The organism is Providencia sp. PROV003 (genome assembly GCF_045040775.1).
In the GTDB taxonomy this organism is placed as follows: Bacteria; Pseudomonadota; Gammaproteobacteria; order Enterobacterales; family Enterobacteriaceae; genus Providencia; species Providencia huashanensis.
The window spans coordinates 461,371-576,713 of the sequence record NZ_CP096369.1 but is presented as its reverse complement, the minus strand read 5'-3'; the positions used below and the strand labels follow the sequence as shown (position 1 = coordinate 576,713).

General features: G+C 40.4%; 102 protein-coding genes and 1 pseudogene (2 of these 103 only partly in view). 50 read left to right on the top strand and 53 right to left on the bottom strand.

Features of this window, described 5'->3' with window-relative positions; genetic code table 11:
- Nucleotides 1-266: the end of a DUF2058 domain-containing protein gene (locus M1F14_RS02440; protein ID WP_042848556.1), read on the top strand. 274 nt of this gene lie to the left of the window's left edge; only the last 266 of its 540 coding nucleotides appear in the window; its start codon lies beyond the left edge, outside the window; its stop codon occupies nucleotides 264-266.
- A gap of 48 nt (nucleotides 267-314) precedes the next feature.
- Here the strand turns inward: M1F14_RS02440 and M1F14_RS02435 are convergent, their stop codons facing one another.
- Nucleotides 315-1,013, bottom strand: a complete 699-nt coding sequence (locus M1F14_RS02435; protein WP_042848555.1) for an RluA family pseudouridine synthase — start codon at nucleotides 1,011-1,013, stop codon at nucleotides 315-317.
- A gap of 183 nt (nucleotides 1,014-1,196) precedes the next feature.
- Here M1F14_RS02435 and M1F14_RS02430 point away from each other — a divergent pair, with 183 nt between their 5' ends.
- The 12 genes from M1F14_RS02430 to M1F14_RS02375 all read left to right on the top strand — a co-directional run bounded on the left by M1F14_RS02430 (nucleotide 1,197) and on the right by M1F14_RS02375 (nucleotide 13,870).
- Nucleotides 1,197-1,679: a cold-shock protein gene (locus tag M1F14_RS02430; RefSeq protein ID WP_042848554.1), complete on the top strand. Its 483-nt coding sequence runs from the start codon at nucleotides 1,197-1,199 to the stop codon at nucleotides 1,677-1,679.
- Nucleotides 1,680-2,715: 1,036 nt separating this feature from the next.
- A complete protein-coding gene (locus tag M1F14_RS02425; protein ID WP_071548542.1) occupies nucleotides 2,716-3,261 on the top strand; it encodes a fimbrial protein in 546 nt (181 codons plus the stop codon).
- Nucleotides 3,262-3,338: 77 nt separating this feature from the next.
- The gene (locus tag M1F14_RS02420) at nucleotides 3,339-4,013 is read left to right on the top strand and encodes a molecular chaperone (protein ID WP_048609192.1); all 675 of its coding nucleotides are present in this window, start codon (nucleotides 3,339-3,341) and stop codon (nucleotides 4,011-4,013) included.
- A complete protein-coding gene (locus tag M1F14_RS02415; protein ID WP_042848884.1) occupies nucleotides 3,988-4,551 on the top strand; it encodes a hypothetical protein in 564 nt (187 codons plus the stop codon). Before M1F14_RS02420 ends, M1F14_RS02415 begins: the two co-directional genes overlap by 26 nt.
- A 5-nt stretch (nucleotides 4,552-4,556) precedes the next feature.
- The gene (locus tag M1F14_RS02410) at nucleotides 4,557-5,102 is read left to right on the top strand and encodes a fimbrial protein (RefSeq protein ID WP_042848885.1); all 546 of its coding nucleotides are present in this window, start codon (nucleotides 4,557-4,559) and stop codon (nucleotides 5,100-5,102) included.
- A gap of 19 nt (nucleotides 5,103-5,121) precedes the next feature.
- Nucleotides 5,122-5,841, top strand: a complete 720-nt coding sequence (locus M1F14_RS02405; RefSeq protein ID WP_042848886.1) for a molecular chaperone — start codon at nucleotides 5,122-5,124, stop codon at nucleotides 5,839-5,841.
- Entirely contained in the window at nucleotides 5,834-6,583 is a 750-nt protein-coding gene (locus tag M1F14_RS02400; RefSeq protein ID WP_166696997.1) for a molecular chaperone, read from the top strand. Before M1F14_RS02405 ends, M1F14_RS02400 begins: the two co-directional genes overlap by 8 nt.
- Before the next feature lie 58 nt (nucleotides 6,584-6,641).
- Nucleotides 6,642-9,197, top strand: coding sequence for a fimbria/pilus outer membrane usher protein (locus tag M1F14_RS02395; protein WP_166696567.1), 2,556 nt, complete (start codon nucleotides 6,642-6,644; stop codon nucleotides 9,195-9,197).
- A 272-nt stretch (nucleotides 9,198-9,469) separates the two neighbouring features.
- On the top strand, nucleotides 9,470-10,210 hold the full coding sequence (locus M1F14_RS02390) for a MurR/RpiR family transcriptional regulator (RefSeq protein WP_042843313.1): 741 nt from the start codon (nucleotides 9,470-9,472) through the stop codon (nucleotides 10,208-10,210).
- A 180-nt stretch (nucleotides 10,211-10,390) separates the two neighbouring features.
- Nucleotides 10,391-11,947 (top strand): PTS transporter subunit EIIC, encoded by a 1,557-nt coding sequence (locus M1F14_RS02385; RefSeq protein WP_042843314.1) that lies wholly within the window; start codon nucleotides 10,391-10,393, stop codon nucleotides 11,945-11,947.
- 14 nt (nucleotides 11,948-11,961) lie between these two features.
- The gene (locus tag M1F14_RS02380; RefSeq protein ID WP_042843315.1) at nucleotides 11,962-13,332 is read left to right on the top strand and encodes an adenylosuccinate lyase family protein; all 1,371 of its coding nucleotides are present in this window, start codon (nucleotides 11,962-11,964) and stop codon (nucleotides 13,330-13,332) included.
- Nucleotides 13,333-13,525: 193 nt separating this feature from the next.
- A complete protein-coding gene (locus tag M1F14_RS02375) occupies nucleotides 13,526-13,870 on the top strand; it encodes a hypothetical protein (RefSeq protein WP_042843316.1) in 345 nt (114 codons plus the stop codon).
- 47 nt (nucleotides 13,871-13,917) lie between these two features.
- Here the strand turns inward: M1F14_RS02375 and ytfE are convergent, their stop codons facing one another.
- Both ytfE and norV read right to left on the bottom strand, forming a co-directional pair.
- Nucleotides 13,918-14,580 (bottom strand): iron-sulfur cluster repair protein YtfE, encoded by a 663-nt coding sequence (gene ytfE / locus M1F14_RS02370; protein WP_042843317.1) that lies wholly within the window; start codon nucleotides 14,578-14,580, stop codon nucleotides 13,918-13,920.
- Nucleotides 14,581-14,639: 59 nt separating this feature from the next.
- Nucleotides 14,640-15,836: pseudogene (gene norV / locus M1F14_RS02365) on the bottom strand (anaerobic nitric oxide reductase flavorubredoxin); the annotation flags it as partial.
- A gap of 179 nt (nucleotides 15,837-16,015) precedes the next feature.
- On the opposite strand from norV, the gene norR reads away from it, so the two are divergent.
- Nucleotides 16,016-17,530 (top strand): nitric oxide reductase transcriptional regulator NorR, encoded by a 1,515-nt coding sequence (gene norR, locus M1F14_RS02360; RefSeq protein ID WP_181468937.1) that lies wholly within the window; start codon nucleotides 16,016-16,018, stop codon nucleotides 17,528-17,530.
- Between the two features lie 22 nt (nucleotides 17,531-17,552).
- On the opposite strand, the gene M1F14_RS02355 is transcribed toward norR, so the two are convergent.
- On the bottom strand, nucleotides 17,553-18,191 hold the full coding sequence (locus M1F14_RS02355) for a TetR/AcrR family transcriptional regulator C-terminal domain-containing protein (RefSeq protein WP_181468938.1): 639 nt from the start codon (nucleotides 18,189-18,191) through the stop codon (nucleotides 17,553-17,555).
- A gap of 140 nt (nucleotides 18,192-18,331) precedes the next feature.
- Here M1F14_RS02355 and M1F14_RS02350 point away from each other — a divergent pair, with 140 nt between their 5' ends.
- Together M1F14_RS02350 and M1F14_RS02345 are read left to right on the top strand one after the other, a co-directional pair.
- Entirely contained in the window at nucleotides 18,332-19,414 is a 1,083-nt protein-coding gene (locus M1F14_RS02350; RefSeq protein ID WP_181468939.1) for an HlyD family secretion protein, read from the top strand.
- Between the two features lies 1 nt (nucleotide 19,415).
- Nucleotides 19,416-20,930 (top strand): MFS transporter, encoded by a 1,515-nt coding sequence (locus M1F14_RS02345; protein ID WP_042843325.1) that lies wholly within the window; start codon nucleotides 19,416-19,418, stop codon nucleotides 20,928-20,930.
- Nucleotides 20,931-20,933: 3 nt separating this feature from the next.
- Here M1F14_RS02345 and M1F14_RS02340 read toward each other — a convergent pair whose 3' ends face one another.
- Entirely contained in the window at nucleotides 20,934-22,775 is a 1,842-nt protein-coding gene (locus M1F14_RS02340) for an FUSC family protein (RefSeq protein WP_181468941.1), read from the bottom strand.
- A 109-nt stretch (nucleotides 22,776-22,884) separates the two neighbouring features.
- Here M1F14_RS02340 and M1F14_RS02335 point away from each other — a divergent pair, with 109 nt between their 5' ends.
- Nucleotides 22,885-23,346, top strand: a complete 462-nt coding sequence (locus tag M1F14_RS02335) for a MarR family winged helix-turn-helix transcriptional regulator (protein WP_042843327.1) — start codon at nucleotides 22,885-22,887, stop codon at nucleotides 23,344-23,346.
- Nucleotides 23,347-23,406: 60 nt separating this feature from the next.
- On the opposite strand, the gene M1F14_RS02330 is transcribed toward M1F14_RS02335, so the two are convergent.
- From M1F14_RS02330 to M1F14_RS02285, 10 genes are all read right to left on the bottom strand, one after another.
- Complete coding sequence (locus tag M1F14_RS02330) at nucleotides 23,407-32,088, bottom strand: Ig-like domain-containing protein (protein ID WP_181468943.1); 8,682 nt, start codon at nucleotides 32,086-32,088, stop codon at nucleotides 23,407-23,409.
- A gap of 205 nt (nucleotides 32,089-32,293) precedes the next feature.
- Nucleotides 32,294-32,725, bottom strand: a complete 432-nt coding sequence (locus M1F14_RS02325) for a hypothetical protein (protein ID WP_042843331.1) — start codon at nucleotides 32,723-32,725, stop codon at nucleotides 32,294-32,296.
- A gap of 14 nt (nucleotides 32,726-32,739) precedes the next feature.
- Nucleotides 32,740-33,168 carry a hypothetical protein gene (locus M1F14_RS02320; protein ID WP_181468945.1) on the bottom strand — a complete coding sequence of 143 codons (429 nt, stop codon included), beginning with the start codon at nucleotides 33,166-33,168 and terminating at the stop codon, nucleotides 32,740-32,742.
- Nucleotides 33,169-33,471: 303 nt separating this feature from the next.
- Nucleotides 33,472-33,957, bottom strand: coding sequence for a hypothetical protein (locus M1F14_RS02315; protein ID WP_181468947.1), 486 nt, complete (start codon nucleotides 33,955-33,957; stop codon nucleotides 33,472-33,474).
- Nucleotides 33,938-34,588 (bottom strand): hypothetical protein, encoded by a 651-nt coding sequence (locus tag M1F14_RS02310; RefSeq protein ID WP_181468949.1) that lies wholly within the window; start codon nucleotides 34,586-34,588, stop codon nucleotides 33,938-33,940. The genes M1F14_RS02315 and M1F14_RS02310 overlap by 20 nt, the downstream gene beginning before the upstream one ends.
- Nucleotides 34,566-35,138, bottom strand: a complete 573-nt coding sequence (locus tag M1F14_RS02305) for a hypothetical protein (RefSeq protein WP_181468950.1) — start codon at nucleotides 35,136-35,138, stop codon at nucleotides 34,566-34,568. Before M1F14_RS02305 ends, M1F14_RS02310 begins: the two co-directional genes overlap by 23 nt.
- Entirely contained in the window at nucleotides 35,122-35,871 is a 750-nt protein-coding gene (gene sctJ / locus M1F14_RS02300) for a type III secretion system inner membrane ring lipoprotein SctJ (protein WP_181468952.1), read from the bottom strand. The genes M1F14_RS02305 and sctJ overlap by 17 nt, the downstream gene beginning before the upstream one ends.
- Nucleotides 35,872-35,874: 3 nt before the next feature.
- Complete coding sequence (sctI, locus tag M1F14_RS02295; protein ID WP_181468954.1) at nucleotides 35,875-36,171, bottom strand: type III secretion system inner rod subunit SctI; 297 nt, start codon at nucleotides 36,169-36,171, stop codon at nucleotides 35,875-35,877.
- 56 nt (nucleotides 36,172-36,227) lie between these two features.
- On the bottom strand, nucleotides 36,228-36,551 hold the full coding sequence (locus M1F14_RS02290; RefSeq protein WP_042843337.1) for a type III secretion apparatus needle protein: 324 nt from the start codon (nucleotides 36,549-36,551) through the stop codon (nucleotides 36,228-36,230).
- Between the two features lie 24 nt (nucleotides 36,552-36,575).
- Nucleotides 36,576-37,754, bottom strand: coding sequence for a PrgH/EprH family type III secretion apparatus protein (locus M1F14_RS02285; protein ID WP_181468955.1), 1,179 nt, complete (start codon nucleotides 37,752-37,754; stop codon nucleotides 36,576-36,578).
- Nucleotides 37,755-37,948: 194 nt separating this feature from the next.
- Here M1F14_RS02285 and M1F14_RS02280 point away from each other — a divergent pair, with 194 nt between their 5' ends.
- The 22 genes from M1F14_RS02280 (at nucleotide 37,949) to M1F14_RS02175 (ending at nucleotide 61,908) form a co-directional block, all read left to right on the top strand.
- Entirely contained in the window at nucleotides 37,949-38,728 is a 780-nt protein-coding gene (locus M1F14_RS02280; protein WP_042843339.1) for an AraC family transcriptional regulator, read from the top strand.
- Nucleotides 38,718-40,415, top strand: a complete 1,698-nt coding sequence (sctC, locus tag M1F14_RS02275) for a type III secretion system outer membrane ring subunit SctC (protein ID WP_181468957.1) — start codon at nucleotides 38,718-38,720, stop codon at nucleotides 40,413-40,415. Before M1F14_RS02280 ends, sctC begins: the two co-directional genes overlap by 11 nt.
- Nucleotides 40,406-41,497: a type III secretion system gatekeeper subunit SctW gene (sctW, locus tag M1F14_RS02270; protein WP_048605520.1), complete on the top strand. Its 1,092-nt coding sequence runs from the start codon at nucleotides 40,406-40,408 to the stop codon at nucleotides 41,495-41,497. Before sctC ends, sctW begins: the two co-directional genes overlap by 10 nt.
- A 21-nt stretch (nucleotides 41,498-41,518) precedes the next feature.
- Nucleotides 41,519-43,585, top strand: coding sequence for an EscV/YscV/HrcV family type III secretion system export apparatus protein (locus tag M1F14_RS02265; RefSeq protein WP_181468959.1), 2,067 nt, complete (start codon nucleotides 41,519-41,521; stop codon nucleotides 43,583-43,585).
- Between the two features lie 55 nt (nucleotides 43,586-43,640).
- Nucleotides 43,641-44,048, top strand: a complete 408-nt coding sequence (locus M1F14_RS02260; RefSeq protein WP_048605518.1) for a type III secretion system protein — start codon at nucleotides 43,641-43,643, stop codon at nucleotides 44,046-44,048.
- Nucleotides 44,049-44,064: 16 nt separating this feature from the next.
- Complete coding sequence (gene sctN / locus M1F14_RS02255) at nucleotides 44,065-45,357, top strand: type III secretion system ATPase SctN (protein ID WP_181468960.1); 1,293 nt, start codon at nucleotides 44,065-44,067, stop codon at nucleotides 45,355-45,357.
- Nucleotides 45,354-45,797, top strand: a complete 444-nt coding sequence (locus M1F14_RS02250; protein ID WP_181468962.1) for a hypothetical protein — start codon at nucleotides 45,354-45,356, stop codon at nucleotides 45,795-45,797. The genes sctN and M1F14_RS02250 overlap by 4 nt, the downstream gene beginning before the upstream one ends.
- Nucleotides 45,784-47,172, top strand: coding sequence for a hypothetical protein (locus M1F14_RS02245; protein WP_181468964.1), 1,389 nt, complete (start codon nucleotides 45,784-45,786; stop codon nucleotides 47,170-47,172). Before M1F14_RS02250 ends, M1F14_RS02245 begins: the two co-directional genes overlap by 14 nt.
- 2 nt (nucleotides 47,173-47,174) lie before the next feature.
- Complete coding sequence (locus M1F14_RS02240) at nucleotides 47,175-48,101, top strand: FliM/FliN family flagellar motor switch protein (RefSeq protein WP_042843349.1); 927 nt, start codon at nucleotides 47,175-47,177, stop codon at nucleotides 48,099-48,101.
- Between the two features lies 1 nt (nucleotide 48,102).
- A complete protein-coding gene (locus M1F14_RS02235) occupies nucleotides 48,103-48,768 on the top strand; it encodes an EscR/YscR/HrcR family type III secretion system export apparatus protein (RefSeq protein WP_042843350.1) in 666 nt (221 codons plus the stop codon).
- A gap of 14 nt (nucleotides 48,769-48,782) precedes the next feature.
- On the top strand, nucleotides 48,783-49,052 hold the full coding sequence (gene sctS / locus M1F14_RS02230) for a type III secretion system export apparatus subunit SctS (RefSeq protein ID WP_042843351.1): 270 nt from the start codon (nucleotides 48,783-48,785) through the stop codon (nucleotides 49,050-49,052).
- Nucleotides 49,052-49,846 carry a type III secretion system export apparatus subunit SctT gene (gene sctT / locus M1F14_RS02225; RefSeq protein ID WP_181468966.1) on the top strand — a complete coding sequence of 265 codons (795 nt, stop codon included), beginning with the start codon at nucleotides 49,052-49,054 and terminating at the stop codon, nucleotides 49,844-49,846. The genes sctS and sctT overlap by 1 nt, the downstream gene beginning before the upstream one ends.
- A gap of 33 nt (nucleotides 49,847-49,879) precedes the next feature.
- Nucleotides 49,880-50,962 carry an EscU/YscU/HrcU family type III secretion system export apparatus switch protein gene (locus M1F14_RS02220; RefSeq protein WP_042843354.1) on the top strand — a complete coding sequence of 361 codons (1,083 nt, stop codon included), beginning with the start codon at nucleotides 49,880-49,882 and terminating at the stop codon, nucleotides 50,960-50,962.
- Nucleotides 50,963-51,095: 133 nt separating this feature from the next.
- Nucleotides 51,096-51,614: a type III secretion system translocator chaperone SicA gene (gene sicA, locus M1F14_RS02215; protein ID WP_181468968.1), complete on the top strand. Its 519-nt coding sequence runs from the start codon at nucleotides 51,096-51,098 to the stop codon at nucleotides 51,612-51,614.
- Nucleotides 51,615-51,624: 10 nt separating this feature from the next.
- A complete protein-coding gene (sctE, locus tag M1F14_RS02210; protein ID WP_181468970.1) occupies nucleotides 51,625-53,838 on the top strand; it encodes a type III secretion system translocon subunit SctE in 2,214 nt (737 codons plus the stop codon).
- Nucleotides 53,839-53,855: 17 nt separating this feature from the next.
- The gene (locus M1F14_RS02205) at nucleotides 53,856-55,025 is read left to right on the top strand and encodes a hypothetical protein (protein WP_181468972.1); all 1,170 of its coding nucleotides are present in this window, start codon (nucleotides 53,856-53,858) and stop codon (nucleotides 55,023-55,025) included.
- Nucleotides 55,026-55,037: 12 nt separating this feature from the next.
- Entirely contained in the window at nucleotides 55,038-56,132 is a 1,095-nt protein-coding gene (locus M1F14_RS02200) for an IpaD/SipD/SspD family type III secretion system needle tip protein (protein ID WP_181468974.1), read from the top strand.
- Nucleotides 56,133-56,179: 47 nt separating this feature from the next.
- Entirely contained in the window at nucleotides 56,180-57,901 is a 1,722-nt protein-coding gene (locus M1F14_RS02195) for a hypothetical protein (protein ID WP_181468976.1), read from the top strand.
- The gene (locus M1F14_RS02190; RefSeq protein WP_071547593.1) at nucleotides 57,898-58,140 is read left to right on the top strand and encodes a phosphopantetheine-binding protein; all 243 of its coding nucleotides are present in this window, start codon (nucleotides 57,898-57,900) and stop codon (nucleotides 58,138-58,140) included. The genes M1F14_RS02195 and M1F14_RS02190 overlap by 4 nt, the downstream gene beginning before the upstream one ends.
- Before the next feature lie 289 nt (nucleotides 58,141-58,429).
- Entirely contained in the window at nucleotides 58,430-59,815 is a 1,386-nt protein-coding gene (locus M1F14_RS02185; protein WP_042843359.1) for an MFS transporter, read from the top strand.
- Nucleotides 59,816-59,895: 80 nt separating this feature from the next.
- Nucleotides 59,896-60,897 carry a LacI family DNA-binding transcriptional regulator gene (locus M1F14_RS02180; protein WP_094301194.1) on the top strand — a complete coding sequence of 334 codons (1,002 nt, stop codon included), beginning with the start codon at nucleotides 59,896-59,898 and terminating at the stop codon, nucleotides 60,895-60,897.
- A 24-nt stretch (nucleotides 60,898-60,921) separates the two neighbouring features.
- The gene (locus tag M1F14_RS02175) at nucleotides 60,922-61,908 is read left to right on the top strand and encodes a nucleoside hydrolase (protein WP_042843362.1); all 987 of its coding nucleotides are present in this window, start codon (nucleotides 60,922-60,924) and stop codon (nucleotides 61,906-61,908) included.
- A 37-nt stretch (nucleotides 61,909-61,945) separates the two neighbouring features.
- Here the strand turns inward: M1F14_RS02175 and M1F14_RS02170 are convergent, their stop codons facing one another.
- From M1F14_RS02170 to M1F14_RS02140, 7 genes are all read right to left on the bottom strand, one after another.
- Nucleotides 61,946-63,334 (bottom strand): amidohydrolase family protein, encoded by a 1,389-nt coding sequence (locus tag M1F14_RS02170; protein ID WP_071547594.1) that lies wholly within the window; start codon nucleotides 63,332-63,334, stop codon nucleotides 61,946-61,948.
- A gap of 152 nt (nucleotides 63,335-63,486) precedes the next feature.
- Nucleotides 63,487-64,437: a carbamate kinase family protein gene (locus M1F14_RS02165; protein WP_042843364.1), complete on the bottom strand. Its 951-nt coding sequence runs from the start codon at nucleotides 64,435-64,437 to the stop codon at nucleotides 63,487-63,489.
- 76 nt (nucleotides 64,438-64,513) lie between these two features.
- Complete coding sequence (locus M1F14_RS02160; protein WP_042843365.1) at nucleotides 64,514-66,076, bottom strand: xanthine permease; 1,563 nt, start codon at nucleotides 66,074-66,076, stop codon at nucleotides 64,514-64,516.
- A gap of 266 nt (nucleotides 66,077-66,342) precedes the next feature.
- Nucleotides 66,343-67,758: a DUF1116 domain-containing protein gene (locus tag M1F14_RS02155; protein WP_042843366.1), complete on the bottom strand. Its 1,416-nt coding sequence runs from the start codon at nucleotides 67,756-67,758 to the stop codon at nucleotides 66,343-66,345.
- Nucleotides 67,758-69,308, bottom strand: coding sequence for an acyl-CoA synthetase FdrA (gene fdrA / locus M1F14_RS02150; RefSeq protein WP_129466920.1), 1,551 nt, complete (start codon nucleotides 69,306-69,308; stop codon nucleotides 67,758-67,760). Before fdrA ends, M1F14_RS02155 begins: the two co-directional genes overlap by 1 nt.
- Nucleotides 69,298-70,221: a DUF2877 domain-containing protein gene (locus M1F14_RS02145; RefSeq protein WP_166687016.1), complete on the bottom strand. Its 924-nt coding sequence runs from the start codon at nucleotides 70,219-70,221 to the stop codon at nucleotides 69,298-69,300. Before M1F14_RS02145 ends, fdrA begins: the two co-directional genes overlap by 11 nt.
- 25 nt (nucleotides 70,222-70,246) lie before the next feature.
- Nucleotides 70,247-70,852: an ankyrin repeat domain-containing protein gene (locus M1F14_RS02140; protein WP_048605491.1), complete on the bottom strand. Its 606-nt coding sequence runs from the start codon at nucleotides 70,850-70,852 to the stop codon at nucleotides 70,247-70,249.
- A gap of 631 nt (nucleotides 70,853-71,483) precedes the next feature.
- Here M1F14_RS02140 and M1F14_RS02135 point away from each other — a divergent pair.
- Nucleotides 71,484-72,416: a LysR substrate-binding domain-containing protein gene (locus M1F14_RS02135; RefSeq protein ID WP_042843373.1), complete on the top strand. Its 933-nt coding sequence runs from the start codon at nucleotides 71,484-71,486 to the stop codon at nucleotides 72,414-72,416.
- Between the two features lie 3 nt (nucleotides 72,417-72,419).
- Here the strand turns inward: M1F14_RS02135 and M1F14_RS02130 are convergent, their stop codons facing one another.
- Nucleotides 72,420-73,277, bottom strand: coding sequence for an alpha/beta hydrolase (locus tag M1F14_RS02130; protein WP_181468978.1), 858 nt, complete (start codon nucleotides 73,275-73,277; stop codon nucleotides 72,420-72,422).
- 61 nt (nucleotides 73,278-73,338) lie between these two features.
- Entirely contained in the window at nucleotides 73,339-75,387 is a 2,049-nt protein-coding gene (locus M1F14_RS02125) for a TonB-dependent receptor domain-containing protein (protein WP_048605489.1), read from the bottom strand.
- A 754-nt stretch (nucleotides 75,388-76,141) separates the two neighbouring features.
- On the opposite strand from M1F14_RS02125, the gene emrA reads away from it, so the two are divergent.
- Both emrA and M1F14_RS02115 read left to right on the top strand, forming a co-directional pair.
- Nucleotides 76,142-77,314 (top strand): multidrug efflux MFS transporter periplasmic adaptor subunit EmrA, encoded by a 1,173-nt coding sequence (gene emrA, locus M1F14_RS02120; RefSeq protein WP_042843376.1) that lies wholly within the window; start codon nucleotides 76,142-76,144, stop codon nucleotides 77,312-77,314.
- 16 nt (nucleotides 77,315-77,330) lie between these two features.
- Nucleotides 77,331-78,854 carry a DHA2 family efflux MFS transporter permease subunit gene (locus M1F14_RS02115; RefSeq protein WP_166687018.1) on the top strand — a complete coding sequence of 508 codons (1,524 nt, stop codon included), beginning with the start codon at nucleotides 77,331-77,333 and terminating at the stop codon, nucleotides 78,852-78,854.
- A gap of 55 nt (nucleotides 78,855-78,909) precedes the next feature.
- On the opposite strand, the gene paaY is transcribed toward M1F14_RS02115, so the two are convergent.
- From paaY to paaA, 13 genes are all read right to left on the bottom strand, one after another.
- On the bottom strand, nucleotides 78,910-79,503 hold the full coding sequence (paaY, locus tag M1F14_RS02110) for a phenylacetic acid degradation protein PaaY (protein ID WP_042843378.1): 594 nt from the start codon (nucleotides 79,501-79,503) through the stop codon (nucleotides 78,910-78,912).
- A gap of 21 nt (nucleotides 79,504-79,524) precedes the next feature.
- The gene (gene paaX / locus M1F14_RS02105; protein WP_042843379.1) at nucleotides 79,525-80,463 is read right to left on the bottom strand and encodes a phenylacetic acid degradation operon negative regulatory protein PaaX; all 939 of its coding nucleotides are present in this window, start codon (nucleotides 80,461-80,463) and stop codon (nucleotides 79,525-79,527) included.
- Nucleotides 80,464-80,616: 153 nt separating this feature from the next.
- Nucleotides 80,617-81,927, bottom strand: coding sequence for a phenylacetate--CoA ligase PaaK (paaK, locus tag M1F14_RS02100; protein WP_042843380.1), 1,311 nt, complete (start codon nucleotides 81,925-81,927; stop codon nucleotides 80,617-80,619).
- Between the two features lie 112 nt (nucleotides 81,928-82,039).
- Nucleotides 82,040-83,242, bottom strand: a complete 1,203-nt coding sequence (pcaF, locus tag M1F14_RS02095; protein WP_042843382.1) for a 3-oxoadipyl-CoA thiolase — start codon at nucleotides 83,240-83,242, stop codon at nucleotides 82,040-82,042.
- Nucleotides 83,239-83,679, bottom strand: coding sequence for a hydroxyphenylacetyl-CoA thioesterase PaaI (paaI, locus tag M1F14_RS02090; protein WP_042843383.1), 441 nt, complete (start codon nucleotides 83,677-83,679; stop codon nucleotides 83,239-83,241). The genes pcaF and paaI overlap by 4 nt, the downstream gene beginning before the upstream one ends.
- Nucleotides 83,676-85,226, bottom strand: coding sequence for a 3-hydroxyacyl-CoA dehydrogenase (locus M1F14_RS02085; protein WP_181468981.1), 1,551 nt, complete (start codon nucleotides 85,224-85,226; stop codon nucleotides 83,676-83,678). Before M1F14_RS02085 ends, paaI begins: the two co-directional genes overlap by 4 nt.
- 2 nt (nucleotides 85,227-85,228) lie before the next feature.
- The gene (paaG, locus tag M1F14_RS02080; RefSeq protein WP_042843386.1) at nucleotides 85,229-86,023 is read right to left on the bottom strand and encodes a 2-(1,2-epoxy-1,2-dihydrophenyl)acetyl-CoA isomerase PaaG; all 795 of its coding nucleotides are present in this window, start codon (nucleotides 86,021-86,023) and stop codon (nucleotides 85,229-85,231) included.
- Between the two features lie 2 nt (nucleotides 86,024-86,025).
- The gene (gene paaF / locus M1F14_RS02075) at nucleotides 86,026-86,799 is read right to left on the bottom strand and encodes a 2,3-dehydroadipyl-CoA hydratase PaaF (protein ID WP_048605483.1); all 774 of its coding nucleotides are present in this window, start codon (nucleotides 86,797-86,799) and stop codon (nucleotides 86,026-86,028) included.
- Between the two features lie 8 nt (nucleotides 86,800-86,807).
- A complete protein-coding gene (paaE, locus tag M1F14_RS02070; RefSeq protein ID WP_042843388.1) occupies nucleotides 86,808-87,866 on the bottom strand; it encodes a 1,2-phenylacetyl-CoA epoxidase subunit PaaE in 1,059 nt (352 codons plus the stop codon).
- Nucleotides 87,867-87,876: 10 nt separating this feature from the next.
- On the bottom strand, nucleotides 87,877-88,386 hold the full coding sequence (paaD, locus tag M1F14_RS02065) for a 1,2-phenylacetyl-CoA epoxidase subunit PaaD (protein WP_042843389.1): 510 nt from the start codon (nucleotides 88,384-88,386) through the stop codon (nucleotides 87,877-87,879).
- Between the two features lie 4 nt (nucleotides 88,387-88,390).
- Nucleotides 88,391-89,149, bottom strand: a complete 759-nt coding sequence (paaC, locus tag M1F14_RS02060) for a 1,2-phenylacetyl-CoA epoxidase subunit PaaC (protein WP_048605482.1) — start codon at nucleotides 89,147-89,149, stop codon at nucleotides 88,391-88,393.
- 10 nt (nucleotides 89,150-89,159) lie between these two features.
- Nucleotides 89,160-89,447, bottom strand: a complete 288-nt coding sequence (paaB, locus tag M1F14_RS02055; protein WP_004262911.1) for a 1,2-phenylacetyl-CoA epoxidase subunit PaaB — start codon at nucleotides 89,445-89,447, stop codon at nucleotides 89,160-89,162.
- A gap of 33 nt (nucleotides 89,448-89,480) precedes the next feature.
- Nucleotides 89,481-90,419: a 1,2-phenylacetyl-CoA epoxidase subunit PaaA gene (paaA, locus tag M1F14_RS02050; RefSeq protein WP_042843391.1), complete on the bottom strand. Its 939-nt coding sequence runs from the start codon at nucleotides 90,417-90,419 to the stop codon at nucleotides 89,481-89,483.
- A gap of 323 nt (nucleotides 90,420-90,742) precedes the next feature.
- Between paaA and paaZ the strand changes: the two genes are divergently transcribed.
- Both paaZ and M1F14_RS02040 read left to right on the top strand, forming a co-directional pair.
- Complete coding sequence (paaZ, locus tag M1F14_RS02045; protein WP_181468983.1) at nucleotides 90,743-92,809, top strand: phenylacetic acid degradation bifunctional protein PaaZ; 2,067 nt, start codon at nucleotides 90,743-90,745, stop codon at nucleotides 92,807-92,809.
- A 100-nt stretch (nucleotides 92,810-92,909) separates the two neighbouring features.
- Entirely contained in the window at nucleotides 92,910-93,671 is a 762-nt protein-coding gene (locus tag M1F14_RS02040) for a class I SAM-dependent methyltransferase (RefSeq protein WP_048605480.1), read from the top strand.
- A 4-nt stretch (nucleotides 93,672-93,675) separates the two neighbouring features.
- On the opposite strand, the gene M1F14_RS02035 is transcribed toward M1F14_RS02040, so the two are convergent.
- The 3 genes from M1F14_RS02035 to proP all read right to left on the bottom strand — a co-directional run bounded on the left by M1F14_RS02035 (nucleotide 93,676) and on the right by proP (nucleotide 97,090).
- Nucleotides 93,676-93,987 (bottom strand): monooxygenase, encoded by a 312-nt coding sequence (locus M1F14_RS02035; RefSeq protein ID WP_042847792.1) that lies wholly within the window; start codon nucleotides 93,985-93,987, stop codon nucleotides 93,676-93,678.
- A 79-nt stretch (nucleotides 93,988-94,066) separates the two neighbouring features.
- Entirely contained in the window at nucleotides 94,067-95,509 is a 1,443-nt protein-coding gene (gene phrB / locus M1F14_RS02030) for a deoxyribodipyrimidine photo-lyase (protein WP_166685487.1), read from the bottom strand.
- A gap of 78 nt (nucleotides 95,510-95,587) precedes the next feature.
- On the bottom strand, nucleotides 95,588-97,090 hold the full coding sequence (gene proP, locus M1F14_RS02025; protein ID WP_042847790.1) for a glycine betaine/L-proline transporter ProP: 1,503 nt from the start codon (nucleotides 97,088-97,090) through the stop codon (nucleotides 95,588-95,590).
- Between the two features lie 485 nt (nucleotides 97,091-97,575).
- Between proP and M1F14_RS02020 the strand changes: the two genes are divergently transcribed.
- Together M1F14_RS02020 and poxB are read left to right on the top strand one after the other, a co-directional pair.
- Nucleotides 97,576-98,160: a hypothetical protein gene (locus tag M1F14_RS02020; protein WP_166687024.1), complete on the top strand. Its 585-nt coding sequence runs from the start codon at nucleotides 97,576-97,578 to the stop codon at nucleotides 98,158-98,160.
- A 388-nt stretch (nucleotides 98,161-98,548) separates the two neighbouring features.
- Entirely contained in the window at nucleotides 98,549-100,273 is a 1,725-nt protein-coding gene (gene poxB, locus M1F14_RS02015) for a ubiquinone-dependent pyruvate dehydrogenase (RefSeq protein ID WP_042847788.1), read from the top strand.
- Nucleotides 100,274-100,439: 166 nt separating this feature from the next.
- Here the strand turns inward: poxB and M1F14_RS02010 are convergent, their stop codons facing one another.
- From M1F14_RS02010 to M1F14_RS02000, 3 genes are all read right to left on the bottom strand, one after another.
- Nucleotides 100,440-101,396, bottom strand: coding sequence for a leucine-rich repeat domain-containing protein (locus tag M1F14_RS02010; protein ID WP_129466931.1), 957 nt, complete (start codon nucleotides 101,394-101,396; stop codon nucleotides 100,440-100,442).
- A 133-nt stretch (nucleotides 101,397-101,529) separates the two neighbouring features.
- A complete protein-coding gene (locus M1F14_RS02005; protein ID WP_042847787.1) occupies nucleotides 101,530-101,925 on the bottom strand; it encodes a hypothetical protein in 396 nt (131 codons plus the stop codon).
- 94 nt (nucleotides 101,926-102,019) lie between these two features.
- Nucleotides 102,020-102,919: a DNA-3-methyladenine glycosylase gene (locus tag M1F14_RS02000; RefSeq protein ID WP_042847786.1), complete on the bottom strand. Its 900-nt coding sequence runs from the start codon at nucleotides 102,917-102,919 to the stop codon at nucleotides 102,020-102,022.
- A 150-nt stretch (nucleotides 102,920-103,069) separates the two neighbouring features.
- On the opposite strand from M1F14_RS02000, the gene M1F14_RS01995 reads away from it, so the two are divergent.
- From M1F14_RS01995 to M1F14_RS01985, 3 genes are read left to right on the top strand one after another with little or no spacing between them, the layout of a single operon-like run.
- Nucleotides 103,070-103,582, top strand: a complete 513-nt coding sequence (locus tag M1F14_RS01995) for a DUF2569 domain-containing protein (RefSeq protein WP_048605477.1) — start codon at nucleotides 103,070-103,072, stop codon at nucleotides 103,580-103,582.
- 41 nt (nucleotides 103,583-103,623) lie between these two features.
- Complete coding sequence (locus M1F14_RS01990) at nucleotides 103,624-103,977, top strand: DUF488 domain-containing protein (RefSeq protein ID WP_042847782.1); 354 nt, start codon at nucleotides 103,624-103,626, stop codon at nucleotides 103,975-103,977.
- 11 nt (nucleotides 103,978-103,988) lie between these two features.
- Nucleotides 103,989-104,513: a DUF2569 family protein gene (locus M1F14_RS01985; RefSeq protein ID WP_080750921.1), complete on the top strand. Its 525-nt coding sequence runs from the start codon at nucleotides 103,989-103,991 to the stop codon at nucleotides 104,511-104,513.
- Between the two features lie 35 nt (nucleotides 104,514-104,548).
- Here the strand turns inward: M1F14_RS01985 and M1F14_RS01980 are convergent, their stop codons facing one another.
- The 8 genes from M1F14_RS01980 to M1F14_RS01945 form a co-directional block, all read right to left on the bottom strand.
- Nucleotides 104,549-106,120, bottom strand: a complete 1,572-nt coding sequence (locus M1F14_RS01980) for an ATP-binding cassette domain-containing protein (protein ID WP_181468985.1) — start codon at nucleotides 106,118-106,120, stop codon at nucleotides 104,549-104,551.
- Nucleotides 106,121-106,426: 306 nt separating this feature from the next.
- Nucleotides 106,427-106,768, bottom strand: a complete 342-nt coding sequence (locus M1F14_RS01975; protein WP_173424831.1) for a hypothetical protein — start codon at nucleotides 106,766-106,768, stop codon at nucleotides 106,427-106,429.
- Between the two features lie 397 nt (nucleotides 106,769-107,165).
- Nucleotides 107,166-108,671, bottom strand: a complete 1,506-nt coding sequence (gene glpD / locus M1F14_RS01970; protein WP_071547607.1) for a glycerol-3-phosphate dehydrogenase — start codon at nucleotides 108,669-108,671, stop codon at nucleotides 107,166-107,168.
- Between the two features lie 295 nt (nucleotides 108,672-108,966).
- Nucleotides 108,967-109,725, bottom strand: a complete 759-nt coding sequence (locus tag M1F14_RS01965; RefSeq protein WP_004262881.1) for a DeoR/GlpR family transcriptional regulator — start codon at nucleotides 109,723-109,725, stop codon at nucleotides 108,967-108,969.
- 28 nt (nucleotides 109,726-109,753) lie between these two features.
- Complete coding sequence (glpG, locus tag M1F14_RS01960; RefSeq protein WP_042847773.1) at nucleotides 109,754-110,599, bottom strand: rhomboid family intramembrane serine protease GlpG; 846 nt, start codon at nucleotides 110,597-110,599, stop codon at nucleotides 109,754-109,756.
- 16 nt (nucleotides 110,600-110,615) lie between these two features.
- Nucleotides 110,616-110,939: a thiosulfate sulfurtransferase GlpE gene (gene glpE, locus M1F14_RS01955; protein WP_042847772.1), complete on the bottom strand. Its 324-nt coding sequence runs from the start codon at nucleotides 110,937-110,939 to the stop codon at nucleotides 110,616-110,618.
- Nucleotides 110,940-111,027: 88 nt separating this feature from the next.
- Nucleotides 111,028-111,606: a Fe-S biogenesis protein NfuA gene (nfuA, locus tag M1F14_RS01950; RefSeq protein ID WP_042847770.1), complete on the bottom strand. Its 579-nt coding sequence runs from the start codon at nucleotides 111,604-111,606 to the stop codon at nucleotides 111,028-111,030.
- Between the two features lie 63 nt (nucleotides 111,607-111,669).
- Nucleotides 111,670-112,353: a phosphoribosyltransferase family protein gene (locus M1F14_RS01945; RefSeq protein WP_042847768.1), complete on the bottom strand. Its 684-nt coding sequence runs from the start codon at nucleotides 112,351-112,353 to the stop codon at nucleotides 111,670-111,672.
- A 54-nt stretch (nucleotides 112,354-112,407) separates the two neighbouring features.
- Between M1F14_RS01945 and bioH the strand changes: the two genes are divergently transcribed.
- Nucleotides 112,408-113,187, top strand: coding sequence for a pimeloyl-ACP methyl ester esterase BioH (bioH, locus tag M1F14_RS01940; protein ID WP_042847766.1), 780 nt, complete (start codon nucleotides 112,408-112,410; stop codon nucleotides 113,185-113,187).
- Nucleotides 113,188-113,425: 238 nt separating this feature from the next.
- Here bioH and M1F14_RS01935 read toward each other — a convergent pair whose 3' ends face one another.
- Both M1F14_RS01935 and feoB read right to left on the bottom strand, forming a co-directional pair.
- The gene (locus tag M1F14_RS01935) at nucleotides 113,426-113,659 is read right to left on the bottom strand and encodes a FeoC-like transcriptional regulator (protein WP_042847763.1); all 234 of its coding nucleotides are present in this window, start codon (nucleotides 113,657-113,659) and stop codon (nucleotides 113,426-113,428) included.
- A gap of 11 nt (nucleotides 113,660-113,670) precedes the next feature.
- A protein-coding gene (gene feoB, locus M1F14_RS01930; RefSeq protein ID WP_042847761.1) for a Fe(2+) transporter permease subunit FeoB crosses the window boundary here: on the bottom strand, nucleotides 113,671-115,343 show its 3' portion. Its footprint extends 646 nt past the window's final position; only the last 1,673 of its 2,319 coding nucleotides appear in the window; the start codon falls outside the window, past its right edge; the stop codon is at nucleotides 113,671-113,673.

Sequence of the window (115,343 nt, the reverse complement as noted above, 5' to 3'; positions counted from 1 at the left end):
ATTTCACAGATAATAATGTAATAAAACAAATCGTTGTAGATAAAACCACTCAGACTCAGCTGATTAATGGTCGTCTCGCAATTGCACGCTTACTAATTGATAACACGGATGTATGTGAATATGCCATTATTCCTGCGAGTGTAGCCGATAAAATCATACAAAGAGAGGCAGATTGCATTGTATTAAACAATGCATTAAGCCAAGAGCAGCAAGATGAAGACGACCCATATGCTGACTTTAAGGTGCCCGATGATTTGATGTGGTAATACTTTTCCATGTTTTAAGTTGCCACATTAGTATGATTTAACTGCTTTTTAAAAGGGGCTCGTGCTGTATGCTTTGACCCGTTCCTTGCTAATTGGGTGGATAAAATGCAGTTCACTCGCATGCAACATTAAGCGCAGAGCATGTTCTGTATTGGCAAGTAGGCAGCCACCATATAAGTCACACCCTAAAATAGGGTGGCCTAATAGTTGGCAGTGAATACGGAGTTGATGGGTTCGGCCCGTTTCGGGGGTTAATAGTACTCGAGTTAATGGCAATGTTGCTCCATTGTCGAGTGTGTGAGTCAAGCGTTCGATAACTTGATAAGCCGACCGCGCGGGCTTGCCTTGGTGTTCACAAATGGACATTCGAGGGAAAAGCTCAGGCTTTTTGGCGATTGCGGCGTCTATTACTCCATGGTTATTATTTAAGTGCCCACAAAGGAGTGCATGGTATTTTTTCGTCACGGATCTTTGGCTAAATTGCTGGTTAAGTGCCGCGTTTATCTGTTTATTTCGCGCTACAACCATTAACCCCGAGGTGCCAAAATCGAGGCGGTGCACTAAGGTGCAATTTGGAAATATTTGCGCTAAGCGGTAGTGCACAGAATCTAAGTTTTGTGGGTTTTTTCCTGAAAGGCTTAGCAAACCACTTGGTTTATTAATAAGAACAAGGTACTCATCCTGATAGACAATTTCTATCTTATCGTGACAGGGCGGCGCAATAAAGGTGTCGATGATTTCAGTCATTAGCCTTTCCAACAAAAAATAGCGGTTGATAATAACCAATTTTTAGTCGGCAGGCGAATGCTTGCCACTTGCATCACGTAAATTTATCACTCAGACTAAAAGCAAAGCCGTAGTTTACACATGTATTGTGCTCTATACTGCGCATTGTAAAAACTGAGTCAATAAATGATTAACTAGGTGGTAATGGCAATGAATGGAACAATCACAACATGGTTTGAAGATAAAGGTTTTGGATTTATCAAAGATGAAAATGGCGATAACCGTTATTTTCATGTGGTTAAAGTTGCCAATCCTGACTTAATTAAGAAAGATGCTTTAGTGACTTTTGAACCTACCACGAATACAAAAGGGTTATCTGCTTATTCGGTAAAAGTTATACCTGAGAGCAAATATGTATATATTGCGGGTGAGCGCATTAAAATAACCTCCATCAAGTCTTATCGAGTTTATAGCGAGGAAGTCCCTGCGGATACCCGTATTGATAAAGAAAATACTGTGTTATCTGTCGGTGCATTGATGAATAGTATCAAGCCAAAATCTGCTACTCAGCCGGGTGAAATGCGTTCACTAAAAAAATTGGATATTCATACGTTACATGGTACGACGTTAACTTTCTCTGAAGATGAAATTGACATTGATGACGCAGTAAAACTACTCAAGTTTTAATTGTTCGGTTAACTCTATATTTAAAAATTGATTTTATCATCAAAGAGCCGTGAATGACGGCTCTTTTGTTTAAGCATTATCAACTGACCTTCCACCTTCTATATAGTATGTCATATCTCACCTCTCCCTTCTTTTAGTTAAATAGCTAAAATTGTCTTTATTTAGTACGTCGGAGGGTATTGGCCGAAAGTTCGAAGAGCGCTAAAAAATTTATCAACCTGAGAAGCCAGTTAAGCAGGTGGGTTCTTAAGGAGTAGGCTTGTTTGGATCACCGATAAAATAGGTGGCAAAGCTATCAGAGTGCTTATCTAGTATGAATATCTTTAGATTGAATGACAGAATAAAGAATTTATACGTTGAATCTTAAATGCATCAGAGTATTCTTAAGTTATTAAATGATGCTTGATTTAATAACAAGCGGATGGATGAGTATTAAAAATGATCAAGATTAATTTAAGTGTTAATAGAAAATCAATAAAAGGTATTTTTATCACACCTCGTAGTTATTCGTAACATTTAGCCTGCACACACATCTCATGTGTTATTTTTAGCGACAAATTATGTACAAATATTAATTTTAGCATTTGCGTCTGAATAAACTCAACAATGAACGCACTCTTGGCATATAACACTGAAATGCCACTCGAAATATTAGTTAAGCTACATATAAAAAACATAACCTATTGATATTAATTGAAAATAACAATTTGAAAACTATTTAAAAACCCTAAAAATGGATTTTTCACCAGTTTGACAACCTATATGAGTAGAATTAATATTATCCACGAACTCTGGTAGACAAGAGTTAATTAAATAGACATGAAGATATTTTAAAGTTAAGTTTTTACTTATAAGCTAGTTTAATTTTTATTAAATGGCCGAATAAATATATTTATTTGTTTGAGTTTAATAATGAGATAAATCATATTAAATCTACATTAATAAAATAAAAACTTAATCTGTAATTCTAAAATTTATATACCCATTAATTTAATCTTTAAATTAAGACGTTCTCACATACTTAGGAATGATTATTATGAAATTGAATAAACTTGCTTTAGTTGGTGCATTCGCGGTTGCTACTCTTTCTTCTCAAGCTTTTGCTGCACAAGATGCAACTGTTAACTTTAATGCACGTTTAGTTGCTGCAACTTGTGATATCAGCGCTTCTAAAGATTTAGTTAGCTTAGGTACACACTCAACTGAAAACCTAGACACTACTAAAGCATTATCTGAAGCAAACTTTAACTTAGTTTTAAATAACTGTACTAAAGTTTATGACGATTCTACAAACCAAACTGCTGATGCAACGACTGTTTCTATCTTAGCAACTGGTGAAGCATTAACTGGTCACTCAGATATGTTTGCTGACGCTCAAGCATCACAAATCGGTGTTAAATTAGCTGCTGGTAAAGCAAAAACTGAAGTTAAACCTAACATCGCAACTGAAATTACTGACCTGAAAGTAACGGGTAAAAATGACTACGTCATCCCAGTTGTTGCTGGTCTGTACGCAACGGCTTCTGATGCTGTCGCACAAAACTTAAATGTGCCAGTAACATTCAGCGTAGCATACGACTAATCACCGTCGTGCGTTAATTTAGCTAGTAAAGCAGGCAGTGATTTATTGCTGCCTGCAAATTATAAGAGAAAAAAAGAATGCTAAAATTAAAATCCTTACTTTTTATCTTATTTGCTTTTTCGTTTTCTTCTCAAGCGGGTGTCGGTTTAAGTCAAACGCGTATTGTTATTGATGAAGCAACAAACTCTGCTGCAATTACTGCACGAAATGAAGACAGTAAATCGTATTTAGTCGCCAGTTTTATTACACAAAAATTAGACAGCAAAACACCTTCTGAAGGTTACTTTGTCATTACACCTTCTATTTTTAAATTAGCGCCAAAACAACGTAATATTATTAAAATAAAAGCGCTCACACACAAGTTTCCAAAAGATCGTGAAAGTATGTATTACTTTCACTCAAGAAATGTCCCTGAATCCGATAAAGCGGATGGGGTAAAAGTCGGGTTAGAAAGTGTTATTAAAATTTTCTATCGACCGGCTAATCTGCCGATGCAGCAAGAAGAAGCATTTAAAGGCATCAAAACTAAAAGTACCTCCAATGGCGTTAAGGTAGTCAATAACTCGCCTTACTATATCAATTTGGCTGGTTTATCTGTTAATAACAAAGCGATTAAGCTTAATAAACAAAATAATGTTATTGCCCCATTTGCTGAAATGAACTTTGTTTCTCAATCAAAAGTGGGCGCTGTTAAGTGGGCTGTTATCAACGACCTTGGAGGATACAATGAATATCATGGGACTGTTGAGTAAAGGGATATTAGCGCTAAGTGTCATTGTATTCTCAGGCTCAATTATTGCTCAGAATGGGCAAATACAGTTCAAAACCAAAATCATAAAAGGAACTTGTGAGTTTGATGATAACAGTGAGTTAGATAAATATATTGATTTTAATAAAAGTGGAATGCTAACAGCATCTGATGTTGACGAAAGCCCAATTAATCAACCGATAAAAACTGAAAGTTTTTCTTATACCATTACTTGTCAGAATTTCCCGGCAGGTACTGAAAAGAAAATTAAAATAAAATCTAAATCGGCCGCATCAACAACATTTAATAATGGTATTTTTTTTGGATTAGCAGATACAACTAAAACGGGTTTTTTACTTGAATCCTGCGACAATAACAACCAAAATTGTCAGGCGGTGAAAGATGAAGGGATTTCCACATTTCCTTCCACAACCAGCGATTCAATTGTTGTGAATTACCAAGTTAGCCTTGTCAAACGAGAGAATAACGTTAAGCCAGGCGATGCTAATGCTGCGGTTACTTTTGAATATTATCAGGATTAAGAGCCATGAAAAAAATAAAACAGGGGTTACTGACTTTTTTAATGCTCCTCATGCATTACCCCGTGATGGCGGCAGATGATTACAAGGTAGAATACCAATTTTCTGTTTTATTTTTAGCTAAAACCTGTGAAATTGATGTCCCAAATGAAATTATATTTGGTAATGCATCTGGTGTCACAACCGTCAGTGAAATTAAAAAGGATACAGTGGCAAAGAATTTCTCGATTGGTTTAAGAAATTGTACTACGACGGATCAAAAAACGGCGGCGGTTTATTTAGCATCAGGTAATACATTAAATGGCAGCAAAAACTTCTTCAATGATGACCCAAATGGTGTCATTGGTGTTCAGTTATTAGAAGGAAATCGGGTTATTGATGTTAATCAGAGCTCATTATTAAAGCCAGATGCAGCCTCAATAATTTGGGATAATATTCAAAGTGTCAGTGAAACAAAAATGGTGACAGCCAAATTACGTTGCGCTGAAAGCAATTGTAACCCTAGCGATGGTGATTTCTCTGCAACATTAACTATTGGCTATTATGCCGATTAATAATATAGCGGAAGTTTAAATGAAAAAGATAATACAAGCCTTATTAGGCATAGTTTTTGTATCACAAGCTTCATTTGCTGCGGTTTCACTCGACCATTCAAGGGTTATCTTTACTCAGAATGATAAAAGTCAAAGTATTACAGCACATAATAGTGGTGGAAAAAAATATCTGGTACAAAGCTTAATTTTTTCAACCTTAGAAAAGGAGGGTGAGGCTAGTGAAAATTTCACAGTCATACCTCCAATTGTAACACTAAAAGAAAATTCAAATAACGCATTGAAAATCATACCAAAATCATTAGGCGATTTACCTAATGATAGAGAGTCCTTATTTTATCTCATGTCTAATTTTATTCCTGAGACACAACAAAGGAATAATGATGATAGTGATAAGGTGAACACAAGATTCAACTTATCAACAAAAATTGTAATAAAGATGTTCTACCGTCCAAATGGAATTAATGGTCATGTTAATGATTACATTAATAAACTAACAGCAACTCAGGTAGGAAAGAAAATTGTAATTAAAAACCCATCTCCTTATTACTATACCTTAGTAAATATAAAGATGGATAACATCGATTATGATAGTGATAGAGCACCAATGGTAGCCCCATTCTCAACAGTTGAATTAAATACAAATAGAAAAATATCAAAGTTAGAGTGGAGCATAATCAATGATTATGGTGGAGAAACAAAAGCAAAACCACTCATCTTAAAGGGTACTCAACATGATTAAAAATAGCGTATGGTCCTTTTGGTTTATTATTCTACTTTATCCACTAATTGCATCGGCGGATAACTCAACAGGATTTGACTTTGTACTAAAGCGTTATGTTTATAATGAAAGCAACTCAGGCGGTATTAGTGTTGATATGACTAATGCAAACCCCAATAGCTATTTAATGGAAGCTTGGGTTGCTAATATTGATGAAGCGACCTTACTTCCTAAAAGTGAAAATAAAAATGAGCAAGTTCCATTTATTATCTTACCTCCGCTAAAGAAAATGGACCCTAATACTCAAACCTCATGGAATATCCGTCGAATTAGTAATCAAATTAATAATACTGATATACCAAAAGATAGAGAAAGTTTGTATTGGATTGGGATTAGAGCTATTCCTGATGAAGGGAAAAATAAAAAAGAAAATAGCGTCCAATTGAATATTATCCCGAATTTCTATTTTAAATTAATCTATCGCCCTAAAGCGATTGAAGAACTTAAGACAGCTGAATTAGCGAAAAAAGTTAAGATAACTCGCAAAGGTAATTTATTACAGATTGAAAATCCAACCCCGTTCTATCTATCATTTGATTATTTAAAAGTGGCTGGAAATAGTATTAAAAATGAAGATAGGGAAATAACATTAACGCCTTTTTCAACCAAAGACATTACATTACCTAATTCGAAGGCTGGAAAAATCGAATGGCGATTTACCGATGAAAATTTAATGGAGTTACCTCCTCAATCCATAGAATAAACATCGATTGAAACATAAATAACAAGAATAAATAACGAAAGGTGATGCAGTGAAAGGGATGAAAATAAAATTAATTGCATTAGAGGTCTTTATTTGTTGCTATGCAATGGCCCCCTCTTTTATGCATGCCGAATCGTATTTTGACCCCGGCCTATTAATGCACGGCAGTGGGATAGACGTTTCTCAACTCGATTTAAATGACTTTGCGGATAACAATACATTAACGCCCGGCGTCTATGACGTGGTCGTTAATGTTAACATGATCCCGTCAGGGGAATTTAATCTCGCATTTGAAAAACAGCAAGATGGTCATGTTGCCCCCGTCTTTACAGTCGGCGAACTGAAAAAACTGGGTGTTAATACGGCATCTCTGCCCAAGTTAAGAGATTTGAGTGAAGACACGAAGATTGAAAACTTATCCAGTTACATTGCCGATGCTGCCATCACCTTTGATGTACAAACGCTGACGGTGAATTTATCCGTACCTCAAATTGCCATGGTGCCAAACTTTGCTGGCTATGTACCGCCTGAATTACGCGATGATGGTGTTACCGCGTTAGTGATGGACTATGTCTTTAACTACAGTAATAACCGCCAACTGGGCAAATATCACCAAAAAGCAGGTACCAGTGATTCTCTGTTTAGTAATATCAATGCAGGGATTAACATGGGGCCATGGCGCCTAAGAACGAGCTATTTATATAACTACAGTAAAAGCAGTGGGTCTTCCAGCACAAGTGACTCCAACTTTTCCAATACTTATATCTATCGCACCATTAATGCGATTAAATCAACGCTAAAAGCCGGGGAAATCTCGACCGGTGGGAATATTTTTGACGCCATTCCTATGAAAGGCGCCACGCTAAAATCAAACCCTCAGCTTGACCCTAGCAGCATGCAAGGGTTTGCACCTATAGTGGAAGGGGTGGCGAACACCAATGCGACTGTCACTGTGCGCCAGAACGGCAGTGTGGTCTACCAAACTTTTGTGGCACCAGGGCGTTTTATTATTCGTGACATCCCTGCCAGCGGCTTAGCCGGGGATATGGAAGTCACGGTTGAAGAAGAAAATGGCAAACAAACCGTTTTCACTCAGGCTTATTCCTCGCTGCCAATGATGGAGCGCCAAGGCGCTTATAATTATGAAATTTCCGCGGGTCGCTACAATGGCGGAATTGCCGTGGACTCTGAGCGGAAAAACTTTACGCTTGGTTCCTTCAGCATCGGGCTACCACATAACATTACCACTTATGGTGGGGTGTTAGTTTCTAATGGGTATAACTCCTTTGTGGGTGGGGTCGGCTTATCGTTGGGTGTATTAGGGGCGTTATCTACCGATATTACCCACTCGGATGCTCGGTTTTCAGGGAAAAGCCTCAAAGGGCAATCCTATCGTATCCGTTACTCAAAAAGTTTGTTGTCAACGGGGACCTCATTTGACTTAACGGCATTACGTTATACCTCTGAGAACTTCTATTCGTTCTCAGATTACAATAATGCCGGTTATGCGATTAAAGATGACTTAGCGCCTTGGACGGGAGCGCGTCAACGTTATAGTTTCCAAACCTCAATTAACCAATCTTTTGACTCTTATGGTTCCCTTTCTTTAAGAGCGTCAAAAAATACTTATTGGGGCGGCCAAAACTCAAATACCTCGGTTGGGGTGTCTTATAACAATAACTATAAAGGGGTTTCTTATAGTCTCAGTTATATGGTTGACCGCGTGAAGAGCTATAACAATACTTGGCCTGAGAACCGCGTGGTTTCCTTTGATGTGTCTGTGCCGCTCAGCTTATTGACGAACAGTGAAATGGCACAAACCATGAGCGCGCGTTATGGGGTCAGTGTAGATCAGCACGGTGAAACTCGTCATCAAGCAGGGTTAACTGGTAGCGCGATGAAGAGTCGCTTTAGTTATGGTATCTACCAGAACTATGACAGTTACAATAACAACTACGGGGGAAGCCTGAATGGGACTTACTCCGCGAACAACGCAACATTATCAGCCGGTTACAGCTATTCAGATATGAGCCGCTCAATGAACGGTACCCTAAGTGGCGGTATAGTTGCGCATTCAGATGGGATCACATTATCGCCAAACGTGGGGGATACGATTGCGATTATCACCGCAGAGGGGGCAAAAGGGGCGTCATTATCCTCTGGCGCGCAATTTGACCGCTTTGGGAATGCCATTATTCCTCAGTTATCCAGTAACACGGCTAACCAAATTGCGGTTAATGTGAACACATTACCGGATGATACGACCTTTAAAGACACCTCGATGATGGTATATCCAACGGAAGGGGCGGTTATTAAGCGTAAGTTTAAAACCAAAATTGGTTATCAAGCGATTATTAATCTGAAAGCTACGGGGAAAATCCCACCTTTTGGGGCGATCGCGACGTTAGTATCAGAAGACGATGAAAACGATATCAATACCGGAATTGTGGGTTCAAATGGCCAACTTTACATGAGTGGGTTACCAAACACTGGTCGTATTAACGTTAAATGGGGTGGTCAATCGGGTCAGTGTACCATTAACTATTCTGCATTAGACACGATTGCAGTTACTGCAGATTCGCCAGTAAGAACTTTAACGGCGGAATGCCAGTAGTCAGACGGGCTAAAAAGACACATTATTATTTATTTTTTACCTATTTTTTGCTTATGTTCATTCATCGATACTAAGCAAAAGATAGGTAATTTTTTTGCTTTCATTAAATTGTCGGGCTAACTCACAAAAAACTCTCTTTAACTCCCCCATCGCACTATGATCTATCGTATAATCGGCGGATTGAGCACCTACATTGATTTAATGTGACTGACTAAAGTTATTTTTAGGTCAATAATATGATGGGTTAACTCATCACATTGATAGGAGGGGGTATGCTAGATTTTTTGAAAAATTACGATAATTTAACCATTAGCGAAAAGAAAGTATTAAAATATCTTACAGATAATATAGCGGATATCCCTTATTTAAATATCAATGAATTAGTTGCTAAAACCTTTGTATCAAAAACGGTAATTATTAATTTATCCCAAAAATTAGGGTTTAGTGGGTTCAAAGAGCTTAAGTTTCAAATTAACAACTCTATTTTAGAGCAAAATAAAATAGAAAAAGTAAATATATCATCGTATAAAAAACAGTTAGAAAAGAATATTAATAAGAGCTTTACCTTAATAAATGAAGAACAAATTAAGGATTGCGCTAAGATTCTGCATGGCTCTAGAAATATTTTTATTGTTGCAAGAGGGACAAGCAAAGCGGTTGGCTACTACCTTGAGCATTTACTTTTTGCACTCGGTTTACACTGCTTTTTTATCAATGACTACAATCTTTCTGATTCCTTCACTCGGTTAGTCAGCAAAGATGATACCGTGATATTTATTTCTTTATCTGGTGGGACTAAAAAAATTATTGAAACGGCTAAAATTGTTCAGTTAAAAGGGGCGAATATCATTAGTATGACTGCATTTAATACGAATGAGTTAACCACCTATACTGATAACTCGCTTTTCTGCTTTGCTGATAGTTATGACACTAAGCGCGATGACACAAAATCGAGAATTGGTTTTTTTATTCTCGTCGATTTACTGATTAATGAACTAGAAAGCTTACTTTAGTTACTGCTCCACTTAGTTTTAATTTTCACTTAACACGCTTTTAAAAAGTGTCGTTTCAAAATGACCTAGGTCATAAATTATGACCTAAGATAATCTTTAAAACCGAGACATCATTTCTTTTATAAAACCCCCGAGCTAGTATGCCTTTAATTCTAATAATAGAAGTCATAAGGAAAAAGTATGGCCAGAAGAAAGTTTGGTGAATCTGTTCAACGCTTTGGGAGAACATTACTCCTTCCGATCGGTGTTTTAGCACCTATTGGTATGATATTGGGCATCAGTGGCGCGTTAGTTCAAACCTATATGATCGCGCGTTTTCCATTCCTTGGAAATGAAACTGTTAACGCATTACTCATCAGTATTCGTTCTATTGCAGGGGTAATTTTCGATAATATTCCTCTTTTGTTCGCCATGGGGGTTGCTTATGGTATGAACCAAAGAGATAAGGGGATTGCGGTTTTTGCCTCCGTAGTCGGTTACTTGACCTTGTTGATTACCATGAATATCTGGTTAGTTCTAACAGGTAAACTTGCTGATGCAGCAATCATGAGTCAAGTGGGGCAGATAAAAGTACTTGGCATACAAACCTTAAATATCAGTGCTGCGGGGGGGATCATTACAGGGTTAATTGCATCATGGGCAACCGAAAAATACTATAACCTTGAACTACCAACCGCATTTGCATTTTTCTCAGGTAAGAAATCTGTTTCCATCATTATGATTGGCTTGATGATCATAGTTGGTGCGACACTTCCTTTCATCTGGGAAGTGTTAGTTATGGGATTAATGAAACTATCAGCCGTCTTTTTAAGCCCAGTAGGTCCGTTCTTTACTGCGGGTGGTGAGCGTTTATTTATTCCTTTTGGTTTACACCACGTTTGGAACGTATTATTTAGATTTACAGAAGCGGGTGGTACGTATGTTATTGATGGACAAACCTTTGTCGGTGTTGTTCCTGCATTAACAGAAGTCTTATTTAAACAAGGCCCTGACAGTGAATATTGGGCTATGATGCCAAGCTTGACTCGCTTTATGGCACAGCAGCAAATGTTAGTGACCTTGTTCTTGTTCCCAGCGATCGCATTAGCGATTTATAAAACATCGAAAAAAGAAAACCGTGCAGAAGTGAAATCCATGTTAGTTACGATGGTATTAACTGCGATGCTCGGAAACGTGACTGAACCACTCGAATTTACTTTCGTATTTATTGCACCTTTACTGTATTTAATTTACGCCATCATTGTAGGTATCGGCGCGGTATTACTGTCTTTGGCTGGAGTCGCTATTGGTTATATTCGAGGAACAGTATTCGATTTTACTATCTTTGGATTGCTGTACGAGCACACTAACTGGATATTCTTAGTCATCATCGGGAGCTGTTTAGCGGTTGTCACTTATTTCATCTTCTACTGGGCGATTATCAAATTTGATATTAAAACGCCAGGACGTGAAGAATCGAGTAACTTGAAAAATACATTAATTAAAGAAAAGCGTTATGGGGAAATTGCGGAAATTCTGGTTGAAGCTTTAGGCGGTAAACAAAATATTCGTAACGTAGATAACTGTATTACCCGTATGCGTATCGATGTCGCAGAAGTCAATAAAATCAATAAAGATTTAATGTTGGAATCAGGATGTACCGCATTCTTCTTTCCATCGGCAAACCATGTCCACGTTGTTTATGGACCGAAGGTTGAGTTTGTTCGCAATGCTGTTGATGAAGCAATGAAGAAATAGAGAAGGGACACAAAATGAGAGCATTATACGATTCTAAAAGTAAAACAATTGATGACCGTGGTATAAAAGATCTGCTATCTAATGAAGCGAAATATAAAACTTGGTTAATGTTTGAATCAATGTTAGCTCAAGCGCAAGCAGAGTTGGGTTTTATTCCCCAGTCTGCGGCAGATGAAATAAAAGAAAAAGCGGTTATAGAGAATATTGATTTTGAAGAAATGAACCGTATTTACCAAAAAATTGGCCATGGCTTTGTACCTTTTTTGAAGGTACTCGTGAACGCCTGCTCAGAAGAAAGTGGTAAATACATTCACTACGGTATTACTACGCAGAATATTCAGCAAAGTTCACAGCTGTATATGATGAAAACAGTACACAACAAATTTATGTTGTTGCTGAGCGAAATTATTGAGAACTTATCGAATTTAGCCGAAAGAACCAAACATATGGTCATGCCAGGAAGAACTCATGGGCGTCATGCTATTCCGATTACCTATGGCTATAAGGTTTCAGTTTGGATCAGTGATTTCATTGATTGTTATCAGCGCATGCAAGAATGTGAAAAACGCGTATTCACCATTATGATGGGAGGGGCGGTTGGTGCATTTAACTCGATGCCAGAAGTTGGTATGGCAGTGCAAAAAAGAGTCGCTGAATTAACTGGAATGGAAGCGATGGAAGTGCCATCAAGAAACCTCAGTACCCATAAATTAGAATATATGGCGAATTTGGCACTGATGGCTAACATTTGTCATAAAATCGGCGAAGAAGTTTATAGCACAACCTTAGAAGAAATAGCGGAAGTTTCTGAAGGGTTTACTAAGGGTACCGTTGGCAGTAGTACGATGCCCCATAAAATTAACCCAAAATTAGCCAAGGGAATTATTGCTAATTCGCAGAAACTTTATTCCTTACCAAGTGTAGGAATGTATTCTGCAGTAAGACCATATGAAGGGGACAGTAGTTCCTATATGTTATTCGATGGGCTAATAGAAGAAGCTTTAGAATTGACGACAGAAATTCTCTTAAGGACGGAAGAGCTGTCTAGAACCATCGTTCCTCATGAGGACAGAATGCTACATAACGTACTTAGAAATAAAGGATTAGATAATACTGAGTACGTCATGATGAAGATGGCAGAAAAATTAGGTAAAGATAAAGCTCACGCACTGTTATACGAAGAAGCGATTAAGACGGCAGCTGATGGTGAAGATTTTTATACCAACCTGACTAAAAATAGTGTGATCACCGCAGCGTTCAGTGATGACGAAATCAAAGCCATGTTGGACCCAAGATCCTATATTGGTTTATCGGTGGAAATCGCGGAAAAAGAAGCAAGGCGTGGATTGGCTATTTCGCAACAAATCAAGCAACACTATAAATAAAATCATTAGTCATTTCTAAATAAAGAGTTACCTATTTTATTAGGTAACTCTTTTTAATTATATAACAGTGCTGTTATATAATTTTATAGTTTGTGTTAATTGATATGTTTGAATATAAGAAACTTATTCATTATATATAGATATACTTTTTAAATTGGTGGTAATTATTATCTCATCAAGATGGATATTATCTATGTTAAAACAATATCGATTTACTGCGAAAAAAATTGATTTCTTATTACCGAGTATTAACCACGCCTCAGAAAAACAAAGTACTATTTATATTTATGCTACGGGCTATTTTGATAATGACGAGGAAATAAAAAAAATCAAATTAGATCTCACTGATTTGGCCGTAAACTCAGCACCATTTACGGCTTTGCTCGCCTTTGTTTTTGGTTCAAAAGGGGTTGATGCCAAAACGGGCTTTGTTCCTCCAACTGAACTCGTTTTCACTTGTACAGAAAATAAATGGAATAAAAATACCTATGATATCGTTTCGTTAGCGATTGAATCTGAGGGGCTTTGGCCGTCGTAAAACCATCGCTACTCACTGCTGAGTAGCGATATGCTATGACGATAATTTTAATTTCCAGCTAATGCTCTAGGGAATAATAAATTATTTTCTAAATTAATATGGTTCATTAAATCATCGATTAGTTCATTAATACCATTATATAAAACGCGCCAAGTCGTACAGGCTTCTGGTGGTGGCGTTACATTATGAGTAATGCTTTTTATCGCTTCTAATAAATCGCCAGCGTCATCATGTTCTTGCTCCATAACACTAATGGGGCCAGCTGCATTTTGCCCTAATCCATTTTTGATCATTGGAAATAAAATACGTTCTTCTTTCATCATATGACTTGCAAGCTCTTCAAGTAGAGCTTCTAAGTATTTGGATAACCCATTGGGTACCGTGGGTTTGTTGGCATGAACTCGTTCTACTTTTTGCGCTTGTAATATGAGCTCGGGTAACTGTTCTCTATGCCTGTTATGATAACGAACAACAATGAAATCAATAATTTCACTAAGTGGTGCTTCTCGCCAATCTTTTTCTAATGTCTCTGTAGATAATTCAGCTAATTGGTTTTCTAACAGCTCAATATCTAAATTTAACTTTTCCGCGGAACGGCTTAGTGTTTGCTTTCCACCACAACAAAAATCCATATTATATTGGCGAAAAAATGATGAGGCTCTTGGAATAGATAACGCCAATTGTCCGAGTGTTTTATCTCTTAATTGCATGTTGGGGTCCTTTAAAAATAATACAGCCTTGAGGTTGTTATTGTGAGTCGGTTTTAAGCTGACAGCGCCCATTGACGAGCAATATCTCGTCCATATGCACGGCAGTCATCTAACGTTTTTGTATCTGGTTTCCATTTGGCTTTTAAAGACAAGGCGGTATTAAAGCCAGCATCCATTAAACGAGTTTGCACGCGGTCAACAGCGCCGCCATTCCACCCAAAACTACCAAAAGCCGCGGCCTTTTTATTTAAGAAACGTAAACCCGTAAGTTCCTCTAGCATTCCTGCAATTTTAGGCATCATGACATTATTCATCGTTGAGGTACCGACTAGTGTACCTTTAGACCTAAATACATGAGTAATAATGTCATTTTTATCACTGCGAGCGACATTGAATATTTTAACTGCAACGTTCGGATCTGCTTCATTGATGCCTTGGGCAATTGCATCTGCCATTAAACGCGTATTATTAGACATCGTATCGTAGAAAATAGTAATGCGATCTTCTTGGTAGTCCGCAGCCCATTTTAAATATAATTCAATAATTTGTGTTGGGTTATCGCGCCATACAACACCATGAGAGGTTGCAATCATATCGACGGGTAGGTTAAAGCCTAAAATTTCGTTCACTTTTGGTGTGACAAGACGGCTAAATGGCGTCAGGATATTGGCGTAATAACGCTGACATTGTTCAAAAAGTTCATTTTGGTCAACTTCATCATTAAACAAGCGTTCATCACAATAATGCTGTCCGAAAGCATCGTTACTAAAAAGTACTGCATCTTCAGTAAGATAAGTCATCATGCTATCTGGCCAATGCAGCATTGGCGTTTCAATAAAAATTAATTGCTTATTATTGCCAATATCGAGGGTGTCACCGGTTTTAACAATTTGGAAATTCCACTCTGGGTGATGATGGTGACCATTGATTGAGTCTATGGCATTGGCGGTACAGTAGATAGGAGTGCGAGGGATATAGCTCATCAGTTCAGTCAATGCACCCGCATGGTCTTCCTCTGCATGGTTAATCACAATATAATCAATCGTGTTTAAATCTATTTGTGCACGGAGATTACGAACAAATTCACGGCTAAATTTATGGTCGACGGTATCAATGAGTACATTTTTTCCTTCACAAATCAAATAGCTATTATAGCTGCTTCCCTTCAGTGTTTTGTATTCAGTTCCATGAAAGTCTCGTACTTCCCAATCACGTTGCCCAACCCATTGAATATTATTTTTTACATGAATAGCCATCTTAATTTTCCCTATATTTTCGGTATATAGAGATACATAATCAATATTCATGCCAATAATATAATTTATTGATTTTATGCGTTTTTTGTATTTTGAGAATTAAATATAGGTCATAATGACTATACTTAGAGTTGTCATTATGACTATAATCTTAGTCAAATTGACTATAAGGATGCATGATGGGGTTTTCCGTAGAGGCCTTGGCAAAAATCGCAATAGAGTTACAAAGTGGCATCGAGCATTCAGACCGCTTTCAGCGCCTGATCACCACGTTAAGGCAATCACTAAAATGTGACGCCTGTGCTTTGTTGCGTTATGAATCGGGTCAATTTATTCCGTTGGCTATTGATGGGTTAATGCCTGATGTTTTAGGGCGGCGGTTTTTATTAGACGCTCACCCACGCCTTGAAGCCATTGCAAGGGCCGGAGATGTCGTACGTTTTCCTGCCGACAGCCAACTTCCAGACCCCTACGATGGACTAATACCGCATCATCAACACCTTAAAGTTCATGCTTGTGTCGGCTTACCTTTGTATGCAGGGCAAAATTTAATTGGTGCGTTGACGTTAGATGGTATGGAGCCAGACCAATTCGATGCATTTAGTGATGAAGCGTTAAGATTGGTTAGCGCACTAACCGCAGGAGCATTAAATAATGCATTGCTGATTGAACAGCTTGAAAAGCAAAATATACTCTCCAGCCAGCCCGCTTTATTTAAACCGACAGGTCAGACTGAAATTATTGGTTTATCAATCCGTATGCAACAGTTGAAGAAAGAAATTGAGATTGTTGCGACCTCTGAATTAAATGTTTTGGTGGGGGGAGAAACCGGAACAGGCAAAGAACTCGTTGTAAAATCCATCCATGAAAAATCCTTTCGTGCTGACCATCCATTAATTTATTTAAATTGTGCGGCATTACCAGAAAGTGTTGCAGAAAGTGAATTATTTGGGCATGTAAAGGGGGCTTTTACGGGGGCAATTACCCACCGCAGGGGCAAATTTGAAATGGCCGATAATGGCACTTTATTCTTAGATGAAATTGGTGAATTGTCACCATCATTGCAAGCTAAATTACTGCGAGTTTTACAATATGGTGATATACAAAGAGTGGGGGATGACAGTAGTTTACGGGTAAATGTGCGTGTATTAGCTGCAACGAACAGAGATTTACGTGAAGAAGTTTTGGCAGGAAGGTTCCGTGCAGATTTATTTCATCGTTTAAGTGTATTCCCATTATTTGTGCCGCCTCTAAAAGAGCGCGGCGAAGATATTATGTTATTAGCAGGCTATTTTTGTGAACAGTATCGGCTGCGATTTGGGTTGTCTAGTGTGGTATTGAGTGCGCCATTGCAGCAGTATTTACTTAACTATTCATGGCCGGGCAATGTCCGTGAACTAGAGCATGCGATACATCGTGCGATAGTTTTGACTCGTGCATCAAGTGAGACTGGCGATATTATTTTACAGCCACAACATTTCACATTTGATTACCATGACAATGAATTAACAACTACGGCTCCATTAGCAATTCCAACGATAAAAAATTTACGCGATGCGACAGATGATTTTCAGCGCAAACTGATCACACAGGTATTAGAGCAAAACCATCAAAACTGGTCTGCTTGTGCAAGGGAGCTCTCTTTAGATATTGCCAACTTACACCGATTAGCAAAACGACTAGGCCTTAAATAAGCTCTAGAATACTGAGAGTTTGTTAGCCTTTGGTGCTTATTTTCTCTAACCCATTGATAATAAGATTTAGCCCATCAATAAATCGCTGGTCGTAGTTGTTAGAAAATAGCATGTCTTTTGCTTCCCATGTGTAGGGGAATTTGTCTTGCGACAACTGATTAAACTCAGACTCTTTATTAATTAAATCGCTATCAGCAGAAAAAATAGCGGCTTGCTGTTCAATACAGCAACCTAAAATAAAATAGAAAACAGTCATGGTGCTGCTAGCGGCTTGATTGGCAGAAACCCCTGATTGCACAAATGTTTTAATCAACGCGTTATTAATGCGTAATACGTTATCGGAAATAACATAGGTTCCAGCAAAAACACGGGCGCCGTCTCGATGTTGTAATAATGCATCTCTTAGTTGAGATGTGAGCGTAATCAGATTCGCTTTCCAATCTTGTTTATATTGAAAATTAATCGCCACTGTCGCGACAATGTGATCAGCCATTCCTTCAAGCAAGGCTTGTTTATTACTGAAATGCCAATATAACGAAGCTGCCTTAATACCTATGGCATCGGCAAGTTTTCGCATGGTTAACCCTTCAATCCCCTCAGTTTCAAGCAGTGTTAAGGCTGTTTCAAGTACCTGTAAACGTGTGATTTTTGGCGTTCTCATAAATAATTCTCATTTTGTTCTTTATTATCTAACAATGTTAGTTTAACATATTTTATAAACCTAACAATGTTAGATTATCAATATTATTCATCCAGTCGGCAATGCTTAACATACTGTTAGGCCGCATTGAGGTTAATAAAATGACGACAAATGAATCTAAAACATTATCAAAAAGAATCATTTCCTTAACACCGTGGCTTAGTGTGCTATGCATTGGTTTTTTGATCTTTTTTGCAACCTTGAATTGGGACCAATGGCAGGGAACTAAACGTTACCAAGAATCAAATAATGCTTATATTAAAGCAGATTCAGCTATCTTAAAGTCGCGTATGACAGGGTATGTTTCTCGTATTTTAGTTGATGATTATCAATTGGTTAAGCGTGGTGACGTTATCGCAGAAATTAATAATCAAGAAGAGCATTTCAAGCAGCAAATAGCGCAAGCTAATTACCAAAAGGCTCAACGAAATCTCAGCAATCTAGCGGATGAAATTAAAGAGCAAGACCTGACTGTTCAAATGTTATTTAGCCGTTACCAAGCTGCGAGTATTGAAGTTCAGCAAATGAAGCGGAGCCCATTGCTACGTAAAGCATTAATTAAAAGTGGCGCAATTACCCAACAAAATTATTTGGATGCCAATTCAGATCTACAACGCTTAATGAAATTAGAACAAGCAGCGAAAGCGGAATGGGAACAAGCCAAACAATCGTTACATATATTAAGCCAGCAAGAATCAATACGGGTCGCAGAACGGGATATTACCTTTGCGAATTTAAAACAAGCGGAGACTCAAACTTCTTATGCCACTATTACCGCTCCATTTGATGGGCAATTAAATAAAGTTAAATTGAATATTGGTAGCCTTGTTACACCCGGCACAGAGATTGTTACTGTCACACCTAATAAGCAGCCTTATATCATTGCAAACTTAAAAGAGACACAACTGAAAAATGTCTATGCGGGGCAAGCGGTATCTATCATGGTTGATGCTTTTCCAGATTCCACTTTTAAAGGTGTTGTGCGCGATATTGGAGCGCAAAGCAGTGGGGAATCCGCATTAATTCCCGCGGATAACAGTAGTGGGAATTTTACTAAGGTTGTTCAACGTATACCGGTTTATATTAGTTTTTTATCTGAACAAAATCATTTAGATAGGTTGCGTCCAGGTATGTCAGTAGTTGTGGATATTGATACACAAAGTATGGCTAGAAAAGGTAAATAAGATGTTCTTAAGCTTATTTCACGGTGCAAAGGAAACAAAACCTTTATTAGCTGTAGTTTCTGTTTTTCTTGGCGCTATTTTATCGACATTATTTACTCGTATGTTTTCCCTTTCATTAGGTGATTTACGGGGTGTTTTTGCGCTTGGTGTTCAGGAGGGAAGTTGGTTAAACATTGCTTTAAATGCAGCTCAATTAACCAGTATGACATTAACCCCTTGGTTTATGGTTATTTTAGGCGCTGAAAGGATATTGATGGCAACAAGTGCTATTTTACTGGGTGTTTTTGTTGTTTTTCCTATTATTGGAGGAAATTATGGGTTTACAGAATTACTAGTTATTCATTTTATTATTGGTTTGAGCTTAGGTGTTTATTTGCCAATGACAATTTCTTTAGCACTAAGAAATTTACAACCTAATGTCTGGTTGATTGTCATGGCCGCTTACAGCTTAAGGGTTTCTTTAGGAATGGATGCGGGGGTTGGTGTTTCTGGGTCATTTATTGAGGTTATTGGCTGGCAGTGGCTGTATTGGGGATGCGCATTGTTTGCTGCAATGATATGCATATTCGCATGGAAAGGATTACCGCTAAGTGAAATAAATTATGGGCTTTTTGAGAAAACAGATTGGGGAGGAATGCTCCTTAAAATTCTAAGTTTGGTTTTATTATATATAGGTGTTGTACAAGGTGAGATGTTGGGTTGGGGGGATTCCGGTTTTATTATTTCTTGTCTTATCGGGAGTGCTTCACTGTTTACTATTTTTATCGTGCGAGCATTATATTTTGAGCAGACCTTTGCTCATCCCAATTGGTTAGCTAATCGAAATTTGTGTATTTGTTTTATTATTTCTTGTTTGTACGGTTTCTTAATGTTGACTAATTCCCTATTTATTCCTTCATTTTTATCGTCTGTGGGGGGGTTAAAACCATTCCAAATTGGTGAAGTCACGAATATTGCGTTTATCGCTTATTTAATTTTTAGCCCAATTGCCGTTTGGTTTGCTAAGCGGGTTGATGGCCGATTACTAATGACGCTTGGTGTTGTATTAATGGGTTATAGTTGCCTGCTCGGTATGCAAATTGATTACCAATGGCGTATACATGAATTTATTCCGTTAATGATCATACAATCCGTTGGTGAATGTTTAGTATTAATCGGGTTAATCTCGTTATTTGTCGTGAATATGCAACCGCAATTTGCGCTGCATTTAGGTGCTTATGTTTCAATTGCAAGAGTACTAATGCCCGGGCTTGCTGGGGCATTAATGAATACGTATTTACGTATTTCTTTTGATGAGCATTTTGGTCATAAAACTGCGTTTATTCAAACAGGTGAACAAATGCTAAGTACTGAAAATAATACTATGTCTATAGTATCGTTAATTAATCGAGAATCATATGTTGGCTCGTTTATTGATGGATTTAGTCTTATTTTCGTCATTGCTATCATCGTACTTGTACTGATTTGTTTTTTAAAACCTAGCCCAGAGAATCATATTGTCCCTTTTAGTCGCTAATCTCTAACCTCCTTCAGGGGGAGAGAGAAAACAATGCATTGAGTTTTTCTTGATTAAGTATTCTTTCAATTGTTCAAGTTCTTTAATCGGCTTATTTTGGTTTTGTAACCGATTAATAAGTTGGTTTAGCTTATTAGGTTCTAAGCGATTTTGCTGTATTCGTTTTTCAAGGACAAGTAATGCACGTTTCTTGGATGGAGAATGGGCAAATTTTTTGTTAAGGATAAATAAATTTAGCCAAATACCATGGTTGATTTCAAAAAAATGTATTGTAGAGGTAAAAGGTTGTTTATTTTTCCTTGCTAGTAATAACCCGCTAAGTAAGCGATGCATTATCTGGGTTGTTGAGGGTTTGTTGCCTTTTAATAGCAAATTTATCCCTTGTTTAAATTGCTGTTCTGAGAGATGAATTAATTGCTGGTAACGTTTTTTAGGGTTGGTTGGGAAAATCCAAGCAAAAGCCGCCATCGCGACGAGCGGGCCGGATACCACTGCGATGGCATTACCCACATTTTGCGCAAATGTGAGGGGAAATGGGTAGCTAGGTTGTAGTAAAATCAGCGAAACCATGATGTAGTCAAATGCGATCAGAATTAATTTATTGTGTGAATAAATCACAACGCCACTGATGATTACTGGGATGATTAACAATGTCATCTGCCATGATGATGAGGCGAAAGGCCATAAACACCAAGTGCAAATTAATGCGACAATCGCGCCAAAAAATTGCCCGGTAAAGATGTATTTCATAAACTTTGCTGGGTAATCGATAGAAGCAAAAAGTGCTAACATTACGGAAAGACCGAGTGTGAGATAGGCTAAAGCTTGCCATTGTGTCCATAGCCACAAAACCCCCACGGCACCTATGGTAACAAAGGAACGCGTAAAAGCATGCCAAGCAGAAATCTTATTTTGATGAAGTTTTAGCGGGTCATTTTGATTCGTGCGTTTGATTGATTTACCTAACATTGCGTAGTAAAGGGGGATTAGCAGTGTTTTGAGCGCACCATTCGGGCACAAAGATAAAATATGTTTCCATTGGGTATCCGTGGGCTCCTGTGATGGGAAATAGAAAGATGGCATGGATTGAAATTGTTCTAAGTGTAGCAATATCTGGCTTTGGGAAATAAGTTTTTGCCGTGCTTTGGCGACCTGTTTACGGTGATAACGCCAGCCAATACGGTTAGCTTCTAAAATATCTTCATAGCTCACCATTGCCTGCCACAGTTGTTCAATATCCTGTTGTTTGATAGGCTTTTTTTTCTCGATCACTTGGTGCATAACTTGATAAAACTGCGTATCAATTTGGTTTTTAAGGGTAATCACAGGTTCTTGTTCACGTTTTGGGGTAAACAAAAAATTGAATACCACCGCTGAAAGCACTCCGACAAGGATTGTCCACAATCTATCCCAAGCTACCATAAACAAGTCATCGGTGCTGTGAACACTGAGCATACTGACCATCACCGCAGAGTAACCTGCCAAAAAGGTGCCATAGGCCACGAAGCCTTTTTGTAGTTGGCCTATGCCACTACATGCGCCTAACCACATAGCTAATCCTACGATAAACAATAAGGGGTTGATGAGATGTAGTTGAATTAATACCACCCCAGCTAATACGCCTATCACGGTTCCCGCGAAACGCCACCAACTTTTTTCCAGTAGGTTTTCACGCCAAGGTTGTGCTGAGGCCCAGACGGTCATAGCGGCCCATTGTGGGTGAACAAGTTGTAAATATTGTGCAATAAAAAGGGCGGCAATCGATGCGCAAGCGGTAATGATAGCAAAACGAAAGCGCATAGGGTTAAACCCTAAGCGAAGCAGTAAATTTGTATTATGTGGCATAGATTATCGATAAATTTGGCGTGTTAAATGGGTTAGTAGTTGATAAAATCAACCAATTGCGGTGTGATTATCGACTAATTAGTTGATAAAATCAACTAAAGAGGGTTTTATGCGTACAGAACAGGCTCGGGTATTTGGGGTGATCAGTCGAGCGGCTCACCATTATATGAAATGGATGGGGGAGCCTTATGGGCTCAATGCGATTGAATGTTTGATGATTTTACATGTTCATCAATATGATGCCTCTACACTAGAACAAATTTCGAAAGCGATGGTGGTGGATAAATCGGTAACAACGCGAGGGATCGGTAAGTTTTTAGACAAAGGCTGGATAGTGAAAACCAATAGCCAAACTGATAAACGGGCTTACCATATATCTTTGACGCCACTTGGTCACACTATCGTGGGTGAATTGAATGATAAGTTAGATAAGTGGAATGACTACTTAGCCGCTGATCTATCTGAACTGGAAGCGCAGCAATTATTTGCTTCCTTGGAGAGCCTAGCTAAGCGTGCGGTTGAAAGTTCAGCAGATGATTTTCCTTTGATATGCGAAGGGAAAACGCAGTGAGACTCAATAAAAAGCCAGTTGAGTTTAGCAACTGGCTTAGTGGTTAAATCAAGTTGTTATTTAAATACTAGGTTTATGAGGATATCGGTTTTGTCCTTCCCAATAAAATTCTATTTCGTTAACAGTTGCTGATTTATCACCAAATTTCAAATGAGTTTTTAGATTCCCCGTTCCATACTCACTGCGTAAACAATTACTTAGTACAGAGTACTTTCTCTCGATACTATTGAATTTATATCGTTCTGACGTGGTAAATTCAAAATAGTTATGAAAATCAACATTATCTGCATTATTTTTGACGTGTTCAACGGTATGGTTAATACGCAGTGGCGTCAGTAATTTTTTACTGCCTATATCCAGTTTAGTGATTGGCTGGATCATAAAATGTCGCGCTGATCTAAAGATATCCGCATCCGCTTTACATTTATTATCGCTATCATCTTTATTATCTCCAGTAATAATATAACGTGGCTGGTAATCAGTCCGTAGGGCGCCAATTTGGCTCGGATTAATATACTCGACTTGCATATCATGCTGTTTATTGGCGACAATATTTAGGCTTGCTTTGCCTTCCGCTCGGATTTCAATTGTCAGATCCTTTTTATAAAAATCGACGTCGGGCTGATAAGTAATAGTGTTCGGTTTGCTCCAATCTTGTAGTTCTTTGCTTTCTATTTCACGATTCCCCGACCTCAAAATAACTTTAACATTAGATGGTTTATCGTATTCCGTATATTTAATAGGCGGGATAACCACTGTCATTGAATCGTCAGTATAAACGGGCAACCACTGAGTTCCTCCTCGTTCCTCTTTGCCATTATTGCGATAAACAACGTTAATCGGTGGCAGGTCAGGCTTAGCATAGACTTTGGAAGTGTATGAGCCTTCTGAATCCTCATAGTAATCGTTATTTTTAATGGCGAGGGTGAGCTGAGCTTTCCCTTTGCCTAAGCGGTTGATCGTACCATCCGAGCTAATATTGACGATGCTGCTATCACTTGAACGCCATTTTACCTGTGCCTTAGCGGGAAGCGAAGTGCGAGCTTGCTGTAAGTTAAAGTAAGCTTTTTCATCGGTGGCTTCTTGCTCTGAGTGAGCAAAATCAATGTTCAAGCGTGCTTTGGCGAGCTCATAAGTTATTTCTTGGCTATCGGCTAAGAATTGCTCCGTTTCTTTGGTATTGACGATTAGCTTGGCCTTCCCCGGTTTTATTTGGGAAATTTCACCTGTTTGGAAGTCAACGTGGGCAGTATTGGCATTTTTGCTGATAAACTCCATTGGAAGCGTTTGTGCATCGTTATTGTTGAATGCAGCCTCAATCTTGGGTTTTGACCCATCATCCCAAATGGCCGTGAGGGTTTTACTGCTGATTAACTTAAGTTCAGGTTTTGCTTTTGCAACTTCTAGCTCATAGCTGACTTCTGCGGACTTATAGATGCCATTACCATCAATTCGTGCCCAAATCTTAGTATGACCGGCTTTTTTCAGTTTAACTTCACCTTGGTCGTTAACCGTCGCAATACTGGTATTATCACTGGACCACCTTGGCGTAAAGCCGTTAGGTAGGCCTTTAATGGCTTGCCCTGTGTTAGTTCTAGATGAGTAAGTTAGGCTTTTGACATTGTCATCAAAACTTAATACGGGAGTGATTGCATCAATTTTTATCTCAATAGGTTGGGCGATGGCTTGATTACCCACTTTTACTGTTAATTTCACTGGGCCTTTTCCGGCTGCGTTGAGTGCCGCGGTTGCCTTGGCGGTATATTGGCCATTTTGCTGCTCGGTGACTTTACCAATAATGAAATCTCTTGCAGCGGCATTGCTTTTAATGTCGAGAACCTGTTTCAGAACTGGGTTACCAAAGCTATCTTGCAGTTTTACTGTCAATAACACCTCTTCTCGGCCATCGGGACCAATATCGGTTTTATTGGTGGTGAAGCTTGAAAGCTGTGAGTCGATATTATTGGCGACCACCTGAACGGCATCCGCTGTTTTCTCAACTTTGTCAGATAACACCGCATTCATTATCAGTTCTCCCGCATGTTGGCTAGTGAGTTTTATCTCTGCTATCCCTTGCGCATTGGTCGTTGATGAATGAGGGAACGGCTCTGATTTACCTCGTAAATGCCAGGAAACATTCACATCAGGCAGTAGGTTGTTATATTGATCCATAACAGTAGCTTTATAGGTAACACCTGCGCTATCACCTGCTTTAATGGTTTTGTTATCTGACTCTAAACGAGCAATATGCCAACTAGTTTTATCGCCTGTCGTTCGGAGCGTTTTGGTTTGGGTAACGGCAGCACCATTGAGTTTTATAGATAACTCACCAGTACCGGCTTTATTGCTGGTAACGGTTGCTTGGTAATTGCCGGGTAATAAGACAGACTCAGTGGCTTGGCCAATGGTTATGTCACGATTGGTGCTTTTGATTTCAATAGTTGTGCCTTGATTGGTTAACACGTTACCAAATTGGTCTTTAAGGATAATATTTAAACGTGATGAGCGACCTGCAACAATCGTTGATGGAGTGAGCTCTAAAGTCGTTTTGCTGACATCAATCTTTCCTTGCTCAAAGTAAACCGGAGGAGCGGTTTTGTTATTTTGTGAGGTCAAATTGATGGTAACTTCCGCGTTACCAACCGTATTACGCTTGACTGTCACATGGCTCTGCCCATTGGCATCTGTCGTGGTTTGCGAGGTGGATAATTTCGTCCCATCATTCGCTGTCCAAAAGACCGGAACCCCTGCGCCGAGTAAATTCGCGTTAGCGTCTTCAAAAGTGGCCGTATACGTCACGTTGTTACCGACTATTTCACGCTGTTTTACAGGAACAATATCACCACGCACTTTGGCGGTTTGGCTATTTGGGGTAACGGTGAATGCGATATCGTTGTCGAGTTTTATACCATCAACATAGATGCTAATATCTGTTTTGCCGGCTTTAACTCCGCTAAGCTCTGCACGGTAGGTGCCTACCGCAGTTTGGCTTTCAGTAAACAGTGGTGTTTTGTCTAAACCAAGGTCGGTCGAATAACTTAGGGCAATTTTGTTACTGAGTCCCCATAAGCGATTACCGGTATCATCTTTTAAGTTAACAATAATTTCTGTTTTGCCTACTGCTGCGCTGATAGATGGGGCTGTCAGAGTGGCAGTTGATGTACTGGTAGAAACACTCCCTGCTAAGAAGGTAATTTCATTTGCAGTTTCTTTCGTTGAGGTGCCTAAAATCGCACTAACTTTACCTCTTCCTGCGACTGAACTGGTTAAGGTCACTTGTGCAATGCCGTGATAATCAGTCTGGCTAATTAGTTGGTTTAACTCACCAATTTCTGTTTTCCAACCCACAGGGACATTTGCCGCAGGGTTGCCAGAAGCATCTGTAATACTAGCTTGCACGATAATTTGTTCAACGCCATTCGCGAAAACAGAGACTTGGCTTGTGACATCAATGCTATTAATGGTTGAAGTGGTATTATCCGAAACTAGCCCAATGTTAGTTTTCTTGGTGACTGTGTCTGACATCGCGGTGAGTTCGAACATACCTGCACGGGTACCACTGATTTTTGCTTGATAGACCCCTTTATTCGTCGGCAGTTCTCGGATATCCGAAATGGTAATGGCACTATTATTGCTATCCCATTGTACTGTTTTACCCGTTACAGGGTTATCCCATTGGTCTTTTAGCGCTAAGGTCGCTGTCGCTTGTGCCTGCCCATTGGCGACAATGGTTTGAGGCGTTATCGCCAAAATACTATTTTGAGTTTTCGCAGCGGCGGCAATAAATTGAATGGTGGCCTCTTCGGTCGCGTTATTCAGTAATTGGGCGGTTACCTTGGTGTCACCCGCGGTATAACCAGACAGTTCAACTTGGGCCTGACCTTGATTATTGGTCTGCGTCGTGTTGGTACTCAATTGGTTATGGTTACTTAACCACGTCACGGGGGTATTCGCTAACGGGTTGTTTTGTGCATCTTTAACCGTTGCTGTTAAGCGTATTTTCTTTGCATTTGCGCCAATTTGAACCGTTTTTTGTGGTGCGGCGATGGAAATAGACGCAGTGGTATTATCTGCAATCGCTTTGAGCATTGTGGATTTCGCCCGCGTTTGATTCGCAATTTCAGCAGACAAAATGATGTCACCTGCTTTGGCGGTATTCACTTCGACTTTCACATAACCTTTTGAATCTGTTTTGAACAGAGGTGTGAGTGCCGTGAGATTGTCATCTCGGCCTCTATTACTGGTCAGCGTGACGGCAATATTTTCCAACGGATTTAGATGGTTATCCGTAATCAGGATATCAACAACGGCGGAATCTGTTTGGTTAGCAATCAGTGTCGCTTTGTTGATATTTAAGGCTGTGATTTGCGCTTGAGTGACGTCTGCGACAAAAGTAATGGAAGTTGCAGGCAGATGATGGCTATTCGTGGTTGCAGTCACTACCGTCGGTTTCGCTTTTGTACTGGTGATCATAACGGTAGCGATACCTTTATCATCTGTTTTGCTCGTTCCCTGAGTGAACACGACTTCAGCAATATCAGATGACCAGTCAACATCGGCATTTATTACTGGGTTTTGATTTGCATCGACCACTTTGGCGGTATAAGTCACCGTCGTCTTCCCATCCGCTAAGTATTGATTTTTGGCTTTTGCTGTCACGCTAGCCACCTTCGCAGTTTGGTGGTTGGCAACAAAACTGATGGTTTTGTCAAAACGGTTGCCTCCAACGGTAACGGTGACCGTGGCATTGCCTGTTTTCGTACTGGTTAGTTGTGTTTTCGCAACGCCGTTGACATCCGTTGTCACTTTAGGCGTCACTAAATCACCGTGGTTGGTGGCAAATGTAACCTCAATATGAGGAACTTTGTTTCCTTGTGCATCGGTGACAGTCACTTCAATGGTATTTGGTGTGGAACCATCGGCAATGGATGAGGAATGACTAATAACGAGGTCGGTTGGTTTAATGGTTGCCGTACTATTATCTGGCACAAATTGTACCGTGATATCCTGTGGCGTTGCATTATTGGTGGTCGCAGAAATAGTAACATTTTCTGCGATAGTGCTGGTTACCTGAGTGGTTGCATAGCCATCTTTGTTGGTTAATGTCGTCAGCTCTGAGAATGAGACCTCGTTGAGGTTTTTATTTGAGCTCCATTTAACTTCGGCATTGGCAATTGGGTTGCCATTAGCATCGGTGACTTGTGTTTTAATTTCAAATGGTTGCTTTCCATTAGCCACTTGTGGTTGAGTCGTATTGAGGGTTGGAGGAGTCACCTGTGGCGTGGTTTTATCGCTGATAAACTCAATGGTTTGCGTGGTGTCTTTGCCATCGACGGTGATAGTGACGGTAGCCGTTCCCGCAGTGGTACTGGCGATCTCCGTTTTGGCGACTCCATGATTGTCTGTTTTAACAACGGCTTGCGTTAACTGGCCTTTATCGGTAGTAAACTGCACTTCGACGTTAGGCACAGGGTTGCCGTGGGCATCGGTGACGGTAATTGCAATGGGGTTAGGGGTATTGCCATTGGCCACGGTTTGCGGGTTTGCTACATGAATATTATTCGGCGTTACGGTGCTGGTGGTTTTGTCACTGATGAACTCAATGGTTTGCGTGGTGTCTTTGCCATCGACGGTGATAGTCACATTGGCATTCCCAGCTTCAGTGCTACTAATTTCAGTTTTTGCGACTCCATTATTGTCTGTTTTAACAATGGCTTGCGTTAACTGGCCTTTATCGGTACTAAATTGCACTTCGACGTTAGGCACAGGGTTGCCGTGGGCATCGGTGACGGTAATTGCAATCGGGTTAGGCGTATTGCCATTGGCCACGGTTTGCGGGTTTGTCACATGAATATTATTCGGTGTTACGGTGCTGGTGGTTTTGTCACTGATGAACTCAATGGTTTGCGTGGTGTCTTTGCCATCGACGGTGATAGTCACATTGGCATTCCCAGCTTCAGTACTACTAATTTCAGTTTTTGCGACCCCATGATTGTCTGTTTTAACAACGGTCTGGGTTAACTGGCCTTTATCGGTACTAAATTGCACTTCGACGTTAGGCACAGGGTTGCCGTGGGCATCGGTGACGGTAATTGCAATCGGGTTAGGCGTATTGCCATTGGCCACGGTTTGCGGGTTTGTCACATGAATATTATTCGGTGTTACGGTGCTGGTGGTTTTGTCACTGATGAACTCAATGGTTTGCGTGGTGTCTTTGCCATCGACGGTGATAGTCACATTGGCATTCCCAGCTTCAGTACTACTAATTTCAGTTTTTGCGACCCCATGATTGTCTGTTTTAACAACGGTTTGCGTTAACTGGCCTTTATCGGTATTAAATTGCACTTCGATGTTAGGCACAGGGTTACCGTGGGCATCGGTGACGGTAATTGCAATGGGGTTAGGGGTATTGCCATTGGCCACGGTCGTGGTTTGGGCAATTTGAATACTGTTTGGTGCAACGGAACTGGTTGTTTTATCTGGAATAAAGTTCAACGTGACATCTTGTGAAGCCGCGCCATTCGCGCTTGCGGTGACGTGTACATCTCCCGCGACGGTACTTTCAACAATGGCAGTGGCAAACCCATTTTGATCGGTCAAAGTGGTATTGTTTTTAAATGTGACCTCATGGGGGTCTTTATCTGACTGCCATGTTACTTCGGTATTGGCGAGTGGATTATTGTTGGCATCTACCAGCTGAATTGTTATTTCAACAGGTTGTTTACCATTGGCGACTTGGGGTTGAGTCGTGTTAAGCGTCGGTGGCGTGAGTTGTAGGGTGGATTGATCGGCAACAATGGCGATTTGTATTGGCGACAACCGTATATCACGTATGATTGGTGTTAGGCTAAATGACTCAGATTGATGGCTAGCACTTAAAGTTGCGGTGTATTTTCCTGATGCTACGCGAGTAAATGCGCTCACTTCTGCTGTTTTGTTTTTACTCTTTCTTTTGCTAGGGGATGCTTTAAGTGCCCTCGCTTCGGCTATTGGAGCAGAACGTTTTACTCGTTTAATGAGTGGATTTTTCTCCAGACGTATTTCATTGGAGGAAACATCAATTGGGTTACCCTGCTTATCTTTGACGAATAGTGTCAGTGTTTGCTTGGCTTTGCCATTAGCCACTAATGTTATATTGGCTGGCGTAAATAGGGTTGAAGATAAATCAACTTTTGGCTGACTAACAATAAGTTGTAATGTGGCATTTGGTGATACATTATTTTTTTTATCAACGGCGACAGCATTAACAACATATTGATTGCTAGCTTTAACTCCAAATTTATAGTCGGGCATTATGATGCTGTATTTGCCATTTTTTTCATCAATAATTTGACCGCCGGCTGCAACGACTTGAGGAGCTGACCATTTGACGTGGTCGAAGCCATACTTGCTATTCACATTGAAAGGTAAAGGTTTTTTCTCTCCCGCAAAACCAGTGATAACATCAGTGAATGACAGGTGGATCACATCACTTTTTTGATATTGCAGAATGATATTATTATTTCGGTTAACAAAATCGTAGCGACTGCCAACTAATGAACGAAGCTTACTAACAGCTTCTGAGTCAATATGTTGTTTCCACGTTTTCCCTAAATAATAGTTAATGTTGAGGCCAATGCGTGAATCTTGCTGATTGGAATTTCCTTGCCGATGTTCTGCCGATAACGTTAATAACGGGAACGGAGTATAGTTGACACCGGCTGTCATCGCCTGAGGATTGCGTTGCAAATTATTGTTATTAAACAATGCAACGTGGTCACCATAATATTGTTCATAGGTGAGTTTACCACCTAAATGAGGGTAGCTTGGTAGCCAGCCTTCCGCGCGGATGTCCCAACCATGGGCTGGGCGTTCAGTATGATCCGCTAAATCTTTAGCGTTTTTCCAGTGAGTTAACGGGTGATAGCTATTTGCCGAAACTTTTAAATAGTCACGACGATACTCGGCCCCTAAACCTAGGCGAGTATGGCCACGAGAGATGTCATAATCAAAAAAGGTATTTCCGCCAATCATTTGCTGATCGCCAAACCAGCGAACGCCAATACCCAGGTTTGTCTGTAGTCGCCCATCCGAACGGTGTAGGCTCCCCTGTGTGAAAATTAACTTTTCTTTCGTTTCATAAATGGGATGCAATAAATCGACTTGAGAGTGACTGAGTGAAAAATCCTTGTCTGCCTCGAGCCGAACTTGAGCGTTGCCAGTTCGATTTAGCCATTGTTGAATAGAATCACTTGCTGTTGACATCGCCATATTGCGAGCTAGCTTTTCGGCTGAATCTACACTGGGTTTATTTGAGAGAAATTTACCCGCTTGAGTGGTGAATTGAGCGAACTTCATTTCTTCGGGGGTTGGCGTTGCTGCCGGTTGGGGCTGTTTTATATCATCCCACTGGATTGTTGGGAGGGGAGCCATGGGGATATCTAATTCATCACCCGGCTTTAATTGTTCAAATGAATGGGCGAAGGTACGGAATTGATTCAATTTCCTTAGTGAATTCACGGACATATTATAGTGTTTAGCGATGGTCGCCGTGCTTTCTCCCTCTTTTAAAACATAGGGTTGGGTTTGACGGTAGTTTAGAGAGGCGGTGTTTGGCAACCATTTAACGTTATTGTTATTTGAACTACTCGCCATGATCGGGGTGAAGGTACAGGCCAAAGGAAAACTAATTTGGCTAATAATATTTAGCCAAGTTATTATTTTGTAATGTTTAGGAATAGGGTCCCATGCTCCGGTTTTCATCAAATAGCTCCGAATAGAATAAATTAAGAATATGTTTATGGTGTATTTCAATGGAAATACCTAGCTCCATCCTTGGGGCTAAAATAAACGTCATAGAGTGATAATTAATTTATTTTATGGTTTTATTTGAGCGGTTATTTCATTAATGATATTGATTTTTGTATAAACTCGTCACGGAATTTTAATTGAATTATTATTTATATACTTATTTTGTTGATGATACTGAAAGTGTGATTTTTTCTGACAAATTCCTAGGTAATTCTGTTACTTTATTGCTCATCAAGATTAACTCTCCATTTTTTTCAACTCGGATGCTAATGCCTAAATTTGGAGCATTATTAACAAGCTCCTCAAGTAAATCGAGTTTGAAACTAATGACCTTGCTCGCTTCATTGGTGTGTAGTTGATAGTTTAATAAACTCTCTTTTGGTGATGCTAATGTATCTATTGGGCTGATAGATAGAGTAATTTCTGAATTTTCAGGAATGATTGACTGTGAATAAATCTCCCCTTGTAATTGGTGGTCTGTGTTGCTTAGAAAGTTTTTAGGAAAATAGCTACAGCCTAACAATGTGCTAATAAATAATATAGGTAACAAAGACTTATATGCTTTTCTTAATGCTTTAATAATTAGCATGATAATAACTCAACTTATTGGAATGAACGGACAAAGACTTTCTGGAAGAAACATTTAATATAAGAATATAATGTGTTTCCTAAATTGTATTTTGATAAAATAGGCATCTCTGATTTTTCCCCAGTATATAAAATGCCAATTCTAGGTAAGGTCATAATCAAATTTTCGTCTAACTCAACCTTTTTAAAAGATTGGCGTAACTGCCTAACTAGCTTGTAATAGCTACTTTCAGTCACAATAGTTCCTCTTTTCTCCCAAATTTCATACATAACTTCTCTCTTGTTGCTTGTCTTAGTTAATAATATTTTTAATAAACAAGACTCGTTTTCGGTAAGATTAGCGGATATTTTCCCTCGTGAAAGGGTTCTTTTTAATGGGTCATAAACGACTTGTTCATCTAATAAGACCGTTGGCTCGATTTCATTGTAATCAACACTACTCATACATTTTTCCATAATTAATAAATTGATAATAAGTCATATCTACCCTAACTGGCGATAATATATGCTTCAATATAAAAAAATGATGTTACATAAAAATAAGGTCGTTTTTTTATATTAAGACATATTATGACAACAGGGTAAATTTAAAGCATTTATGGTGGGGATATATATCAAAAAAATAGTGATATTTTTTATTTTTTTGTTGGGCGAGTTCAGGTCGTATGTTTTTTATTAAAAATTAAGACGAAATTTATTAATGATTGATAATACCCCCAACAATTGAAATTGATGGGGGCGGTAAAATTAAATGATCTCAACATCATCCTCATCATCAGTTTCTAATTTTATCTGACCAATATTACGGTTGAGTTGTTCTGATATAGGTGCACTCATCAGGCTGATTGAGATATAACGCTTTAAAGCTTTATTAAATCGGTCACTAAGTGACGGGACTTTTTCATCTGGGCGTGATGAAAGGGCTTGAGAAGCTCCAGCAATAAACTCTTCTTTTTCATTTTTACTTAAGTGGATCATGGTCTTAAAAAAGTAGGCAAAGAACTCTTTCTCGCTATCTTTTTGTTCTAATTGATTAATGAAAAGATCAATTTTCATTTTTGCCTCCGATGACATGGGGATAGCCGTAGTTTTTTTATCATTTAAAGTAGATGAAGAGGTTGGGTTGGACGCCGCTGTCATTTTTTGTTGAATGTCTTGCTTCGATGACAAAGTAAGTTCTGGCGTTAACGTCAACAGTGGTGATGAGTTTAGATTATTTACTAATAGAGTCATGTTCGCCTCGATGAATGTTCAATAATGTAATTAGCGCTTGATACGCTTTTTTCCGTTTTTCTATAATTAGGCAGCGGTTAGCGACAGAAAAAATTTGCGGTAACGTATTTTTGGCAGCAATTGATGGCGAAAAATAACAAATTTTATTATCTACCTCTAATGCAATGGTTGCGCTACTTGTATTTGTTTGAACTTGTATTCCAGAATGCTGCTCTTTCAAAAAGGGTTGCATATCAGCGGGAAGGTGTAGGTTTATATTACAAGGGTTTTCCTGTTGATGAAGAAAATAATCTGCCACAATATCCTTTATGCGTGGGTCACTAAACAATTTAACGAGTAACGTTTCAAGTTGTTCTGCACTTTGGCTAAGTCGTTTTTGTAATGCGATTTCGCTGTTATTAAGGCTTTCAATGAAATCGGCAAGTAATTGTTGAGCACCATCATTATAACCTTGCTGATAAGCGGTTTGGTATATGCTTTCTTTTTCACTTACTGCCTGCTGGTAGTAATCATTTGCCTTAGATTGAGCATATTGAATTACATTTTTTTGGTATTGAGAGGCACTTAAAGCTCGTTTTTTAATTAACACTCTTTCTTGTGAAGTCTCTTTAACTAATGGCGGTATTTTCATTGTTTTTGTTTCTATTAATATAATGGCATATTTCTTCAATGATATTCCAAGGCAACATTGTTTCTCTATGTGCAGGGATCATTTGTTGAATTTCACGATTAAACATATACTTAGCACGTAGGATATAAGCGCTGCCAAAAGGGGCTAAACTCGATAAAACCTTTGCAGCACCTAATGCAATTAATGCGGTAGGTGCATTATTGTTTAATATCTTTTGGGCATTTAATGGCCTGCGGAAATATCGGCGTAATGTTTCACTATTTGGTAATTTCCTTGATTGTTGCTGAGACTCAGTTTGCATTACCCCTCCAATGTGCACTGCCACAATGGGTAATTGCTTCCAGTGTATGGATAGTACGTTAGGCAATAAGGGAGTACGAGGGTTTGCGCTGGGTAATGCGTATTGTTCTATCAGTTTGTGGTTATGTTGCTCCTGTAATAAAACGGGTAATTGATGATAAAAATCACCATTAAATTCCGAGTGGAAATAGCTACCAGGTGCAAGAAAAATATCTTGCTGTTGAATAAGGAGTTTATTTAGTCTCTGCATTGGGCGCATTCTCAACCATTTTTATGGGGGCTTTTTTATTTGCTTGGCGCTTCCAGATAAAAACTAATAAGCCAAACAATAAAACGATAATGCTAATAATGGCACCCAGAATGATTGGGTTAATTAAACCTGTCGGTTCTGATTTAATTTGGTATTGCAATGGTGGTCGGTTAACAATCACCACAGAAACATTATCGTAAGTGGTTTCTGCAAAGCTACTGTTTAAAAACAGTTTGATCTTATTCATCATCATCTTGGGGTCTTCATTCCCTGAATATGTCACCAGACTTGATATTTTTTGTACTTGTTTAGCCGAACCATTGCCATTTAATGGGTAGCTGACATGTACTCTGGCATTGACGACTTGTGGAATAGACAGTAATGATTGTTCAAGGCGTTGTTCAATCAAAGAAAGTAAACGTGTTCGCTCTGCTTGCGGAGAAGCGACCAGTGAATCACCAGGAAAGGCTTGGATAATTTCGACTGGGTCTTTTGATGGCAAGTTATACTGTCGCAATAAGTCGACAGCAATCACGAAGTTGTCGGGGGAAACTCGAATGGAGTCTCCCGTTTTATTATCGTGTTTACGGTGAGCTTTAACGCCATGCTCCTGCAAAATCGCTAGCACCTCGTTGCTTTGCCGTTGGCTTAAGTTACTGAGTAGTAATTGGTTATCACACCCCAGTAATAAACCTACAAAGCTAATTAACAGTAGTTTCTTTAAAATATTCATGGCTTATTGTGCTTTTAATACCGTATCAATCGCGGAAACACTTTTATGTGTTAGTGTACTCACCATACTCATGGCTAAATTGTAATTACCGACTTGATTTTGAATTTCAAGTAATTTAGCTGGGTTACTGACATCTGTATTATTGGCTTGATTAATTAAATTGGCTTTTTCATTACTAACTGCTGCAGTATATTCTGCAAATAATTGTTTTACTTTGTCTTCAAATGAACCTATCGGTACTGCTGTTTTAATATCATCGGTAATATTAGGTAATGTAGAAAGTGATATTGGGGTAATCATAAATTTATCCTATAGAAAATAAGGGTACTGTACATAACAGCTCCCTTATAGGCTTATTAAACGTTACGAATGATTGCTTGAGCGGCGTCTTTAATTGATTTCATGACGTTGCTTTGTAATTGACGTGCCATATTATAGTTACCACTTAATGCGGTAATTTTACCGAGCACTAGTGGGTTATCTACTTCAAGATTGCCATCATTAAGCATAGTATGTAATTCGTCTGCAATCACTTTTGTTCTTGCACTGACGCCAGCGGAAGCACGGTACATCATCCCATATTTACTATTTATAGGGTCGGTGGTTTCGAAAGTCGATGAGACCCATTCTCCCGTAGTTGAATTACCCTTTGCATCTACAGCCATACCATTAGTTGACATAATATTTCCTCTTTTTTGTTAATATTAAAATCTATTTGAATTGAATAACCAATGGTTGTTACCTAATAAAATATAACCATTGGATTTTGTGATAAAAGACTTGCCTGTTAATTCATTATTGGCTAATGAAATAGAAAATTGAATTTGTCTTTCTCCCCATTGCTGATAAAACGAACTTGCAAAAGTTATTAATGAAATAGTTTGTTTATCATTCAAGCTATCTTTAATAATAAAAATTGTTTTATTGTTTTCAGTTATTTTATGCCATTGAACATTACTTTCTGTTAATCCTAGTTCGGATTTTTTTATTAATTCATCAATGTTTGAAGTTTTAAATTCACTTTTACTATAACATTGAAAATAACTTGAGAATGTTTGGTTGATAAACTCTATTTCTTTACTTGATATTTTTTCTTTTAATAGTTTTATAGTAGGGTTGCATGGGTTATCAATATTTATTTTTAACAAGTTAGGAATGAATTCTGCTAGTTTATTCTCTATTTCATATTCAACATAACTGATTTTATTTATTTTAAATTGATTGCGATACTTAGATTTTAATAGACGTTGCATGCTCCAATCTAAATCCCTTTGAGTTTTAACTAAAACCAGGATTTTATCTTTTTTGCCTTCAGTGACCACGACTGGGTAATGGTTTCCATTAATCAATTCTTCAATAGCGTGTCTTTTTTTCTCTACTATTGTTTTTGTTGTTTCGGAATTATAGGGAATAGACATGAAACCGATAAATGCCAGTGTGATTATTGATATACCGATTATTATTTTGCTGGCGTATGGCGATTTTTTAAATTTATGCCTCATTTTTTCTGTTTTAATAGTACTGTCTGGAATAGTTTCCTCCATAAGAGGGAGCTCCCAAGGTGTATCGATACGTTTAATCGCAAAAGGAAATAGCTCTTTTAAAACAGTCTCATGCAGATTGATTGGGATGATTTTACTTTGATTTTTAGTATGAAGGTCAATCGCGATCTGGTCTTCATAGGAAATGATTGAGAAGGTAAAAGCTTCCTGATGGCTGGGTATCGAATAACTCGTGAACCCTTCATCAGAAATATTATTTTTGTAATCATTATCCTCACCAATAATAATCAAGTTAGCATCTAAATTTATTATTATTTCCTGATCGCACATTTCACCACTGGCGATCCTCATAATGTAAGTGCGGTTATTTATGTCTGTCATACATGTAATCTCAATAAAATTATTTAAACGTATTAAACAGTGAAAATATTATTCAGTCAGCTGAATAGATCTTATTCATTTACACTAAGGGGTGAGGAGGCAAAGTATGAAGTATTCTGCTTTATTCCTTTGTGTTTTGTGCGAGCATCCCGCACCCTGATTCTAAATATTAATCAATAGAAAGGGCTTATATAATGCTAAAGAAAGACATTGCTGCATTATTGAAACATGGGGATCTCTGTTTTTCTTTGCAGGATAAACTGATTTTGGCAGTTCCCTCTGAGGGAGCAGCGACTTTTTGTTATAAATCTCCATATTCAAACTTAAATATTCAATTTGAAAAAAACGCTATATTTATCGCCAATGATGCAGTGTTGAGTACTAATAACAACCCAAACTGGGATATTTACTCAATAGAGTTATCAGAGTTAGTTGAAATTCTTGCTGTTATTGATACTGCAACAAAGCAATCTTTCCTTTCTAAGAAAGCGAAATGTGGTTCTAGTAATGAAATAGTACAAGAATATATTCCATTGGATGAAGAGTTTTTTACAACCATATCAGTTAAAAATGTTGTCATCGATTTAGTCATTAGAGAGCAACCTGAATTTGAGTTTTGGTGCAATATATTGCGTAAATATGAAGCCTACGGAATGATGCGATTTATTCTTTCTGCAGCGCAGAGTGATAAAAATGCCAATATTAATCAGCTTTGTGCTCGTTATGGAGTTTCAGCCTCTTATTTTAGACAGCTTTATCGAGAAAACTTTAATAAAACAGCGAAGCGAAAGATTATGAGTGTTCGCATGGCAAACGCTATTTTGCAATTAATTGAAAGTGAAAGCTCAATTTTGGATGTGGGATTAGAAGCGGGTTACTGCTCTGCCTCACACTTCACCAATGATCTTAAAAAAGAGTTGGGACTTACCCCTTCAGAAATAAGACATCTTGGAGACAATTTATATGAGCAGTAACAAAAGAGGAGTGGTATTACTGGCACTCCTTTTATTATCGATGAGTGGTTATTCAGCTCAGTCTGAAATTTTTGTTGCACAACCTGTAGCTCAAGAAAAAAACCATGACACATTTGTTGCAAATAATATTGCTGTTGGCAAAGTTTTTGAGGCGGTCGCTGAGCAATTAAACAAGCCTATTATTTTAAGTAAATTAGCGGCACAGAAAAAAGTAACGGGCAATTTTAATCTAGCCAATGCGGATGAGATGTTTAAAGCATTAACTCGCCGTATTGCATTAGTGTGGTATGACGATGGTGCCAGTATTTATGTTTACGATAATAGTGAAATGCGCAGTACGATTATACCGACTCATGGTGTTAGTAGTGGGCAGGTTCTCAATTATATTCAACGTAATGGCATTTATGATGAACGCTTTCCTGTTCGTTCTCAAGGAGGTGATAGCTTATTGTTTGTTTCGGGGCCGCCTTTATATGTTGAGCTAATTAAGGCTGCGGCACTGTATTTAGATAAGCAGATTCAACAAGAAGAACAAGTGGGCAGTCAGGTTGTGGTTATCTCTTTAAAACATGCCTCAGTTACTGACCGAAGCTATACATCGCGCGGCCAAAGTACAACGGTACCTGGCATGTTAACGGTCATTTCGGCTTTATTTAAAGATAACGGAAACACCGTTGAAGAAACGATTAATGTTCAGCCAGCCAAATTGAACTCAGTAGAAGATTCAATTGATGAATTATTAGATGCTCCTATTGGTGAAAGTGTTCCATCACAGAAACAAGTGATAGTGAAAAGCTCGTCAGGGAGAAATGTACTCTCGCTGGTGGCGCACTCTGATAGCAATAGTTTGATTGTCAAAGGTAGCCAAGAACAAATTAACTATGTTAGGCAACTGGTTAGGACCTTAGATACTCGTCGTCGACAAGTCGAATTATCTTTGTGGATTATTGACATAACACGATCAGAGTTAGACAACTTGGGGGTGAATTGGGAAGTTGGCACCTTTAAAGCGGGTCGAGGGGCTGTCGCATTTAACCGTAGCACACTATCAAATAGCCAAGATTTTTTATTACAGATTGATGCATTAAGTAAAAAGGGAAATGGGCATATTGTGTCACGTCCTGTTTTACTGACTCAAGAAAACATTCCTGCTTTATTCGATAACAACACCAGTTTTTACGCTAAGTTACAAGGTGAGCGCATTGCGACATTAGAGCAAGTGACTTACGGAACCATGATCAGTGTGATGCCTCGTATTTCTGCGGGTCATCAGGTCGAAATGGAAGTTAACATTGAAGACGGTGCACAAAGTCATGGAAGTGATGGTAAAGCTTCAAGCGTTGAGGGGTTGCCATCGATTAACCGCACGACCATTAATACTGTTGCTCGTATCGCGAAAGACAGCAGTTTACTTATCGGTGGTTATACGCGTGAACAATATATTGAAAATGAAAGCAAAATTCCTGGGCTAGGCGATATTCCTTTTGTTGGCGGCTTATTTAGTAGCTCGTCAGTTAATCAGCAAAAAATGGTAAGGTTGTTTTTGATCCAACCGCGTTTATTAGATGAAAACGAAGCTTGGGATGGGCGTCAGTTTTCAGAAAAAACGCGTATTACACAGCACAATAGTCAGTTGCATGGCACGGTACAATTTCTCCAACAGTATATGAGCGAGTCATGGCAATAACGCCACTGAACTATAGCAACCGTTTTTCGGTTGGTACGCAAGATAAAAGCAGGGCGTCAGCGAAGAGTAATACTGACGACAGTGACGAGGTAACCCGAGGGTTAGGGGTCATTGACAGCAGCAGCGAATATGCCTCAATGGCCATGTTAGCGGCAAGCCATATTCGCAGAGGAAGTTCTCGTAAAGACCCTGAAGAAGAATGGATGCGCTTTGCTGAGCGTATTTTAGATAGCAATGCAGATGGAAAAATTACCCAAATTGAGGCTCTGCTAAATAAGCAGTTAATGAATCCTCGGCAATTACGCACTTTATTATTGCAATTTTTTCCAGATCCTAGTGATTTATTAATGGCGCTTGCTTCATTAATTCATCGCAAAAAGTTTAAAAATGAGCAAATAGCATATCTCGAAACACTTTATGAGCAATTATTGAATGAAGAAAATGCGCGTAGTGCACAAGCTGGCGCTAACGTGGCATTACTTGCCAAGGCATTTGCTCAAAAATTGAAACAAAGCGCAGGGAACTTGCGTAGTGTTTACCGTGAATTCATTGGTTATGACGGCCCTGTCGTATATTTATATGAACAATGGGTTGAAGTCATGGAACTCCAAGAGCGGGAAAATATGATGCGTTATTTGGCTCGAGCCTTAGCGTGTGATCTACAAGCATTGCCGCTTGGTGATGTGAATATCAGTGAATTTGGTAATTTTTTTATTCGAGTTGGTCGTTTACGTGAACTGCAATCTCTTGATTGCATCTTTAGCCAGAAAATTTTTCAAGCGGATTTTTTTCGTTATCAAATAGATAACCAAAAATTGGTGTTAGAGAAATCCCTCAGCCAAATATTTATTAGCGGTATTCGTGGGCTAGCTGATTTTGAAGAGCAAATTGTCATATTTGTGAATAAAGAATTACGGTTCATGCACACAGAGACGCGAGCAAGGTTTTTGCAATTAGTATTTTTGGCCTTTTCTACTATTCCGATTTCGGTATTTCCTATATTGGAATCAAGGGATGAAATATTGGAACATTTAAAAAAACAAATGAATGACATTGTGGCACAAGAAATTATCAAAAAATAAAAATAGGAAATAAATAACTCTATGAAGAGCATAACTGGATTTTTATTACAAATCCGCCAACGGCCAGAGTTAATGGTATTGGTTATTATGGTGATGGTAATTGCGATGTTAATTATTCCATTACCTACAATATTGGTCGATTTATTAATTGGCTTAAATATTATGATTTCAGTCCTCATTTTTATGAGCTCTTTCTATATTACACGGGTACTGAATTTTCAATCATTTCCATCCATATTATTAATAAGTACATTATTTAGATTGGCGCTATCAATTAGTACTAGTCGTTTGATTCTATTAGAGGCGGATGCTGGGGATATTATTGCCACGTTTGGTGAGTTTGTTATTCAAGATAACTTAGTCGTTGGGATGGTGGTTTTTGCCATTGTGACTATCGTACAATTTATCGTTATTACCAAAGGTTCTGAACGTATTGCTGAAGTTGCCGCTCGCTTTTCTTTGGATGCGATGCCTGGTAAACAAATGAGTATTGATGCAGATTTACGTGCAGGTGTTATCGATGAGGCAACCGTTAAAGAGAAACGAGGCGATTTAGAAAAAGAAAGCCAGTTATTTGGTTCATTCGATGGTGCAATGAAGTTTATTAAAGGGGATGCTATCGCCGGTATTGTTATCATTTTTGTAAACTTAATTGGTGGTATCTCTGTTGGTACAGCCCAGCAAGGTATGGATGTATCAACGGCCTTAAATACTTTTTCATTATTAACGATAGGTGATGGTTTAGTTGCACAAATTCCAGCGCTGCTGATCTCTATTAGTGCGGGCTTTATTGTCACTCGTGTAGGGGGCAATGATAAAAACTTAGGTGAAAACATTGTCTCTGAGCTATTTGCCAACAATTTTACTATTTTAATTACTGGTTTAATTGTATTTTTCATGGGCTTTTTGCCGGGCTTCCCGACGAGTATATTTTTACTTCTTTCTGCTCTTCTTTTTGGGTTGTTTGGTGTTCGTCATTACAAAAACCGTAAGAAGAAAACTCATGAGACCCAACAAGAAAGTCAGTGTGTTAATCCTGAAGTGACCGAAGGGGAAACTCAGCGTGCAAATCAAGAATTTGAGGAAGAATATATTCCTGAAACACTACCCATTATTATTTCTGTTAATCAGGATTATAAAACGCATTTAGAAGAACATCGTTTTCTAACGCGAATGAAAAAAGATGTGTTTATTCGTTATGGGTATCGTATTCCTGATATTGCGATTAATTACTCTCCTATTGTACCCGAAAATAAAATTGTGGTTTTAATTAATGAAGTTAAAGCGGGTGAATACGATATTTATTTTCATGGTCATCGCCTATTAACACAAACGGATGAGTTGGAGCATCTTGGAATCGAATTAACCAAGTACACTGATGAATATGGTGTTACGAGCCATTGGGTTGCGGACCAAGAGAAACAAAGCATTGAACAACTAGGGTTATATAGCCGTGATGATATTACGGAAATGATTGATTGTGTTAGTACCTTGATGCTGCGTCATATTAATGAATTTTTTGGTATCCAAGAAACTAAAAACCTACTTGACGACCTTGAGAAAAAATACCCTGAACTACTGAAAGAGTGTTATCGCCATGTAACAGTACAGAAGGTTACAGAGGTTTTCCAGCGTTTATTGATGGAAAAAATATCAGTACGGAACATGAAGCTCATTATTGAAAATTTGGTGCAATGGGTACCTAAAGAAAAAGATAGTTTGATGTTAGTTGAGCATATTCGCAGTGGTATGGCGCGTTATATCTCTTCGCGTTTTGCCGTCGAGGGGCGTTTAAATGTATTAATGGTCAATTCAGTGACTGAAGACACGATCCGCCAAGGAATTCGCCAATCATCTGGAGGGGTGTATTTACACCTTGAACCAGAAACCAGTAATGCGTTGATTCAAGCAGCTGAGCTAGCGTTAGAAAATAGCTACTTGTCTGTTAGAGATATCAGCATGTTAGTGCCAGTTGATATTCGCCGTTTTGTTAAAAAAATCCTAGAGGCTCGATTCCCTGAATTGGAAGTGCTCTCTTTCAATGAAGTTTCTGAGACCGTAAAAGTTAACGTTATTAATACAATATAACCAATAGCAATTACCGATAGTAAAACATTATCAAATAAACATAAGGAATAAAAATATGAAATACCGTTTTGTAGAAGTACTAAATGAATATTTAGGTGAAATGGGACGTGATGATTTAATTAATACCCAATTAGATTGCCACTCGAATATTCAATTAGAAATGAATGATTCACCGGCAATTAATATTGACCTAACATCGGACGATATTATTATTTGGTGTGCTTTATCAGAGTGTAATTATAGCCGTTTAGATTCGGTGAGCGGTTTATTATTGAAATCTATGATGGAGTATCCGCCTAATAATTTCCAAGTTGGTCAGCCTGCTTTAAATTTGGTTGATGACACGCTTATTTTATCTGCAGTTTTAAAAAATTCAGCTTTGAATGAAATGTCATTATTTTCAAATAGTTTTGAAGAGTTTTTTGAGCGCGCAAATGTATTGCGTGATCAACTTTCAGCCTAAATTATCAAGATAAAAAATGAAACTCTTTGATATCTGCGCGCATCCTGCGCGCATTCATGGATGCCTAATTGAAGCACCCCTACAAGGGGTGTTTATTGGTGAAATTTGTTTTATCGAACGGTCTATTTCGCATCCAGAGATTATTGCGAAAGCCCAAGTTGTGGGCTTTAAAGAAGGTTTAACGGTATTAAGTTTAATTGGGCGTATTCAAGGTTTAACGCGTGAGGTGGTTATTCGCCCAAGTGGCTACCCATTTGTTTTTTCTGTGAATGAATCGTTGGCAGGGAAAATTTTTAATGCGGCGGGTGAGCAAGTTGGACAATTAACTGAGAATGCTGATGAAGTTTCTTATCTTGATAACCGTTTGCAACGGATTGATAGTCCACCGGCTAACGTTACACAACGGCGTCCAATTGATGAGCCTTTAATGACAGGTGTCCGTGCAATAGATGGGCTATTGACCTGTGGTTTAGGGCAGAGAATTGGTATTTTCGCTGCGGCGGGAAGTGGAAAAACGTCATTGATGAATATGATCATTAACCATGCTAGTGCGGATATTCATGTGGTGGCTTTAATTGGGGAACGAGGTCGAGAAGTTATTGAGTTTATAGAGGAATTGAAGCATTCCCCTCATACTGCACAAACTATTTTAGTGTATGCCACATCGGATAGCCCGCCAATAGAGCGTTGCAATGCCGCATTATTAGCGACGACTATTGCGGAGTATTACCGTGATTTAGGGCGTAACGTGTTGCTATATGTTGATTCCATGACGCGCTACGCAAGGGCGTTACGAGATGTTGCATTGGCAACGGGGGAATTACCGGCAAGGCGTGGATACCCTGCCTCTGTATTTGAGCAATTACCCATGTTACTCGAACGTCCCGGGCGTTTGAAACAAGGTGCCATCACGGCTTTTTATACGGTTTTGCTTGAGAGTGAAGATGAGGCTGATCCTATTGGTGACGAAATTCGCTCAATCCTCGATGGACATATTTATCTTAGTCATAAACTTGCTGGCCGGGGTCATTATCCCGCCATTGATATTTTGCAAAGTATCAGCCGTGTTTTCCCCAAAGTCACTTCACCAGAGCATAGAAAAGCCGCGGGCGAAGTACGTGAAATGCTTGGGAAACTTGAGCAACTTCAGTTGTATTTAGATTTAGGTGAATACCGTGAAGGGGAAAATGTGGATAACGATAGGGCACTAGCAAAGCAAACGGATATTGAAATGTTTTTAAAACAAGGGATGGAACAGCCTGAAAGTTCTGAAGATATATTGACGCAACTCAATCGATTAGTGTCATGAGTGTTAAAAACTTATTACTTCTCACTGAGCGCCGCTTAGATAAAACACGGCAAGAACAAGGAAAAATAAACTTAGCTATCTATGAATTACAGCAAAATATTTCCGAAGTTCAGGAGCGGGTCAGAATTTTAGCGGCACAAGTTATTTTATATGAAAAGTCTCAAGAACTAAAACCGATTGCATTTTGGGAACGCCAACGCCTCAAAGCTGCAGTTTTGGCAAATATTGCGCAATTTGAATATCAAATCGACAGCATGTCGGTACAAATAGAAAAATACCAACAATTAGCAGAAAAAATAAAAGCACAGGCACTTTTGTTACACAACAAGTGTGAAAAATTCCAAAAATATCTCAAACAGCAACGTACTAAACAATGTTTAAAATCAGAGCGTCAGCAGCAACATGAAATAGAGGAGCTATTTGTTCATGTCAGCAATTAAATCACTTTCGAGTGAAAAAGTAATCAATAATACCACTGAGCTAGTTGGAGCAATCGTAAAACTAACACATGGCTATAACCAACAAGGTAAAGAAAACGCAAATGCTCTTTCTTTTCAGCGACTCGCTAAGAAAGTCGCAAATGTTTTTGCACAAAAGACATTACTTAAACCAAAAACACAATCCGATTTTGCGAGTAATACCCTATGTTTAGGGGGGCAATATACTGCTTCTATGGGGATTGCGGAGCCGGTCGTTTCTATGCCTTTACGCTATTTACCCCAAAATACAGACCACATGATGTTGGAAACTGAACCGCAGAATGTATTACAAGTGGAAGCCCTGATTGTAGAACATTTTACTCCCCAATTAGAGATAGATGGCACATGGTTACTTAACGGTGAGTCTAACCCGTTGTTATTAGAGGAGAACGAGGAAGATAGCACATTGATTCTAGGCGATGTTCAAGACGATTTAGAAGATTATACGCTGTTAGATGATGATATTCCGTTAATCAATATGAGTGGTATGCCAATTCTTCATACACACAATTCTGATGCAGTGTTAAAGCCGAATAGCTTATTGCGTTCATCCGGCGCAATGGAAGGTGAGGCTACTGAACAACCGGTGTTAAATTTATTCAACAATGAAAATGATGTGAAAGCTTCAGTTGCGAATAAAGGTCAACAGCATGTTTTTTCTACCCTGTTGTCCCCCGAAAAGCCATTTATCTCAGAGGTGATTACCGCTGAAAAAATGATGGGGTCACCAGAGTCAATACAGACAAGTAGTGAGGGGCAAAGCAGTAATGAGCATGGGGTAGCGGCCTTAGAAACAATGCTAGAAGGTCACCAACCGAGTGTTGATGAGCATGCAGGAATATCCACAGAGCGTTTTATGCAAATTCTGACGAAAAGTGAGAAAAACCAGTCCGTTTTGCAAGAGAACACAAATAATGATGGCGCTAATATAGCTCGAAATAGCCCGATGCCTGTTGAAGTTGCGATGGCGCCACAGGCTCAGGTTGCCGTGGGGACCCCAGCTAGCGAGCTGTCTTCGACCGCGCAAAAGGTGGAACAATGGATTGAGCATAGTAATGCAATTAAGAATGCTCAAGTGAATGAGAGTTCACCGCGAACCTTAACTTATACCTTTCAGCAATGGAAGAATGCACCGTCGGTAACGTTTGAATTAGCGACAAAAACAGATGTTATTGCCTCTACCTATAGCCGCGAGGTACAGCATGTGTTGCAGGACAATAAACATTTATTAAGTAGTGAAAAAAATATTTATTTCCGCCAAGAACAAGAACGCGGTCAGCATGACCAACAGCAAAAACAGCGTCAGCAGGAACAGCATCAGCAAGAAGAAGATTAAATATGTTGAAAATTCGGCGAGTCAGTCAGCGAGAAAGGCAGTTAAAAACTTGGCAGCAACAATACCAAGTCGAGGTGGTTACCCACGGTACACATTCACAGCAGCGTTATTTCAATGTGTGTTTACAGAAGGAAATGCAACAGGTGAATGTGTTGACGCATGTTGAGGATTGGTGCCGGTATCGCTGGCCTGACTTGGCGCATTATGCATGGAGTTCATTAAGTAGCCAAATGCTCTGTGACATTTTTGCTTTCGAAAATAAGGACAAATGCTTTTTTGATAGCCAGTTTAATTACCAATCGGTTGAAGTTATTGATGGTAACGCGATTAACCAGTTTAGTTTGTCTGTGAAAGAAAAGCATCTTGGAAAGGCTTTTCTTTGTGCTCCAATTGACGGTTTGGCAGTACGTGAGCAAGCAAATGGTGGTTTGGAAAACCTCTCACTCCTCGCTGATTGGGTGTTAGGGGGCAGTTATATTAGCCTCTCATTACTGCGTTCATTAGCACTGGGAGACGCACTTTATATTCAGCAACTACAGTTGCACATGTTGGTCGCTGGGCGTGTATTTGCTCGGTTCCAAAAACAAGAAGAAGGCTTATTTATGATTGAAGAAATATTATTACAAGAAGACGGTACAGATACCCAACCGACAGAAGAATATCAAGATGAAATTGAACGCCCATTTAATTTAGCAGATATGAATGTCAAACTTACATTTGTATTAGGTCATAGTGATATTGCGGTTACTGAGCTTAATAATATCCAACCAGGTTCTATTTTTTCTATTGGGGAAAATAAAGAACGCGAAGTTAAAGTCTATGCAAATAAGCAACTCGTTGCTGAAGGTGAGCTTATTTACTTAGGTGATGATAGTGAATTAGGTTTGGAAATCACTCGCATAATTAGCCTAGGTGACTCAAGGGTTTAATATGCCAACGGTACCACAAGAAATCCCTTTATTAGCATTAGTTGCATTTTCAACATTATTACCCTTTATTATTGCCGCAGGAACATGCTATTTAAAAATATCGATTGTATTAATTATGGTTCGTAATGCAATGGGTGTACAGCAAGTTCCTTCGACCATGGTATTGAATGCAATTGCTCTATTATTATCTCTATTTGTGATGATGCCAGTATTGCAGGACGTGAATAACTATATGCGCCAAGAAAGCGTCGATTTTAGTAATGTTGAATCGATTGATAACTTTGTTGATGACGGGCTAGGACGCTATAAAACGTATTTGCAAAAGTATTCTGACCCACAATTAGTGACTTTTTTCGAATCCCTTCAACAGGGGCGTACTGAAGACGAAATTAGTAAAGAAGAAGCCGAACCAACATTATTTTCATTATTACCTGCTTATGCGTTAAGTGAAATTAAATCTGCATTTGAAATTGGCTTCTATGTGTACTTACCATTTGTTGTTATCGACTTAGTTATTTCCAGCATTCTATTAGCATTGGGAATGATGATGATGAGCCCTGTAACTATTTCAGTTCCTGTGAAATTAATTTTGTTTGTTGCTATTGACGGATGGACGTTAATTTCCAAAGGGTTGGTAATGCAATATTTTGAACTTGCACAGCATTGACGTGGGATATTGATATGGATGAAATTGTATATATCAGTAATAAAGCAATGTTATTAATTGTTGTTTTATCAGCAATCCCTGTCATTGTTGCGACGGTTGTCGGGTTATTAGTAGGGTTAATACAAACCGTGACCCAACTGCAAGAACAAACGCTACCTTTTGGCGTTAAGCTATTAGCTGTATTTGGTTCGTTATTTATGATCTCCGGGTGGTTAGCCGATAAGGTAATAAATTATACAATAGAGGCAATTACCATTGCGATTCCTGCGGTAGGGTTACTCTAATGAGCCAAGAGTTAGTTTCGCTGGCATCATATTTGTTTTTTTTGTTTCAGCAAGAACTCATAAAACTAGCATTAGCATGGTTACGAATAGCGCCCGTGATGTTCTTTTTGCCTTTTTTTAGCAATAAGCTATTAAATGGAGGGGGCATCAAAAACTGTGTAGTTATGTATATTGCATTGGGGTTATGGCCATTTTTTGCAGGGGCAAATATTCAATGGGATCAAACAAATTTAGCTGAAATTTTTTTATATGAAATCGTAGTCGGTTTAATATTGGCTTTCATCTTAGGTTTACCTTTTATGATCGCAAGTGTGATTGGTGAGCTAATTGACACTCAGCGTGGTGAAACCATTAGCAGTATTGTTGACCCTGCAAGTGGGACGGAAGCGTCTGAACTTGCTGTTTTCTTGAGTTACATTGTTTGTATGGTATTTTTAGCGCAAGGAGGGATGTATCAACTTTCTGTAATTTTTGCACAAAGTTATCATTTGCTGCCATTGGGGCAAGGGTTTTCCTCTTTTAATAGTCTGCCTCTGGGGGAATGGTTGAATAACATGGTATTAAAAGGTGTTATTTTAGCTGCACCGATTATTGTAACTTTATTTATTACAGAGGTTGCACTAGGTTTATACTCCCGCTTTTGTCCTCAATTAAATGCGTTTTCATTATCATTGGCAATAAAATCAATAATTGCATTTATTGTATTCTTACTTTATTTTCAAAATGAAGTGCCAGATATATTAGTAAATATGATTTCATTGTCACCATTACAAAGTGTTTTTCTTGCTGATTAATTTTAATTAGGCTAAGAACTATGGTGAAAAATTATGGCAGAGAAAACAGAGAAGCCTACTGACAAAAAAATTAAAGACTCCGCTAAAAAAGGGCAAAGTTATAAAAGTAAAGATTCAGTAGCAGCAATTGTATTAGTCGTAAGTGCTTTTGTATTCGATGGAATGACAAGTTTAGAAGACTTGGCATTTTTAATGAGGAAAATACTACAATCACCGTCGAATATTAATATCGATACTTTACTCTGGGAGTTTTTTGTTATTTTTATTGGTGTTTTATTACCTATTTTACTAGCATGTTTTTTAGCGGGAACAATAATTTCATTATTACAAAGCCGTTTTAGGCTCGCAACAGAAGCAATAAAGCTTGATTTTACTAAATTAAATCCTATCGCGGGCTTAAAAAAAATATTTTCTTTGAACTCACTAAAAGAACTGATCAAAGCATTTTTATATTTAATTGTATTTATTGTATCTGCAGTGGTCTTTTTTTATCTTTGGCGGCACGATATTTTTATGCTTTATCGTACTGTCATCGATGGGATGATCCATCAATGGGCAAGCTTATCGACTACATTTATTGTGGTATTTTTGTCTGTTGCACTGTTGATTATTTTAGTGGATATGATTACTGAGTTTTTCTTATTTATTAAAAACTTAAAGATGGAAAAACAAGAGGTTAAAAAAGAGTATAAAGATAACGAAGGGGACCCTCATATTAAAAGTGCACGTAGAGGGTTGCATCAAGAGTTGTTATCAGAAGAAGTTAAATCTAATGTCCGTAATTCGACATTTGTTATGGCCAACCCCACTCATATTGCAATGTTAATTTATTATGATTCAGATATTGCTCCATTACCCTTTTTACTGTCAAAAAGTCGAGGTATGCAAGCTAAAGCTATTATTAAATATGCTGAGCAACAAGGTGTCCCAGTTGTTAGGGATATTCCTTTAGCAAGGAATATTTGGCGGTTATATAAGAAAGACAGTTTTATAGATGAAAATGGGTTAGAGGAAATCATGCAAATTATATCTTGGTTAATTAGGGTCGAATTAGTGCAAATGGGAATAGATGTGGATGAAGCTTTGAATGAATTAATGGGGAAGGAAAGACATTGATTTATAATTTTCTCGAATGAAATTAAATAATTCATAGAATAAATCGTTTTTTTAAAGCCAAAACAAATCTGATTAATTATGATGCAAAAGTAAAAATGCATCATATATTCAATATTAATGCAAAGGTAAATAAATGAATAATACTCAACATGAAGAATCACAAAATATTGATATGGACGAATTGCTCGGAAATATCACAACAGCACTAATGGATGGTGCGACTTATAAAGATATCCATGGTATCCCACAAAGTACAATGGACGGTATCTATTCCTATGCTTACGAATTTTATCAGCAAGGAAAATTAAAAGAGGCTGAAACTTTTTTCCGCTTTTTAAGTATTTATGATTTTTATAATACAGATTATGTCATGGGGCTTGCTGCAGTTTATCAATTAACAAAACGTTATGACAAAGCCACTGAATTGTATGCTTTAGCGTTTGTTCTTGCCAAAGACGACTACAGGCCGTTATTCCATGCGGGGCAGTGTAATTTAATGATGAAGAAAAGTAGTGCGGCACTGCATTGCTTTGAAAGTGTATTGGAAAGCAGTACTGATGTTGATTTACAAAACAAATCACAGGCTTATTTAACGGCATTAAAGAAAAATCTTGCAACAGTAGAGCCCAAGGACCCAAGCTCTAATACTTAAGGATATAAAAATGGTTGATATTTCAAATAGTGGAAATAGCGAACGAATAAAAAATATTCACACTTTTCTGAAGGGTGAGAACCCATTAGCTTTGACGGAAGATATCACGAAATCAGTTCTAGTCTTAGAAGAAGCCTGCGGGGCATTAGCTTCAACAGAACAAATGAAACGTTCTCGTGCTGAAAATTCGCCACAATTAAATGCACCAAAAATGCGGGCGATGGCTAAAACAGCAAACCCGCAAGGGGCAAATTCGCCTCAGCAAGAAAAAAGCTTTAATGCAAAGTCGTTACTGATAGAAACTTTTTCAACAATACGCCAATTGTTGCACGAAGGGAATATTAGTGAGTTGAGTAACAAAATAAAGCTACTGAATGTAGAGTCTGAATCAATCAGAGAACAAGGTAATATCCTTTTAGATACTTTTAAGAAAAACACCGATGCATTGAGTAGCTTGCATGACCAATTTGAGGAGCAGCAAAAAGAAGATAAAACACTGCGAGCGGAGTTAAATAGCTTAAACAGACAATCTGATTCTTTACAAGAACAGTTCGAACAGGCTGGCCTTAAGCTACAAACTGCACAGGAACAATTAGCTGAAATCAATGAGTTAATTACCATACCTCCAGTCAACTCCACCGATGCAGAAGATATTGAAGTATTGAATAAATTGTCACAGGCAAAGCAATCTTTAACTCAGACAATTGAAGGGTTAACCAGCCAAAGCAATAAATTATTAGCAGATAAGCAGCAGTTAAGCCAATCAATAGCCACGCTAAATCACCAAATCAACCTATTAAATATTCAAGTACTGGCAACAGCTGAGTCGGTAACAAAACAGGCGGAAATTGCACAGAAAGATAGCGATAAGCTAAACCAGTTCTTTGAAAATGCACCACGCAGACCTGACATTGATGGTGATAAATGGGAGAACACGTTAGCACTTTTAACCATGCTAACGGCCCAGCTTAAAAAAGCGATGAACGAAGACTCTATTCGTAGCATGAAAGAGCAAGAAGAGGTCATGATGAAAATCAATGAAGCCTCTCGGAAAGACTCAGAGAAAAAAGCCAAAGAGGCCGCGGAAGCTGAACGTAAAGCGGCAGAATCAAATAAAGCTGCTTCTTGTGCGAGTAAAATTTTCAGTTATGTCTTATTGGCTGTTTCAGTGATTGCTACGGTGGCAACTTTTGGTGCTGCTGCACCGTTGACGCTTGCTATTGCCGCCATTGGGATTGCCATGTCAGTTGCAGATATTGTTCTGGAGGAAACGGGACATGGCAGCTTAATGCAAATGCTGGCAACTGAAATTTCTTCTGTAGTAACCGATATGCTGATTGAGTTTGGTGTTGATAAAGATAAAGCGCAGCAGATCGGTAGCATTGTTGGAATGATTGTTGCCGCGGTAGCGTTCTTAGCTGTCTCATTAATTTCAATGGGGTCGATGATAAAAAACATTGTTAACACAGTGAAAAGTGCCGCTAAATTATTAATGAAAAACGTGGGGACATTGCTAAAAAATACCATTAAAGCAATGCCTAAAAACCTAACGAATGCATTAGGGAATATTGCAAATAATACTGCCAAAGTAAGTGATTCAGTTGCTGATAGCGCAGACAGTATGGTGAAACTATCTAAGTTGGCTAAGTTATCGGATAAGTTTGATGAGGCAAAACATGTCACCAAAGCGATTAGCCAAGTGGTGGCTAAAGCTGAGAAATCCTCAGACTTAGTCTCCATTGGTGGGCAAATGGTAAAAGTGAGTGATTCTGTTGCGGATGGTGCAGGTAGCGTTGCGAAATTAAGCAAACTCACTAAGTTAGCTGACAAAGTTGATGATGTGAAAGATACGGTAAAAACTGTTGAAAAAACAATAGATAAAGCCCAAAAAATCGAGAAAGTGAAGAATCAAAGTGTGGCGATGGCAAAAGTGGAAGTCGTAGCAAAAGGCTCGGGTGCTGCGCTAATCGTAGCCAGTGCAGCAACAACAGGAGGACTCAATTTACATGCAGCATCTATGGGGGAAAAAATGAAGGAGATGCTTGCAGGGATGATGCTAAACAATGCGGCGATAGAAGCCATTACTGAGTTGCTAAATCAGTTAATTAAAGCCATGTCAAAGAATTATGAACAGTTTGATGAAATGTTCACAACCATGCTTAACGGTCTTCAGCAATCTAGCCAAAACAAAGTCGATATGATGAAAACAGCGCGTTATGCGTAAATTAAGGAGTAATTAAAATGACAGCCATTACTATGCAACCAGCGATTTCAAATAAAACTATCTTCAATACTGGAGGAATAACTAACTCTAAAGAGATACCTACATCAACGTTGGTAGGAGGAAGTCAGGAAATCAGCTTGTCTAATTTACCATCACTTATTGAGAATGAACTATCTGAAAAGCCAATATTAAATCTACCTGTAATTGAGCAGATGAAGCCAGAGCAATTAATATATGCGCTTTCAAGCCTTGATGTGCAAGAAATGGAAAATATTGAGCAGATCTCAAGCCTATTACAACCGAAAATTGCGAATGAATTGCAACGTATTTTTGAACAAGCAGAGCAAAAGGCAATTGGGCAAGTTGATTTAGCCAAGCCTCGTCAATTTCTTGGAATTATAAGTAGTGACATTATTGTAGAAATATCAAAACTTATTCGTAAAGTTGCCTCTGAGATAAAAATTTCTGACCGTCAAATAAGCACCGCTTTTAATGTGTTGAGTGGCAAAATGGTAGAAGCAGCAGCCGCATCCACAATTAAAGAAGGCAAAAAAATGATGGAAGGCGCTATTATCAATTTTAGTGTTTCTTTAGGCGTGAGTGGCGCAGGGGCAGCATTCCAAGCAAAATCGCTACATACCCAGAGTAAATCAATTAATACGAATTTAAAATCAGGTATTAACAATATCAATGCAGGTGACAGGTTATCGCAGCTAAATGGTCAAGCATATGCATTAACGGGTAAAATCAATGGTGGAGCTGTGTTAAAAGGCAAGGATGGATTGTCTATTGAACTAACTGATCAAGCCACAATGGGGCAAAAAGCATTAGTCGCTAAAAATGGTCAAGATGCCGCCAACAGTACGAAAGCTTATGGTCAAAATCAGCTTAACGAACACAATAATATTGCTACTAAAGAGAGTATAAAGCGTGGTGTTGCAGAGCAAGGCGCTCGTTTATCCGATAGTGCGGGGAATATGGCGGCATCAACATCACAGGCAGAAGCAAAAGCCCAAAGTGCTAACGCGATGATAGAGCAAGACATTTCATCCGCTGCGCGTAAAGTGTCTGAAAATGCGGATAAAGCGATTAGTGAAAGTGGTGAATTGCTGAAGAAAATGAATGAGACGCTAAAAGATGTTCGCGATGGCAATATACGCACATTCCAAGCTGTGGTAAAAGGCTAATAGGAGCTAATAATGGAGGTAATATTCTCAACTGTATTAGCCAATTCTCAAGTTTCTTATGTTAAGCCTTTTGTAGAAATGGATTTCCCGCCTATTGGGCCGGGTATTCTTATTGACCCGAATGCCGATATTTACCAGCAAGTGGACAGTTATTTTCAACAGTTGGGTTATGAAGTACCAAGCCCTGCAGTGCGCACCCAAGTAGAATCAAACCAACTTGCTCAAATCACTGAGCAAGTAAAAACGTTATTGCGTGAGTTAAAAATATCGGGAGATAAGGCGTCGAGAGTACTATTAGGCTTAAACGAAGAGTTTGAACTTGAACCTAGTGGCGCAACGATGATGCGAAAGAAATCATCGAATACATTACCCCCGATTGAAGATGGTAGAAAGCACATTGGTGCCATTAGTGGCATGATTGATAATATTCATAAAGGTTACCAAAAAGAATTTGGTGAAATAATAAAAGCAACCACAAAATATATGCAAGGTGTGAATACGGCATTAGGTAAAATACCCGAATATATTAAAGCAGGAGACAGTGGAAAGATAAAACTGCAAAGAACAGCTTTATTAAATAGGCTAGATGAGCTTTTTGAGCCTTATACCGACCATAAAAAAGTAAGAGGAAATAAACCGTCAATTAAAGATTCTGATGCGGCAAACATTAAATACTATGAAGATTGGTCTAAGCCAGAAACTAGCGCCGAAAAAATCTATGAAATCAAATATAGTGAGCCTGTTTTTGAATTTTGGAAAAAGAAACTGGACGGCCAGGGATTTAAAGTCGAAACAAGAGGTTCTGATGATAGTAAAGTTATTCGAATTTATCCAGACCTGAAGCCACTACGCGAAATTATGAAATCAATCTATGATATTGATTCTTCTGGTGATGGGTGGGCAAGTAAAGGCGTAAATTTGCTTGCACAGAGCGTACAAAGTATGCAAACAGCGATTGACGCACAAAAAAATGTGATTAATAACTCTGTTTCACGTTTATTAGAAACATTCCGTCAAGATAATAGCCACTTTGATACATTAACTCAGTTGCTAGTTCAATTAATAAAAGATTTAAACCAATATAATAGTGGTTTTATCAGTATGTGATCTTTCTTGGTATAAATTAAAAATATTAATTATCATAAGGACTAACTATGACTAGTACTCAGAATAACTCTGGGATTCATAATATCTCTAATTCTCTCCATCATAATTTAGTTAATAAAGATGGTAATGTATTTGCTTCTAATTTAAATAATATTCATTCATTGGAATCCGAAAGTATTTTACCTAAAAATAATATTAAGAACGAAATTAATATTTCTGGTAATGTTAGTGATTTACACCGTAATAACCACCAGAAGCAAATAGACAATATAACACAGCTAGTTATTAAGTCAGATAGTAGCATTACTCGTAATATGGTGGCGAAAGTTTTAGGAGCGGGTGCTCATGGCAGTACAATTCAGCAAGAGTTAAACCTTCGTCCAGAAACAGCTTTAGTGACATTAACGTTATTTGCTCCTGAAGAACTACCCTCAGTATTAGTTTCCGCAGCCGCAAAATTAATTAAAGAAATAGATGGAATACAAGATTTAAATACGGATGATAATATTAAGGTTACGCTAAAAAAAACACAGAAAAATTTAGATAAACAGTTAGATAAATTCTTATCGGATAATACTACACTGGAGAAATTAGCTATTTGTTATCAAGAAAAATATGTTGATTCTGCAATTAAACGCCAACTTAGTACGTATTTTTCTGACGAGGTGATTAATAGCCGCTCAACGGATAGCTTTTTGGTGAGTGATTTAAATATACAAAAAGGAAGGGATATCGGAAATGCCATAAAGGAGTACAGTAACTTTGAACAGCAAAAATATGGTGATAAATATCAGCATTTAAATAATTTATTTCGTAATATTGAACAAAAGATAGAAATTATTAGCCCATTAAAAATAAAAATGGCATTGAGTGAGCCTGTAAAATCGGAAGCACCATCAGTGAAAACAGAGGATGACGTTATTGATGGAATGTATAATCCAACAGAAAAAATGGGTGCTCCATCATCAAAGATAATAAATAGTTATAATACAGAGTATCACTTTCACTTAGGCTCCCCATTTAGTGAAAATATTAGTCAGATAAGTCATCAAGAACCTGGAGTGGGTAACACATCGTTTCAGGAGTCTACACAGGCTAAAAATGGTCTAGATCCGGTATTACAGCCATCGAAAAACCCACAAACACGTGTTGTATTAAGCCAGCCAGTACAAGAGCCCGATGTGGATTATGATATGCACAATGCTAAAAACCAGGAAAATACTGAAGTAAAACAGCCTATTATTGAAAAGCCAGTTACGGCATTTAATAAGGTATCACCGTTGAATAATACCTCTTTGGAGCCACAGGATAGCTCTCACTTGATTAGGACTGAAGCTTTGGAAGAGTCTCGTTTGCCATCAGGGGAAAAATCCATTGAGGCGAAGCCAAAAACAACGGAGTTTTTCATTAACACTCAGCCAAAAAATGATTTTACGGTTAACCGTTACCAGAAAGATGAAAATAATCATTGGGTGCTGAAAAAACCTGATGCACAAAAACCAGTGACTTTAACGGCGAATGGAGCACTGACTCGTAATCAGTCAGATAAAGAGGTTTATCGTGGTGAACGTGAAGCAACAAAAGTCGTTGTGGATACTAGCTCACATCTCCCTAATGCGGGGTCGCTAGTGACATTAACTGAGCGTGGTGCACTGACGCGAGGCCAAGCGGAAAAAGAGCGTTATGCTGTTGCAACGGAAGAACAGATGAAACCTCTAAATGGTATTATTGGCTATCAGAACGCGGCGACTAAAGGTGGATCACAATGAGTCAAGTTCACCAACAATGGTTAGAAAATACTATTTATGCGCTGCGGGCTTATTCAGGTATTAAATTACGGGTTACGATGGATTCAAGTATTATCGAAGATCTGCATATTGACTCATTAGAAATGCTGGAATTGATAACGGAAATTGAGCGATACACTGGTTTGCCCCTTCTAGACGAAATCTGGATGAAATGGCGCTATTTACGCGATATTGTTAATTACCTATTGAGCGTGAAATGAAGATGAAAAGCCACTTACATATAAATAGTGGCTTTTCTATTTCCGTAATCAATATAACTAACATCGAGGTATTTTACATTTTCTGATTCTTTATGTTTTCCCCCAAATTTTCTTCTTTTATTTTCAGTCATATAAATTTCATATTTCTATCATCAAGTGATAATGCTCACAAAATAACATTCCCTCGTTTGCTTAATTCTACGCGCGTAGACTATCCTTTAAGTAAATAAAAATACCAGTTAGATTATTTTACAAATAGGCTTTGCGCCAATACCAAGGGTTTATGACTATGGCAACACATTTAAATACCGAGGCTAACCAACAAGCCGCACAAGAGCGGTTAAATACGCCTGAAGGGAAAAAAGATTTTCGCCGAGCGATTTTTTCCTGTTGGTTAGGGACAACCATGGAATATGCCGATTTTGCTCTCTATGGTTTAGCAGCAGGTATTATTTTCGGTGATGTTTTCTTCCCTGATGCGACGCCGGTTATGGCACTGTTATCCAGTTTTGCCGCGTATTCTGTTGGGTTTATCGCTCGCCCAATCGGTGCATTATTTTTCGGCTGGCTAGGTGATAAACATGGTAGAAAAATGGTGATGGTGATTACCATTGCACTGATGGGGATATCTACAACCCTAATTGGCGCAATTCCAAGTCACGCGCAGATTGGTGTTTGGGCGCCGGTTTGTTTGGTTATTTTACGGTTTGCTCAAGGACTTGGCGCTGGGGCTGAGCTATCTGGTGGAACTGTGATGCTCGGGGAGTACGCTCCGGTCAAGCGGCGTGGGTTAGTATCTTCGATTATTGCCCTAGGTTCAAACAGCGGAACATTACTGGCTTCAATGATTTGGTTGATAGTCTTACAGTTAGATAAAGAAAGCCTCATGTCATGGGGATGGCGTATTCCGTTCCTTGGTAGTATTTTGATCGCGCTGGCAGCGTTATTTATTCGCCAACATATGCGTGAAACCCCTGTATTTGAACGGCAAAAAGCCCAACTGGCAGAGGAGCGTCGCCAAGCGTTGGCGTCTGATGCTGTAAGTCACCCTGTTGATAACCGCACCTTTTGGCAGAGAACGCGTGCATTTTGGACCATGGTTGGCTTACGGATTGGCGAAAATGGGCCGTCTTACCTAGCCCAAGGTTTTATTATTGGTTATGTCACCAAAATATTGTTGGTGGATAAATCGGTACCGACAACTGCGGTTTTAATTGCCTCGATCCTCGGTTTTGCCATTATCCCTTTTGCCGGCTGGTTATCTGACCGATTTGGTCGCCGTATTATTTACCGCTGGTTCTGCTTATTGTTAATGTTGTATGCAGTCCCCGCCTTTATGCTACTGGATTCACGGGAACCGCTGGTTGTGATCCCAACGATTATTGTTGGAATGGGGTTAGCATCTCTGGGGATTTTTGGCGTGCAAGCGGCATGGGGTGTAGAGCTATTTGGGGTACGTAATCGCTATACAAAAATGGCCTTTGCTAAGGAGCTTGGTTCTATTTTGTCGGGGGGAACAGCACCGCTTGTCGCCTCAGCGTTATTATCTTGGACTGGGCATTGGTGGCCAATTGCTATTTATTTTATGGGGATGGCATGTATTGGTCTAGTTACCACATTTTTTGCACCAGAAACGCGAGGCCGTGACCTTAACTTGCCAGAAGATGCAATATAAGTGAACGCAGGTGGTATATAAAAACCAGAGTGGCTGCTATTCTTTCGTAAGATAATAGTAAGTGAAAAAGGAATTGCTGCGTGCCTGATGTGAACTATCGTAAAGTGACGCGGGTAGATGTTGCCCGCGAAGCCGGAACTTCTGTTGCAGTGGTCAGCTATGTGATTAATAACGGCCCCCGCCCTGTTGCTGAGGCGACGAAACAGAAGGTGTTAGCGGCGATAAAAAAAACGGGGTATCGCCCGAATGGTATCGCTAAAGCACTGGCGTCTGGCAGTACACAAACCTATGGGTTGGTGATCCCTGATATCTCTAACCCTTTTTTGGCTTCTATTGCACATGCATTGCAACGTGAAGCTTTCAAGCATGGTCATGTCTTGTTATTAGGGGATGCAGGGGATTCCCGTGTGCGTGAAAAAGAACTGATTAACAACCTACTTTTACGCCAAGTTGAAGGGTTGATTTATACCAGTGTTGACCGTCATCCGTACATTGACCTGATCCAATCTTCGGGTACCCCTTGTGTGATGTTAGATAGGGTCGACCCTACCGAAGGCGTCAGTGCTCTTCAAGTCAATGAAAAGTTGGCAGCCTATAAAATCACTCGCCATCTCATTGAGCATGGTTTTAAAGATATTGGCATTATTTGTGGGCCGATTGAAATGCTTAATACCCAAGACCGGTTAAGTGGTTGGGAAAACGCTTTGGTAGAAGCCAACCTTGAAATACAGCAAAAATGGGTTATTGCAGGGCAATATACGCGTGATTGGGGTTACCAAGCTATCTATCAAATGCAGAAAATAGGGTTCCCTGAGGCCATTTTTGCAACCAATGAGTTACAAGCTTTTGGTTGTTTGAAAGCCTTAGCTGAACTAAAACTGCGGGTACCAGAGGACATTGCTCTGGTGTGTTTTAATGGTACTGTGCAATCGGAGTATACTGTTCCTACACTCACGACTGTTCGACAACCTGTTGATAAAATAGCAGAAAAAGCGATACAGATTCTACAAAACTGGCCAAATAAAGAAGCCATTTGTGAGGTGGACTTTGAGCTACAAATTGGGCACTCCTGCGGGTGCTGATAATGTATTATTTCAGGGAAATTTATGCGTGTAATTATTGATTGTGACCCGGGAAACGGCGTTGCAGGCGCGAATGTTGATGATGGGCTTGCTCTTGCACTTGCGATAGCAGCGCCAGAAATTCAACTAGAGATGATCACAACCGTTTCAGGGAATACGCCTAGTGAGGTTGGTTTTAATGTGGCCAGCCATTTAGTTAACTCGCTGAATGAGGACATTCCTGTTTACCGCGGGGCGTCATCGGCATTAATTGAAGCTAGCGGACCATGGCGCGAATTATTAGATAATGGCGCACAGCGGGCGCAACTTAACTATTTGTGGGATAACCTTCCCCCTGTACCTGCTTTACCTAAATCAGCACCAGAAGCAGCGTGGCGTATTGGTGAGCGGGTGTGTCAGAACCCGCATCAGGTCACTATTATTGCGATTGGTCCTTTAACCAATATCGCCATGGCCATGCAATTGTTCCCTGAAATGGCAGAGAAAGTGGCTGAAATTGTTATTATGGGAGCGGTATTTAATGTCCCTGGTTATATTAAAGATACCAATTTTGGGCTAGACCCAGAGGCGGCCCATGCGGTTTTGAATAGTGGTGCCAATATTACTTTAGTGCCAATGGATGTTACGGTACAAACACAGATGGTACAGAGTGACCTCGATAAGTTTTCTGTACTTCAATCCACATTGAGCCAATTTCTTGTTAATACTATGCGCCCGTGGATTGATTATTCGCGGGCTACGCGTCAGCTGGCGGGGTGTTGGGTTCACGATGTGTTAACCGTTGCATGGCTATTAGATAAAAGCCTAGTAACCTACGAGAAAAAACAAGTGGGTATTGAGCTGCAAGGGGCATTACGTGGAAAAAGCTATTATTATGATGCGTTACGTTTACGAGTCGGTATTCCTGAGCCAATGGCAAAACCGATTACAGTATTACAAACTGTAGATAATCAAGGTTTACTGGGTTTAATTTTTGCCTCGGTTAGCCGATATACTGCAAAGCCAGCCTGAAGCTAGCGCCATTCGGCGCTAGTTCAATGAACTGACATTAAGCTATCGATTTTTGCATTGTGCCGTAGGCGAGTTTGCCTTTATGGAAAGAGGCATGCCTTGGTGAAATTCGCGCAACGGCCTCAGCTGAGCAAGATGCGTCGACGAGAACAAAGCTAGCATCATCGCCTTTGGTGGGCCAAATTTGCTGGCCTTTGGTATTTAATGGCAAAATATTCCCTGTCGCAATTGCTAAAGCGCGAGACAGTGCCAGTTCATCTGGGCGAGTATACAACTGAGCATACAAGTTGGCTTTTTCGAGCATATCACCCAGCCCAAACGGTGACCAATGGTCGATAACGCTGTCTGTTCCGGTCATCACAAATACGCCATTATTATTTAATATTTTCAATGGCATATGTAATGTACCTATCGGTACTGTTGAGGCGATAGTAATTTGTTGTTCCGCCAGTTGCCTTGCGGTTTTTTCGGCTTGTTCTGGGCTCAGTGTTGCAAGAGCAAAGGCATGGCTAATCGTTACTTTACCGCGCAAACTTGGGTTTTCATTCACTGTTTTGATCATATACTCGATGGCAGCAAAACCCGCAGGGCTGGTTTCATGTAAATGAATGTCTACGCCTTTATTATAATCGAGAGCGATTTGGAACATCGTATCGAGAGATTTTTCCATTGCCCCATCAACGTTAGTGGGGTCTAAGCCTCCCACATAATGGGCGCCAGCTTGCATGGCTTCGCGCATTAAGGGTTCTGATTTTGACAACAATAACCCATGCTGTGGGAAAGCGACAATTTCACAAGTTAAATCTTGTTGGTGTTCATTAAGTACTTTTTGTAGGGTTTCTAAATTTTTTAACCCAGAAACGGGTTCGATATTACAATGGCTTCTGGCAATGGTTGATCCATGGGATTGGATCAACGTGATCAGCGCATTGGCTCTTTCTTCGGTGAAGGGTTGCAGTTCAGGTAACAGTTTCTGCTCTAGGGTGATCATATCCATAATTGTTTTACCTTCCCGTGACTGTGGCGCTTGCCATGGCCCGCCATAGAAGGTTTTATCAAGGTGGATATGCATATCGCGAAACGCCGGTAGCATCAATTTGCCTTGAGCGTTATAAGCATTTAACTGGTGATTAGCATGTTGTTTATTCGGTAAAATGGCGACAATTTTACCTTGATCGATTTCAACCGTTTGCAATGCGGTTTTAGTGCCAATCACCGTAGTATCGCGGAAATTAAAGCCTGTTTCGAGTAATACATCGTCAAGGTAATAATGGCTGTCGGTAATGCGAGTAATATCGGATGACATTGTGGGTTGATTTTGCGCGGATGCAATACCTGATACGGTACCAAAAAGGGTACAAGCAGCGGCGACTTTGGCGCTAGTGGAAAGGAACTCTCTTCTGCCGGATGATTGGTCTGCTTTCATAGAAACTCCTTGTGATCATGAAATAGAGTCGAATTTCCAGTTTTTGATCAGCAGTTCACCATCCAGATCGCTATTTTGCGATCTGGGGGTGATATTGAGACATTAACGAGAAACTCTAGCGTTCCAAAATAATGGTACGTTGTAAATAACCCTTACCCTTGGATGATATGGGTTCCCGTCTCACCTCGTAAGGCTTCCGGTAGTTTTTCTGGTGTGGTGATAATCACACGTTTACCGCCATTGGCAATAAATGACAGGCTCGCTTCGATTTTCGGTAACATACTGCCTGCGGGGAAATGGCCTTCTTCCATATAGCGTTGCATGTCGCTAGTGGTCGTTTCACCAAGAGCTTTTTGCTCTGGTTTACCGAAGTGAATGCAGACTTTTTCGACACCGGTAGTAATAATCAAAATATCGGCATTTAATTCTTTCGCCAGTAATGTCGTGGAGAGGTCTTTATCTATCACTGCATCAACGCTTTGGTAGCCACCATCGCCATTTTGAATAACAGGAATGCCACCGCCTCCAGCTGCAACCACTACGTAGTCATGTTCCGTTAAGGTACGGATCGCTTTTGATTCAACCACACGTTTTGGTTCTGGAGATGCGACCACTCGGCGATAGCCTCGACCGGAATCTTCGACAAAATGCCAGCTCGGGTTCGCTTGTTGTAATTCTTTAGCCTGTTGTTCTGTAAAAAATGCACCAATTGGCTTGGTTGGGGCGCTAAAGTTAGGGTCGTTCTTATCGACTTCAACTTGTGTAACAACTGTAATAGCTTGGCGATTGTGACGTTTCGCTAGCACGTTAGTGAGTGCCTGCTGAACTAAATAGCCAATGCCACCTTGAGTATCAGCGACGCAGTTAGCAAGGGGGGTTAACGGCAAACCTTCTGTTTCATGGGCTATTTCAGCGCGGCGTAGGTCTAATCCAACTTGGGGTCCATTTCCATGGGTCAAAACAATGTTGTAGTTGCCCTCAAGCATGTCACTAATATGCAGTGCCACTTCTTGAACGGCTTTTTCTTGAGCTTCGATAGACTGGCTGTTGTTATCTTTGATAATACTGTTGCCCCCGATGGCAACAACCACGAGTTCTTTCATTGTTAATGTTTCCTGATACAGAGATTTAGCTCACAGCCGGTGTACTGTAGACACCGGCTATAAAAGGTTGGTTTGATTACACTGACTTACTGAGTTTCTCAGATTGTTCAGCTTGTTGTTCTTCCACCGATTTACGGCTATCTAAAAAATATTTGAGTACAAATAAAGCTGCCATCATGAGGTAAGCGTAAACAAACATCAAGGTTGAACCGGTTGCAATTCCTACTGCTGGGGAGTGAATAATTCCAAAGAATACTAATATTGCGCCAGCTGCCGCAGCAATTGCCCCACGTAGTGGTTGGTTTAGGATAGCGAAGATAGCGATACAACCCCATAGCATACTTGCCAATGGCGCACCGTTACCTAAGTGTACAAGACCTTGATAATAAACACCTTTGTGTAGTAATGTTTCAACGCCTATTGCACTTGCTGACGTCCCTGCGGCCCCCATCACACTGTTGACCATAGTGAGCGCCCAGTTAGCAATCCATGGGAATAGACAGATAAAGATAACAGGCACTTCAATCTTCGGTGTTTCTCGTACCACTTGGTTGGCAGTGACAACACCGATAAACACCAATATTGGTACGATAGCTGTCATTGGAATGATAGCGAGCATGAATGCACCGATACCAAACAATGGGACAATAAACATGGTGATACCTGATGCTAGCGTATAACCAACACTGGCCCCCATTGCTTTCCAGCCAGCATGCCCAACATAAACAGTGACTGGGAATGGGTTACCCATGAAGCAGCCAACAGTTGAAGATAAGCCGTTAGCTAACATAACCTTACGGGTATTGTATTCATCACCTGCAGCGTGAGCACTTTCAATGTTTTCAAGGTCAAAGATATAGTTTGCTAAGCCCAATGGTACCGCAGAAGCTAAATATGGAAGTGCATGCGGTAAGCCTTGGAAGAAGCTGTCAATATGAATCCCTGGAGGGTTAAAGCCGAATGACGCCATAGAGTCTTTTATTGCCTCTGCACTTTGCAGCCCAGAAGCCCACGCAAGTACTGTTCCCGCGATAAGCAATAATAAACCGGTAGGAATACGTGCAAAGATAGGCTTTTTACCAAACCAGTTAATGAAAATTAATAATAAAACAATAAATGAAACGGTTGGTGCTTCAAAGGCTTGCAGCATTGGGTTCATTGCTAGCAATAATAGCCCAAGCCCAGAAAGACAAGATAACAGCACCGTACGAGGGATCATTTTACGGATAGTTTCGCCTAAGAATGAGCCACCAACGAGGATCATTGATTCAACGAAACACCAAACCAATGCGATTTGGATAGCAAACTCAGCATTCTGCGTGGTTTGGTACACCGGCATAATGACTAAGAAGGTCACGGTGAAGATAGAAGGTGCACTTGGCCCTGATGGCAGAGCGGTTACATCGCTGCGCCCTGTTTGTTTGATCATTTGCTGGCCAAAGTAAGCATAGCTAATACTGGCAAGTAAAACGGCGAGACCAAAAGCGGGTGCAATGCGACCATAAACAAGTTCAGATGGGATACCAACAACGAAAATTAATAAGCCCATCATGGTGAGTAGATTAGTTAAGTTATTGGTCATTAAGCCAAAATAGGCAGCCAAGTCCCCACGTTTCCACTTTATATTAAATATACTCATATAGTATTCCCCTGTATACCCGTCATACTTTGAGCCACAGCTGTGTGTTGGCTGCTCTTAGCTATCTAAGTCACATACATAAGTATGCTCCTTGGGATATCTTCGTTTGCCGCCTTGCTGCAACTCAAATTATTTAGGGTATACACGCTAGAGGGTGTATATCATGATATTCAAAGTTGCAGTTTATCTGTGTTGCTGAATATTCAGGGTATTTGTTTTATTTTTATTGCCCAACCGAAGTTGGGCGTCTTTTTTATGATTGAAAACTAAGCATATTTCTGTGCGTAGGCCAACATGGCTTTTTCAAAGCAATCAAATGGCGGGTGAACAATACCTGCTCCAATCATACCGATACCTGCATCTTTGTGGGCAATTGCTGTGTTGATAACAGGTAAAATACCGCTGGCTGAAACTTTGGTAATATCGATGGCTGTCGGGATACCCATAAAGCCGAGTAATGGGATAGTCACATTCGGGTTTTCACCGAGTGTGATTTCGCGCATTTGACGTGAGAAATCTACCGCCTCTTCTACCGTACCACCAACCAGCGCAACGATGGCAGGTGCGGTTGCCATTGCAAAGCCCCCAATACCGTAGGTTTCTGTGATTGCCGAGTCACCAATATCTAAGCCAGAATCCTCAGGCTTATAACCTGCAAACATTGGGCCGATAACTTGCTGTGAAGGCCCTGTAAACCACTGACCCGGTAATCCGCTGATACGTAAACCAAATTCATAACCATTACGAGCCATGGTGGTGACAACGGTACTGTATTCAATACCATGTGCTGCATCCATTGACGCTTTACACATTGCCATCCAAGTTGGGCCGGAGAAGTAATCACTACTTGCCACAAAATCAAACACTTCTTTTTGTTGTGCGACAGAGAAATCAGTTTGAATAATTCCTGTCGTTAATGCTTGGATCAGTAAGGTGGTACCAGCGTTATTACGGTTATGGCACTCATCCCCCATGTGTAAGGCTTGGGCTAGCATTAAACGCAGGTCAATTTCACCTACAATTTTCATTGCGTCGCGTAGCATTGGCCCTAATACATCACGCATCCAATTTAAACGGTCAATAACGCTTTGGTCATTGGCACCCATGCGTAGGATTTTCGCCATTTGTTCACTGAGGTTGGTGAATGCGCGGTTGCCATAGGTTTTGTTTTCAACGATATGCATAAACATAGATGCAGACGTTACCCCAGCCATTGACCCAACACAGTCGTGTTCATGGCAAGGGGAGAAAATAACCTCACCAGATGCCGCTACGCGCTCTGCATCGGCTAAATCTTTCGCGAGCCCTTCAAAGACCAGCGCACCAGTAACTGCCCCTTTCATAGCTCCACACATGTCTTTCCAAGCAACGGGTGGACCGGCGTGTAGGATGGTGTTTTTAGTCATGCCCGGTACCACATTAATCGCTTGGTCATAGCCAACTAATACTGGTTGGGATTGAATAATGCGCTCAAGGGCTTGTGCGTTAGCCGCTGCAATTTTTTCTTGTAATGCCGCATTACCTTCAATTTGGTCGAGGGCGCGGATCACTGCCACGTTCCCTTGTCCTGGAGGCGTCCAGTTTAGGTGAGTGACTGGAACATGTTGTTTTTTCAGGTCATCACTGAACATCTCGATGCCAACGTTGATAACATTTAGCGGTTGTTTAAATAATGAAGTCATTATGCGTTCTCCCCTTTCCACACAAACTCACGTCCTAATAAACCCGTATTGGTGCTGCTACTTGCCCAGATGACCCCTGCATCTGTCAGCATTTTGACTTGTGCATCCATGGATGGAGTATCTTGGTCCGTACCGAGTACATAGCCTAAAATTTCAAGTTCACGACCATCTTGTTTAGCGATGTTTTTAGCTTCTTTGATAGCATCAATCATGACGCCAACGGGGTCTTCGTGAGAACCGAAGCCTAAAACAAAGTCCATCATAATCACGCCGACCTCAGGGTCGCGAGCTTCTTGTAATAAGCGTTCGATACGGTTGGTCGGGTCGATCATTGGGTGAGGTTTACCATTAGTGAAATCATCATCACCAAAGTCGAGGAAAGTGTGAGCGATACTTTGATTTAAGTCTTTCAGGCGGTAGTCAGGGTTTGGTTGAATATTGCTGTAAACATCATCGTATTTTTCCAAAGCGGCAAACATCGCTTCATCGCATAGCGTTCCGCCACAGAATAAGCCACGTATATATTTTTGCTCAGGTTTGAGCTTCGCTCTGACTTCTTCAATTAAAGGCCAGTTTAGAGAATGTAAATCTAAATCTTCTTTACGAATACCCGTTAATAGCACTGCTTTTAGTGCCGCCTCTTTGGTGCTTTGTGCAAACGTTAGTCCAGGTTTATCTTCTGGTAGAGGCTGGCTACCTAAGAAACAAACAACGACTGGTTTGTGGCATTTTTCAGCTTGTTCTAGTACTTTCTTTGCAACAGCGGCGGCTGGTGGCTTAGAAATGAGGGCAATAACTTGGGTTTCATCATCGGCATCTAACATCTTTAGGGCATCAATCATCATGATCCCGCCAATTTTCTCACTTAAATCGCGGCCACCGGTACCAATTAGTTGAGAAACACCTGCACCAAATTCATGAATACGAACGCTAAGCTCTTGGCTGCCAGTACCGGATGCACCGATGATCCCAATGCTGCCACGGCGCACGCTATTACCAAAACACAATGCAGTGCCATTGATAATTGCGGTTCCGCAGTCTGGGCCCATCATGAGTAGACCTTTCTTGCTAGCGAGTTGTTTGAGTGCTAATTCATCTTCAATTGAAACGTTGTCAGAAAATAACATCACGTTGAGGTCGTTTTCTAATGCAATGCGGGCTTCACGGGCGGCAAATTGGCCATTCACAGAGATTACCGCAAGGTTAGCATCGGGGATGTGGGTTTTCGCAGAATTAACCGTGGCATATTTGGCTTCGTGTTGGCCACCACCTTGGTTTTTTTTATTAAATAAGTCTTCAATGGCAATTAATGTGGCATCGTTAGCATCATCGCTTGGCCCTTTAATGACAATCATTAAATCGCCATTTTTAGCCTCTTCCAATTCAGGGGTTAATAGCCCTAAATTTCTGAGTACGCCTTTATTCATTTCTGTTGCCATCGCAACAAAGGCTTGTTCAACATTATCAAGTTGATTGGCCTTTGTTGAAATAGACATCAGTGACACGGAATCAAAATAAGTATTTTTTTTTATGACAACTTTAGTCGACATAGTTTTCTCCGAAATAATGGGTGAGATACAGGGCATCACGTAAGCCAAATAGCATGTCGCTGCCAGAACTTGACCCGATATTTAAAATCTCTAAAAATTGTGGATAAATATTTGTCTCTTTCGCATCAACTAACATTTGAATTAATTGCTGCATATTTTCGCGATATTCTTGGTTTAAGGCTTTCTCTAGGGTTATGGCACTTATAGGCGTTGTTTGGCTTTTGCTTTGAATAATTCCTTGATAAAACTCAGGATAAAAAGCAAAAGCAGGGTGCTCCTTTAACAATAAAAATGCCATTAACCCAACTAAATAGTCATCACCGGATGGTGTTAACCCGATACCTAAGCCAACAAATTGGCGAATGATATGGGGTAATTTTTGTTGGTCTTTATTAATCAATAATTCAATCAGTTTTAACCGTAACTGAACCAGTTGTTTAGCTATTGATAGATAAAAGACGTTATCTCCCTGATAATTAAATAGGGAATCCACATTATGATTTAAAATTATGTCCAAACTTTTTATTTGGTTTGCTATATATAATAAATAATCTGGGTTAGTTAATTTTTTATAATCAAAAATAATAATGGGTGATTGCCATTTTTTACATAACGAAAATGAAATTAAATAATTTTCACCAATAACCATTTCATTATCTGAAAAATAAATTGGGTCTCCTACTTTTAAGGTTAAAAGAGAAAAGTCTTTATTTATTAATCGGCAACTATTTGGTGCATTGTCTAACTGAGAGCTTAATAAAGTATAAAGAATATTGCCTATTGAGATATTTATCGCTTTATTGAAAACCTGCTCTACTTTTCCTGTAAGCTGCGGCTGATGTAAAACCTGAAGAAAATGTGTATCAGCCGTAAGCCCGTATAACCTTTGCCGATGAGATATGGATGCGTTCACATGCCTCCTGATCGGGACGGTTCGATTATGCCCCCGCGGCAATCAATAATTCAGCTATTTCGTTATAGCCTTTTTCACGAGCCAGCTCTAACGGCTTTTTACCATATTTATCGGTCATATGCGGGTTTGCGCCGTGGTCTAATAGTAATTTGACAATTTGTTGTTGCTTTTCGCCACCATCATTTAAAACGATTGCTTCAAGTAATGGTGTCCAACCGACGAAGTTGGTATGGTTTACATTGATATCAGTTTTTTCGAGTAACTCACGAACAATATCTACATGCCCTTTTTCGCTTGCTGGGGTAATTCCAACGCCACCAAAGCGGGTCAATAAATCTAAATTTGGTTTTGCAGGTAATACAAGGCGCAATAATGTTAAATCATCATTTAAACAGCTTAATAAAAAAGGGTTAAAACAAGTTTGGTCCTGTTTATTAATGTCAGCACCTGCACTAATCAGGAAAGAAACACATTCATAATGTTTATTCAGGCTAGCATTGACGATAGCAGTGCGGCCTTGACGGTTGGTGGTGTTAATATCCACACCTTTTTCAAGGCAATTTTTTAATAATTCTAATTGTCCTTGTTCAGCTGCAGTTAAAAATTCGTGAGCGAGAGTATTGGAGGTCATCATTTTCCCCTTAGGTTGGTTTATTGTTATCACCAGCATAGATAAAGACAATTTAAAGATTATTTATGATGTCCAAAGCATAGCAATTGTCATTAATAAAAAGAATCCGTTTAAATTTAATTCATCAATTAAGCACTCGATTATTGAATTCAATTCAACAATAAGCCTTTTTTGTGCGTGTAAGCATTATTTTTCATCGTTTTTTGATGTGTTTTGGGTGTTTTATAGCCAAAATAGTGTGATTTTTTTTGTTAATTAAACAGGCTAATAATGATTTGATCAGTTCTGTGATGGACATCAACTTGAAAGTGTTAAATTTGTTAAGATTGTGAATTGTTTGATCATTTTAACATTGAATGTTAATACTTGGTTTGAGTATTTAATTCAATAATATTAAGTATTTTGAATATTAATAGCCACATTTAAAAATGTGCTTTTGTATTTAAAAAAGCTAAATAGAATTAAACCTCTTCTCGTTATGAATAATTCTGTTAAGCTATAAATATATGGTCGAAAAATAGTCTATTATTCAGCCTGTTGAATTTTATTCACAGATAGTCGTCATATTTTGAGTGCTAAGAGTTTAAAAAAAACAGTTTGGTTTATTTTTGTTCAATTTGGGAATACAACGATGAACTCAATTTTCACTGAAGAAAATTTACTGACTTACACGACAGCAGCAAAATTTGCCAGTTTTAGTAAGGCGGCAGAGGAGTTAGGGGTGACAACCTCTGCGGTGAGTTACACGATTAAACGTATTGAAACCTATTTGGATGTCGCGTTATTTATTCGTAATACGCGGAATATTGAGCTGACAGAAGCTGGCTATTATTTTTATCGTAAAGCAACTGACCTACTGAATAACTTTCATTTAATTCAAAAAAGTATTTATTCCATTGAGCAGGGGATTGAAGCGCGAGTTCGTATTTGTATTAACCAGTTATTATATACGCCTTACCATACCGCTAAGTTACTGCAAATATTAAAAAAACAGTTTGCTACTTGCCATATTACGGTGACAACCGAAGTGTATAATGGTGTGTGGGATGCGATTATTAATAACCATGCCGATATTGCGATTGGGGCTCCGGGAACACTGATGGATGGCGGGGGGATTGATTACACTGAAATTGGCGCCATCCATTGGCAATTCGCTATCGCTGCCACGCACCCTTTGGCATTAATGCCTGAACCGATTGCTGAAAGCCAGTTGCGTTTGTATCCTAATATTATGGTCGAAGACACCGCGCATACCATTAATAAACGTGTAGGGTGGCTGCTTCATGGGCAAGAAGCCATACAAGTTCCTGATTTTAATACTAAATGCCAGTGTCAGATATTAGGGGAAGGGATTGGCTTTTTGCCTGATTATATGGTGAAAGAACATGTAAAGACTGGCCGGTTAGTCACTAAAAACATACAAAACCCGCGGCAGGATTCACATATGTTATTAGCGACACAGCACTCAGCGACTGGGCTTGTGACTCAATGGATCCGTAAGGAATTCGCAGAAAAAGGGGTTTTAACAGAATTATACAGTGACTTACTAAAACCCATTAATTAACGGCTATTGGCTAGCAACTTCGAGTGCTTTATCAATAGCATCGGGGATCACCGAACCGTGGGTTTTTCCATCAAATAAGGTAAATTCACAGGTTCTTTGCTGGTTTTGTATTTCCTCACACACTTGGCGAGCGTTGATCCAGCTTTTACGTTCTTGATAATTCTGTATTTGCTCTTGACTGAGCTTAGATAAATCAGGGCTTTCTTCCAATCCTCCTAATGTGACGAAAAGCGGCGCAGCGGCTTGTGGGTGCGTCAGTTTTGCTAAATCGACCATTTCCCCTTTGCCCCACCAAAGAGACGGGCTAGCCGTGATGTAGAATTGAAAATCATTGGGCTGCTGCTGATAAGCCATTAAGGTAAATAACCCACCAAATGAATGGCCAAATAGAGTTTGCTTGCTTTTATCAATAGGAAACTGTTGCTCAACCCATGGACGGATTGTGTTAGTTAAAAATTGGTATAGCGCAGGGGAACCGCCACCTTGTTTAAAATCGTCACCTGAAACGGGTGGGGTGTAGTCGAGAGTTCGCCACGCTTTGGGAAATGCTTCGTCGACAGGGTAGCCAAGGCCTATAATAATCGGTAGTTTATCCGCTGGCAGCTTTTCAACTGCGCGATTAACTGCTTTGGGGTATAAACCATTACCATCAAGCATATACAGGATAGGGCGTTGTGCAGTGACATTATAGGGCACTGCACTGTAAATACGCAGCGCACGGTCACCGTAGGTCATATCCGTTTGTTGAATATCGTAAAACTGGCTGACTCGCTCATCCATACTAGGGATAGTTTGGCTAGGACGTGCTAATGCGGAACTTGTCATACACAGTAATAGGCCACTTAATATGATTTTATTCATTAATTGAGTCTATTTAAGGGTTTTGAGGGGATACCTGAAACAGGCATACCCCCGGAGTTATTTAGAAACTGACATTCACGTTCGCCCAATAACGGCGTCCGTCTTCAACATCCCAGTTACCGCCTTTCTCATCAATTTTAGGCCCTTTTTCATTACCAATATTTAACACGGCAAAGTTTAGTTTGGTATTTTTAAATAATTGATAGGTTGCGCCCACATCCATAGTGGTATAACCGCTACGGTAGCGAGCACCAGAATGACTATTCCTTTGTGCAGCCCAGATTTGTTTACCCTCATAGTGAGCGCGGGTATACAACGTCAGGTCTTCATTGAAGTTCCAATCTAGTTTTGCATTGGCTAAGTGTTTTGGTGTTTTATCTAATGGGTATCCTTTCAAGGAGGTTCCATTTCTTAGTTTTTCATCATCACTTTTACGTTCGGAATCAGTATAAGTGTAGTTTAAGTTAAGGCTCCAATCTTGTGCAATAGGTATACCCGTTGCAACCTCGACTCCTTTAATGTTGGCTTTACCAACATTGTCATATTGGTAGATAATCAGGCCTGTACTAGCTTCTTCTTTATTCGTCGTATAGCTTGTTAATTTATTTTTAAAATCGGTATTAAAGAAGGTTAAGCTCGCATTAAAGCCTGACTCATGGTTATAGGCAATACTAATTTCTTCACTAACACTTTTTTCCGGTTTTAGGTCTGGGTTACCATAAATAACACCTTTACCACCTTGTGTTGCGGTACCATAGCCTTTACTGACCTCACGTAATGTTGGTGCACGGAAGGCAGAAGAAACTCCCCCTTTAATGGTGATTTCATCAGTGAGGTAGTAAACCGCATAACCTCTTGGATTCCAGTGGTTACCGTAAGTTTCGTGATGATCTAAACGCAGGCCACCGGTTAGGATCAGATCGTCTGTTGCAGTAAATTCATTTTCAACGAATAATGCGGATTGATCGACACTCATCTGTGTTTTTTTGATCGTATCTAAAGCGACGAGAGAGGTATCTTTCAGTTTTGAATATTGGTATTGACCACCAACGGTTAAAATATTATCCGGTAAAAACGCCACCACTTTACCATCTACAACCGTATTGGTAATTTCTGGGACACGAACTTCATAGCCTCCTTCCCATTTTCCTGTTTTTTCATTCAATTCTTGTGATTTAGTATGTCGCTTGGTTTGTTCTTGATAAACACTAAATTCTGTATTGAAATTGTCCCATTCACCTTTATAAGTCAATGCGGCGTGGTTACGGTTATTATGTATCTCTGATTTGGGGTTTTTCTGCGCACCAGCACGGTTGGCATACTCATCAATAGATTTACCTGGAGTTTCACTCCTTTCTTGCGTGGTTCTACCCGCTTCTAATAAGAAAGTTTGGTTCTCCATTGGGGTAAAGGTCAGTTTTGCCGTTAAGCTTTTATTGTCTTTTTTATGATGCCCTCCAATTATCTTATCTTCTTGGCGATAATCACCACCACCATATAACTGCAAGCCTAATTTATCTTGAATTAATGGCCCCGACAGGTAGAAGTTACCGTCAGTCGAATTACCACTATCACTATTTTCTTGGATAATGGTACCTGCGGTGACGCTACCGTGCCACTCATTGGTCACTTTTTTGGTGATGATATTAATCACACCACCCATTGCATCGGAGCCATACAGAGAGGACATTGGTCCGCGGATGACTTCGATACGCTCAATCGCTTCCACTGGTGGCATAAAGCCAGCTTCAAAACCACCGCTACCATTTGGACGCGATTCACGGCTATTTTGGCGACGACCATCCACAAGGATCAACGTATACTCGCCGGGTAAGCCTCGAATATTAATATCTTGTTTATTAGCGGCACCAACTACACTGACACCTTCAACATCTTTTACGGCGTCAGCTAAATCACGTACCGGTTTATTTTGCAATTGTTTTGCGCTGATTACGGTCACACTGGCAGGGGCATCACGTAATTGTTGTGAGTAGCCTGAAGCACTGACGACCATGGTATCTGAATTGTTATCTGCTGCTGTAGCATTAAACGTGGCTAATGCCGCACAAACCCCTGCGGCAATAAAAGAGTAGTGATAGTTCGAAGTCATGATTATCCCTGTAAATATAAATGAGAATGATAATTATATTGTTTGCGAATACTATCACTAAAACATATCAAAAATAAATAATTGCCTAGCTAATTTATAGTCAATATTTGATCTCGAATAAGGTTTTTTACTTACTCTTAACTTGTACAGCTCATTGATGTTTCAGCCTTAACATAAAATTAATATTTAACATTGGGTTAGGGAAATTTGTGATAAGTAAATGTACAGTAGACGGAGTGTTTGTGACGAAAAAAGAGAACAATGATTTCACGAGTACCGCAGCAAAGGGTGAGCGCTTTATGGTTCTTGACGGAAGGGAAAAACAGAATATACGAATCTGTAAGGGCAAGAGGATATTACAGAGGCTAAGTCGTGATTAAACGATTATTATTCAATGTAACCACAATATATTTTTACTATTGAGTATTTATCTAATCTAAAAAAGAAGATTAATTATAGGTTAAGTTATTTTATTTGTCGGTGCAATTAACTTTATTTTTATATAAAATAGTTAGTTCAGGTATGTTTATAAAATTAATCAATCTAATTAAGATTAGTTTAATTAGATTGATTTATAGTTTTTAATTAATCTCATATACTATGGGGTTGTGTTTTTTATGTTTAAATATCATGATGTTAACTTTTATTTTTGAATGGTTTTAATTTTAATGCACGTGTTGTCTATTGCTTTATTATATATACTCCGTAAATATAGAGTAAAACATAATATTGAATTTGGAATTTGAGACTTATTATGAGCCAATCGCCACAGACAGAAATAAATAATCAAAAAACGACAAATGAAAAGCGCAGAAAAATATGGATGGTTATTGCTACAATTATTATCATTCTATTATTTGTTGCTTATGGTATTTATTGGTTTCTCATTTTACGTTTTCAAGAATATACCGATGATGCTTATGTTTCAGGCCTACAAATCCCCATTGTTGCGCAAACAACAGGGAATGTTACCCAAGTTAATTTCGAAAATACCGACTTAGTTAAAGCTGGGGATGTATTGGTGGTGTTAGACAAAACCAATGCACAACTATCCTACGAACAAGCGAAACATGACCTTGCCACTACTGTGCGCAAAACCAAAGAGTTATATATCAATGGCGATGAATATCAGGCACAAATCCAAAAAAATCGGGTGACACTTGCGCAAGCCCAACAAGACTATCAGCGCAGAGCAGCGTTAGGGCGTAGTGGGACGATCTCAAAAGAAGATTTACAACACTCCCAAGAAGCCGTACAGCTTGCGCAAGCCGCGCTCGATATTTCCATTCAACAATATAATGCAAATCGCGCTTTGTTACGCAACACCGAGTTGAAAAAGCAACCTGCAATTTTACAAGCGGCTGATAGCGTGCGCAGTGCATGGATTAATTTGCAGCGGACAGAAATTAAAAGCCCAATGACAGGGTACGTTTCGCGGCGTAATGTCCAAGTGGGTTCCCAAGTTAGCCCACAAAGCTCATTAATGGCAATTGTCCCTGTTCAGCCAGTGTGGGTAGATGCCAACTTTAAAGAAACCCAGTTAGAGAAAGTGCGTATTGGTCAATCTGCGACTATTAATAGTGACTTTTATGGCGAAGATATTGTGTACAGTGGCACCGTTGTGGGGCTAGACATGGGGACAGGGAGTGCATTTTCTTTATTACCTGCACAAAATGCGACGGGTAACTGGATCAAAGTTGTTCAACGTTTGCCCGTACGTATCGAATTAGACCCTGAACAAGTGGCAAAATACCCACTTCGTATTGGCTTATCAATGAATGTAACTATTGATATTAAAGACCAAAGTGGCCCAGTTTTAGCGGAAGTTCAGCGCACAACACCTGCATTTGAAAGTGATGCGCTGGTCTTAAAACTTAATGATGTTGACCAGATAATCGACACCATTATTACGAATAACGCAGATTAGCCTGAAAGGAGCTATTGTGGCAGATATTCAACCGCTGAAAGGGGCGAAGCTGGTATGGGCAACCATTGCGTTATCCCTTGCGACTTTTATGCAGGTTCTCGACTCAACAATTGCTAACGTCGCTATCCCAACGATTGCCGGTAATCTTGGTGTTTCCGTGTCTCAAGGGACATGGGTCATCACTTCTTTTGGGGTATCGAATGCAATCTCTATCGCTATCTCCGGTTACCTTGCCAAGCGTTTTGGAGAAATACGGGTTTTCTTATGGGCAACCGCACTTTTTACTTTATTTTCATTGCTTTGTGGTTTCTCTGATAGTTTAGGAATGCTGATTCTGTATCGTGTTTTACAAGGTGCAGTTGCTGGGCCGGTTATCCCACTGTCACAAAGCCTGATCATGCGTTGTTATCCACCTAAAATGCAAAATATGGCATTGGCATTTTGGTCAATGACGATTATTTTAGCGCCGGTATTCGGCCCTATTTTTGGTGGCTATATCAGTGATAATTTCCACTGGAGTTGGATCTTTTTCATGAATATACCACTCGGTATTTTTGTGATTATTGTCGGTTCTATCATCTTAAGAGGAATGGAATCAACCATAGTGAAAGTGCCGTTTAATGTGATTGGCTTAGCATTGTTATCGGTAGGTGTAGGCTGTTTACAGGTGTTGTTAGATAAAGGCAAGGAGCTAGGTTGGTTAGCTTCAAATGAAATTGTCATATTAGGCGTGATTTCAGCCATTGCACTGGTGTTCTTAGTGATTTGGGAGCTAACAGATAAAAACCCAATTGTTGAACTATCTCTCTTTAAGTCGCGTAATTTTACGATAGGGACGGTGTCAGTTAGCTTGGCCTATATGGCATATTTTGGGGCGATTGTATTGTTGCCGCAACTTTTACAGGAAGTTTATGGTTATACCGCCACATGGGCTGGGCTTGCTTTAGCACCGATAGGCTTGCTTCCTGTACTTTTTTCGGCACCAGTCGCAAAACTCTCCGATTTCCTCGATATTCGCTGGATAGTCACCTTTAGTTTTGTGTTTTATGCGATTTGCTTTTTTTGGCGGGCGTATACTTTTGAACCGAGCATGGGGTTTTCTGCGGTAGTATGGCCGCAGTTAGTGCAAGGCATGGCCGTAGCTTGTTTCTTTATGCCGTTGACGACATTGACGTTATCAGGGTTACCTCCGGAAAAACTTGCCTCTGCCTCTAGTTTAGCCAACTTTTTCCGTACCTTAGCAGGGTCGATTGGGACTTCAATTACGACGACTATGTGGAGCGATAGAGAAGCCCTTCATCATAGTCAACTGACAGAGCATATTACGGATTACAACCCTGAATCTTTAGATATGTACCAAGGTATGGCCGCTCATGGGCTCAGTACAGAACAAACATCTGGTTTTATTGCGAAGGAAATTACCAACCAAGGGCTGATTATCGCGGCTAATGAAATTTTCTGGTTATGTGGCTGGGTATTTATCGCATTGATTATTACAGTGTGGTTCGCTAAACCCCCATTTGGTAATAAAGTGAAGTGATGTTATCTGGTTTTGGCCCAAAAGAGGGAGCAAATAGGTTTGCTCCTTTTTCATTCTATAGCTGAGATTTGGGAATGATGTTCTCAAAGCTAAGTTTAGGACGGTTGGTTTCAACTTCCTGTAAAGGGGCAACTTCTTTAAAGGTACTTAGGCAGCGGATCACTAAATTTTGGTAATCTTTTGTCCCACTGCTTTTCCAAGCAATTTCTTTGTCTGATAACGCACGTAACACTTTGGCAGGCGTTCCAACAATCAAGCTATTTTCTGGAAATATGGCCTCAGCTTTTACAAAGGCACAGGCGCCCACAATTGAGTTTTCACCAATTACTGCTCCATCCATAATCACGCTATTCATACCGATTAAAGCGTTACGTTTGATATGGCAACCATGCAAAACCGCACCATGACCGATGTGCCCTTCTTCTTCGACGATGGTTTCGTACTGTGGAAACCCATGCATGATGCAATTATCTTGAATATTGGCACCATCTTTAATGATCAAGCGGCCAAAATCACCTCGTAAGCTGGCATTGGGGCCGATATAGACATTTTTGCCAATGATTACGTCACCAATGACAACCGCGGTAGGGTGAACAAAGCTTTCAGTGCTGACGACAGGTGTAATACCATCAATTTGATAAAAAGGCATATAGGCTCCTTTAATATAAGTTTAGGCGGCGATATCTCTTAAAACTCCGCCAAAACGCCGATAGTAGGCGCTCGAAGGTTGAGGAAGTTCCCCTACCGTGGTTTCACATCGTTCTGAAACATATTGTGTTGCGGCTTGGTCAATTCGTTGGTAAATATTGGTACAAAGGTGGCGAGCAATATGGCCCTCCCATTGTGCTGGAAGCAGTTCATCAGGCAACAAAGGGTCTTTTAGTGTGACTCGGCGATAGAAGTGAATTAACAACAAACGTAATTGGAAGCAATGTTCTGGGGATATTTGTGGCTCAGTATTCTCTTTAAGGAGTAGTGCCAAGGGCCTAAATAATGAAATAAATTGGTGGTAATGCTCTGATATTTCTTGCAAAGACCAAGCTTGTGATACTAACTCTTTCAAGTTTTTTTCTGAACGGCTATAAGGGTAATCTGCATGAAAATAGATGGCGTGCTCAGTGGCATTGAGCTCATTTAATAGAGAAGGAACATCAGCTTGTGCGCAGCTCGGTGCTGCCATGAGAGAGGTATTAAATTGGCCAAACCCTAGCCAGCTAAGTTCTTTTTTTAGCCTGGTTTTTTCATCTTTATCAGCCGCTTCCAATAATAGTAGTTCCCATTTCCCATCCCAATCAGGCTGTTCAGCAAGGTAGATTTTACTTTCTGCTCGGCGGAATCGGCTTTGCCCGCGTTCAGAAATGCGGTAGTAGCTACGGCGACCAATTTTCTCAACATCTAGCCAGCCTTCTTTTTGTAAACGAAACACAGAAGTGCGAACAAAGCGATCGCTAAACCCCATCGGCTCTAATAGTTTGGTTAAACTGCCTAACCACACCTCGCCTCCGCGGTGATGTAAAGCATCACCGTAGAGTGAGCTAATCAGAGAGGTCCCGCTAATGGGCTGGCTTTCTATGGCATGTTGTATAAATTGGCTGAGTTTATTATCCATTTATATTTCATCTATAAAATTTATGTATCAGAAGGCTTACTGAATAGTAGACATAAATTTAAAAGTTGTCTTCCATTACCTTTAATTAGTGCTATTTTTTTGGCATTAAGGCATACCAAATAAGCTAACTTCAATATGCCTTAATGAGTTGAATTAAATCGCAATTCGAGTATCAATAACACGCTCCGCTTTACCTTGGGAGCGGGGGATATCACCGCAATTGACAATACTGATCCGGGTGCTAATCCCTACCATCGATTTGATACGATGTTTTAAATGATGGCAAATATTGCAGCGCTCATCATAGGTAAGTTGCTCAGGGTGCTTGAGCTCCACACGGACTGACAAATTATCCATATTACCTTGGCGACCAATTTCTAATTGGTAATGTGGAGATAGCTCTTTGAATTGCATAATTTGTTCTTCAATTTGGGAAGGGAAGACATTTACGCCACGTATAATCATCATATCGTCAGAGCGACCAGTAATTTTACCAATACGGCGCATATTACGATTTACCCCGCTCATTAAGTGAGTCAGGTCACGAGTCCTATAGCGAATAACAGGCATAGCCTCTTTTGTCAGGGTAGTAAACACTAACTCACCATGTTCACCATCCCCCAGTGTTTTAAGTGTATCAGGGGAAATGATTTCTGGGTAAAAATGGTCTTCCCAGATGGTTGGGCCGCTAGCACCTGCGTCAGCACACTCCATAGCTACGCCTGGCCCCATGACCTCTGATAAACCATAAATATCTAATGCTTTGATCCCAAGGCGAGTTTCAATTTCTGAGCGTAGTGATTCAGTCCAAGGTTCCGCACCAAATACACCTAATCTAAGTGAGCACTTACTAGCATCTCCACCCATGATTTTTTCAAGCTCATCGATGATACTTAAGCAATACGATGGGGTTACCATAATGACATCAGGCTTAAAATCGGCGATTAGTTGCGCTTGCTTTTCTGTTTGGCCACCAGACATTGGGATCACCGCAGCACCAAGGCGCTCTGCACCATAGTGAGCACCTAGACCACCGGTAAATAAACCATAACCATAGGCGACATGAACTTTATCACCGCGAACAGTCCCCGCTGAGCGTAGGCTACGGGCAATTAAATCAGCCCAATTATCGATATCCCGTTGGGTATAGCCAACAACTGTCGGGCGGCCTGTCGTGCCAGAGGATGCATGAATACGAATAATTTGGTCCATTGGCACTGCGAAAGTACTAAATGGGTAGTTTTCACGTAAATCTTGCTTTGTTGTATAAGGGAATTTTTCGATATCACTAAGTTGTTTAAAGTCGTCAGGATGTACCCCTGCATCGTCGAATTTCTTACGGTACATAGGCACATTTTCATATGCGTGAGTGAGTGTCCACTTCATCCGAGAATACTGTAATGACTCGATTTCATCGCGTGAGGCAAATTCGATTGGGTCGATGTTGTCTTGTATCATGCTCATAATTGCCAGTCCTCATAATTATTATATTTACCAGTTCACATTGATGTTGTTTCTGGTTTTAGCCTGAGCAGGTGTAGGGTTCAGGCTGTTTTTATTGGTATTAAGACGTTGTTTAGACTCGTTCAATAACCATAGCTATCCCTTGACCAACACCAATGCACATGGTGCACAACCCGTAGCGACCTTGTTTGCGATGGAGTTCGTTGACAGCGGCAATGGCCAGCCTTGCACCACTCATACCTAATGGGTGACCCAAGGATATTGCTCCACCGTTGGGGTTAACATGTGGGGCATCGTCAGGTAAACCTAACCCCCTTAAGACAGCCAGTGCTTGTGCTGCAAAGGCTTCGTTTAATTCAATAACATCCATTTGCTCTATACTTAGACCGGCAACCTCTAGGGCTTTTAATGCAGCAGGAAGTGGGCCAATTCCCATCAACCTTGGTTCAACACCACAAGTCGCTGTCGCGATAACGCGTGCTCGTGGGGTAAGCCCTTGCTGCTTAGCAATGCTTTCGGATGCAATGATTAATGCAGCAGCACCATCATTGACCCCTGAAGCATTACCCGCGGTGACCGTTCCGTTTTCACGAAAAGGGGTTTTTAGTTTTTGTAATTGTTCAAAGGTTGTTTCCGCACGAGGGTGCTCGTCTTCAGTGACAAGTAACTCATTTTTGCGTTGTTTAACGGTGACAGGGGTTATTTCTTGCGCAAAAAACCCTTTGATTCTTGCGGCTTCAGTACGTTGTTGGCTGCGCAGGGCGAAAGCATCTTGGTCCTCACGGCTGATCTGATATGTTTCAGCAACGTTTTCAGCTGTTTCTGGCATAGAGTCAGTTGAAAACTGTTGTTCCATTAACGGGTTAATAAACCGCCAGCCAATTGTCGTATCAAAGACTTGAGCTTGTCGTGAGAAAGCCGATTCGTGTTTTCCCATTACGAAAGGGGCGCGGCTCATTGACTCTACGCCACCTGCAATCATCAAACCAGACTCTCCCGCTTTGATACTTCTTGCCGCAAACGCAATAGCATCAAGGCCTGAACCACATAATCGGTTAATGGTGGTACCGGAAACAGAAACTGGTAAGCCCGACAGTAAACTGGCCATACGCGCGACATTGCGGTTATCTTCCCCTGCTTGGTTTGCGCAACCTAAAATAATGTCATCGACTAGTGACCAATCTAGCTGTGGGTGCCGCGCCATTAATGCTTTGAGAGGCACAGTGGCGAGGTCATCGGGGCGTAATGATGCAAGCGCACCACCATAGCGGCCAATAGGTGTGCGAACACCGTCGCAAATATAGGCGTCAATCATGATGGTTCTCCTACTAGACGGTGCCCCAGCCGATGTGAACGACCATGAAATAAGGCTAATGTTTTGCCGTCTTGGTTGACTATTTCAACTTCATATAGGCCATTTTGTTTACCTTGATGTTTCATTTGCGCTATTGCAGTGAGTAAATCACCTTCAAAACCGGGGCGAATGAAATCGATAGAGCACATAGAGGCAACAGCAGCGTGCCCTTGGCTGTTGCAGGCATAGGCGAAGGCGGTATCTGCAAGGCTAAAGAGTTGCCCCCCGTGACAGGTTTTATGGCCATTTAGCATTTGTGCTGTAATCGGCATTTTTAGTTGCGCAAAACCTTCCTCTACTTTTTCAATAGACATGCCCATAGCTTTTGCGCATGCGTCATCTTTGTACATCATGTGGGCTGATTGTTGAGCAAGGGTAACATTTGGTACGGAAATCATAGCAACTCCTTGAAAGATAAAGATTGATGGCCTACAGCTAACTGCCTTAATAATGGGTTGGGCCGATAGCGGCTATCCCCATAAAACTGTGTTAAGTGCTCAAGTACTGTTAATACTCGTTGCCAGCCAAGTTGCGCTCCCCAAGCTAAAGGGCCTTTGGGGTAATTCACACCAAAACGCATGGCGTTATCTGTATCCAGTGTGGTTGCTATCCCTTTATTGACGACATCCAGCGCTTCATTACATAACATCGCAACAGTTCTCATTGCTAAGAGTGCAGGGTAGTCAGGTAGTACAATCACGTTTTTCCCAAGCGATTGAAAAAATGCAATTGCTTGCTGGTTTTGTTGCACGTTATTTTGTGCAGCACAGCTGAGAGTGACTGCCGTTGCGGCAAGGTAATTAGCAGATAAATCAAATTGCACGACAGCTTGCCCCAACTTTTGCGCATGAGATGATGTTGACTCACCATTTGTTAACATAATAATAACGTCATTAACAATGAGTGTTGGGGATTGTTCTTGCTGTTGTGCTGATCCTTCGAGTGAGATCCCACTTTCAGATAAAAGCTGCACAAATTCAGGAAATATTTGCCAATTCCCACATATTTTGACCTGTTGTGGTTGGTCAAGAAGGGCTTTTGCTGCAAATAATGGCTTAGGTTGCGGTTTGTTATCATCGTAATGATAGAAACCTTGTTTTGATTTACGACCGAAATGCCCAGCCTGAACTAATTCTAACTGCATTAATGAGGTTTGAAATCGTGGGTCATAGCCGAAGGCTTTAAACACCGATTCAGTCACCGCATAGTTGATGTCATGGCCAATTAAGTCAGTAAGTTGTAATGGCCCCATGGCAAATCCACCTGCATCGCGTATTGCGCAATCTAACGTTGCGGGGCTGCCAATTTGCTCTTCAAGGGCTCGTAATGTTTCTGCGTAAAATGGTCTTGCCACTCGGTTAACAATAAAACCAGGGGTAGAACGGCAAATAACAGGGACTTTACCGAATGACTGGGTCAATATTTTTAATTGTGAAATAACGTGGTCTGATGTTTCTAACCCACGAACTACTTCGACTAACTTCATCACGGGGGCGGGGTTAAAAAAATGCAGCCCAGCAAGGCGTTCAGGGTGTTTTAATTGACTGGCAATGGCAGTAATTGAGAGCGATGAGGTATTGCTTGCAAATATAGTTTTTTCGCTACAAATAGCTTCTAAATCGTTAAAAATAGCTTGTTTTATCTCTAATTTTTCTGCGATAGCTTCAATGACCAGTTGCGCATTCGCTAATTGAGATAAATTTTGCACCACAGTAATGTTTTCGATGATGCTTTCTGTCGCTTTGGCTTCAGCTTTCCCTTGGGTAACCCGTTTGCGTAAACGTTGGGTCATTGCTGATACTGATTGGGTTAATACCTGTTGATTAACATCAAACAGTAAAACAGTTAAGCCTGCTGTAGCTGCCACTTGCGCAATACCAATGCCCATGGTGCCTGCGCCAATTACGGCTACAGTCTGGATGCGAGTATTCAAAGGTAAAGTCATGGTTATCTCCCTTTGAATTGCGGTTCGCGTTTATTTAAAAAGGCACTAACCCCTTCGCGGTAGTCTTCACTACGCCCCCCTAAGCGTTGTAAATCACGCTCAAGGTCAAGTTGTTCATCAAGGGTATTGGTTGCCGCGGCGTAAATCGCTTTTTTGATTAACCCTAAACCGTAAGTCGGTTGAGTAGCTAAATGCATAGCCAACTGGTTTACGGTATCGGATAGCTCTTCGTTTTCCGTGACTTGCCAAATCATTCCCCACTGCAAGGCTTGCTCTGCACTAATTTTATCGCCTAATAATGCCATTCCCATGGCTCTTGCATGGCCTGCAAGTTGGGGCAAAAACCAGCTTCCACCAGAATCGGGAACTAGCCCCAAGCGACAGAATGATTGAATAAAACTCGCACTTTTTGCTGCAATTACGATATCCCCTGCAAGGGCAATGGCAGCGCCTGCGCCCGCAGCAACACCGTTAACGGCGCAGATGATTGGTTTTGGCAAAGAGGTTAAACGGCGGATTAACGGGTTATAGTAGGTTTCAACGGAGAAACCAAGGTCAGGCGTTTCGTTACCTACGCTGACGTTCCGGTCGTTAAGGTCTTGACCAGCACAAAACCCTCTACCAGCTCCGGTGATCACTAAACAGCGTATCGTTTCATCTCGTTCCGCAAGCTTGATAGCATCACTAAGCTGACGATGCATTTCATCGTTAAAGCTATTAAGTCGATCGGGGCGGTTTAATGTAATAGTGAGGACCCCATTCTCTTGCGTTGCGAGGATCATCGCTTGGTTTGTCATAATTATTTCCCTGTAAACTGAGGTTTTCGTTTTTCAAAGAATGCATCGATCCCTTCGCGTCGATCTTCGGTGCCGGCTAAGGCGACAAAGTACTGACGCTCAAGTTGTAAACCTTCAGCCAAATGATTTTCTTGGGAATGAATTAGCGAAGCTTTTGCCGCCCGAACCGCTAAAGGTGCATGTATTGCAATGCGTTGCGCAATTTTCTGAGCTCGTTCAACAACTAATTCATCCACACAAATTTCGCTAATTAGCCCTGCCTGAAGAGCGTGTTTTGCATTGATAGGCTCCCCTGTGAGTACCATTTGCATAGCAAGAGACTTACCAACGGAGCGGATCAGCCGTTGTGTCCCTCCCGCACCGGGTATTAGACCGAGTGTTATTTCAGGCAAGCCGAAACGTGCGGACTCCCCCGCAATAATGATGTCGCTAGCAAGCAGTAGTTCAAACCCAGCGCCTAAGGCGTAACCATTAGCAGCGGTAATGATAGGTTTTGATATCATTGAGAGCCGCTGCCATACTTGGGGTCGTCTATCAGTGATAGCGTTAGCAACGGTTTGTTGCTGTAATTCTTTAAGGTCAGCGCCAGCAGCAAAAAAACGTGAATTCCCAGTGATAACGATCGCGCCAATCTCATCATTGGCTGCTGCTTGCTCTAAGTTTTGCACTAAGAGTTCTAAACAATCGGTACTTAATGCATTGCGTACTTCTGGCCGATTGAGTGTCAGTGTCAGTACCCGGTTGTTTTGGTGAGATAAAATCCAAGGGTTTTCCATTGTGGCTCCTACACATCAAAATCCAGAACGACGCCATCTCCTTTAGGCCAAGACTGGCAGCTAAGAATATAACCATCAGAAATTTGGTCGGGCTCTAAGCTATAATTGACGCCCATTTCGACTTCTCCTGCACGCAATTTACATTTACAAGTTGCGCAAACCCCACCTTTACAGGCATAGGGCAAGTCGGCTCCTTGGCGTAAAGCGGCATCAAGAATGCTGTCATCTTGGCTATCCATACTGATGTTCATTGTGCGACCATCAAGGTGGATACTGACTTGACGAGTTTCGGTGGCGAGGGCGGAGGTCGGCTTGAATTTGATACCGGATGTATTAAAGCGCTCGGTATGAACAAACTCTTTTGGCATACCATAATTGATTAATGTGTCGTGTACTTCATCCATCATACTTTCTGGACCACAAATAAAAGCGCGGTCAAATTGTTGAAAATTCAATAACGTTTTACCTAATGCATTGAGCTGCTGTTGGCTGATGCGTCCACTTAATAACTCGCTATCTTGTTGCTCTTGGCTAAATAGGTAAAGCACTTGAAAACGCTGTGCAAACCGGTTTTTGAGGTCTGCAATGCTTTCTTTAAACATCACCGAACGGCTATTGCGGTTACCATAAATCAACACAAAGTGACTTTTGGTTTCCGTCTGTAATGTGGCTTTAATAATCGAAAGTAGGGGGGTGATCCCTGAACCGGCAGCGATAGCAAGATAGTGCGCCTGAGTATTCGGCTCAGGTTGATAGCCAAATTGCCCTTGAGGGATCATCACCTCAAGGCTATCACCGACAGTTAGATGTTGGTTGATAAAATTGGAAAACCGACCTTCGTAGATCGCTTTAACGCCAATTTTCAGTGTGTTTTCATCGGGTGAGCTACAAATAGAATAACAACGGCGTAAATTTTCCCCCTGAATGGAGGCTTTTAAAGTCAGGTGTTGCCCTGGTCGATAATGATATTGCTCGCGTAACGCATCAGGAACACTGAATGTCACTGCGACAGCATCAGGGGTGTCACGTTCAATAGCGGCAATATTTAAACGATGGAATACAGTCATGAGGGTGCCCCTAAATACATTTAAAGTAATCAAACGGTTCTAAACATTCAGTGCAGCGATACAATGCTTTGCAGGCTGTTGAACCAAACTCACTAATTTTTTCTGTTTGTTGGCTATCACAGCGTGGACAACAGACAGCACCTTTGTGTTCAGGGTGTTCACAGGATGTTCCTTGCGGGGGTGCGATACCGAATTCCCGTAAGCGCCTTTTGGCGTCTTGGTTCATCCAGTCAGTTGTCCAAGCTGGGGTCAGCATCACTTCAATATCGATATTTTGGAACCCTGCTTTACCAAGAACCGTTTTGATTTCATTGATTAAAAATTCAGTTGCTGGGCAACCAGAATAGGTAGGTGTAAAAATAACTTTCCACCCTTGTTTGTTAGGTACCACATTGCGGATCATGCCAAGATCAGTAATAGAGAGTGCTGGCAGCTCAGGATCAGGAATTTGCTGAAGCTGTTGCCAGATCACATGAACTTGGGGGGATTGAAGCTGGTTAGGTTGCAGTCTCTGTTCCATCACGTCACCACTGGCTATTTGGGTAAGCACGTTGCATAAATTGCAGCTGTGTTAATAACAGGCCTAAGTGTTCAGTGTGGCTACCTTGCTTACCACCGATGCGATAGGCCTCTTTTTCAGGTATGTTGAGTGTCGCCTCGGCAAATGTTTCATTGACCGTATTTAGCCAAGTTTCTTTTAGGCTGCGTGGGTCAACGGCTATGCCCACCTCGCTGAGTGCAACTTCAATAGCGTCTGCATGGAAGAGTTCACCGGTAAAGCGCCATAATTCATCAACGGAGCGCTGAATTCTCCTGTGACTCTCTTCGCTACCATCCCCTAAGCGGATCATCCAATTACGGCTAAAACGTAAATGATAAAGGGCTTCTTTTAAGGATTTTTCAGCTATCGCTGAGAGTTGTTTATCGTGGCTATGAATCAGTGATTCATATAATGGAACGTGATAAGCATCCATAAAGAATTGGCGCACTAGGGTATCGGCAAAGTCATTATTCGGTTGTTCGACGAGTAATAGGTTGCTAAATTCCCTTTCATCACGCAAAAAAGCGAGGGTGTCCTCATCATATCCGGCCCCTTTTAATTGCGCTGCATAACTTAAAAAATGACGAGCTTGCCCCAATAAGTCTAAGCCGATATTAGACAGTGCAAGGTCAATTTCAATTTCAGGGGCATGGCCACACCATTCGCATAGGCGCTGTGCAAGAATTAATGGGGTATCACCGAGCCTTAATGTGTAGTGGTGGAGCTGTTGTTGTTGATCCATCGTAAGCTCCTTACATGTTTTTGATACCATCAGGGATGGTATAGAAAGTTGGGTGGCGATAGACTTTGGTATCTGCAGGGTCAAAAAATGTGCTCTTGTCTTCGGGCTGTGAGGCGATTAAATGTGCAGCTTTTACCACCCAAATCGAACAGCCCTCGCTGCGCCTTGTGTAGGCGTCGCGGGCATTTTCCAGCGCCATTTGGTCATCGGCCGCGTGTAAGCTACCAACGTGGCGATGAGCAAGCCCTTGTTTGCTACGGACAAAAACTTCATACAGTGGCCAATCTTGATTGCTCATGGGGTTTTCCTTTTCAGTAAGTGGTTAAATGAGTTAAGCGGCAGATTTAACGGCTTTTTGTTTGCGACTATGTGCCATTGCGCCTTCACGTACCCAAGCACCGTCTTCCCATCCTTTGCGTTTCGCACCAACACGTTCGTGATTACAAATGCCATTACCTTTAATGACTTGATAAAATTCTTCCCAGTCAATTTCGCCAAATCGGTAGTGACCAAGTTCTTCATCCCAAACCAAATCAGGGTCAGGAATAGTCATGCCGAGTGCTTCAACCTGCGGAACTGTGTTATCCACAAATTTTTGGCGTAATTCATCATTACTGAAGCGCTTGATTTTCCAAGCCATACTTTGTGCGCTATGCGGTGAGTCTGAATCATTTGGGCCAAACATGGTCAGTACAGGCCACCAAAAGCGGTTTATTGCATCTTGCAGCATTGCTTTTTGTTCTTCACTTCCTTGTGCAAGCGCCATAACTGCTTCATAACCTTGACGTTGATGGAAACTTTCTTCTTTACAGATTTTCACCATGGCGCGTGCATATGGCCCATATGATGCGCGGCACAGAGCCACTTGGTTTACAATGGCTGCCCCATCGACTAACCAACCAATTACACCAATGTCAGCCCAGCTTAATGTGGGGTAATTGAAAATGGAGGAATACTTCATTTTTTCATCAAGTAGTTTTTGGTAAATGTCTTGGCGAGAGCAACCGAGGGTTTCTGCTGCGCTATACAGATATAGACCATGCCCTGCTTCATCTTGAATTTTGGCCAGTAAGATAGCTTTGCGGCGCAGTGTTGGTGCGCGTGTTAACCAATTTGCTTCCGGTAACATGCCAATCACTTCCGAATGGGCATGTTGGCCTATTTGGCGGATAAGGTTCTGCCGATAAGCATCGGGCATCCAGTCCTTGGGCTCGATGGAAATATCGGCTTCGATTTTGGCTTCGAAGTTAGCCTGATTTTGCTCGCTCATTGATTTTTCCATTAAGTGATTCGAAAATTAAATGTAATTTTTGAATGGTGAATCATATTTATTTAACATTAATGCTAGAAATGGTTAACAAAAAGGTCAATGTTTATTAACCTGCTTTTGCGATGTGCTTCACAATTAATAATCATTAAATCAATATAAACAGCTGGTTACATTCGGTATGTTTTATGTGGTTTTAATATGAAAGATGGTTTTTATACGGAAATGTTTTTAATTTGTTAAATTTAAATTGGCATCTATGCTTATATTTATGATACATATTTGCAATCAAATATTATTTAGTGTTTTTATTTCTGGAGAGGAATATGTCACATTTAACAAGTTATATTATGGGGAAGTGGGTACAAGGTGAGGGGGAAGGGCGGAAAATTTACCATGCTCTGACGAATGAAACCTTATATACGGTAACGACCGAGGGGCTGCCATTAGCGGATAGCTTAGAATATGGTCGAAAAGTGGGTGGTGAAACCTTGTCTGCACTCACATTTCAGCAACGTGGTCAAATGCTCAAATCATTGGCGAAGTACCTGCTAGAACATAAAGCACACCTCTATGCTATTTCAGCACAAACCGGGGCGACGAAAGCGGATAGTTGGGTTGATATTGAAGGGGGGATTGCCACTTTATTCTCCTATTCAGGGTTAGCAAACCGTGAATTACCAGATGATACTATTTGGCCAGAAGATGAAATGATCCCGCTATCGAAACAAGGGCAATTTATTGGTCGTCATATTTTGACATCTCGTCGTGGGGTTGCTTTGCATATCAATGCGTTTAATTTCCCTTGCTGGGGGATGCTGGAAAAGCTGGCTCCAACGTGGTTGGCTGGTATGCCTGCGATTATCAAGCCTGCAACAGCATCCGCGCAGGTGACTCAAGCGATGGTGAAGCTAATGGTTGAGAGTGGTCTGGTTCCCGAAGGGGCGATCCAGTTGGTTTGTGGTGGTGTGGGTAATATGTTTGACTACCTTGATTTTGAAGATGTCGTGACATTTACCGGTTCTGCGGCGACAGGGCAGAAGCTAAAATCACATCCCACAATTATTGCGAAATCGGTTCCATTCACCATGGAGGCAGACTCACTAAACTGCGCGGTATTAGGGAATGACGTACATCCGGAACAACCTGAATTTGCTTTATTTATTAAGGAAGTAGTTCGTGAAATGACGGCAAAAGCAGGGCAGAAATGCACCGCTATTCGCCGGGTTATTGTGCCCAAAAATCAGCTTGAAAATGTCAAGCAAGCGCTACTTAAGCGTTTATCGAGCACGACGATGGGTGACCCTGCGGTTGAAGGGGTTCGTATGGGGGCATTGATTAACTTAGAACAGCGCCAAGATGTGCAAGACAAAGTCGACTATTTGCGTCAAAACGGCTGTGAAGTCTTGTGTGGTGGGCAGTTTAATCAACTGGATATTGTGGGGGGAGACCCCAAGAATGGGGCATTTTATCCACCAACTTTACTCTATTGTGCGGAACCTTTTAAACACCATGCGGTACATGAAACCGAGGCTTTTGGGCCAGTCGCAACCTTAATGTGCTATGACAATGATGATATTCAGCAGGCTGTACAATTAGCCATTTTAGGGGGAGGAAGCTTAGCGGGGACATTAGTGACCGCAGACCCGCAAGTAGCTCAATCGGTAATCCGTATGAGCGCAAGGGCTCACGGCCGGATGCTGATTTTAAATGAAGCTTCAGCGTTGGAGTCAACAGGGCATGGTTCTCCACTCCCCTTATTGGTACATGGTGGGCCTGGGCGTGCGGGTGGTGGTGAGGAGCTTGGCGGGCTTCGGGCAGTGAAACACTATATGCAGCGTACAGCCATTCAGGGCAGCCCATCGATGTTAACTTCTATTACAAAACAATGGGTTAGGGGCGCAGATACCGTTACTGACGTAGTGCATCCATTCCGCAAACACTTTGAGGACCTCGTGATTGGCGATACGCTGCTAACAGCAAGACGCACAGTGACAGAAGCGGATATTACTCATTTTGCTTGCCTGAGTGGTGACCATTTCTATGTACACGTCGACAAAATTGGTGCGGCACAATCCTTATTTGGTGAACGCATCGCTCATGGGTATTTTGTTGTTTCGGCTGCGGCAGGGTTATTTGTAGATGCGGGTGTTGGGCCTGTCATCGCTAATTATGGAATGGAAAACCTACGTTTTATTGAACCTGTTAAAATTGGTGATACGATCCAAGTTCGCCTAACATGCAAGAAAAAGATTAAAAAAGCGCAAAAACTTGCTGAAGATACACCAAATGGCGTGGTTGAATGGGATGTGCAAGTCTTTAATCAGGACAACACTGTGGTGGCGTTATACAGTATTTTAACCTTAGTGGAACGACGGGAAGGGGATTTTTAGTCATTACTTGTTGCCAAACTATTGGTTGAATAAATAGGTGCTTTTTCAATCATTTTCTGCTTTTATTGAGTTATTGTTAATTTGACCTAGGGAAAGTGAAATGAAAACGCACCACCAAGCGGTTTACCAACAATTTGACGAGCAGGCTAATTCGTATTTAACCAGCCAAGTTCATGCGCAGGGTGAAGACTTACAGATTTTACAGCAATTGCTGCAAGCGAGTCAGCAGGCACATGTGCTTGACCTAGGTTGTGGTGCGGGTCATGCCAGCTTTCATGCGGCTCAGTTAGTAAAGTCAGTGGTTGCCTATGACTTATCGGATTCGATGCTCAATGTGGTCGCTAAAAATGCACAGGAACGCGGGCTCAACAATATTACGACATGCAAAGGGACTGCGGAGTCATTACCATTTGAAGATAATTCGTTTGATATGGTGATTAGCCGTTATTCAGCGCACCATTGGCATGACGTAGAAAAAGCGCTGCGTGAGGTGCATCGTGTTTTACAGCCTGCAGGAAAAGGCATTTTTATTGATGTTGTTTCTCCGGGGCACCCGTTGTTAGACATTTATCTGCAAACGGTTGAAGTTCTCCGTGATACTTCACATATTCGAGATTATTCGGCGGGTGAATGGTCTGGTATGCTAAATAACGCAGGGTTGTTCGTCAGTGGGGTCAAAAGTTTTCGTTTGCCGCTGGAGTTTACCAGTTGGGTTGAGCGGATGCGAACTCCAGAGCTTTTGGTTAATGCGATCCGTCAATATCAAAAAACATTAAGTCATGAGGTAAAAAGCCATTTTGCGGTTCAGGAAGATGGCTCATTTACCTCAGATGTGATGCTATTCGAATTTCAGCGCCAGTAAATAATTACTCGCTTATAAACTGTGCTTGGTTCAATTGGCTAAGCGCAGTATTTACTGCAAAAATTTCACCACGAACTTCAGGAATACCAAATGATTTCAAGCGTGCGCTGTGTTTTTGTAGGTAAGCTTTGGCATCAGCCTCAGAAGTAAACAGATAAACCCCACCGGCTTGTTGGGTTTGCTGGTTTTCTGTCCAAATTTTCCATACAAAGCCAGGTTCTTGGTTAATCGAATTGGCTAATTCATCCATTGCTATGGTCATTTCTGCGCCCCAAGGCCCTTGGTAGGGGAAATCAACTTGTAAGATAACGTTCATATATACTCCTTATTGTTAGCGCCGTATGATATCCCCTAACGCAAATAATAACTTTGCGATTTATCGTATTTTAAACAGCCTACTGTTTTAGACTATTACGTTTCCCTGCTTCAAAAGCTTCTAAAGTGGCTAAACGGGCTTGCTTATGGTCAACAATCGGTTCTGGGTAATCGAGAGGTGTATTGTTGATTAGAGACCATTCATGGGGGGTATGAATATATTTATCGGGTACGTTATTTAGCTCTGGCAGCCAGCGGCGTATAAATTTCCCTTGGGCATCGAACTTTTTCCCTTGGGTTGTTGGGTTGAAAATACGAAACCACGGGCAAGCGTCGACCCCCGTTGATGCAGACCACTGCCAACCACCATTATTTGCGGCTAGGCTGCCATCAATCAGTTGGCTGATGAAATATTTTTCACCTTTGCGCCAGTCGATAAGCAAATCCTTTACTAAGAAGCTTGCGACAATCATACGCAAGCGATTATGCATCCAACCAGTTTCATTAAGTTGTCGCATGGCGGCGTCAACAATAGGATAACCTGTTTTTCCGGTTTTCCATGCGTCGAAATCAGTTGATGAATTATTCCAATGAATATGTTGAGTCCATTGAATAAATGGCTGATAGCGACAAAGACGTGGAAATGCGACGAGTAAATGGCTATAAAATTCACGCCAGATCAATTCATTTAACCAAGTGAATGCACCGCTATCAGGGTAATCTAAAACATCTGGGTTTTCTGCTTGTAACCGGTTAAAACACTGCCGAGGTGACAGTACACCAATGGCAAGATATGGCGATAATTGGCTGGTCCCGTGAATAGAGGGGATATCTCTATCTTGCTGGTAGCGTGTGACGTGTTGAGTACAGAACTGCCTTAGCTGTTTTAAGGCGGCTTGTTCACCAATAGGGAATTGCTGGGAAACCGCTATGTGCTCATGTGGGAATAAAGGGGCGGTTTCTTTGATATTTAAAGAGTCGGCTCTTTTGTTTGGTACACGCAATGAACGGCAGTCTGTGGCGGTTAATTGGGTGAGAAAGGCACGACGAAAAGGGGTATACACTTGGTACATTTCCCCCTTTTGGTTGGTCACAGAACCCGGCGGCAATAACAAAAAATCATCAAAAGCATGAATATGCACTCCATGAGCATTTTTTACCAGCCAGTCATCCCTTTGTTTTTCATTCCATTCATATTGGCGATTAAAGAACAAGGCATCAGCTTGCTGAGTTTTAGCATAGTTTAATACCCACTCGGCCGCATCCATAAAATTCGCCACCGTTTGGCAAACTAATGGGATACCTAATTTGGCAAGAGAACGTTGTAATTCAATGAGATGCTGGTGGATAAACGAAATTTGCCTTGGCGATACATCGTGTTGTTGCCATTGTTCCGGCGTGGCGGTGAAGAGGGCGATAACATTGGCTTGGGGGTCCGCACAAGCAGAGGATAGTGCTTTGTTATCAGTGACCCGTAAATCATTGCGGAACCAGATAAGATGACAAACTTGTTTGGCTGCCATCGCCTCCCTCCTTGGGATATTCAGTTTTATTCGTTGTGTTTAAAAAGCAGAAGGGCCATATTTCAGGCCCTACAGTGTTTAATCTAATTTAGGGTGCTGGTTGATTAAAGATTGGCGTTTTTTCTCAAGCTCAGCAATTTCTTGATCAATATCTTCAACTCTTTGCTCAATATTGTCAAAGTGCTCACTTAAAATTTCTTTTGCTTCTGCTTTATCTGATGCCGCAGGTGTTGCCCCTCGCAATGGTTTATTGGCTGTTTCTGGCATTCGAATACCGGTGTATAAGCCAATTAGTGCGATTACAATCAGGTAATAAGCAGGCATATACAAGTCGGTAGTTGATTCAACTAACCAAGCCGCAACGGTTGGAGTGGCACCCGCAATTAACACGGAAATATTAAATGCGATGGCAAGGGCACTGTAACGAATATTCGTTGGGAAAATCGCCGGTAAAATTGATGCCATAACCCCAGTAAAACAGTTCAGTAAAACAGCTAGAATTAATAAGCCAAGGAAAATTAAGCCAACTGAACCGCTATTTATTAACATAAACGCTGGATAGGCTAAAAGAATTAACCCTACGCTACCAGTGATAACAAATGGGCGGCGGCCAATTTTATCACTGGTTAAACCGATAATCGGTTGAACAAATAGCATACCAATCATAATTGCAATGATGATGAGTACACCATGGTCAGTCGAGTAATTTAAGTTATGTGATAAATAACTTGGCATGTAGGTAAGCAACATATAATAAGTTACATTAGTTGCTATCACTAATCCAACACAAATAAGTAAGCTTTTCCAGTACTTAGATGCAACTTCACGCACGGAGACTTTTGGTGGATCTTGAATATTAGCTTTATCTTGTTGCTCTAATGATTCGATATGTTGTTGGAATGCAGGCGTTTCCTCAAGGGAATGGCGCAGATAAAGGCCGATGATCCCTAATGGTAATGCTAAGAAGAATGGAATTCTCCACCCCCAATCATGGAAGTTAGCCTCACCAACGATACTGGAAATAAGCACCACAACACCGGCACCCAATACGAAGCCAGCAATAGAACCGAAATCTAACCAGCTTCCCATAAACCCACGTTTACGGTCGGGTGAGTATTCAGCAACAAATATAGCGGCCCCGGAGTATTCGCCACCTACAGAGAAACCTTGAGCTAATTTAGCAATTAATAGCAGTATGGGTGCCCAGATACCAATCGTTTCATAAGCGGGAATTAAACCAATACAGAAGGTACTTACAGCCATAATAATAATGGTCATTGAAAGCACTTTCTGACGACCGTATTTGTCGCCAAGTATCCCGAATACGACCCCACCTAAAGGCCTAACTAAGAAAGGTACTGAGAAAGTCGCTAATGCTGCAATCATCTGAACGCTCGGTGATGCGTCCGGAAAGAAAACCTGACCTAAGACATAGGCTAAGAAGCCGTAAACACCAAAGTCAAACCATTCCATCGCATTACCCAGCGAAGCGGCGGTAATTGCTTTTTTAAGTTTCCCGTCATCAATTATTGTAATATCACTAATATTTAACGGTTTTTCTTTTTTCTTCTTGAATTTCATGAAACCATCCTCTTATTTGAATGTGAACAACCAAAACAACTGCATTTAAGATGTGGGTTTTCATATCTGAATAAAATGCAAAACCTTATTATTTAGAATAGTCGTTGTTTAAGTAATAGATAAGTTTTTAATATTTTAATGTAGCGCTGAATAACAGGCCTAAAGCAGGGAATTTGTGGGTAGAGTAATGAGAGAGTTTGTCCTGTAAATACAGCAAGAAGATCACCTTAAGTTATAAAATCCGAGGGTAATATTACATTAATATCGCTTAAATGTAAAATATAGGTATTTTATGCTAGTTATTAAGGGGAGGCTAAGCGCTAATTTCATAAAGTGTATTTTATGATTGTTACTGTTGTATTGTCATAGTTTACTGGCTAAATAGCCTCTTAGTGATACTATTAAAATCATATTAATCAATGTGTTGTATTTTAAAATAAGAAAAGCCGTCTATGATAAATATTAGTGCATCATAGGAGGGTATCATGAATTGTACAATAAGAATTTCAGCAATTAATATCTATCGACCATTCTTGATAAGTAAAAATAATTGCATTGTAGAGGAATGCCTGAGTGCAAGAAGAGACAATCAGAGACGGATAAATCTTCATTCAAAGAAATCTCACATTATGTTTTCATCAAATAAAAACGCGTTAACGATGTTAATTAATGCGGCAAAACCAATTATCAAGGATGATGATATTGATGTTCTTATCCTTGCCTCTACAATGATTAAGTCTTTTTCATCGACTCAAGCAACTGTCATTCATAATAAATTGAATATTAAAAATAATTGTTTATGTATTGATGTGAATACATATTGCTTAGAGATACAAGGAGTTATTGAGCAAGCGATAATGCTACTTAAGTCAAAATCCGCTTATCGTAAAGCGCTTGTTGTTTTTTCTGACCACCTTTCATCACCTGTAAACTCCAATAAATTATTAGGTTCAAAATTATTCAGAAATACAGCTACAGCTATTATTTTAGAAAAAATAGAGGGTCGTTTAAGCGTAAGCCTAGCGGATAAATGGCACTATTTTGATCAGAATCATTATTTTCACGGGTAAGTTTCGGTGGCTAATATTAAATAATTGAATCATTATTTTATTGTTGATAGTCATATATAGATGGGTAGCAAAAAAGCAAATAATACTCTCTAAGAATTATTTATTTGAAAGTGTATTGTAACCCTTCGCTAATTAATTTGTGCTGTCAGTACCTTCTTCTTTTGATAATAACGGTGGATTATGTTGTTCTTTTTTATAATCAGCTAGACAAGTAGGAATGCAGAATTGACTTAGTTACAATCAATTAAATAGTCAGTCATTTGTATGCTTAGTTATAAACGAGAGTGGCAGAATATAAAGAAGGACTTTGTTGCTTACCTCAATAATATGCAGTTTATTTTAGGAAAAAATATGCTGTGTATAACATGCGATTTAAAAGAGTGCCGATATGAAAAAACAGAGTGTTGCATCCTATATTGCAAAAGTACTTGATAATGCAGGTGTTAAACGTATTTGGGGCGTTACTGGAGACTCATTGAATGGCTTAACCGATAGCTTACGCCGTCAAGGTGCTATCGAATGGTTAGGAACCCGCCATGAAGAGGTTGCTGCTTTTGCCGCTGGGGCAGAGGCCCAGTTGACAGGAAACTTGGCAGTGTGTGCAGGTTCCTGTGGACCAGGTAACATGCACCTTATCAATGGGTTGTATGACTGTCATCGTAATCGAGTGCCAGTATTGGCGATTGCAGCGCATATTCCATCAAGTGAAATCGGCAGTAATTATTTCCAAGAAACGCATCCTACAGAACTGTTCCGCGAATGTAGCCACTACTGTGAAATGGTGTCTAATCCAGAACAAATTCCACAGGTTTTAGGGATTGCCCTGCGTAAAGCGATTTTGAATAAAGGGGTGTCTGTTGTTGTGATACCCGGTGATGTAGCATTAAAAGATGCACCTGAAACCGCAAAAGAAACATGGTATCAGCCTCAAGCTCCGTTAATCATGCCTCAGCGTAGTGAAATTGAAAAATTAGCTCAGGTACTTAATCAATCTAAGAATGTGACCCTGTTTTGTGGGAATGGTTGCGCGGGTGCTCATGATGAAGTGGTTAAGTTAGCTGAAACACTGAAAGCTCCTGTTGTACATGCTTTACGAGGTAAAGAACATATTGAATGGAATAACCCGTATAGCGTTGGTATGACTGGGTTAATTGGCTTTTCATCAGGTTACCACGCCATGATGAATGCGGATACTGTTGTATTATTAGGAACTCAATTCCCTTACCGTCCTTTCTACCCCAATGAAGCAAAAATCATTCAAATTGATATTAATGCAGGTAGCTTAGGGTCACACTGCCATATTGATATGGGGTTAATTGGTGATATTAAAGCGACACTTGATGCGTTACAGCCTCATTTACAGACCAAGCAGGAAACAAAACACCTCGACGGTGCTTTAAAACATTATGCAGAGGCACGTAAAGGGTTGGATGACCTTGCTAAACCGGGGCATGAGGGGTTGATCCACCCACAATATTTGGCAACAAAAATCAGTGAGCTTGCTGCGGAAGATGCTATTTTCACTTGTGATGTTGGCACTCCAACCGTTTGGGCTGCGCGTTATTTGAAAATGAATGGCAAGCGTCGTCTTATCGGCTCATTTAACCATGGTTCAATGGCGAATGCGATGCCACAGGCTATTGGTGCACAGGCGGTTGATAAGAAACGCCAAGTCGTTGCGATGTGTGGCGATGGTGGTTTTAGTATGTTAATGGGGGACTTTATTTCCCTTTCACAAATGCAACTGCCAGTGAAGATTATTATCCATAATAATGGGGTGCTTGGGTTTGTCGCGATGGAGATGAAGGTTGCAGGTTTCTTAACCGCAGGGACTGATCTACACAACCCTAATTTTGCCGCTATTGCCAATGCTGCCGGTATCAAAGGGATCCGTGTTGAAAAAAGCGAAGACCTAGAGGGAGCCTTGAAAGACGCATTTGCTCATGATGGTCCGGTGGTAGTTGATGTACTGACTGCTAAGCAGGAACTGTCAATGCCGCCAGAAATTGAAGCTCAAGAAGCAAAAGGTTTTAGTTTGTATATGTTAAAAGCGATTATGACTGGTCGTGGTGACGAAGTTGTACAATTAGTGAAAACTAACTGGTTACGTTAAAACGTTATTGTTAGTCATCAGAAGCCCAATTCGCCTGAGTTGGGCTTCTGTGTTTGTGGCACCGTGACTGTTTACGAGTCAGTCAGAGTAACGTGGCTTTAGGATTAAATTTCCCCTTCAGATATCGACTTTATGGCTCAGCAAATCTGTTGTTTCTGGTACTGCGTTATAAATCAGAATCTAAACCAGCAGGAATGATAGGGCTGTTAACTAATGGGTTATGGGATGCATACAGTTCCCTTAGGGTAGGGGGTAGATAGGGAAGCTGAGTAAACTGGTTATGAGAAATATCTAAGGTTATTAGCGGTGTTTGGCTTGTTTGTAGGTAAGTCAGCTGATTATTCGATACGTTTAAATCAGATAAAGCGTATGGCAGCATTGGCATGTTGGTTAATTGATTATTATTGGCCTGTAAGCTAACCATATAAAGTGGAAGTCTTGGTAAGTTGGTTAACTGGTTATTAGCGATATTTAATCGTTCTAAATCTTCAGGAAGACTCGACAAACTCGTTAGCTGGTTATGAGAAAGATTTAATGTTATTAGTGAGTCTGAAAATATGGGCAGGGAGGTTAACTGATTATTAGCCACATTAAGCGAACGCAAATTAGGCGGTAGAAAAGTGGGTAAACTACTAATATTCTGGTTTGATAAATCAATATTATCGCTATTTTGCGCAAAACATCGTTGTATTATATCGGCAGCCTCATTTCGGTTCTCTCCTATCGGCGCGTTATTTACCCAGCTATTTAAAGCAAAATTAAGATGTTCAGCATGATAATCGCGTTCAATTAATGGTATATCCATGCACATGGAACCATTTTGACGAAAAGTATCTATGGTGCAGGTAACGGTATTTGTTCCTGAATAATAGCCAGTTCTAAAATTACTTTGGGTACTGGGTGAAGCTAATGATTGTAATGTCAAAAAAATTGCTAGTTGCTCATTCGGTTGTAACCTAGCATTCGAAAAAAGATTATTAAAGTGTTCATTTGCTCGTTCATGAGTTTCTGGTGGAAAACATTCTTCTATTGCTTGCCATAGAGTATTTAATTGGAATGTACCTATATGATTGTTAATACTATTAATTTGGTTGCTATTATGACCAATGCTAAAATTATTCAATGTTACCCCCTTATAAATACTGGTTATTTCTGGGCGATATAAATATAAAGTTATAAGAAATCAAATCAGGGGATGACCTTAAATTTAAAGCGGTATGGCCTTCCAAGAAAAATATTTAATAAGTGAAAAGGAATTACCTTCTTGCTGTAAAGTCTGCCAAACTCCCCAAATATTCAGGTTCACTTAATGGTATGAGGACAGACTCAGCTAGACCATGAGTGGCGTTTATTATAGTGCACTCAGCGGCCTCCATTCCCCTTACATATTCTGTCGTAAAATTGTTTTGATGCCCTTGTGAAGCTAATGATTTTAATGTCAAAAAGCTTTCAAGTTGCTCAGGCGGTGTGACTAATAGATCACCATGATAAAAATCATTAAGGCATTCATATGCAAGGGGTTCTAATTTGGGAGAGAACCATTCTCTTATATGGCCCCATATTTCGTCGGCTTCGTTAGGTAGTTCATCGTCAAAAAGCCTGTCACCTTGAACATGATGTAAATGGTTTGCACCCACATTGAAATTATCCATAATTATTACCTGATAAAATTTAAGCGATTCAGATAATAAAACATAAGGCCAAAATGAATTAAATCAGGTCATTACCTTAACTTTTAGCTGAGGGTTAATAACCCGCAGCAGATTGACTACGCCACAAATGGGCGGCAACAAGGGCTCGCCAAGGAGAAAACTGTGTTAGCCATTTTTCTGTTTCCTTAGCCGTTGGTGGCTCTTGTTTAGTCAGCAACGTTTGCAAATTACGCCTGACCGCAACATCGCCATGTAAAGAGCCATTTAAGTAATTAAATCCACGAAGGAGTGCATAGCTAACCGTCCAAGGACCAATACCTTTAATTTGTAATAGTTGTTCAGTGATGAAATTTACGTTCTCATGGTTTATTTGCTGTGATAAGTCAATTTGTTGGTTCTCTATTGCGTCACAAAGCGCTCTCAGAGCAACGACTTTACCAATTGAAAACCCTGCTTGGCGAAGGGTATCGTCACTAACTCGAGAAACTTGCAGTACATCCGGAAAACACCAAATTCCTGAGGTATGTTGAAGCCCAACTGCTTGGATAAATCTTCGGCGAATTGCAATTGCGGCATGAACACTGATTTGTTGACCAATAATAGCCCAAACTAAGGCTTCAAAGGCATTAGCTGATTGATAAATTCTTAATCCCTGTTGTTTTTTAATCAGTTTCCCAATTATTGGGTCTGTCATGTATTGCGCTTCAAACTGTTCAACTGGTTGGTTTAATCCTAATAAATGTTTTGCGAGAGAATGAAGCTCAGACTCTTGAGGTATAACGGTTGGCGAGTCAATTTCCAGTGATAGCGTTGCTTGCTGATTTTTAATCATTAAATTTAATTTTGCAGCTTGTTGTTGCCAGATTAATCCTTTGTGCAAGGTATTTCCTTCAACAATTTCTGCGACATTTTGTTGGTCTCTAAGATGAAAGGCGAAGAAATCACTAGAAAGATAATGTGAGGGTAGGGGGAGTTTAACTAAAAATGTTTTCATTATTAAGACCTTATAGGATTTTTCTTTATTCACTATATATTGTGATTAAGCGCATTTAGTTACTCATTTTTTATTAATTAAATATGCTATCTTACTTAAGTCTATTATTTTTGTAATGACATGATGGTTATCTCTAATAAGGACGTGTAGATGAAAATTGAAAATGGGAGTTTACCAGATAGTACTTCGACACCACCGCCAAAACCTACCCCTGAACTAAAAGGGATTGGTGGGTGGCTAATTTTGCCTATGTTAGGGATCGTGCTGTCTCTTATTGTGCTCCCTTTTGTAATTTATAGCCAAAATGCCCAAGTGATCGAATATTGGCATGAACTAACTAACCCACAATCCGATTCATTTATTCCGTTATTTAAAGAGCTGATTTACTTCGAAGTGCTAGGTAACGTTATTTTATATGCTGTCTTACTTTTTCTTTGCTATGTCTTTTTTACTAAGAAAATGTTGACGATTAAAGTGTATATTTTTTTCCAGCTTTTTTCCTTAGCTTTGACCATCACAGATATTCTATTAGCGAGTAGTTTGTTAGGTATAGCGGTGGATGCCTCAGATATTAAGGATATATTCAGAGGTTTAATTGGTTGCGCTATTTGGATACCCTATTTCTTAGTATCAAGACGCGTTAAAAATACGTTTGTGAACTAGTTTGTGTTGTTTCAACGATAATTTATTAAGCAGGAGGCATGATGATTAAGTGTAAAAGAGTCTATGACCCTGTTGCAGATGACGATGGTTACCGGGTACTCGTTGACCGGCTATGGCCAAGGGGGATCAAAAAAACCGACTTACAGCATGATGAATGGAATAAAGATGTCGCACCAACAAATGAATTGCGAAAATGGTTTCATCAACACACTGATCAATTTGTACAATTTACCGAGCACTACCTGCAAGAATTAAACCATACAACGGCATGGCAGCCGTTAGTTTCACAAGCAAAGCAGGGGAGTTTAACGTTATTATACAGTGCAAAAGACACGCAACATAATCAGGCTATTATACTCAAAGCATTTATTGAACAAAAAATGCAAAACTCATAAAGGTTATCGGAATGGATACGCACCAATCAACCACTCAAATAGGGCAGCCAATAGTACAAGGTGTTTCTCAGACGGTTGCGAAAAAACCACTACAAGGGGTCAGTGGATGGTTGATTTTACCCGTTATAGGGTTATTTTACATGTTATACAAAACGGTCATGATGTTATTGTTAGATATTGCACAAGTAAAAACCGTTTGGCCATTAGCGACACAAGCTGATTCTGACTTTTACGTTGCTGGTTTTTCGACAGGGTTTTACCTGTTACAAACAGGCTATGGGGTTTTGATAGCCTTATTTCTGTGGACATTTATTGCTGCAGCAAAATGGAAAAAAAGCGCGAAATGGTTATTTATCATTACTATGCTACTGTATACCGTGATGATTATTGTGGCTCGCTTTGTTTTCCCCTATACATTCGGTATTGAAGTTAATTATTCGAATGTGATTACAGCGATTAATGGGAGTTTCTACTGCGCCTTATGGGTCCCCTATTTTTTGGTGTCTAGCCGAGTAAAAAACACCTTTATTCGTTAAAAATTGGCCACCGTGGGTTATGGTGGCCAATAGTGTTAATCATCAGAGAGATTTAACGTGTTGGTGATATTGCACCGTTCAATGAATGCTTCATCATGAGAAACCAGTAATAAACTACCTTGATAATTGTTGAGTAAGTCCTCAAGTAACTGTTTTGAGTCCAAGTCCAGATGGTTATCGGGTTCATCAAGTAACAAAATAGCCGGCGGGTTAGGGCTATGAGTGAGCGCTAACAAGGTGGCTTTCAATTGTTCACCGCCACTAAGTTGTGTTAGTGGCTGTAATGATTTCTCCCCTCGAATGCGTAGCATACCAAGCTGTGTGCGCCATTGTTCAACGGAGAATAATGGTTGGTATTGATGAAGTGCTTCCCCAACCGGCAAGGATTTATCCAGTAAACTCAAATGCTGATCTAAATAACACACTGTGCCACTTAAACGATATTCTCCTGAGACCGCCGGAAGATACCCCATTAATACTTTGAGTAACGTGGATTTCCCGCAACCATTGTTGCCCTGAATATGCCAGTGTTCTCCACTGTATATAGTGAATGAAAGTGGTGATGAATGGCCATAAGGTAACATTAATTCAGAAGCGAAAACGGTTACTTTTCTTCCCTCACTTTGGTAGTTAATCGCCATTTTTTGCGGTTTGATATGGCGAATTTTTTCATGGTTTTCTTGTTGCTGATTTTGTAAGTTATCCATGACGCGCTGATGGCGGTCGGCAACTTTTGACTGCCTTTTTTCGGCACGATTTTTCTGCATATCAAGTAGTAACAAGGATTGAGAACCACCATAACGAATCTTCTCTCCTTGTTTTTTACGTTGAGCCGCTTTTTTCAATGTGATCTGTTGTTGTTTTTTCTCTTGATTAATTTGTTTTTCTAAACGTTCGGCTTGTGCATCAATTGCCGCTATTTCGAAGTTTTTCTGAGTGTCGTATAAGTCATAATTCCCTCCATATTCATACAACCCTTTAGCGGTTAGCTCAAAGGTGGCGTCCATCTCCCCGAGCAATGCCCGATTATGCGATATAACTAAGCACCCAGCGGTATGTTCAGATAACTTTTCACTTAGCCATTGTCGACTCTGCGCATCTAAGTGATTATCGGGTTCATCAAGTAATAGAAAACTATTTTTCTGCAAAAAAGCACGGCAAAGGGCGAGACGTGTGCGTTCGCCACCACTTAAAGATGCAATAGGGGTTTCCATGGAAACGGGTAGTCTGGCTGAGTCCAATAGATTTTCCCATTGAGATGGCAAATGCCATTTATCTTCAACCTGTTCGAAATCATCAAAGGTGCCATTTCCTGATTCAATGCGGGCAAATGCATAATAAATCTCAGAGATGCCTAAAGCATCAACCAATGTATCACCCGCTAATCGAGTTAACTGATCGACGTGGAGAAAGGGAATATTCCAGTGCACGTTACCTTGTGTTGGGGGGAGAGTTTGTGCAAGAAGTCGCATTAAAACCGACTTACCAGTGCCATTATTCCCGATTAAGGCGTTTTTTTGGCAAGATAAAGTCCCGCTCAGTGGGGGAAATAGGGCGGTTTGGTTAAATTCAATATTAAGTTGTGAAAAGTGACAAGCAACAGTCATATGCACCTCCAAAATTGCGAGGACAGACAACGTTGTTGACTTATCAATAAGCGTCGATGAAAGTGGTTGCCTGCCAGGAACAGAAAAATGAATACCAAATTAGTATTGGAAAATATTTTCTGGCAGTGCTTAATTCATCGTGGGACGTACCTACTAAGTTGAGTAATTTGGTAAGGTGAATGGGTATTATAAGCTGTTTAGCGATAAAGTGTCCAATTTTGTTGGCGACTTTAGGCGCGTTGATTTCTCACCACTCCCTCTCTAGGGGCTAAGATAGAGCCGCAGCGCCTTTACAGAAACCTCATACTACGACCAGTCATTTGAATGCTCTTTTGATAAATGGGGTAAGAGCGATAAGAAAACCTCTATTTTTCTTTCGTTGGTCATATCGACAAAATCATCCATCGCAATTTCCACACTATTGATAACATTATTGCGGATGGCAAACTTATACATCAAATGCCCAGTCCAGCTTCGATGAACATAAACATAACCCTCTTCACTATAAGAGAGCCATTTATCTTCCATACATAAGGGTAGCCAACCATTCAGTATGTTCTTCACCTCGGTTTCTGTCAGTGTGTAGTTTAAATGATGAACTAGTGGTTCGTTTTCAAAGAACTTTAGGTTTTTAAACTTACTTATCATTATATTTAACTATCAATAGATATTTATAAGCACAGATTATCAGATATGGGGTTGAGGTCAAAGTGAACTCACGGTTGCTTACGCACTAAACTAACAGCATGCGTGCGCGTCCCGTAAGATGACGTTAGGCCTAGATGTGACGAGTAAAATTTAAGGGGTATTTTGATTCAATAGGGATATGTACTTTATTAGGATTAGGTTTCAAAAAGCGGATGACATGGCATAAATGAGAGGGAACTAAGGTAGTAAGGTATCATCAAAGTTACCTTGTCAGTGATATAGCGCCAAATTAAAAGGCCTGACCCCTGTTGAACAGTAAAATCAGGCCTTACAAGTCACTTAACTAAAAGCCCCTAATCTAGGGAAACATTGTTTAGCGAGTCATGATATTTTGCCGTTATACAGAAGCACGCTCAGATAGCGAATGCTCTGATAACCACTGTGCAATACGTTGTTTTTCTTCATCATTTAGCCACATACCGAGCTTAGTACGGCGCCAGATAGCATCATCTAATTCAGTTACCCATTCATGTTTAACTAAATAACGTAATTCAGCCTCGTAAACATTGGCACCAAAGGCGTCACCGAGATCACTGAGTGAATTCGCACCTTCAAGGATTAATTTACTGTTGCTACCGTAAGTTCTGGCAAAACGCAGGGCTAAGCCTTCAGGTAGCCATTGATAATGTTGGCGCAGTACACGTGCATAGCCGTCACGGTCGCAACCTTCAATATCCCCGCCAGGTAATTGACCATTTTTAGTCCAAGGGCTACCTGCATTCGGGTAGTAGGTGGCGAGCTTATTGACAGCGGCTTCGGCTAATTTTCGATAAGTCGTTAATTTACCACCAAATACAGACAGTAATGGGGCTTTGCCTTGTTCATCGTGAATATCTAATGTGTAGTCACGAGTGATGGCTTGTGGTGAATCAGATTCGTCATCACATAGTGGACGAACACCTGAGTAATCCCAAACGATATCGCTAACCGTTAGCTGTTTTTTGAAGTGGTCATTATATACTTTCAGTAAATAGTTAACTTCGTTTTCATCGATTTTGACATCTTTCGGATCACCTTTGTATTCCACATCAGTGGTACCAATGATTGAGAATTCATCCATCCAAGGGATCACAAATACAATACGGTTATCTTCGTTTTGTAAAATATATGCCTGTGGTTCGTCGTGTGCACGAGGAACCACAATGTGGCTACCCTTGATTAAACGAATACCGTAGGGTGATTTCAGTTTCAAGCCATCATCGAAGAACTCTTTTACCCAAGGTCCTGTCGCGTTTACTAACCCTTTAGCTTTCCATGTGTGGGTCTCACCAGTACGTAAGTCTTGAGCTTCAACCACCCATAGGCCATTTTCGCGATAAGCACGAGTTACTTTTGTGCGAGTACGAACTTCACCATTCTTACGTACTACTTCTTGAGCGTTTAATACAACTAAACGCGCATCATCAACCCAACAGTCCGAATATTCAAAACCTTTGGTTAATTCAGATTTTAATACGGAGTTTTGGTTGAATTTTAAACTTTTACTGCTTGGTAAACTGACGCGTTTTCCCAAATGGTCATATAGAAATAAACCAATACGGATCATCCAAGCTGGGCGTAAATGGGGTTGGTGAGGTAAACGGAAACGCATTGGAAAAGCAATATGCGGAGCCAAGCGTAGCAGCACTTCACGCTCTGCTAATGCTTCACTTACCAACCTAAATTCGTAATGTTCAAGGTAGCGTAAGCCACCGTGGATCAGTTTTGAACTCGCAGATGAAGTTGCACTCGCTAAGTCTTGAGCTTCGAGCAGTAATACCGATAATCCACGACCCGCAGCGTCTGCTGCAATACCAGCGCCGTTGATCCCGCCGCCGATGACAATCAAGTCTTTAGTTTCCATGCATCCCCCTGAGATGTTCGAAACACTTTCAATAATGTTCGTTTTCGCTCATTTGATTGTAATCAAATTCCATTAGTATGCCAACTAATAATGAAGAAAAAATAACAAGTGCGTGATATTGGTAACAAACTTTTTTCAATACCCACATTTAAAATAATGTTATTTACAAAGGGAAATTTGAGTTTCGAGCGAAAAAGAACAAGGAACGGAGGATATAAAAAATTAAAGCGAGGGGCAGATATTCAGAAGCATGATGGCAGGCTGGTGCGCTGCCATCATGAACATAATGATTTGATTAGCAAAGTTCGAGCTGGACGTTATGTTGCTCAATCACTTTGAGAATGCTATCAGGTGGTTGTTTGTCGGTGAATAGGTAATCGATTAAGTTCATGTTACCGAGATTAACCATCGCATTACGGCCAAACTTAGAGTGGTCGGTGACTAACATGACACAGCGTGAATTCTCAATAATTGCGCGTTTGGTACGAACTTCGTGGTAGTCAAACTCAAGCAAGGAGCCGTCCATATCAATACCACTAATACCAAGAATGCCATAGTCCAACCTAAATTGAGAGATAAAATCCAACGTGGCTTCACCAACAATTCCGCCATCACGGGAACGGACTTCACCTCCCGCTAAAATTAAGCGAAAGTCTTCTTTTGGCATCAATAGAGTAGCAACGTTCAAGTTATTGGTTACTACTCGCAAATTTTTATGATTCACTAACGCATGGGCGACCGCTTCAGGCGTCGTACCAATATCAATAAATAATGTGGCGCCATCAGGGATTTGACTAGCGACATGTTGTGCAATACGCGCTTTTTCATCTGACCACATAATTTTACGGTCGTTATAAGCGGCATTTACGGAACTTGAAGGTAGTGCCGCGCCGCCATGGTGCCGCTGAATTTTATTTTGTTCAGCGAGGTCATTGAGGTCTCGTCGGATGGTTTGAGGGCTAACCTCAAAATGTTCGACAAGTTCTTCAGTACTGACATATCCCTGAAGACGCACAAGTTCAACGATTGCATCATGTCTCTGGGTTTGTTTCACAGCGTTGGCCTCTAATTATTAAAATGTTTTATCTGGAGCTCTGGTGTTTGAAACTTTGCCTATTATCCCATACTCCCATCAATAAGCCGATAATTAACCCTGAAGTATGTGCGGCATTGGCAATATGCATCCCTAAAATATCGAAGTAACCGAAAAAGAGCCAGATAATTGAAAATATCATTAGCCCCCGTGGGATGCTGATACCACTTTCTGGCCGGCGTTCGCCGGTTAACCAAACGTAGCTAACCAAGGCATATACCACACCAGATAAGCCGCCAAAATTATTTTCACTAAATAGTGATTGACCCCAATTACTGAATAAGGCTGAGACCAATAGAATGGTGAAGAGTTTCCCTGTTCCCAGTTTTCGTTCAACTTGCCCAGCAAGGAACCACCATAATGCAAGGTTGAAGCCAATGTGCGATAACGAAAAATGCACCAATGCAGGGCTAAACCAGCGCCAAAGTTCAGATTGTTGGTCGCCAATTGGCCAAGCTAGGTAACGTAAAACTTCACGCGCATCTGTTATTTCTACCCAAAGATATACAATAATCGACAACACAATAACAGCGATAGTTAAAGGGCCTGATTGCTCTTTTAGGTAATTCCATGTGAGGTAATTTCGGTACTGAAATTGGGTATCTGCACTACCGGTATGCCAACTAGCTTCTAGATAGCGGGGGTGGTTAGGGTCTTGTAAAAAGATATCGAGTTCTTTGCGTACTTGAGAAAGATGTTGGTCATCTTCTAACCAAAGTTCAAATAGCGGTTGCTCCTGCGATGGCTGCATTTTTAAATGAATATTTTGGCTTGCCATGTAATCAACAAATGCTTGCGCCATTCTCGGGTTAGCAAAAGAAGTGATGTGGATCATGAATACGTTTTCTCATCTAGAGCGCCGTGACGGCTTGTGGATATTCCCTTAACCAAGCTTCAAACCCGCCATTAATGCTGTAAACAGATTCATAGCCGATGTTGATCAGATATTGTGCAGCACCTTGACTGCTATGCCCGTGGTAACACATGACCATGACGGGTTGTTCATAATCCGTTTGTTCCAAAAACTGACTGAGTGACTCGTTGGTAAGGTGATAAGCCCCACTTGCATGGCCTGCACGGAAGCTTTGTGGATCACGTACATCAACAAGTATAGCAGTGCCTTCTAACCAATGTTGATAGGCTTGCTCGGGTGTTAGTGTCTCGAAATGGTCCATAAAATACCGAATATAGTGGGGAAACCCCCATAAAAGATAAAATTAGGCACCTGTAAGCAGAAAAACAGGTGCCAGACATCAATGGCAATTAGTAGAAAGAGTGCTCGCCACGTTGGTGCTCAGTTAGGTCTTTAACGCCTTTTAACTCACCATCAAACATTTTCAGTAATTCTTTTTCGATACCCTCTTTGAGGGTGACATCGACCATAGAACAACCATTACAACCACCACCAAATTGTAGGATAGCAAAACCATCATCGGTGATTTCCATCAGAGAAACACGGCCGCCATGGCTGGCTAATTGAGGGTTTATTTGTGATTGTAAAACATACTCAACACGCTCAATTAATGGCGCATCATCAGAGACTTTACGCATTTTTGCGTTTGGTGCTTTTAACGTTAGTTGTGAACCCAGTTGGTCAGTGACGAAATCAATTTCAGCATCGTCCAAGAATGGGGCACTAATTTCATCAACATAAGCAGATAATTTTTCGAACTTCAGTTCTTTATCTGTTGCTTCAACGGCACCCGGTGGGCAGTAAGACACACCGCATTCTGCTGTTGGTGTACCTGGGTTGATGACAAATACACGGATTTGGGTTCCTGGCTCTTGATTTTCCAACAACTTGGCAAAATGAGCCTGTGCTGCTTCAGTAATATTAATCATAATCATTTGCTCAATAATAGTTGACTGCTTTAGTTGGTTATAATACGCCCATTTACCCCTTTCCTACAAGGTGCGACAGAGTGACCACGCATCAACAGTATGCGCACCCGCACAAATCAACAATTTTGCTGCGGAGTTCATTGTAGAACCTGTGGTAATAACATCATCAATAATAGCGACATGTAGGCCTGAAACTGACGTTTCTAAGGTAAATGCACCTTTAAGGTTAGCTCGGCGATGCTCTCTTTTTAGTGTAATCTGTGCCAGTGTATCATGACTGCGTAATAATGAATTTTGTGAATAGGGAATATTTAACCATCTGGACAATATTTCACCAATTAAGGCCATGTGATCAAAGCCGCGAAACCATAACCGACGGCGATGTAAGGGAATAGTCATGATTAAATCGGGTTTTTGCCATTGATGATGGCGGTAACCAGTGAGCCAAAATAAAACAAAAATTCGGGCTAAGGAAAAGGCAAGTTGTGGCTGTTTATTAAATTTAAAACAATGAATGAGTTTACGTAATGGGGCTTGATACGGTGTTACAGTGATCAACTGGTGCCAAGCTGGGGGGCTCTTTAGGCAACGACCGCATTCATTAATAGGCAGCTCACAGGGCAAAGCACAACGAGAGCAACTCACCGGCATTTTCGGTAACCCTTTGAGGCAAAATGAACAAATGCCCTGATGACTTAATTTTAGTGATTGGTGGCATAGCCAACAGACCCCTTCCATTGTTAGCATGGTAATGTCCTGTTAAAAATATTCGACTAAGAAATGAACGAAGAGAGTGTAACCATGACAAAGTTATATTGGCAGACCGTTGGCGATGGAAAGCAAGATATTGTGTTACTACACGGATGGGGGCTGAATGCGCAAGTTTGGCAAACCATTATTCCGCGGGTCGCTTCGCATTTTCGTATTCACTTGGTTGATTTACCTGGTTACGGTCGTAGCCAAGGCTTTCCGCCAATGAGTATTCAATCTATGGCGGATATTTTATGGGCACAGGCTCCGAAAAATGCCATTTGGTTAGGGTGGTCATTGGGGGGGCTGGTGGCAAGTCGTATCGCTCTTGACCATCCCTATGAAGTGACAGGGCTAATAACAGTAGCATCATCCCCTTGTTTTAAAGCCGATGGTAGTGACTGGGCGGGGATCAGACCTGAGGTTTTATTAGGTTTTGAGCATCAGCTCGCCGCTGATTTCCACCGCACCGTTGAACGTTTTCTAGCACTGCAAACGCTTGGGACAGAAAGCGCAAGAAATGATGCAAAGTTGCTAAAATCAGTTGTTCTCGAGCAGCCTATTCCGACGGTAGAAACGCTAAATGCGGGGCTTGAGTCATTACGTACCGAAGATTTGCGTGAGGAATTGAAAAAACTGCCAGTGCCATTCTTACGCATTTATGGTTATCTTGACGGGCTTGTCCCACGTAAAGTGGTGCCCGTATTGGACGAGCTTTATCCACACTCTCCGTCTGTGATTATGCGCAATAGCGCTCATGCCCCGTTTATTTCACATCCTGATGAGTTTTGTGAGTATTTATGTGACTTTCAAAGCCGATTGGAAGAGTAAATAGAACCATCAGTCATTAAGGGGGGTTTTTAAAGCGTATATTCTGCTAACTATAGTTCCATAGCAGGCTTTTTATTACAGCACTTTATGTTATCCCCTTACTTCAAAAGGAATCGATGATGGTTAATGATTTATTGACACAAACTAAACCCCAATATTCCGGCAGAGGTCTGGTTTTTTAAGAATTCAACTATGCGATAAAAAGAATTGCAGGTTTATGACCTTCCTTCAAGGTGCCTCACTTTATCTTATACACAAAGTGCGCACAGTCGGTGCTTTCGGGGCAACCCTTGCAACTGCTACCTGTCAAACAAGCACTCACATCGACTTTTTCAATTTTGCCTAGACTCACTAGCTTTTCAGCCATGGCTTGGACCAACGGAATTGGGGTATTGAGGCGCTCACTCAGTAAAGTGATGTCAGCTTGCCCATATAAGGCGATTAAATCTCGAACTTGTAACAAGCTGACCATCACGTTATTCCTTAGTGGCAGGCATTGCCTGAACATCCAGAGCATTGCGCCGCAGTTTTACTTTTTATATTCAATGTGACCCGACTACGGACACGGCGTAAGAACATAAATAAAATAAGATTGAAAGCAACTACCGCAATGATAGTTATTAAGCTACTTTGTGGGTGCTCACTAAATGTCGCTATTTGGTAAAACAGCGCAGAAAGGCTATAGGCCACATTGAGCCCCCAAAGAATGGAAAAACTCATCCAGCTTTTATTGGTTTCGCGAGCGATAGCTCCCATCACAGATACGCAAGGCACATATAGCAAGACAAAAATTAGATAACTATAAGCCGCGATGCCAGAACCAAATTTCGCTGCCATGGTACCCATAGAGCCTGACTCCATCTCACCGTCCCCTTTACTGGCTTCGATAGGGTTCGATAGCGCACTTAATGTAAAGGTTTCTTTTAAGCTATCCCAAGTATCGGATACCGCATCCTCTAACTCTTCCCACAAATTGAAAGATTCAGCATCAAATGGTTCGGCGGTGATCGCTTCGGCGGTATACAGGGTATTTAATGTACCCACGACCACTTCTTTGGCCATTGCTCCCGTGATTAATCCGACGGTGGCTTGCCAGTTGTCCGCGTGAACGCCGATTGGCTGTAATGCAGGCGTGATAACTTTACTGACCGAAGCCAGTGCCGAATCATTAATATTATCAACGGGTTTACCTGAGAAGGAGAAGCTGTTTAATGCACCGATAAAGATACTGGCAACGACGATAACCTTACCAGCACGTACCACAAAGCCTTTCAAGCGTTGCCAAGTTTGGATCAGTAACGTTTTGACGTGAGGAACGTGGTAAACCGGTAATTCCATAACGAAAGGGGAGGCTTCACCGCGCATTAAAGTGTGTTTGAGTAGCAATCCTGTCAGGATAGCGACCACAATCCCTAAAATATACAGGGAAAAGACAACACTAGCGCCGTTTTTACCGAAAAAGGCCGCGGCAAATACTGCAAAAATTGCCAGCCTTGCGCCGCAAGACATAAATGGTGCCATTAGAACAGTAATCAGCCTTTCACGCGGTGCATCAAGAGTACGTGCGCCCATAATGGAAGGAACGTTACAGCCAAAGCCAACAATTAAGGGCACAAATGATTTGCCGGGTAAGCCCAGTGCTTGCATGAGCCTGTCCATTACAAATGCCGCACGAGCCATATAGCCGGAGTCTTCGAGTATTGAAAGAAATAGGTACATCATCCCGATTTGTGGTACGAGTGGTAAAACGGTATTAATACCACCACCAACACCTTGGGCAAGGAAGATGGTTAGCCAATCAGGGAAACTCAAATAATCTCCCAGCCACTGGAGACCATGAATAAATATGGCTTCTGATGCCCCCTCGAAGAAAGGTTGTAGTGCTCCTCCGATATTAATTGCTAATACAAACATCAGGTACATGACAAACAAGAAAATCGGGACACCAAGCCAGCGACTGAGAATAAATCTATCCAGTGATTGCGTTAATTTGTTGGGTTCAGCAGCACTATTATTAATAGCGGCATGGCAAATAGTCGCAATAGACTGATAGCGAGAGTCTGCAATGAGTAACTCGGGTTCTTCATTCAAACTCTCTTTAAGTTGTTGGCGTGTCGAAAGTAATTGCTCTTCTGTTATTTCTGCACGTTGGCGGC

Coding starts and splice junctions, on each gene's coding strand:
- paaC (WP_048605482.1), bottom strand. CDS start 89,149: ATGGATCAACAACAACAGCTCCACCACTACACATTAAGGCTCGGTGAT.
- M1F14_RS02005 (WP_042847787.1), bottom strand. CDS start 101,925: ATGGATAATTTCAATGTGGGTGCAAACCATTTACATCATGTTCAAGGT.
- paaF (WP_048605483.1), bottom strand. CDS start 86,799: ATGGAAAACCCTTGGATTTTATCTCACCAAAACAACCGGGTACTGACA.
- M1F14_RS02380 (WP_042843315.1), top strand. CDS start 11,962: ATGAGAGCATTATACGATTCTAAAAGTAAAACAATTGATGACCGTGGT.
- M1F14_RS02345 (WP_042843325.1), top strand. CDS start 19,416: ATGTTCTTAAGCTTATTTCACGGTGCAAAGGAAACAAAACCTTTATTA.
- M1F14_RS02085 (WP_181468981.1), bottom strand. CDS start 85,226: ATGACTTTACCTTTGAATACTCGCATCCAGACTGTAGCCGTAATTGGC.
- M1F14_RS02385 (WP_042843314.1), top strand. CDS start 10,391: ATGGCCAGAAGAAAGTTTGGTGAATCTGTTCAACGCTTTGGGAGAACA.
- paaA (WP_042843391.1), bottom strand. CDS start 90,419: ATGAGCGAGCAAAATCAGGCTAACTTCGAAGCCAAAATCGAAGCCGAT.
- paaY (WP_042843378.1), bottom strand. CDS start 79,503: ATGCCTTTTTATCAAATTGATGGTATTACACCTGTCGTCAGCACTGAA.
- paaB (WP_004262911.1), bottom strand. CDS start 89,447: ATGAGCAATCAAGATTGGCCACTGTATGAAGTTTTTGTCCGTAGCAAA.
- M1F14_RS02290 (WP_042843337.1), bottom strand. CDS start 36,551: ATGTCAACTAATGGTATGGCTGTAGATGCAAAGGGTAATTCAACTACG.
- M1F14_RS02375 (WP_042843316.1), top strand. CDS start 13,526: ATGTTAAAACAATATCGATTTACTGCGAAAAAAATTGATTTCTTATTA.
- M1F14_RS02280 (WP_042843339.1), top strand. CDS start 37,949: ATGCTAAAGAAAGACATTGCTGCATTATTGAAACATGGGGATCTCTGT.
- sctE (WP_181468970.1), top strand. CDS start 51,625: ATGGTTGATATTTCAAATAGTGGAAATAGCGAACGAATAAAAAATATT.
- M1F14_RS02235 (WP_042843350.1), top strand. CDS start 48,103: ATGCCAACGGTACCACAAGAAATCCCTTTATTAGCATTAGTTGCATTT.
- M1F14_RS02265 (WP_181468959.1), top strand. CDS start 41,519: ATGAAGAGCATAACTGGATTTTTATTACAAATCCGCCAACGGCCAGAG.
- norR (WP_181468937.1), top strand. CDS start 16,016: ATGGGGTTTTCCGTAGAGGCCTTGGCAAAAATCGCAATAGAGTTACAA.
- fdrA (WP_129466920.1), bottom strand. CDS start 69,308: ATGTCGACTAAAGTTGTCATAAAAAAAAATACTTATTTTGATTCCGTG.
- M1F14_RS02000 (WP_042847786.1), bottom strand. CDS start 102,919: ATGAAAACATTTTTAGTTAAACTCCCCCTACCCTCACATTATCTTTCT.
- sctS (WP_042843351.1), top strand. CDS start 48,783: ATGGATGAAATTGTATATATCAGTAATAAAGCAATGTTATTAATTGTT.
- M1F14_RS02310 (WP_181468949.1), bottom strand. CDS start 34,588: ATGAAAATACCGCCATTAGTTAAAGAGACTTCACAAGAAAGAGTGTTA.
- M1F14_RS02320 (WP_181468945.1), bottom strand. CDS start 33,168: ATGAGTAGTGTTGATTACAATGAAATCGAGCCAACGGTCTTATTAGAT.
- M1F14_RS02160 (WP_042843365.1), bottom strand. CDS start 66,076: ATGAGTATATTTAATATAAAGTGGAAACGTGGGGACTTGGCTGCCTAT.
- M1F14_RS02240 (WP_042843349.1), top strand. CDS start 47,175: ATGTTGAAAATTCGGCGAGTCAGTCAGCGAGAAAGGCAGTTAAAAACT.
- M1F14_RS01975 (WP_173424831.1), bottom strand. CDS start 106,768: ATGATAAGTAAGTTTAAAAACCTAAAGTTCTTTGAAAACGAACCACTA.
- M1F14_RS01935 (WP_042847763.1), bottom strand. CDS start 113,659: ATGGTCAGCTTGTTACAAGTTCGAGATTTAATCGCCTTATATGGGCAA.
- M1F14_RS01980 (WP_181468985.1), bottom strand. CDS start 106,120: ATGACTGTTGCTTGTCACTTTTCACAACTTAATATTGAATTTAACCAA.
- glpE (WP_042847772.1), bottom strand. CDS start 110,939: ATGGACCATTTCGAGACACTAACACCCGAGCAAGCCTATCAACATTGG.
- M1F14_RS02035 (WP_042847792.1), bottom strand. CDS start 93,987: ATGAACGTTATCTTACAAGTTGATTTCCCCTACCAAGGGCCTTGGGGC.
- M1F14_RS02140 (WP_048605491.1), bottom strand. CDS start 70,852: ATGACCTCCAATACTCTCGCTCACGAATTTTTAACTGCAGCTGAACAA.
- paaX (WP_042843379.1), bottom strand. CDS start 80,463: ATGGATAATAAACTCAGCCAATTTATACAACATGCCATAGAAAGCCAG.
- paaZ (WP_181468983.1), top strand. CDS start 90,743: ATGTCACATTTAACAAGTTATATTATGGGGAAGTGGGTACAAGGTGAG.
- M1F14_RS02420 (WP_048609192.1), top strand. CDS start 3,339: ATGCTAAAATTAAAATCCTTACTTTTTATCTTATTTGCTTTTTCGTTT.
- glpD (WP_071547607.1), bottom strand. CDS start 108,671: ATGGAAACTAAAGACTTGATTGTCATCGGCGGCGGGATCAACGGCGCT.
- M1F14_RS02250 (WP_181468962.1), top strand. CDS start 45,354: ATGAGTGTTAAAAACTTATTACTTCTCACTGAGCGCCGCTTAGATAAA.
- M1F14_RS02400 (WP_166696997.1), top strand. CDS start 5,834: ATGATTAAAAATAGCGTATGGTCCTTTTGGTTTATTATTCTACTTTAT.
- M1F14_RS02205 (WP_181468972.1), top strand. CDS start 53,856: ATGACAGCCATTACTATGCAACCAGCGATTTCAAATAAAACTATCTTC.
- M1F14_RS02390 (WP_042843313.1), top strand. CDS start 9,470: ATGCTAGATTTTTTGAAAAATTACGATAATTTAACCATTAGCGAAAAG.
- M1F14_RS02315 (WP_181468947.1), bottom strand. CDS start 33,957: ATGACTCTATTAGTAAATAATCTAAACTCATCACCACTGTTGACGTTA.
- sicA (WP_181468968.1), top strand. CDS start 51,096: ATGAATAATACTCAACATGAAGAATCACAAAATATTGATATGGACGAA.
- paaI (WP_042843383.1), bottom strand. CDS start 83,679: ATGATTTCCGTACCAAATGTTACCCTTGCTCAACAATCAGCCCACATG.
- M1F14_RS02200 (WP_181468974.1), top strand. CDS start 55,038: ATGGAGGTAATATTCTCAACTGTATTAGCCAATTCTCAAGTTTCTTAT.
- M1F14_RS01990 (WP_042847782.1), top strand. CDS start 103,624: ATGATTAAGTGTAAAAGAGTCTATGACCCTGTTGCAGATGACGATGGT.
- sctW (WP_048605520.1), top strand. CDS start 40,406: ATGGCAATAACGCCACTGAACTATAGCAACCGTTTTTCGGTTGGTACG.
- sctN (WP_181468960.1), top strand. CDS start 44,065: ATGAAACTCTTTGATATCTGCGCGCATCCTGCGCGCATTCATGGATGC.
- M1F14_RS02285 (WP_181468955.1), bottom strand. CDS start 37,754: ATGACAGACATAAATAACCGCACTTACATTATGAGGATCGCCAGTGGT.
- M1F14_RS02170 (WP_071547594.1), bottom strand. CDS start 63,334: ATGAAAGCAGACCAATCATCCGGCAGAAGAGAGTTCCTTTCCACTAGC.
- M1F14_RS02435 (WP_042848555.1), bottom strand. CDS start 1,013: ATGACTGAAATCATCGACACCTTTATTGCGCCGCCCTGTCACGATAAG.
- paaK (WP_042843380.1), bottom strand. CDS start 81,927: ATGAGCATGATACAAGACAACATCGACCCAATCGAATTTGCCTCACGC.
- proP (WP_042847790.1), bottom strand. CDS start 97,090: ATGAAATTCAAGAAGAAAAAAGAAAAACCGTTAAATATTAGTGATATT.
- M1F14_RS02190 (WP_071547593.1), top strand. CDS start 57,898: ATGAGTCAAGTTCACCAACAATGGTTAGAAAATACTATTTATGCGCTG.
- M1F14_RS01945 (WP_042847768.1), bottom strand. CDS start 112,353: ATGCTAACAATGGAAGGGGTCTGTTGGCTATGCCACCAATCACTAAAA.
- sctJ (WP_181468952.1), bottom strand. CDS start 35,871: ATGAATATTTTAAAGAAACTACTGTTAATTAGCTTTGTAGGTTTATTA.
- M1F14_RS02245 (WP_181468964.1), top strand. CDS start 45,784: ATGTCAGCAATTAAATCACTTTCGAGTGAAAAAGTAATCAATAATACC.
- nfuA (WP_042847770.1), bottom strand. CDS start 111,606: ATGATTAATATTACTGAAGCAGCACAGGCTCATTTTGCCAAGTTGTTG.
- M1F14_RS02395 (WP_166696567.1), top strand. CDS start 6,642: ATGAAAATAAAATTAATTGCATTAGAGGTCTTTATTTGTTGCTATGCA.
- paaD (WP_042843389.1), bottom strand. CDS start 88,386: ATGGAACAGAGACTGCAACCTAACCAGCTTCAATCCCCCCAAGTTCAT.
- paaG (WP_042843386.1), bottom strand. CDS start 86,023: ATGACAAACCAAGCGATGATCCTCGCAACGCAAGAGAATGGGGTCCTC.
- M1F14_RS02415 (WP_042848884.1), top strand. CDS start 3,988: ATGAATATCATGGGACTGTTGAGTAAAGGGATATTAGCGCTAAGTGTC.
- M1F14_RS01995 (WP_048605477.1), top strand. CDS start 103,070: ATGAAAATTGAAAATGGGAGTTTACCAGATAGTACTTCGACACCACCG.
- M1F14_RS02335 (WP_042843327.1), top strand. CDS start 22,885: ATGCGTACAGAACAGGCTCGGGTATTTGGGGTGATCAGTCGAGCGGCT.
- M1F14_RS02350 (WP_181468939.1), top strand. CDS start 18,332: ATGACGACAAATGAATCTAAAACATTATCAAAAAGAATCATTTCCTTA.
- phrB (WP_166685487.1), bottom strand. CDS start 95,509: ATGGCAGCCAAACAAGTTTGTCATCTTATCTGGTTCCGCAATGATTTA.
- M1F14_RS02260 (WP_048605518.1), top strand. CDS start 43,641: ATGAAATACCGTTTTGTAGAAGTACTAAATGAATATTTAGGTGAAATG.
- sctT (WP_181468966.1), top strand. CDS start 49,052: ATGAGCCAAGAGTTAGTTTCGCTGGCATCATATTTGTTTTTTTTGTTT.
- emrA (WP_042843376.1), top strand. CDS start 76,142: ATGAGCCAATCGCCACAGACAGAAATAAATAATCAAAAAACGACAAAT.
- M1F14_RS02410 (WP_042848885.1), top strand. CDS start 4,557: ATGAAAAAAATAAAACAGGGGTTACTGACTTTTTTAATGCTCCTCATG.
- M1F14_RS02305 (WP_181468950.1), bottom strand. CDS start 35,138: ATGCAGAGACTAAATAAACTCCTTATTCAACAGCAAGATATTTTTCTT.
- M1F14_RS02220 (WP_042843354.1), top strand. CDS start 49,880: ATGGCAGAGAAAACAGAGAAGCCTACTGACAAAAAAATTAAAGACTCC.
- M1F14_RS02155 (WP_042843366.1), bottom strand. CDS start 67,758: ATGACTTCATTATTTAAACAACCGCTAAATGTTATCAACGTTGGCATC.
- paaE (WP_042843388.1), bottom strand. CDS start 87,866: ATGACTGTATTCCATCGTTTAAATATTGCCGCTATTGAACGTGACACC.
- M1F14_RS02340 (WP_181468941.1), bottom strand. CDS start 22,775: ATGCCACATAATACAAATTTACTGCTTCGCTTAGGGTTTAACCCTATG.
- M1F14_RS02355 (WP_181468938.1), bottom strand. CDS start 18,191: ATGAGAACGCCAAAAATCACACGTTTACAGGTACTTGAAACAGCCTTA.
- M1F14_RS02185 (WP_042843359.1), top strand. CDS start 58,430: ATGGCAACACATTTAAATACCGAGGCTAACCAACAAGCCGCACAAGAG.
- M1F14_RS02330 (WP_181468943.1), bottom strand. CDS start 32,088: ATGAAAACCGGAGCATGGGACCCTATTCCTAAACATTACAAAATAATA.
- M1F14_RS02125 (WP_048605489.1), bottom strand. CDS start 75,387: ATGACTTCGAACTATCACTACTCTTTTATTGCCGCAGGGGTTTGTGCG.
- M1F14_RS02135 (WP_042843373.1), top strand. CDS start 71,484: ATGAACTCAATTTTCACTGAAGAAAATTTACTGACTTACACGACAGCA.
- M1F14_RS02175 (WP_042843362.1), top strand. CDS start 60,922: ATGCGTGTAATTATTGATTGTGACCCGGGAAACGGCGTTGCAGGCGCG.
- M1F14_RS02195 (WP_181468976.1), top strand. CDS start 56,180: ATGACTAGTACTCAGAATAACTCTGGGATTCATAATATCTCTAATTCT.
- glpG (WP_042847773.1), bottom strand. CDS start 110,599: ATGATCCACATCACTTCTTTTGCTAACCCGAGAATGGCGCAAGCATTT.
- M1F14_RS01985 (WP_080750921.1), top strand. CDS start 103,989: ATGGATACGCACCAATCAACCACTCAAATAGGGCAGCCAATAGTACAA.
- M1F14_RS02165 (WP_042843364.1), bottom strand. CDS start 64,437: ATGAAAGAACTCGTGGTTGTTGCCATCGGGGGCAACAGTATTATCAAA.
- sctI (WP_181468954.1), bottom strand. CDS start 36,171: ATGATTACCCCAATATCACTTTCTACATTACCTAATATTACCGATGAT.
- bioH (WP_042847766.1), top strand. CDS start 112,408: ATGACAAAGTTATATTGGCAGACCGTTGGCGATGGAAAGCAAGATATT.
- M1F14_RS02040 (WP_048605480.1), top strand. CDS start 92,910: ATGAAAACGCACCACCAAGCGGTTTACCAACAATTTGACGAGCAGGCT.
- M1F14_RS02325 (WP_042843331.1), bottom strand. CDS start 32,725: ATGCTAATTATTAAAGCATTAAGAAAAGCATATAAGTCTTTGTTACCT.
- sctC (WP_181468957.1), top strand. CDS start 38,718: ATGAGCAGTAACAAAAGAGGAGTGGTATTACTGGCACTCCTTTTATTA.
- M1F14_RS02430 (WP_042848554.1), top strand. CDS start 1,197: ATGGCAATGAATGGAACAATCACAACATGGTTTGAAGATAAAGGTTTT.
- M1F14_RS02405 (WP_042848886.1), top strand. CDS start 5,122: ATGAAAAAGATAATACAAGCCTTATTAGGCATAGTTTTTGTATCACAA.
- poxB (WP_042847788.1), top strand. CDS start 98,549: ATGAAAAAACAGAGTGTTGCATCCTATATTGCAAAAGTACTTGATAAT.
- pcaF (WP_042843382.1), bottom strand. CDS start 83,242: ATGATTGACGCCTATATTTGCGACGGTGTTCGCACACCTATTGGCCGC.
- M1F14_RS02425 (WP_071548542.1), top strand. CDS start 2,716: ATGAAATTGAATAAACTTGCTTTAGTTGGTGCATTCGCGGTTGCTACT.
- M1F14_RS02130 (WP_181468978.1), bottom strand. CDS start 73,277: ATGAATAAAATCATATTAAGTGGCCTATTACTGTGTATGACAAGTTCC.
- M1F14_RS02020 (WP_166687024.1), top strand. CDS start 97,576: ATGAATTGTACAATAAGAATTTCAGCAATTAATATCTATCGACCATTC.
- ytfE (WP_042843317.1), bottom strand. CDS start 14,580: ATGCAATTAAGAGATAAAACACTCGGACAATTGGCGTTATCTATTCCA.